This is a genomic window from Ideonella margarita (genome assembly GCF_038066635.1).
GTDB lineage: Bacteria > Pseudomonadota > Gammaproteobacteria > Burkholderiales > Burkholderiaceae_C > Ideonella > Ideonella margarita.
On record NZ_JBBUTI010000006.1, the window covers coordinates 278882 to 372892 of the forward strand.

The following is a 94011-nucleotide window of genomic DNA, read 5'->3' on the forward strand; positions in this document are numbered from 1 at the left end:
TCAGGCGGCGGGCGTATTCCACCGCGGCGGCCGGATCATGGATGGAGCACGGGCCGATGATGACCAGCAGGCGATCGTCCTTGCCGTTCATGATGCGGCGCACCGTGTGGCGGGTCTGCTTGATCAGCGCCTCGATGGGCGTGCCGGCGATCGGGAAAAAGCGGATCAGGTGCTCCGGCGGCGGCAGCGGCGTGACTTCCTGGATGCGCTGGTCGTCGGTTTCGCTGGTGCGCTCGCTCAGGATCAGGCCGGTGCGGCTGTCGCTGCTGGAGGCGGTGGATTTCGCGTTCATCGTGTATCTCCTGGGTGGGTGCCTGATGCAGACCGGCGAAAAAAAACCGCCGGGGGTTGCCGGCGGTTTTCTGGGGGTGTTCGCGTTGCTTCAGGTGCGCGCGTTTGCCTCTCCAGCCGCCAGACGGGGCGAGAACCAAAAGTAGGCAAAAAAGAAGCGGGAAGCGGTCATCACGAACTCAATGTAGCACAAGAAAGTGGCAGTGCCCGGTGCGCGCCGGGCCTCAGGCCGTGCCGCCGACGGTCAGGCCGTCGATGCGCAGGGTGGGCTGGCCCACGCCCACAGGCACGCTCTGGCCTTCCTTGCCGCAGGTGCCCACGCCGCTGTCGAGCTGCAGGTCGTTGCCGATCATGCTGACGCGCGCCATGGCTTCCGGGCCGCTGCCGATCAGCGTGGCGCCCTTCACCGGGTAGAGGATCTTGCCGTTCTCGACCCAGTAGGCTTCCGAGGCCGAGAACACGAACTTGCCGCTGGTGATGTCGACCTGGCCACCGCCGAAGTTGGTGGCGTAGACGCCGCGCTTGATGCTGGCGACGATCTCTTCCTTGGTCTTGTCGCCCGGCAGCATGTACGTGTTGGTCATGCGCGGCATCGGGATGTGGGCGTAGCTTTCGCGACGGCCGTTGCCGGTCGGCTTCACGCCGGTCAGGCGGGCGTTCATGCTGTCTTGCATGTAGCCGCGCAGGATGCCGTCCTCGATCAGCACATTGCGCTGGCTCGGGTTGCCTTCATCGTCGATGTTGAGCGAGCCGCGGCGGTCGGCCAGCGTGCCGTCGTCCAGCACGGTCACGCCCTTGGCAGCCACGCGCTGGCCGATGCGGCCGGTGAAGGTGGACGAGCCCTTGCGGTTGAAGTCGCCTTCCAGGCCGTGGCCCACCGCCTCGTGCAGCATGATGCCGGGCCAGCCCGAGCCCAGCACCACCGTCATCATGCCGGCGGGCACCGGGCGCGATTCGAGGTTGGTCAGGGCGGCGTTCACGGCCTGGTCAACGTAGTCGGTGATCTGCGCGTCCTGGAAGTAGCCCAGGCCGAAGCGGCCACCGCCACCGCCCGAGCCCACTTCGCGGCGGCCGTTCTGCTCGGCAATCACGGTGACCGACAGGCGCACCAGCGGGCGCACGTCGGCGGCGCGGGTGCCGTCGGCGCGGGCCACCATCACCACGTCGTATTCGGCGGCCAGGCCGGCCATCACCTGCACGATGCGCGGGTCACGGGCGCGGGCCATCTTCTCGACGCGCTCCAGCAGGGCGACCTTCTGGGTGCTGTCCAGCGTCGCGATGGGGTCGAGTGGTGCGTACAGCAGGCGGCTCTTGGCCACGGTGGTGGGCTTGCCCACCTTCACGCGGCGGCTCTGGCCGGCGGCGGCGATGGTGCGCACCGTGCGGGCCGCGTCGAGCAGCGAGGCTTCCGACAGATCGTCGGAATAGGCGAAGGCGGTCTTTTCACCCGCCACGGCGCGCACGCCCACGCCCTGGTCGATCGAGAAGCTGCCGCTCTTGACGATGCCTTCCTCCAGGCTCCATCCCTCGCTGCGGGTGTACTGGAAGTACAGGTCCGCATCGTCGACCTTGTGTTCGCCGATGGTGGCCAAGGCGCGCCCGAGGGTGGCCTCGGACAGCTGGTACGGATCCAGCAACAGGCTTTGGGCAACGGCGAGGCGTTCGAGGGTGGGTTCGCGGGAGATCATCGGCTGATTGTAGGAGGGGGCGAAAAACACCGTTGGTGACAAACCCCCTAAGTCAGCTGTCTTCTTCGGGCGCTTGGCCAGCGTTGAGCAGGGGTCAACTCACTCTGGAGCATTTCCATGACCCTGAATACCCGCCTGAAGTCTGTCTGCGCCGTTCTGATGCTGGCCGCTGCCGCCGCCACGCAAGCCCAGACGGCCGTCCCGTCCGTGCCGGCTGCCTCCGCCACCGCGGGTGGCAAGCTGGACAACCGCCAGGCCCGTCAGCAAGACCGCATCGCAGCCGGTGCTGCCAGCGGCCAGCTCACGGCCAAGGAAACCCAGCGCCTCGAGAAGGAGCAGGCCCGCGTCGACAAGAAGCAGGAGAAGGTGATGGCCGATGGTCAAGTCACCAACGAAGAACGCAAGCAGATGCGCAAGGCCCAGCGTGCGGCCAACCACGACATCAGCCGCAAACTGGAAAACAAGGCTGGCGACGCGCCCAAGCCTTGATGGGTTGACCTTGATGCGGTGAGCTGGCCTGCTGCGTCAGGCTCAGTCGGGCTCGCTCTGCGCACGCAGGGCGAGCGCGCGCTGGTACAGCGCGTTGCGTGGTGAACCGCTGAGCTCCGCCGCCAGCGCCACCGCCTGCTTCAGCGGCAGCTCACGCATCAAGATCACCAGTTGCCGCTCCACGGCCGCAGGCAGGCCGTCGGTGTCTGCCTCGACCTTGGGCTGCGCATGCAGCACCACCGCAAACTCGCCACGCAGGCGCTGCGCGTCGGCCGCCAGCCAGGCCGGGGCTTCGGCCGCCGGCAGGGTGTGGATCTGCTCGAACTGCTTGGTCAACTCCCTGCACAGCGTGATGAGCCGCGCGGGCGCATGCTCCGCCAGCTCGGCCACCAGGGCTTCGATGCGGTGCGGCGCCTCGAACAGCACGGTGCTCAAGGGCTGCTGCAGCGCGGCCTGGAGGGCCTGCGCGCGGTCTTGCCCCTTGGCAGGCAGAAAGCCCAGGAACACGAAGCCGGCGCCCTGGCCGGGCTGGTCATGCTGGCCGGCATCACCGGCAGCGCTCAGTGCCGTCACGACGCTGGAGGCGCCCGGCAGCGGCATCACCCGGTAACCGGCGGCGCGCGCACGGGCCACCAGCACCGCACCCGGGTCGGAAATGGCCGGCGTGCCCGCGTCGCTGACATACGCCACACGCTCGCCGGCCGCAAGACGCCCCAGCACCTTGTCGGATGCGCTGTGCTCGTTGTGTTCATGCAGCGCAATCAATGGCTTGTCCAGGCCGAGGTGGCGCATCAGGCCACCACTCACGCGCGTATCCTCACAAGCCACGGCATCGGCCAGGGCCAGCACGTGGATGGCGCGCAGGCTGAAGTCGGCGAGGTTGCCGATGGGCGTGGCCACCACATACAGCGTGGCGCCCGGATAGGTCTGTCCGCCGGCAGCGGCGGCCGCGGCCGACAACAAGGACGAGGAGGGGAGTGCACTCATGGTCAGCGATCCTGGGCCCCATCACAGGGCCGGACAAGGCACGGAGCGTGCCGAAGCCGGTGCGCAGGCCGAAGCGCGCGCACAGGCTTTTTTGCAGCGGCAGGGATTGCGGCTGGTCGAGCGCAATTATCGGGTGGCGCGCGGTCCCTCGCGCCGGGGCGGCGAGATTGATCTCATCCTGCGCGACACCGACGGCACGCTGGTCTTCGTCGAGGTGCGCGCCCGCCAGCGCACGGACCACGGCGGCGCGGCGGCCAGCGTCACGTTTGGCAAGCAGCGCAAGCTGATCTACGCCGCCCAGGTGTACCTGCAGGCGCTGCACACCTTGCCGCCGTGTCGCTTTGACGTGGTGGCGGTGGATGGCGACGAGATCGAGTGGTTGCCGGCGGCGTTTGATGCGGGTTGAGCCGCACCTTCCCCTGCCTCACCCCCGCCAGGGCGGGCCTTCGATGCGGTCCGTCTCACCCGGGATGGGCTCGAAGCCCCCGGCGGCCCAGCGCGCTGCCGCCTCGCCCAGCGCCTCGCGGCTGTAGCCCACGAAGTTCCACCACATGCGCACGGGCTGAGGCAGCGCCTCACCGCCCACCACCACCAGCCGGGCGCCGGTGGCACCGCTGGCCAGCTGTGCGCCTTCGCCGTCCGGCAGCACAGCCATGTGGGCGGCGGGCAGGGGCAGGCCGTTCACCTGCAGCTCATCACAGGGGGCGTACAGGGCCAGCTCGGGGGCCAGCGCCGGCAAATTCCAGCGGGTGTGGGGCGGCAGGGTGATGTCGAGGTAGAGCGTGGGTGAGGCCGTTTTCACCGGGCTGCGCTGGCCAAACGCCTCGCCCACCAGCAGGCGCAGCTGCACACCGCCGGGCTCGTCGATTTCCGGAATTTCGTCAGCGCCTGCATGCTGGAACGAGGGCGCCACATCAGACAGCCCGGGCGGCAGGGCCACCCACAGCTGCAGACCGTGCGCCGGGCGATCGCGGCCGCGGTCGTCGTCGTGGGTGCGCTCGCTGTGCACGATGCCGCGGCCGGCCGTCATCCAGTTCACGGCGCCGGGCTCGATGGGCTGCACCGTGCCCAGGCTGTCGCGGTGCACCTGGCGGCCGTCGAACAGGTAAGTCACCGTGGCCAGGCCGATGTGCGGGTGGCCGCCGACATCGCTGTCCACATCGGCGGGCAGGGTGACGGGGCCGAAGTGGTCGAAGAACACGAAGGGGCCGACCGCGCGCCGCGCAGCTGCAGGCAGCAGGCGCCGCACCTGCAGGCCCGTGGCCAGCGCTGTTTCATGCCCTTGCAGGATCTGCGGTGCTGACATGGTCACCCTCTCAACCCAGCTGGGTGTGGACGTGGATCTCGCCTTCGAGCAGGCGGTGGATCGGGCACTTGCCGGCAATCTCCAGCAGCTTGTTTCGCTCATCGTCGGTCAGCGCGCCGTCGATGAACACCTGCCGCTGCAGCGTGTACAGCGTGCGGCCGTCGGCGGCCTTGCCCTCGGTGCGCTCCACGGTGACGCGCAGGCTGGTCACGGCCAGCTGGCGGCGGCGGATGTAGAGCTCCAGCGTCAGCGTGGTGCAGGCGGCCAGGGCGGAGTCGAGCAGGTCATGCGGGTCGGGCGCACGGTCGCTCGAGCCCAGCTCGCGGCTCACATCGGCGCTCCAGACATGCCGGCCGTTGCTCAGGGTGGTGAGGGCGCCGGCATCACGGTGCAGGCGAGCTTCGATGGTCATGGGGTGTCCTTCGGTGATGCGGTCAGGTGATGCGGTGAGGTGGCCGGGCCCGGTGAACAGACCGCAGGCCACCAGTTTGCCGGGAACTTCGCGCCTTGGTGCAAGTCAGACACAGCGCCCGCTTATGATCGGCGCCCATGCTTGAACCCCGCATCCAGCAACATTTCTTCGAGAGCGCCGACCTGATGTACCAGGTCAGCGAGCACTTGTCCCGCGCCATCCTGGATGGTGCCAACGCGGCCGTCGGCTGCCTGACCTCCGGCAACAAGCTGCTGGTGGGCGGGCAGGGCGCTGGTCAGCAGCTGGCCAACCTGATGTGCGCCGCCCTGCTGCAGGGCTTCGAGCGTGAGCGTCCGGCCCTGTCGGCACTGCCGCTCAATGCCAGCCTGATTTCTCCCCTCGCCACCGATGCCGCCAACCCGGCCGCGGTGCATGGCGTCGTCACCCAGATCCGCGCGCTCGGCCACCCGGGTGATTTGCTGGTGGTGTTCTGCCCCGCCGGTGCCGACGTGGCCTGGCAGGCGGCCATTGATGAAGCCCATGCCAAGGACATGACGGTGCTGCTGCTCAGCGGCCCCGCGCCGGGTGATCTGCCCGGCCGCCTGCTGGACACCGACGTCTGGATCGGCGTGCCCCATGAGCGGCCCGCCCGCGTGCTGGAGCTGCAGCTGCTGGCGCTGCATGCGCTCTGCGACGCCATCGACATGCAACTGATGGGCGAGGCCGACCCGGCCTGATGCGCCCGTCGCTCACCCTCTTCAAGGACTCCTGATGAATTTCCGCCGATCGACCCTGCTGGCCCTGCTGGCTGCCTCTGCCACCCTGACCGCGTGCGCGCCCTTGCTGGTGGGCAGCGCTGCCGTGAGCGGCGCCATGCTGTTCACTGACCGTCGCACCTCAGGCGCGCAACTGGAAGACCAGAGCATCGAGATCAAGGGCCTGGCCCGTGCCAAGTCGGCCGCCGGTGACCGTGGCCACCTGAACGTGACGAGCTACAACCGCGTGGCGCTGATCACCGGTGAAGTGCCGACCGACGCTGACCGCGCTGCGGTGGAGCAGGCCCTCACCGCCGTCGACAACGTGCGTTCGGTGGTCAATGAAGTGGGCGTGATGCCCAACTCGGCGCTCACCACGCGCTCGAATGACAGCCTGATCACCGGCAAGGTCAAGGCCACGCTGGTGGACGCCAAGGACGTGCAGGCCAACGCCTTCAAGGTGGTGACCGAGCGTGGCACCGTGTACCTGCTGGGCCGCGTCACCGAGCGCGAAGCATCTCGGGCGGTTGAGCTGACGCGCACCATCGCCGGTGTGCAGAAGGTCGTCCGCGTGTTCGAGACCCTGACCGAAGACGAGCTCAAGGCGCTGACGCCGAAGTGAAAAAAAGGGGCCGCGAGGCCCCTTCGTTCATTTCAGCCTGCGAATCAGGCTGGAGGTGTCCCAGCGGTTGCCGCCCATCGTCTGCACGTCGGCGTAGAACTGGTCGACCAGCGCGGTGACGGGCAGCTTGGCGCCGTTGCGGCGGGCCTCGTCAAGCACCAGCCCCAGGTCCTTGCGCATCCAGTCGACCGCAAAACCGAAGTCGAACTTGTCGTCGACCATGGTCTTGCCGCGGTTGTCGAGCTGCCAGCTCTGCGCGGCGCCCTTGCCGATGACTTCCAGCACCTGGTGCATGTCGAGGCCGGCCTTCTGGCCGAACGCCACGGCCTCAGACAGGCCCTGCACCAGCCCGGCGATGCAGATCTGGTTGACCATCTTGGCCAGCTGGCCCGCGCCGCTGTCGCCCACGCGGGTCACGGCCTTCGAAAACGCCATGGCCACCGGATGCATCACGGCAAACGGGGCGGCGTCGCCACCGCACATCACCGTCAGCGCGCCATTCACGGCGCCGGCCTGGCCACCAGACACCGGCGCATCGATGAAGTGCAGGCCCAGGCCTTGCGCCACGGCGTGCAGCTCACGCGCCACTTCGGCCGAGGCGGTGGTGTGGTCGGCGAGGATGGCACCCGGCTGCATGCCGGCGAAGGCGCCGTCGGCACCCAGCACCACCGCACGCAGGTCGTCGTCGTTGCCCACGCAGGCAAAAACGATCTGTGCGCCGGCGGCTGCCTCACGCGGCGTGGCCGCATGGCGACCGCCGTATTGCGCAGCCCATTCGGCGGCCTTGCTGGCGGTGCGGTTGTAGACGCACACGTCATGGCCTGCACGTTGCAGGTGGCCGGCCATCGGGCCGCCCATCACGCCCAGGCCGATGAAGGCGACACGGTGCGACTGGATGGGCTCGTAACTGCGGTTGCTCATGGGGTGCTTCGGTTCGTCAGATGATGGACAGGTGCTCGGTGCCGGCGGACAGGTCAGAGACCCGCGCACGCTTGCTGTTGAGCTTGATGTTCAGACGCAGGTCGTTCACCGAATCGGCGTTGCGCAGCGCGTCCTCGTAGGTCACGGAGTGCGCTTCGTAGAGGTCGAAAATGGCCTGGTCGAAGGTCTGCATGCCGAGCTCGCGCGAGCGCTTCATCAGCTCCTTCAGCTCGCCCACCTGGCCCTTGAAGATCAGGTCGGCCATCAGCGGCGTGTTCAGCATGATTTCCACGGCGGCGGCGCGGCCCTTGCCTTCCTGGCGCGGCAGCAGGCGCTGGGAAATCATCGCCTTCAGGTTCAGCGACACGTCCATCAGCAGCTGGTCGCGGCGCTCTTCCGGGAAGAAGTTGATGATCCGGTCAAGCGCCTGGTTGGCGCTGTTGGCGTGCAGCGTGGCCATGCACAGGTGGCCGGTTTCAGCGAAGGCCACGGCCAGCTCCATCGTCTGGCGGTCGCGGATTTCGCCCATCAGGATGACGTCGGGCGCCTGGCGCAGCGAATTCTTCAGCGCGATGTCCCAGTCGTCGGTGTCGATGCCGATTTCGCGCTGGGTGATCACGCAGTTCTTGTGCGGGTGCACGAACTCCACCGGGTCTTCGACGGTGATGATGTGGTCGTAGGCGTTTTCATTGCGCCAGTCCACCATCGCCGCCAGCGAGGTGCTCTTGCCCGAGCCCGTGGCGCCCACCATGATGACCAGGCCACGCTTGGTCATGGCCACGTCCTTCAGGACGCCGGGCAGGCCCAGGCCGTCGATGGTCGGCAGGGTGGCCGGAATGGTACGCAGCACCATGCCCACATGGCCCTGCTGCATGAAGGCGCTGACCCGGAAACGGCCGATGCCCTGCGGCGAGATCGCGAAGTTGCATTCCTTCGTGCGCTCGAAGTCAGCGGCCTGCTTGTCGTTCATGATGGCCCGCGCCAGCGCCACCGTGTGCGCACCGGTCAGCGGCTGCGGCGACACCTTCGAGACCTTGCCGTCGACCTTGATGGCCGGCGGGAAATCGGCCGTGAGGAAGAGGTCGGAGCCATTGCGGGTGACCATCAAGCGCAGCAGGTCGCTGACGAACTTGGATGCCTGATCGCGTTCCATTCGGACGTTTCCTTGACGGGGCGGATCAATCCGCCGTGGTTCGGGTGAGTTGCACGGACAAGCGGGCGCTGACCTGACGCAGGCGCAGCGACAGCCGCTTGGCGATCCAGGCCAGCACCGTGCCGGCCAGGCGCGGCTCCTCCTGCATCATGCGCTCCAGCGCCGTGCTGGACAGCACGGCCAGCGTGACGGGCGACAGCGCGACGCACGAGGAGAACCGCCCGCCGCCGTCGAACAGCGACATCTCGCCGAGCAGATCGCCCGGACGCGCTTCACCGATGCGCACTTGCGACTTGTTGTGCAGCCGGCGCTCTTCGGCCACGCTGCCCTGCAGCACGATCAGCAGGAAATCGCCCTGCTCATCCTGGCCAATCACCTGCTTGCCGTTGTCCAGCTGCACGTAGTCGAGGTAGCCGCCGAGGATGGACAGCTGCTCGGCGCCGAGCTTGCCCAGCGCCTGATCCTGGCTCAGCAGCTTCACCAGGCTGAGCACGCCCAGGCTGTTGTCATACGGGCGAGCCTTCAGGTCGGGCGCGCGGTTGGCCCACGGCACGAAGAGCTGGGTGTCTTCGTGGCGGTCGGCGAACTGGGTGGCGAAGTAGCCCGAGTCGTCTGGCACCGAAGCCGGCTTGGCAGGAGGGCCGAACCAGCGGGAAAGGATCTGCTTGAACATGGGGAGGATCAGGGATCAGCCTGGGAAGTTTTCCGGGAACTTGGCCTTGACGCGGGCTTCCGCGGCAGACACCAGGTTGCGCCGGACGAGGTCGGCCAGACATTGGTCGAGGGTTTGCATGCCCATGTTCTGGCCCGTCTGGATCGACGAGTACATCTGGGCAATCTTGTTTTCGCGGATCAGGTTGCGGATGGCGGCGGTGCCCAGCATGATTTCGTGGGCGGCGACCCGGCCCTGGCCGTCCTTGGTCTTGCACAGCGTCTGCGAAATGATGGCCACCATCGACTCCGACATCATCGCGCGGACCATGTCTTTTTCGGCGGCCGGGAAGACGTCGACGATACGGTCGATGGTCTTGGCGGCGCTGGAGGTGTGCAGCGTGCCGAAGACCAGGTGGCCGGTTTCAGCGGCGGTCAGCGCCAGGCGAATGGTTTCCAGGTCACGCAATTCGCCCACCAGGATGGCGTCCGGGTCTTCACGCAGGGCGGCGCGCAGGGCGTTCGAGAAGCTCAGCGTGTGCGGGCCGACTTCGCGCTGGTTGACCAGGCACTTCTTCGACTCGTGCACGAATTCGATCGGGTCTTCCAGCGTCAGGATGTGGCCGTAATGGCTTTCATTCAGGTGGTCGATGATGGCGGCGAGCGTGGTCGACTTGCCCGAGCCGGTCGGGCCGGTCACCAGGATCAGGCCGCGCGGCTTGACTGCCAGTTCGGTGAAGATCGGCGGGCAGTTGAGCTGCTGCAGCGTCAGGATCTTCGACGGAATCGTCCGGAACACGGCGCCGGCGCCGCGGTTCTGGTGGAAGGCATTCACGCGGAAGCGGGCCAGGCCCTGCACCTCGAAGCTGAAGTCGCACTCCAGCGTGTCTTCGTAAGCCTTGCGCTGGGTGTCGTTCATGATGTCGTACACCATGGCGTGCACCTGCTTGTGCTGCAGGGGGTCGATGTTGATGCGCCGCACATCCCCGTGCACACGGATCATCGGCGGCAAGCCCGCGGAGAGGTGCAAGTCAGACGCCTTGTTCTTGACGGAAAAGGCCAGCAGTTGGGTGATGTCCATGGGGGGTCTCGTGCGGAAGGGCGACCTGTGCGGGCCCGTTTCAAGGGGCGTGAACCGGTAAGCCGGCGAGTGTGGCTTATGCTCTGGCCATGAAGGTCGGCATCTCCGAGAACATACTACAAGTCAGGGCTCGTCTGGCGGCGGCTTGTGCCGCCGCGCAACGCCCCGTGAATGACGTCGCCCTGCTCGCGGTCAGCAAGTTCCAGCCCGTGAGCGCGGTGCTGGAGGCGCACCAGGCCGGCCAGCGCGAGTTCGGCGAGAACTACGTGCAGGAAGCGCTCGACAAGATCGCCGCCACCTCTGAGCTGCGCGCCGAGCTGGTGTGGCACCTGATCGGCCCGCTGCAGTCGAACAAGACCCGCGTGGTGGCTGAAAACTTCGACTGGGTGCATTCGGTGGACCGCCTGAAGATCGCCCAGCGGCTGTCCGAGCAACGCCCGGGCCACCTGCCGCCCTTGAACATTTGCTTGCAAGTCAATGTGAGTGGCGAAGCCAGCAAGAGCGGCATCAGCCCCGACGAGCTGCCCGCACTGGCCAAGGCGGTGAGCGCGCTGCCGGGGTTGCGCCTGCGCGGCCTGATGTCGATTCCCGAGCCGCTGGAGGGCCTGGACGCCCAGCGCGCACCGCATGCGTGGCTGCGGCGCTGGATGACCGAGCTGCAGGCGCAGGGCCTGGCGCTAGACACCTTGTCGATGGGCATGAGCGCCGACCTGGAGGCCGCCGTGCTGGAAGGCGCCACCTTGGTGCGCGTGGGCACGGCGCTGTTCGGCGCGCGGCCTGCGCCGCAGGCGGACTGAGGCGGCTTGCTGCGCACCCGACGCTGTTGCGAGGTGCTGCGCCGACGTCAACACCTCACGGCGCTGACGGCTGGCCAGCCGTCACCTCGCGCAGCTCGCCGGTGACCGGGTCGATTTCCATCTCGCTGGTGTAGCAACCCACGCGCAAGTCGAGGCTGGATTCGGCGCAGAAGCCTTGTTGCAGGAGGCCGGGCACCAGCAGCACCGCTGCAGGGTTGACCGACGGTGCGCTGGCCGCACCCGTCAGGGTGTCAGCCGGGTGCTCGGGGGTGTACTGCGCGACGGACAGCGACGATTCGAACATCGTGGGCTCCTCGGCCAGGTGGGCGGACAGCACAGCGAGGTGCGATCGTCCGGCCACGGCTCAAGCCCTGCCATCGCCCCGTTGGGGGCCTGCCGCGCAGCAGCAGCGCCTTGAAGCCCCGGGGCCTCAGAAGCTCAGCGCGGTCGTGTTCTTGACTTCTTCCATCACGGCGTAGGTGCGGGTTTCGCGCACGCCGGGCAGCGACCAGATCACGTCACCCACGAACGAGCGGTAGGCGCCCATGTCGGACACGCGGGTCTTCAGCAGGTAATCAAAACCGCCGGCCACCAGGTGGCACTCCAGGATCTCGGAGCGCACCTGCACGGCGGCGCGGAAGCTGTCCATCACGTCGTGCACCGTGCGGTCGAGCAGCACTTCCACGAACACCATCAGCCCGGCGCCCAGCTTGGCGGGGTTGAGTCGGGCCTCGTAGCCCAGGATGTAGTTTTCCCGCGTCAGGCGCTTCACCCGCTCCAGCACGGCGGTGGGTGACAGGTGCACCTCCTCGGCCAGTTTGAGGTTGGAAATGCGCCCGTCCTTTTGCAGGACGCGCAGGATGCGCAGGTCGATCTTGTCGAGGCCTCGCTCTTGGTCAGTCAACTCAACTGCGGGTTTCATGCTTGCGAAAACTCCGTCATGGACAGAAAACTCCGAATCTTTTTCAGGAATTGTCCGCTTAAGCTGCGCATCCATCCAGTCAGGTTTCTACTGTCATGACCACACCCCACATGTTCCAACTGCCAGCCCAGCGCCAGCGCCTGCCCTTCCCCTACCAACGCGAGGCGGGCACCCTGGCGGCTGCGCGATTGCGCCTGGGCACCGAGCTGGATTGGGCCGGTGTGATCGAGAAGGCGTCGCCGTGGGTCGAGTCGGTTCGGCAGCACCCGGCGCCGTTCTGGGCGATGGAGTCGCTGCTCAAGGAGTACCCGATCTCCAGCGCCGAAGGCCTGGCCCTGATGCGCCTGGCGGAAGCGCTGCTGCGCGTGCCGGATGTGGAAACCGCCATCGCCCTGACGGCCGACCAGCTTGGCCGCGCTGAGTTTGATGGCAACGACGGCAGCCAGGGCATGCTGGCCGGCCTGTCGGCCAGCGCCATCGCGCTGTCGAAGAAGTTCCTGCCTGGTGCAGAAGAAGAAGCCGGCCTGCTGAAGCGGCTGGGTGCCCGCACGGTGGTGGGCGCCACGGTGCGCGCCATCCAGCTGCTGGGCCGCCAGTTCGTGCTCGGTCGCAACATCGGCGAAGCCATGGGTGAGGCCGCGTCGCAGCGCAAGGCGCAGAACAACCTGCGCTTCTCGTACGACATGCTGGGCGAAGGCGCCCGCACCGAGCGCGACGCAGAGCGCTACCTCGCCTCTTATGCCAACGCGATTGACGCCATTGCCGGCTCGAACAATGGCGCCGTGGCCATTGCCAAGGGCCCGGAGGCCGCCGACGGCATCTCCATCAAGCTCTCGGCGCTGTTCTCGCGCTATGAAGATGCGCAGCGCGCCCGGGTGTTCGCCGAGCTGCTGCCGCGCGTGTGGACGCTGATCGAGCGCGCCGCCAAGGCCAACCTCAACCTGACCATCGACGCTGAAGAAGTGGACCGCCTGGAGCTGTCGCTGGACGTGTTCGAGGCACTGGCCCAGCGCATCGCCACCGAATTCCCCGGTTGGCGCGGCTTCGGCCTGGCTGTGCAGGCCTACCAGAACCGCGCCCCGTGGGTGCTGGAGGAAGTGGCCCGCATCGCCCGCGAGCTGGGCCTGCGCTTCATGGTGCGTCTGGTCAAGGGCGCGTACTGGGACGGCGAGGTCAAGCGCGCCCAGGAACAGGGCCTGCCGGCCTACCCGGTGTTCACCCGCAAGGCGCACACGGATGTGTCTTACCTCGCCTGCGCGCAGGTGATGTTCAGGAACCGCAGCGTGCTGTACGCGCAGTTCGCCACCCACAACGCCGGCACCATCGCCGCGCTGCAGCTGATGGCGCAGCAGGCCGGCTCGGTGCCTGACGTCGACTATGAAATGCAGCGCCTGCACGGCATGGGCGACGGCGTCTACCGCGAGGTGCTGAAGGAAGCCGGCATGGCCTGCCGCGTGTACGCGCCGGTGGGTGAGCACCGCGATCTGCTCGCCTACCTCGTGCGCCGCCTGCTGGAAAACGGCGCCAACTCTTCGTTCGTTCACCAGCTGGCCGACCCGTCGGTGGCACCGCCGGAGCTGCTGGCCTCGCCGCTGAGCCTGGCCGTGCTGGACGACACCGACAGCCAGACCGTGGAAGGCCTGCCGCTGCCGATGGACCTCTACGGCGCCCAGCGCCGGAATTCCACCGGCGCCGACCTGACCAGCCTGAGCCAGCGCGCCCCGCTGGACGCCGCCGTGGCCAGCACCCGCGTGCTGCCGGTGCCGCTGGCCGATGCAGCCCAGATCGACGTCGCCATGCAGACGCTGTCGCAAGGCTTCGTGGCCTGGAACGCCCGCCCGGTGAGCGAGCGCGCCGCCATCATCCGCAAGGCCGGTGACCTGCTCGACGCCCGACTGCCCGAGTACTGCGGCCTGCTGGTGCGCGAAGCCCACAAGACGCTGGGCGACTGCGTGGCCGAAGTGCGCGAGGCGGTGGATTTCTGCCGCTACTACGCCGACCAGGCCGAGGCCCGCCTGGGTGAGCAGACCCTGCCCGGCCCGACCGGTGAGAGCAACACGCTGCGCCTGCATGGCCGTGGCGTGTTCGTCTGCATCAGCCCGTGGAACTTCCCGCTGGCGATTTTCGCCGGCCAGGTGGTGGCGGCCCTGGTGGCGGGCAACACCGTGGCGGCCAAGCCCGCCGAGCAAACCCCGGCCGTGGCCCTGCGCATGGTGATGCTGCTGCGCGAGGCCGGCGTGCCCGAAGACGCGCTGCAACTGCTGCACGGCGCTGGTGAAACCGTGGGCGCCGGTCTGGTGGCCCACCCGGCGACCGCCGGCGTGTGCTTCACGGGGTCCACGCAAGTGGCCCGCATCATCAACCGCACCCTGGCCGCCAAGGACAGCGCCATCGTCCCGCTGATCGCCGAAACCGGCGGCCTGAACGCGATGGTCGTCGACTCCACCGCGCTGCCCGAGCAGGTGGTGGATGCGGTGGTGCAAAGCGCCTTCCGCTCGGCCGGCCAGCGCTGCTCTGCACTGCGCTTGCTGTGCGTGCATGAGTCGATTGCCGACGGCGTGATCGAGATGATCCACGGCGCGATGATCGAGCTGCAGGTGGGCGACCCGTCAGACCTGGCCACCGACGTTGGCCCGGTGATCGACGATGAGGCCTTCGACGGCATCCGCGGGCATGTCCAGCGCCTCAAGCGCGAAGCCCGGCTGCTGGGCGAAACCCCGGTGGCTTCCAGCTTCCCGCGGCTGGTGGCGCCGGTGGCGGTCGAGCTCAAGGCCATTGCCGACCTGAAGCAGGAAATCTTCGGCCCGGTGCTGCACGTGGTGCGCTGGGGTGGTGATGTGGACGAGGTGGTGCGCCAGATCAACGCCCTGGGGTACGGCCTGACCTTCGGCATCCAGACCCGCATCGACAGCCGGGCCCAGCGCCTGGCGCGCCTGGCCCACATCGGCAACGTCTACGTGAACCGCAACATGATCGGCGCGGTGGTGGGTGTGCAGCCGTTCGGCGGCGAGGGCCTGTCAGGCACCGGCCCGAAGGCGGGCGGCCCGCACTACCTGTACCGCTTCTGCGCCGAGCAGACCGTGACCATCAACACCGCGGCGGCTGGTGGCAATGCCGCGCTGCTGGCGGGCATGCACTGAGCGTTCAGGGCTGAAAAGCCGACGAGCTGAAAAACCAAAGGGGCTCGCAGCGATGGCTGCGAGCCCCTTTTCATTAGGCTGCCAGCGCCGTCAAGCGGGCCGGCAGATCAGAACACCCGCTTCAGAACGGGATGTCGTCATCCATGTCGTCGAAGCCGGTCGACGACTTCGGTGCCGGACGCGGTGCCGGGGCCGGCGCACGCGGGGCTGCAGCCGGGCGAGCCGGTGGGCGGCTGTAGCCACCACCGCCGCCACCGCCGCCACCACCACCACCGCCCATGCTGGCGCGATCGTCGTCCATGCCGCCACCCATGCCGCCGCCGCCCATGCCACCACCGTCGCCGCCATCGCGGCCGCCCAGCAGTTGCATGCTGTCAGCCACGATTTCGGTGGTGTAGCGGTCCTGGCCTTCCTTGTCCTGCCACTTGCGGGTCTTCAGGCGGCCTTCGATGTAGACCGGGCGGCCCTTTTTCAGGTACTCACCGGCCACTTCGGCCTGGCGGTCATACAGCACCACCGAGTGCCACTCGGTTTCTTCCTGGCGCTCGCCGCTGTCGCGGTTCTTCCAGTTCCGGGTGGTGGCAATGCGCAGGTTGCACACCGCAGCGCCGCTGGGCGTGTAGCGCACTTCGGGGTCACGGCCCAGGTTGCCGATGAGGATGACTTTGTTGATCGAGGCCATGGGCGCTCCTGCGCAAGAAACTGTTCGGAAGGACCTTCCATTGTGCCGCATCGCGCCTGCCGACAGGGGGCGGGCTTAGACTGAGGACCATGCCCGGGAGCCACTCATGCGCTTGTTGAAACCACTGCGATCCATCCGCGGCGTGGCCGCGTCAGGTCTGTTCACGCTGCTGGCGGCCTGCAGCACCGGCGATGCGGTGCCCCTGGCTCCGGCGGCACCCGCCGCGGTGGCTTCTGTGGCGCCAGTTTCATCCGTGGCCGCGGGGCCTGATGCCCTCTGGCAGCAGGTGCAGGCCGAGGTGGGTAAAGCCCGGTGCGAGCAGGACGCGCAGTGCCGCAGCATCGGCGCGGGGCACAAGGCCTGCGGCGGCCCGGCGTTCTATCTGGCCTGGTCGATGCTGGACAGCCGGCCGGATGCGCTGCAGCAGAAGGTGGACGCCCATGCCCGTGCGCAGGCGGACGCGCAGGCCCGCGCCGGCATGGTGTCCAACTGCATGGCCGAGGCGGATCCGGGTGCGCGTTGCGACGCCGCCGCAGGGCGCTGCGTGTTGAACGCCCGCCGCAGCGGCGTGCCTTTGACAGGCACCACCGCCCGCTGATCGCGCGGGGTATCGGCCGGCCGGGGTGGTCGACAGGTACCATTCGCCCCCAATGCCCACTGTTCCCGAATCCGTCGACACCTTCGCCATCCTGCATGAGGTGTTTGGCTACACCGCCTTCCGCGGCCACCAGGCTGCCATCGTCGAGCATGTCACGCAGGGCGGTGATGCGCTGGTGCTGATGCCCACCGGCGGCGGCAAGAGCCTGTGCTACCAGGTGCCCGCCATTGCCCGCCACCGCGCTGGTCAGGGCGTGACCGTGGTGGTGAGCCCGCTGATCGCGCTGATGCACGACCAGGTGGGCGCGCTGGACGAAGCCGGTGTGCCGGCCGCTTTCCTGAATTCCACCCTCGACATCGCCGGCGTGCAGGCGGTCGAGCGCGATCTGCTGGCGGGCCGCTTGGTGCTGCTGTATGCGGCGCCCGAGCGCATCACCCACCCGCGCTTTCTGGCGATGCTCGATTCGCTGCATGAGCGCGGCAAGCTCAGCCTCATCGCGATCGACGAGGCGCATTGCGTCAGCCAGTGGGGCCATGATTTCCGCGAGGAATACCTGCAGCTCGACATGCTGGCCGAGCGCTATGCCGGCGTGCCGCGCATCGCGCTCACGGCCACGGCCGACGACCACACCCGCGCCGACATCGTCCACCGCCTGTCGCTGGAAGGTGCACAGCCCTTCATCAGCAGTTTCGACCGGCCGAACATCCGCTATTCGATCGTCGAGAAGGACAACGCCCGCACCCAGCTGCTGCGTTTCATCCGCGACGAACACGACGGCGATGCCGGCATCGTCTACTGCCAGAGCCGCAAGAAGGTGGAAGACACGGCCGACTGGCTGCGGGCCGAGGGCTTCTCCGCGCTGCCGTACCACGCAGGCCTGGACGCCGACGTTCGCCGCCTGCATCAAGACCGCTTCCTGCGCGAAGAGGGCATCGTGATGGTGGCCACCGTGGCGTTCGGCATGGGCATCGACAAGCCCGACGTGCGTTTCGTGGCCCACCTGGACCTGCCCAAGAACATCGAAGGCTATTACCAGGAAACCGGCCGTGGCGGCCGTGACGGCGAGCCCGCCGACGCCTGGATGACCTACGGCCTGGCCGACGTGGTCAACCAGCGGCGAATGATCGACGAAAGCACCGCCGGCGATGATTTCAAGCGCCTGCAGCGGGCCAAGCTCGATGCGCTGCTGGCCATGGCCGAGAGCCTGGATTGCCGCCGCGTGCGCCTGCTCAGCTACTTCGGCGAAGACAGCCAGCCTTGCGGCAACTGCGACAACTGCCTGCACCCGCCGGCGCGCTGGGATGCCACCGAAGCGGCCCGCATGGCACTGTCGTGCATCTACCGCTGCCACCAGCACTCGGGTTTCGGCTTTGGCGCTGGCCACCTGATCGACGTGCTGCGCGGCGTGTCCACCGACAAGACCCGCCAGCGCGGGCATGAAGGTCTGTCCACCTTCGGCATCGGCAAGCAACTGGGTGAGCCGCAGTGGCGCGGCGTGATCCGCCAGCTGATTGCGCTGGGGCATGTGGTGAGCGAAGGCGAATACAACACGCTGGCGCTGGCCGACAGCGCGCGCGCCGTGCTCAAGGGCGAGGTGGTGATCGAGCTGCGTGAACCTCGCGAGCCGACCCCCCGCGGCCGTGGCCGCACCAAGACCAGCAGTGGCACCGGCAGTGCCAGCCGCGTGCCCGGCATCGTGGCCACGCTCGATGTGGACGGCCAGGCGCGCTTCGCGGCGCTCAAGAGCTGGCGCGCCGAGGTGGCCAAGGAGCACAACCTGCCGGCCTACATCGTCTTCAATGACGCCACGCTGGCGCAGATGGCCGCCGAGGCGCCGTCGTCACTCGATGAGCTGGCCGGCATCAGCGGCGTGGGCACCAAGAAGCTCGACGCCTACGGGCGCGACATCCTGCGGGTGCTGGACAACGTGGGCTTCTGAGCCGGGGCCTGAGCCTGCGTTACTCCGGCGATCTAGTGATCAAGCGCTCAGACTGTCGCTGCGCAAGGCGGCCATCAGCGCGTCGTTGTGGATGACGGCATGGCGCTGGTCGGGTGTGTCAAGCACGCCTTCGCGCTTGAGCTGAGACACCAGCCGGCTGGCGGTTTCGATGGTCATGTCCAGCATCGCGCTCATTTCCTGGCGGCTGGGCAGCCACACGCGGTCGCCTTCAGCGTATTCGGTGAGCTTCAGCAGCAGCCGCAACATCCGGTGGCGGGCCGCACCGGCGCACAGCTCGGTCATCCATTCGTCGGCGTCGTCGAGCGCGCTTTGCCAGCGCTTCATCAGGTTCAGCGGCAATTCGGGTTGCTGGCGCGCCAGCTCTTCGATCAGGCTGCGCGGCAGGCGGCACACCTCGACATCGGTGCAGGCCACCGCGTCGGCGGCGTAGGTCTGGCCCAGCATGGCTTCCATGCCGACCAGGTCGCTGGCGCCCGCCAGACGCAGGATGCGGCGCTCACCGCGCTCGCTGGTGCGTTCCAGCCGAACGATGCCCGACCGAAGGGTAAATGCCGCCAGCCCCGGGGCCTGTGCGCTGTAGAGCGACTGGCCGGGGCTGAGTTTGATGCTGGAGATGTGGGTGTGGACCCGGTCCAGATCGGCCAGATCCACGACACCGAGCAGGGCGAACTTCCGGACCCCGCATTCCGCGCAGATGCGGGTTTGGGGGTTGAAGAGCGCGGGCTCGGCGTGCAGGGGGATGACTTGGGCGGGAGGCATACGTCAGGGAGTATGCACGGCCGCGGCAGCTGAGGACGAGACTTCCTCGCTGCAAACAGGGTGGCCCGCGCCAGGCGGGCACACCGGATTCAACGCTTCTGGTCGGCCTTCATCAGGCGGGCCAGGGTGCGGCGGTCGCAGCCGACCATGGCCGACCAGAACGGTTCAAACTTCTGGCCCTTGTCCGAAAAAGGTTCGCTGCGGAAGCGTTCCTGGCGGGTGGAGGGCTGGTTGGCGAGCGATGACTTTTGCATGTTCGTATCCATTCAACGACCGGCCCCGTCTTGTTGATGGCGGGCTGCCGTACGATCACAACGCAGCCTCTGGCCGGCTGGATGACAGCGGATGCAAAAAAATATGAAAAAAACCGGAACTCTGTGAAGCGCCGGCCGAACCGGGGTTGAAGGCATCCGTGAATGTGAGCGCATGCTCTGTCTGCGTGGCTTATGAAATATGGGGTTTCCTGGTTTCGATGGATCCTGCTCGGCCCGCGCTGACCACCTTCGGCGACGGGCATACTTCACCGCATGAACGTGTTGACCCCGGCGCAGGCTGCGCAATTGATCCAGAACGGCCAGACCGTGGCCTGTGCCGGCTTCGTTGGCGTGGGCCATGCCGAGGCCGTCACCCGGGCGCTGGAAACCCGTTTTCTGGCCACCGGCTTCCCTCAAGACCTGACCCTGTATTACGGCGCCGGGCAGGGCGACCGGGCAAACCGGGGCGTCAATCACTTCGGCCATGCGGGCATGGTGAAACGCATCATTGGCGGCCACTGGATCTCGGCGCCCAAGCTTGGTGCGCTGGTGAATGCCGACGCCGTGGAAGCCTGGAACCTGCCGCAAGGTGTGATCTGCCAGCTCTTCCGCGCCACGGCTGGTGGCAAGCCTGGCGTGCTGACGCCAGTGGGCCTGCACACCTTCGTCGACCCGCGCAGGGACGGCGGGCGGCTGACGCCGCGCACGGCAACGTCGGCGCTGGAGCCGCGCGTCACGCTGATGCCCATCAACGGCCAGGAGATGCTGTTCTACCCGGCCTTGCCGGTGGACGTGGCGCTGATCCGCGGTGGCACCTGCGATGAAAACGGCAACCTGTGCACCGACGGTGAGCCGTTTCACCAAGATTTGCTGACGCTGGCCCAGGCGGCCCACAACAGCGGCGGCATCGTCATCGCCCAGGTGCGTCGGGTGGTGCCCGCCGGCACGCTCGACCCCAACGCCGTGAAAGTGCCCGGCATCCTGATCGACCACCTGGTGATCGCCGACGACCCGGACGACCACTGGATGACCTACGGTGAGCGCCACAACCCGGCCTACTGGCAGCGGCCGGTGGACGCGCCGATGCCCGCGCAAGACCGTGCGCAAGACCCCGCCGGGGCCACGCTGCTGCCGCTGGACGTGCGCAAGGTCATTCAGCGCCGCGCCTTGCTGGAGTTGCAGCGGCTGGACGCGCCGGTGGTCAACCTGGGCGTGGGCATGCCGGCTGGCCTCGGCGCCATCGCTCGCGAAGAAGGCCATACCGGCTTCACCCTGACCGTGGAGGCCGGCCCGGTGGGCGGCACCCCGGCAGACAAGCTCAGCTTCGGCGCCAGCGCCTACCCGGAAGCCATCATCGACCAGGCCGCGATGTTCGACTTCTACGACGGCGGCGGGCTGGACATCGCCTTCCTCGGCATGGCCGAGTTCGACGCGCTCGGCAACGTGAACGTCAGCCGATTCGGCGACCGCGTGGCCGGGGTCGGGGGCTTCATCAACATCACCCAGAGCACCCGGCGGCTGGTGTTCATGGGCACGCTGACGGCGGGCGGGCTGCAGGTCGAGATCGGCGACGGCCGGCTCCGCATCGTGCGCGAAGGCCAGACGACCAAGCTGGTGCCCGCGCTGCAGCACCTCAGCTTCAACGGCCCGTACGTGGCCAGCCTGGGCCGCAGCGTGATGGTGATCACCGAGCGCGCCGTGTTCGAGCTGCTCGACGGCCGGCTGACGCTGACCGAAGTGGCGCCGGGCATCAACGTGCAGCGCGATGTGCTGGCTGTGTGTGGCGCGCCGGTGGCGGTGGCTGAGCCCCTGCGGTTGATGGATGAGCGGCTGTTCCGCGAACAGCGCCTGCGCGACGCGGGCTGAGCCGCCACATTGAGCCGAGCTGAGGTGCCACGCCAGGTTGGCACCGAGCTTGCATACAAGCCTTGCGTACAGGTTTTGCACACAGCCAATCGGCCCATGTGCACCAGCGTGAGGACACCATGGCACCAGAGCCGGGCGACGTGCCCCGCCCCGAATTCATCGCCGACAGCATCGTCGACGCCATCCTGGCCGGGCGCCTGTCGCCGGGCGATCGCCTGGGCGAGCAGGCCCTGGCCGATGTGTATGGCGTCAGCCGCACGCTGATTCGCGAGGCGCTCGGCCGCCTGGCGGCGCGCGGCATGGTCGAGGTGTCGGCCCGCCGTGGCTGGTTCGTGGTGCAGCCGTCGCCGGTGGAAGCGCGTGAGGCCTTCGAGGCGCGCCTGGCCATCGAGACCGGGCTGCTGCAAAGCCGCCGTGGTGCACTCACCGCAGCGGATGTGGAACGCCTGCGCAGCCATGTGGCGGACGAGCAGGCCGCCATCGCCGAGGGGGATGCTGGCCGCCGCAGCTGGCTGCTGGGCGACTTCCATGTGTGCCTGGCCGAGACCCTGGGCAATGCGCTGCTGGCCGAGATCCTGAAAGACCTCACGGCGCGCACCACGCTGATCGCCACGCTGTACCAATCCACCCACGCCGCGTCGCAGTCGTGCAGCGAGCACGCCGCCATCGTTGACGCACTGGCCGCAGGTGATTTGCCACTGGCCGCGCAGCGCCTGCGTGAGCACATCGGCGAGGTGGCCGATCACCTGGGTGCCCCGCGCCACCACGATGCCTCGCTGCGCCAGGCCCTGGCGCCGGTCCCGGAGGCCCAGGCACCACGCCGCCGGCTGTTCACCGATCTCTTGTCCCCCGCTTCTGCTGTTCCACCCGTCCCCCACCCTGAGGAGCTTTTGCCATGATCCGTTTCTCCGCCCGTGGCCGTCTGGCTGCCCTGTCGCTGCTGGCCGTGTGCAGCGTGTTCCCCCTGAGCGCCGCCGCGCAGTCCGCGCTGGACGAGGTGCTGGCTCGCAAGGAAATCCGCATCGCCATCCCGACGGACTTTCCGCCCTACGGCTATGTGGGCACCGACATGAAGCCGCAGGGCCTGGACATTGACATGGCGGGCTACATCGCCGGCAAGCTGGGCGTGAAGCTGGAGCTGGTGCCGGTGACCAGCGCCAACCGCATCCCCTACCTGCAGACGAAGAAGGCCGATCTGGTGATCTCGACGCTGGGCAAGAACCCGGAGCGCGAGAAGGTGATCGACTTCACCGCGGCGTACTCGCCGTTTTTCCAGGCGGTGTTCGCCACCAAGTCGCTGCCGGTGAAGGGTGCGGCTGATCTGGCGGGCAAGTCGGTGGGCGTGACGCGCGGCGCCATCGAAGACATGGAGCTGTCGAAGATCGCCCCGGCCACGGCCGACATCAAGCGCTTCGAAGACAACAACGCCACCGTGTCGGCGTTTGTCTCGGGCCAGGTGCAGGTGATTGCCACCGGCGCCTCGGTGGCCGGCAACATGATCGCCCGCAACCCGCAGCTGGGCACAGAGTTCAAGTTCGTGCTGAAGGAATCGCCCAACCACATCGGCGTGGCCAAGGGCGAGGACAAGCTGCGCGAGAAGGTGAACGAGATCATCGCCGGCGCCAAGGCCAGCGGTGACCTCGACAAGATGGCCACCCGCTGGCTGGGCCGCCCGGCCGGCAATCTGCCGAACTGAGGCACCCGCCGTGATCACGCTTGATTTCGCGGCGGTGCTGGTGGAGTGGCGCGCCCTGCTGCAGGGCGTTGCCATGACGCTGGGGCTGACGGCGGTGGCCACCTTGCTGGGGCTGGCGCTGGGCGTGGCCTGCGCCTGGTCGCGGCTGCAAGGGCCGGCTGCCTTGCGCTGGCTGGCGGCGACGTACGTGGAGCTCATCCGCAACACGCCGTTCATCGTCCAGCTGTTCTTCATCTTCTTCGGGTTACCCGGCCTGGGCGTTCGGCTCAGCCCCGAGCAAGCGTCGGTGCTGGCCATGGTGATCAACCTTGGTGCCTATGCCGCGGAAATCATGCGCTCGGGCATCGAGGCCACGCCGCGCGGGCAGCTGGAGGCCGCGCGCAGCCTGGCGCTGAGCGAATGGCAGGTCTTCACCCGCGTGGTGCTGCCGCCCTCCATCGGCCGCGTGTGGCCGGCGCTGGTGAGCCAGATCATCATCGTGATGCTGGGCTCGGCGGTGTGCGGCCAGATCGCCACCGCAGAGCTGAGCTACCAGGCCAACCTGATCCACAGCCGCAACTTCCGGGCGTTCGAAGCCACCATCGTGGCCACCGGCCTGTACCTGGCGCTGGCCGTGCTGCTGCGGCAGGTGCTGAACTGGCTCGGTCCGCTGTTGATCTTCGGGCGGGTTGCGCCCACTCACGGAGGCCACTGACATGGTTGACTTCACCTGGTGGGACATCCTGCGCAACCTGCTGCTGGCGGCGCGCTGGACGGTGGCGCTGTCGCTCATCGCCCTGGTGGGCGGCGGCTTGCTGGGAGCGGCGCTGTTGCTTGCTCGCCTGGCACGCTGGCCGGGCGCGGCCACGGCCGTGTCGGCCTATGTGCAGCTGTTCCAGGGCACGCCGCTGCTGATGCAGTTGTTCCTTGCGTACTTCGGCTTTGCGCTGCTGGGCCTGAATGTGTCGGCCTGGGTGGCGGCCGGCCTGGCGCTGACGCTATACAGCAGCGCCTACCTGACCGAAATCTGGCGTGGCTGCGTGCAGGCCATTCCGCGTGGCCAGTGGGAAGCGGCAGACAGCCTGGCGCTGTCCTTCGGCGAAAAGATGCGCCACGTCATCGGCCCGCAGGCCTTGCGGCTGGCGATTGCGCCCACCGTGGGTTTTGCGGTGCAGGCGGTGAAGGGCACGGCGCTGGCGTCGGTCATCGGCTTTGTCGAGTTGACCAAGGCCGGCGGGATGATCACCAACGCCACCTTCCGCCCCTTCACCGTGTATGCCTTCGTGGCGCTGCTGTATTTCGCGCTGTGTTTCCCCCTGTCGGCCTGGAGCCGATCACTTGAAAGAAAGTTGCGCCGTGCACACTGAACTTCAAACTGAATTCGCCCACACGACTGCCCCGGCTGCGCCGGCCCCGGACGCCGTGGTGCAGATCACCGGTCTGCGCAAACGCTACGGCAGCAACGAGGTGCTCAAGGGCATCGACCTGCAGGTGCGCCGCGGCGAGGTGGTGGTGATCATCGGCAAGAGCGGCTCGGGCAAAAGCACCTTGCTGCGCTGCGTGAATGGCCTGGAGGAGTTCCAGGAAGGCCAGCTGCAGGTGGATGGCCAGGCGCTGCGCCACGGCCATGCCCAGGCCATGCGCGAGCTGCGCCAGCACGTGGGCATGATCTTCCAGAACTTCAACCTGTTCCCGCACCTCTCGGTGGGCCGCAACGTGATGCTGGCGCCCTCGCTGGTGCAGAAGCGCGATGCCGCCACCACCCAGGCCCAGGCCAAGGTGCTGCTGGAACGCGTGGGCCTGGCCGACAAGTTCGACGCCTGGCCTGACCAGCTCTCGGGCGGGCAGCAGCAGCGCGTGGCGATTGCCCGGGCGCTGGCCATGCAGCCGGCCGTGCTGCTGTGCGACGAGATCACCTCCGCACTCGACCCCGAGCTGGTGGGCGAGGTGCTGAAAGTGGTGGAGGGCCTGGCCGACGAAGGCATGACGCTGATGATGGTCACCCATGAAATGAGCTTCGCGCGCAAGGTGGCCGACCGGGTCGTCTTCATGCATGCCGGGCGCATCCATGAGGTAGGCCCGCCGGAGCAGATTTTTGGCGCGCCGGCCACGCCCGAGTTGCAGCAATTCATCACGGCGCTGCATTGACGCACCGGTGCTGTGGCAAGGCCGGGTGAGCAGGGGAAACCCACCCCCGGTATCATGGCCGGTTGCCCTCGCCGCGCCTTTGCGGCCACTTGCCTGCCATGTCCACCACGCCTCCGTTCCCGCCCGCCATGCCTGCTCTGGCCCACGCCACCACGATTTCCGTGCGTGGCGCCCGTACCCACAACCTGAAAAACATCGACCTGGACTTGCCCAAGCACGCGCTGGTGGTGATCACGGGCTTGTCCGGTTCGGGTAAATCGAGCCTGGCGTTCGACACGCTGTACGCCGAGGGCCAGCGCCGCTACGTGGAGAGCCTGTCGGCCTACGCGCGGCAGTTCCTGCAGCTGATGGACAAGCCGGACGTCGACGTCATCGAGGGTCTGTCGCCCGCGATTTCCATCGAGCAGAAGGCCACCAGCCACAACCCGCGCTCCACCGTGGGCACGGTCACCGAGATCCACGACTACCTGCGCCTGCTGTACGCCCGCGCCGGCACGCCGTTCTGCCCCGACCACGGCCTGGCGCTGCAGGCCCAGAGCGTCAGCCAGATGGTGGATGCGGTGCTGGCGCTGCCCGAGGGCACCAAGCTGATGGTGCTGGCCCCGGTGGTGCGTGACCGCAAGGGTGAGTTCGTCGAGCTTTTCCAGGACATGCAGGCACAGGGCTACGTGCGTTTCCGGGTCGATGGGCAGATCCTGGATGCGGCCGATGTGCCGGCACTGAAGAAGGCGGAGAAGCACGACATCGACGTGGTGGTCGACCGGCTCAAGACCGCCGAGGGCATGAAGCAGCGCCTGGCCGAAAGCTTCGAGGCCGCGCTGCGCATCGCCGATGGCCGGGCCATCGGCTACGAGATGGACGGCGGGCGCGAGCACCTGTTCTCGGCGAAGTATGGCTGCCCGGTGTGCAGCTATTCGCTGTCGGAGCTGGAGCCGCGCCTGTTCTCGTTCAACTCGCCGGTGGGCGCCTGCCCGCACTGCGACGGTCTGGGCATGCAGACGGTGTTCGACCCCGAGCGCGTGGTGGCGTTTCCGTCGCTGTCGCTGGGCTCCGGCGCCATCAAGGGCTGGGACCGCCGCAACGGCTACACCTTCTCGATGCTGGAGAGCGTCGGTCGGCATCTGAATGTCGACATCGACCTGCCGTTTGAAGAGCTGCCCGAGCGCGCCCGCCAGGTCGTGCTGTATGGCTCCGGCGAGGAAGAGATCGAGTTCACCTACGAAGCCGAAGGCAAGAACGGCAAGACGCGCAGCGTGAAGCGCGCGCATCCGTTCGAGGGCGTGATTCCCAACTTCGAGCGCCGCTACAAGGAAACCGATTCGGTGGCCGTGCGCGAAGACCTGGCCCGCTATCAAAGCGCCAAGCCCTGCGGCCACTGCGGTGGTTCCCGCCTGCGCAAGGAAGCCCGCAATGTGTTCATTCCGGGCAGCGACGCTGACCGCGGCAAGCCCATCTTCGAGGTGGAGCACCTGACGCTGGCCGGTGCACTCGACTGGTTCAGCAACCTGCAGCTCACGGGCGCCAAGGCCGAGATCGCCGACAAGGTCGTGCGCGAGATCCGCTCACGCCTGCGTTTCCTGAACGACGTGGGCCTGAACTACCTGAGCCTGGACCGCAGCGCTGACACGCTCAGCGGCGGCGAGGCCCAGCGCATCCGGCTGGCCAGCCAGATCGGCTCCGGCCTGACGGGCGTGATGTACGTGCTCGACGAGCCCAGCATCGGTCTGCACCAGCGCGACAACGAGCGCCTGATCGGCACCTTGCAGCACCTGCGCAACCTCGGCAATTCGGTGCTGGTGGTGGAGCACGACGAAGACATGATCCGCGCCGCTGACTGGTGCGTGGACATGGGCCCGGGCGCCGGCAAGCACGGTGGCAGGGTGATGGCCAGCGGCACGCCGGCTGAAGTGGCGGCCAACCCCGATTCGCTGACGGGCCAGTACCTGGGCCGGGTGTTGCGCATCGCGGTGCCGGAGCGCCGCCACACGCTGGCCGACATGGCGGATCCGCGCACGCTGAAGATCGTCAATGCCCGTGGCCACAACCTGAAGAACGTGACGGTCGAGATCCCGGTCGGCCTGCTGACCTGCGTGACCGGTGTGTCGGGTTCCGGCAAGAGCACGCTGGTGAACGACACGCTCTACACGGCCGTGGCGCGCAAGCTTTACAACAGCCATGCCGAGCCCGAGGCGCATGACAGCATCGAGGGTCTGGAGGCCTTCGACAAGGTCATCAACGTTGACCAGAGCCCGATCGGCCGCACGCCGCGCTCGAACCCCGCCACCTACACCGGCCTGTTCACGCCCATCCGCGAGCTCTTCGCCGAAGTGCCGGCCGCGCGCGAGCGTGGTTACGGCGCCGGGCGCTTCAGCTTCAACGTGGCCGGTGGCCGCTGCGAGGCCTGCCAGGGCGACGGCGTCATCAAGGTGGAAATGCATTTCCTGCCGGACGTGTACGTGCCGTGCGACGTCTGCCAGGGCAAGCGCTACAACCGCGAGACGCTGGAGATCCTCTACAAGGGCAAGAACATCGCCCAGGTGCTGGAGCTGACGGTGGAAGACGCCCACGGCTACTTCAACGCCGTGCCGAGCATCGCGCGCAAGCTGCAGACGCTGCTCGATGTGGGCCTCGGCTACATCACGCTGGGCCAGAGCGCGACCACGCTGTCGGGCGGTGAGGCGCAGCGCGTGAAGCTGGCGCTGGAGTTGTCCAAGCGCGATACCGGCCGCACGCTGTACATCCTCGACGAGCCGACCACCGGCTTGCACTTCGCCGACATCCAGCTGCTGCTCAAGGTGCTGCACCAGCTGCGTGACGCCGGCAATACCGTGGTCATCATCGAGCACAACCTGGACGTCATCAAGACGGCGGACTGGCTGATCGACATGGGCCCGGAAGGCGGCTCCGGCGGCGGCACCGTGCTGTCGGAGGGTGCGCCCGAAGTGATTGCGGCCTGCGCCGCCAGCCACACCGGCCGCTTCCTCAAGACCTTGCTGGCTGAAGGCTGAAACGGCGCGCAGCGGCTTGCAGTCGATTGCAAGTGCTAAGTGTGCGGAGTTGTGTGAAAGCGATTGTCCGGCGAGGAAAGTGACACGAGAATGTTGCTTTCGCCATCACGTGCGGCCACATGACGCGCCGCCTGAACGATGCACCCTTCGACCGAACCGGCTGTGATGGACGCCCCGCTGCGGCTGGAGGTGTTGCAGTCGGTGGACCTCATCGATCGACCGACCGACCGGGCGCTGCAAGACCTGGTCGAGCTCGTCGCCGAGCTCACCGGCAGCGCGGTGGTGGTGTTGAGCCTGGTTGGTTCGCAGCAGGTGCATCACCTGGCGCGGGTGGGCTGGCTGCCGGAGCAGACGCCTTATGCCCAGGCCTATTGCAGCCTGGCCATCGAGTGCGGTGACTGGGTCGAGGTGGCCGATGTCCGCGTGGACCCGCGGTTTGCGCAGGTCACGCCAGCGGAAGGCGGCCCGTCGTGGCGCCACTATGCAGCCCAGGTGCTGATGCTCGACGGCGTGGCCGTGGGCACCCTGTGCGTGATGGACGAAGGCACGACGCTGTTGTCGAGCGCGGCGCGCGCACAGCTGCAACGCTGCGCGAAGATCGCCTGCTCTGCATTGGCGCAGCGCCGTCAGCTGTACCAGTTGCAGCTGCAGGCAGGCCGCCTGCACGACCTGGCGCGCGCGTCCGGCGACTGGATGTGGGAGCTGGATGAGCAGTTGCGCTGCAACTGGATTTCCGGTGACTTTGAAGCCGCCACCGGCTGCGGCACGGCCACGGCCCTGAACCGCCAGATGGACGATGAGCCCTTGGTGGACGCGCTCGGACAGCCCGTGGTGCCTGCCCGGGGTTTGCGCGAGCTGCTGAGCCAGCGCCTGGCTTTTTCCCGGGTGCTGACACGCTTCGATGCCGGCGCATCCGAGGTGCGATATTTGTCGCGCAGCGCGGTGCCGGTTTTTGATGCCGATGGCCTGTTCCGTGGTTATCGCGGCACCACGCGCAACGTCACGGCCGGCATCGTGCTGGAGCAGCAGATGCAGGAACGTGCCCTGCTGCAGCGTGACAAGGAAGCCGCCGAGCGCATCAGCCAGGCGCGCAGCGCGTTCCTCTCACGGGTCAGCCATGAGCTGCGCACGCCGATGAATGCGGTGCTCGGCTTCGCGCAGCTGATGACGCAGGACACCGAGCAGCCCTTGCAAGGCCTGCAGGCCCAGCGCCTGACGAGCATCCTGCGGGCAGGTCGCTCGCTGATGGCGCAGATCGATGATCTGCTGGAGATTGCCGAGCTGCAGCGCGGCGCCCGCACCTTGCGGACCGATGCCGTGCCGCTGGCGCCGCTGGTGCGGCGTTGTTTTGCCAAATGGGCAGTCGAGGCGCAGACGGCCGAGGTGGCGCTCCAGACCGATGTGCCTGAAGGCCTGCTGGCGCTGGCCGATGTCGAGGCCGTGGCGCAGGTGCTGGATCAGCTCGTTTCCAACGCCATTCGCTACAACCGCCCGGGCGGCCGGGTGCGTGTCAGTGCCACCATCGCGCCCGCCGGGTTGATCGAGCTGACCGTGCAGGACGATGGCCCCGGCCTGGCCCCGCAAGGGCTGCAGCAGCTCTTCACGCCGTTTGCGCAGCCCGCCGGTGCGCGTGCCATGACCGGCACGGGCCTGGGCCTGGTGCTGGTGCGTGAGCTGGTGGTGCGCATGCATGGCCAGGTGACGGCGCACAGTGAACTGGGCGTGGGCACCCGCCTGACGGTGGCCTTGCCTGCCGCGCCGGGCAGCGTGGCAGGCACGCCAGCTGATCGGGCCCCGGCGTCAAGCTCGGCCCGGGTGCACCAGGTGCTGTACATCGAGGACGAGCCCCTGAACGTCGTGCTGATGCAGGAGATCTTCCGCGGCCATGCCCAGTGGCAACTGCATGTGGCCCGGGATGGTGGCGAGGGGGTCGAGATGGCAAGAACGCTGCGACCTGACCTGGCCCTGGTCGACATGAACCTGCCGGACTTCAACGGGCTGGAAGTGCTGCGGCGCCTGCGCGCAGACGAGATGACGCGGGCCATGCCCTGCATCGCCTTGTCGGCTGATGCGATGGTCGAGCAGATCGAGACGGCGCTGGCTGCCGGCTTTGATGACTACTGGACCAAGCCCATCGATCTGGCTGGCTTGATGCCCGCGCTGGCGCGTGCGGTGGCCGGGGCGGCGGGTTGAAAGGGCGCGGCTGAGAACGGCTGCTGAAAAGAAAAAAGCCGACGCGTTGGCGCCGGCTTCGGGTTGGCAAGGCCGCGTGAGCGGCCCGTGCCAGATCAGCTCAGGTGGCTGTTGATCAGCTTGGTCATCTCGAACATCGAGACTTGAGCCTTCTTGAAGATTTCCTTCAGCTTGGCGTCTGCATTGATCATGGTCTTCTGGGCCTTGTCTTGCAGCTCATGCTTCTTGATGTATTCCCAGACCTTCTTGGTCACTTCGGTACGCGGCACAGCCTTGTCACCGATGATGGCGGCCAGATGGGCGCTGGGGGTCATCGCCTTCATGAAGGCAGCGTTCGGGGTGCGCTTCTTTGCAGGAGCGGCAGCCTTCTTCGCAGGAGCAGCCTTCTTGGCAGCAGGAGCTGCGGCAGCCTTCTTGGCCGGAGCGGCCTTCTTTGCAGGAGCAGCAGCCGCCTTCACGGGCGCAGCAGCCTTCTTCGCCGGGGCGGCGGCCTTCTTGGCCGGAGCGGCCTTCTTTGCAGTTGCCATTTGGATTCTCTCCATCAAAAAAATGTTGATGTGCCGGGACTGGGCGAAAGCCGCGTGAGCCTTCGATTCTCTGCAGTGCCACAGCGCAACGAATGGTACTGCCTGTGCAGGGGGCTGAGAAGCAGGTTTCCCTCGTAAAAACTGCTTTCTCTCCTCTGAAACGCGCTTTTTTGTGGCACCGCAACGTCAAACAGCGTTCTTGTGCTGGTTTTCACTCGTGGAGGATACGGTGACGGGTATTTTTGGCGGCTTGTCGCTTCGGGGGATTGAATCGCCTTGCGCAGCCCCCAGAATGACAGTTCTGTATTCAACGCGGGAGCTTGTCTGTCATGAAGCTGATTGTCCGGTGGTTGCTCCTTGCGGGCGCCCTGTTGCTGGTGGCGCACCTGTACCCTGGCGTGGCCGTGGCCAGCTTCGGTTCGGCCCTGATTGCCGCCGCGGTGCTCGGCCTGCTCAACACGCTGGTGCGCCCGCTGCTGGTGCTGCTGACGCTGCCCGTCACGCTGCTCACGCTCGGGCTGTTCCTGTTCGTCATCAACGCGCTGATGTTCTGGTCGGCGGCCAGCGTGCTTGATGGCCTGGCCGTCACCGGCTTCGCGGCGGCGCTGATCGGCTCGCTGATCTACAGCGCCTGCGGCGTGATCATCGACGCCCTGATCGAGCGCGTGTTCCAGCGCGACTGACCCGGGCGGCGTTCAGTCCACCCGTTCGCCGCGGGCCTCGGCCATCATCTTGCGGCGCTCGGCTTCCAGCTCTCGCAGCCGTGACTGGATGACGCTGGTCTCGACGTAATCCGAGGCCGGGTCTTCGCGGGCGATCTGCTGGGCGGTGCGGAACCGTTCCACCGCACCCAGCACATCGCCACCTGCGGCGGCCGCTTCTGCGCCCGCCCGCAAGGCGCGCAGGCGCAGCCCCTGCCCATCGGCCACCTGGGACATCATCTGCCAGGCCAGTGCGTCGTTGCGATGCTCGACCACCCAGGTCTGCAGGTCTTCCAGGCTGCTGCGCAGCACCGGTGTGGCGGCCGGATCACCGGCGCGTTGCCACACCAGCGCCAGCTGCGCGCGGGCCAGCAGGGCGGGCCGGCTGCGGTCACCCCCCAGATCAGCCAGGGCAGCGACCAGCGTGCCGCGCGGCTTGCCTTGTTGCACGGGCAGCTCCAGCTTCAGCAGCATGAAGGCCCGCCGAGCCGCGGGTTCCTGCGCGAACCGCTGGGTGGCCAGCGTCAGGCCGCTCTGGATGGCCGATTCGGCCTTGTCAAAGTCACGCAGCAGCATCGAGGCCAGGCCGGCCATGTACAGCTGCGCCAGGCGCGGCAAATCGGCCACCGGTGCGCCGGGTGCCGCCTGGGCCTGCAGCCGCTGCAAGGCAGTGTCGCTGCGGTCCATCAGGGCCTTGGCGCGGGCCTGCATCAGCGCATGCCAGACCAGCGTTGGCGTGCGCGTGGCCGCGCTGCCCTGCATGCGCAGGCGGGCCTCGCTGATGCGCTCGATGGTCAGCGGGTGGCTGCGCAGATAGGGGTAGAGGTTGTTGTCATTGAGCCGCCCGTTGGCTTCGAGCTTCTCGAACATCGCGGCCATGCCACCCGGCGCAAAGCCGGCGGTGGTCATCAACTGCAGGCCGATGCGGTCAGCCTCGCGCTCCATCTCGCGGGTGAAGTTGATCTGGCCCTGGATGGCCGCCGCCTGGCTGCCCATGATGACGGCCTGCGCAGCATCGGCACTGCGGGCGCGGCTGGCCACGATCAGACCGAGGATCATCGCGGCCATCGAGGCGGTGCTCTGGCGCGCCGAGTTGGCCATGCCGCGCGCGATGTGGCGCTGCGTCACGTGGGTCAGTTCATGGGCCAGCACCGACGCCAGCTCGTCGCTGGTGGCCGTCATGCCGATAAGCCCGAGGTTGATGCCGACGTGGCCTCCGGGCAGCGCGAAGGCATTCACGCTGCGGTCTTGCACCTGGAAGGTGTCCCAGCCGTAATGGCGGTCGATGTCGGTGTCGATGTCGCCGCGTGCGCGGGCGGCGGCCAGCAAGGGTTGCCACAGCGCATCGATGTATTCGCTCAAGGTCGGGTCATCGAGGAAGTCGGGGTCGCGGCGCAGCTCGCGCATGATGCGTTCGCCCAGGCGCTTCTCGGCCAGGATGTCCATGTCGCCGGACACCGAATCCCCCAGCGCCGGCAATTGAACCTGGGCATGGGCGACGGGCGCGGGCCAGACGGCCCACAAGGCGGCAGCCAGTGTCAGGTGCGCCAATCGGGCGGTGGGCATGGGCGCCATCGGGGGCTTGGAAAACGTCAAAGCGAGCCATCCTCGAATCGGTTCGGCCCGGTCTGACCCGGGCCGGCTGCGAAAGTTCGCCCGCTATCATGGCACCGACTTGTTTCGACCGGATTGCCGCTGCATGAGCCAACCTCTCACCCACTTCGACGCCCAAGGCCAGGCCCACATGGTGGACGTGGCTGCCAAGGCGGAAACGCACCGCGTGGCGCGCGCCACCGGCACCATCCGCATGCTGCCTGCCACCTTCGCCTTGATCGCCGGCGGCCAGGCCAAGAAAGGCGATGTGATCGGCATTGCCCGCATCGCCGCCATCCAGGCCGCCAAGCGCACGGCCGACCTGATTCCCCTGTGCCACCCGCTGCCGCTGACCCGCGTGGCGGTGGAATTCACGCTTGATGAGGCTGGCAGCGCCGTGCACATCATGGTGACGGCCGAAACGCTGGGCCGCACCGGCGTTGAAATGGAAGCCCTGACCGCGGTGCAGGTCGGCCTGCTCACCGTGTATGACATGTGTAAAGCCGCGGACCGCGGCATGACCATGGGCGACATCCGCGTGGTGGAGAAGCAGGGCGGGAAGTCAGGGCACTGGGTGGCTGACTGAGCGCTCAAGCCCGCGCAAGTCCTCAGCGGGTGAAGTTGCGCCAGCTGATGTTGCCGCTGCCTTTGTCGCTGGCGGGCTCACACTGGAACGGACGCGGTTGCCGCTCCGCGTCATCGCATTCGGCCAGAAAGCTGGCAGCGGCGGCGTTGCGGAACTCGCGCAGCCGGTCGACCAGGTAGCGAGCTTCGTCGACCCGCCCGGAATCTGCCAGCGCGCGCGCCCAGGCGATCATCAAACGGGTGTCGAGCAAGGCATGCGTGGTGGTCTGGAAGGCCGCCAGCGCCTGTGCAGGCGGCTCGGTGGTGGTGGCGGCTGCGTAGTCGGCATGGTGGCCGTAAAACACGCTGCCGTGGCCTTGCTGGATGCGGGTGGCCAGGGGCAGGGCGCTGCCGCCCGGCGCGTAGATGACCACCACGCGGCTGTAGTCCCATCCTGCAAACAGGGTGCCCACCAGAATCAATCCACCGGCCACCATCGGCCAATGGCTGGCAGGGCTGTCGCTTGAGGTGGTGTCTGGTTCAGCCGGGCGCAGCGCATGCCCCCAGGCCCAGGCCGTGGGCAGCAGGAAATAGGTGTACCAGAGCGGGTACTCCAGCAGGCTGTGCACGCCGGCCAGCAGCACGATCATGAAGGCCGCGCGCTGCCCGGCCGCATTCGGGCCACTTGCCTGCATGCTGCGCACCAGCGCCTGCCACAGCGCCCACAGCATCAGCCCGGTCAGCAGCGCGGCCAGCGGCAGGCCCAGCTCCACCAGGAACTGCAGCAGCACGTTGTGGGTGTGGTCGAAGAAAGCCACCGGGCGGCCGGGGAAGGGCGTCAGGCTCCAGGCGAAGTTGAATTCGCCGAACCCCACGCCCGTCCAGGGCTGCGCCTTCACCAGCGACCACGCATTGGCCCAGATGCCGAAGCGCGATGAGGACAAGTCAGCCTCGCCGAGGCGGGCCTCGCCGCCGAAGGTGTGCTGTGTGGCATGCGCCCAGGCGGCCAGCAGCGCCCAGCCGATGACGTAGACCACCGGGGCGCTCAGCAGGGCGATGCGCACGCGGCCGCGCAGGCGCTTGTCCACCGCGCCCCAGAGGCCGAGCATCAGTACCCCCAGCACGCCGGTCCGGCTGGCCGTGAGCACCACCGCCAGCACCATCAGCGTGGCGAGGGTTGCCAGCACGGCGTCGTGCAGGCGCAGCCCGGCCGCGCGGCCGGCCTGGGCCAGCGGCACCAGCGCCATCAGCGACCACAGCAGCAGCGTGCTGAGGTGGTTGGGCTGACGCAGGTTGCCCACGGCCCGGCCGACCAGGCCGGAGCGAGCGATGAATTCGCCGTCGGGCCAGCCCGGCGCAAAGACCTGAATGACGGCGATGACGGCGCTCAGCACGCCCGCCACCAGCAAGCCGATCCACAAGGGCTCGGCGGTGTCGGAGGCGTCTGGGCGGTCGGGCCCGGCGGCGCACTGGGCATAAGCCACCAGCACCGCCGCACACGCCAGGCTGGCCAGCGCCGAGAGCGCCAGCGAGGAGGGCAGGCTGGCCGACCAGGACCACACCACGGCGGCCATCAGCAACGCCAGCATGCCCAGCAGGGCAGCCGCAGGTCGCGCGGCCCGCAATGCGTGGCCGTTGCTGGGCACCAGCCACAGCAGGGCGCCCCAGCCTGCCACCGCCAGCAACTGGTTCAGCACCGTGGATGACGGGCTGAGGTTGAAGGCCAGCAGCACCGGCAACGCCATGGCGAGCAGACCGCCCACGAAGATCGACGGTGTGGTTTCAGGCGTTGGTTGTGGCATGCAGGAGCGTCTCAAGGGGGCGCCGGCATTATCGGGCGCCCGCCACCGCGTCATTTCTCTTCGTCTTCGTGGTACTCGTCGTCGACGTTGATGGCCCAGATCGGCGCCTTGTCGCTGCGGCCTGAAACGATGGCGTCGACCGCGGCCTTGGCCGACAACATGGAGTGGTCCTGGTTGTTGTAACGGTGCATGCCGTTGCGGCCGATCAGGAACAGGTTGCTCAGGTCATCGAGCGCGGCCTGCAGCTTCGGGAACGCCGCATAGGCGCTGCCGAAGTAGCCCGGGTAGGCCTTGGGCATGCGGATGACGGTGGCGTCCAGAGCATCTTCCGGATGGGCCATGCCGATCTGCTGCATTTCCTTCAGCGCGAGGGCCTTGAGGGCCTCGTCGCTCATCGCCCACAGGTCGTCGTCGTCCTTGGCGAAGAACTCCAGCCCGACCCACACGGTGTTCGGGTCGGCCACCAGGTGCGGGCTCCAGTTGTTGAAAATCTGCAGACGACCGACCTTCACGCCCGGCTCTTGAATGTAGATCCAGTTGTCGGGCACGAGGTGGGTTCGCGGGTGGATCGACGCCTTGGTCGGGTGCAGCTTGCGGTACAGCACGCCCACGGTGATGAAGTCGCGGTACAGCAGGTTCGCGCCGATGTCCGTCACCTCGGCCGGCAGGGCCGGTTGCAGGGCCAGGGTCAGCTCTTTCACCGGCATCGTCGAGATGACGTGATCGGCTTGCAGGTGCTGCGTGCTGCCGTCAGGCCGCTGGAAGCTCACGCCGGTGATGCGGCGATCGCTGCGGTGCAGGCCGGTCACACGCGCGTCGCGGATCAGCTGGCCGCCCTCGCGCTCGTAGCGGCGGGCCACCGTTTCCCACATCTGGCCAGGGCCGAACTTCGGATACAGGAAGTGTTCGATCAGCGAGGTCTGCTCGGCGGCGGCATCGCGCTTGAAGCCCTTGCGCACGGCATGCGCAATCATCTTCGTCACCGACAGGCTCTTCACGCGCTGCGCGCCCCAGGCCGCGCTGATCTCATTGCACGGCACGCCCCAGACCTTCTCGGTGTATTCCTTGAAGAACTGCAGGTAGAGCTGCTTGCCGAAGCGGTTGATGAAGAAGTCTTCGAGCGAGGTTTCCGGCGTGATCGGCGACATGGCCGAGGCCACATAGCTGGCGCCGAACTTCACGCACTTCACCGGGCCGAGTTTGCGCGCGGTGTCGAAACCGGGCTTGAGCGGATAGTCGAAGAACTGGCCACCAAACAGGATGCGCGACAGGCGGTTGCGCACCAGCATCACGTCGGCATCGCTCTCGCTGGCCGTGATTTCACCAGCACCCAGCAGGCGGTGTGCGCCCTGGTAGCCGAGGCGGAATTCCGACTCCGTCACCCGCGGCTCAGGCAGCGCGATGGGCAGGCTGTCGCGCCACCAGTCCATCACCCAGTCCGACTTCGAGAAGAAGCGGTGGCCGCCGATGTCGATCCGGTTGCCCTTGTAGTTGACGGTTTTCGACAGGCCGCCGATGTCGGCGCTGGCCTCCAGCACGGTGATCTGGGAAACGCCAGCGCGCTGCAATTCGCGCGCTGCGGTCAGGCCGGCCGGGCCGGCGCCGATGATGATGACTTGGGTCATGGATGTGAGGGATGGCGGTGACGCTGCATGAACAGGGCCACACGACGAGCACTGAAATTGACGATGAAGCTGGTCCCGGCGGCCAGCACCTTGGCCAGCAGATACGGGGTATGAAGCGCCTCGGTGGCGCCCCACATGACCAATAGATTGACCCCGAGGCCCAGCAGACCGAGCAGCGCAAACACGCCCAGTCCAGCCAGCCAGGATGTGAAGGCACGGTGCTTGAACACCCACCGCACGCTGATGAAAAACGCGACGAAGGTGCCGAGCAGGTAGGCGGCCGTGGCGGCCCACAGGTAGTGCCAGCCGGCGCGCTCGACCAGCAGCGTCAGCGTGAGCATGTCTACCGCCAGGGCCGCGGCGCTGGCCACCAGGTAGCGCGCGGCTTCACCCAGCAGGGGCTGCAGTCGCTGGGTCGACAGGCGCTTGCCCGCAGCGGCCGATCGGCCTGCGTCGGGCGTTTCTGCTGGCAGGGAGGGGCTGAAGGCGCTCATGACTTTCCTGAAGTCCGCAGTGCGCGGCAATCAAAGATCGAGATCGGGGGCTTGCCTGGTCGGCGGAAGACCTTGGTCGCCCCGGCGCGCTCGTGGTCGAGCAGCAGCACGTCCAGGGCTTCATCAGCGCAGGCGCGGACGATGTCGTCATAGCCGGCCGAGCGGCCTTGTTCGCTCTGCCGGAGTGAGGTGTCTTGCCCGGTGCCGAGATGGTGCTGATCCAGCCAGTTCAGCCGGCGTGTCAGCTCCATGGCGGTGGGGCGGTCAAACAAGGCGCCTGCGGTTTGCGGCGACGTGGCGTAGGCCGGATGGCCGAGGAGAATCCACACCAGCGGCAGGTTGTTGTCCCAGTGCACGGTGGCGTTGGCGGGAATTTCCCGACGCAGGGCCGCCTCCCATTCGGGGTCATGGTCGAGTTTGACCTGGGCCTGGTGAAGCCAGAACCCCAGCCCGGTCGATGCCAGGGTCAGGCCCAGAACGGCGCCAGCACGCGCAGGCAGGCGGCCCTTGAATACGGTTCGCAGCAGCCACAGCAGCGCCAGCCCAAGGCCGATCATCACCGCCGGCTCGGAGGCCGACGCGGTGACAAGCGGGTGCGGGTCGTTCCACAGCAGCTTGTAGGCCACGGCGTTGAATTCAATCCGGGCCAGCCGGGTGACCACGGTGATGGCCAGAACGCCATAAGCCAGCCAGGGCGCCAGGCCCAGCGTCGGCCCGAGGCGCTTTTCAAGCCAGGTGTTCACGGCGGGCAGGTTGGCCAGTGCCAGGGCGCAAGCGGCCATGGCCAGGCAACTCCACAGGTCGGTCATCAGCGCGGCCATGGTCAGGGCCGCCACCATGCGGTCCACCGGGCGCCAGGTATGCACGTCGGCCATCGCCTTGACGATGAAGATGGGCGCCAGTACCTGTGCCAGCCACCAGCCCCGAACCAGTTGCAGCTTGACCAGCAGCACATTGTGGAAAAGCGCGCCGATGGCGAAGAAGCCCAGCAAGACCATGGTGCCTGCAATGCCGGCCCAGGCCGTGCGTTGGGCTGCAGGGTCATTACCCAGGCGTCGCGTGGCATGCAGCCACAAGGCCAGCCAGGCGGCGACCTTGGCCACCATGTCGGCGTCCCAGGGGTAGATGGTGGCGATCGAGTTCCGGGTGCGGACAATCTCCCACCAGGCGTCGTCGTAAGTGGCGAAGACGTGGGCGAACGGCCCCAGACCGAGCGCGCAGAGCGTCGCGACGGACAAGGCGCCTGCGGCCATCACGATCAGACGCCACCGGCCGGGCAGCGCAAACACGTTCAGCATCAAGCCCGCCAGGCCCATCAGCGGGTGAATGGTGCAGCTCAGCAGCGAGCCGGCCAGCGCCAGCCACGGCCTGCCGTGCAACTGCGCAGCAATCGACAGCATCACCACCGCTTCGGCCCAATGGCGGGGGGTGGTGAAGGACTCGCCGTAGGAAAGGATGCGCTGCGGGTCGTATGCGGTGGGCAGTGCCAGCACCAGCGCGAAGGCCAGCACCCAGCGTGGCTGCTGCTGGAGAGCGGCACGGCACATCACTGCCAGCGCAACCAGCCAGACCAGCTTGGCGCTGATGGTCAGAATCAGCGCTGCCGTATGAATGTCGGTGTGGCCCAGAAGCGCGTCGAACACATGCGGATAGAGCGTGAAGTTGCCCTGGCTGCCGGTGCCGAAGAAGGGGTCGTGCTGCAGGCCCGGAAAAACGCTTCTGCGCAGGGCATCGCCTGCGTAATACAACGCATCATGGCCCAGGCCCATGTAAGGGGCTCCGAGCCACCAGCTGCCTATGAGCAGGCCCGCCAGCATCCAGAGTGCCGCAGGGCTGAGCCAGCGCGCGCCGGCGCGCTGGTTGAGAGCTTGAATCAAGGTGTGGACGGATCAGGTGCCGCTGCAGGTCTTGGGCAGGTATTTCTGGGCCGCAGTGGACGAGCAGGCGAAATTGAAGGCGGTACCGGTGGCCGCCAGCGTGGGCGGCGTGAAGGTCACTGTCTTGCCAGCCACCGCTGCATTGACCGTGCCTGCTGCACCCATGGTGACCGTGATGACGCCGGTGTCAGCCGCAACCACCGCAGTGCCGTACTTGCCCGTGATCGCCAGGCTGGCGGCTGACGGGTTGGTACTGGTGCCGGGGTAGATGCCGTTGGTCTGACCGTATTCCGAGACGGTGACGCGGGTGCCATCCACCGAGGTGAAGGCTTCTGACATCTGCGAGCGGGCGATGTAGTCCTGGTAAGCCGGCAAGGCCACGGCGGCCAGGATGCCGATGATGGCCACCACGATCATCAACTCGATCAGCGTGAAACCTTGTTGCGCGGTTTTCATGGTGTGCTCCCTTGAGGTGTCTGGATGCGTCCGGGCACTACAACCGGTAACGATTGGCCGTCGGACAAAAAAAGGGCGGCGAAGCCCACAGGCTGCGCCGCCCTTCTTCAGATGCTGTGAGCTATCAGGTGCCGCTGCACGACTTCGGCAGGAACTTCTGGGCCAGGTTGCCCGAAGCGCAAGCGAAGGTCAGCGTGGTGCCCACGGCGGTCAGCACCGGCGGGGTGAAGGTGATGGTCTTGCCAGCGACAGCGGCGTTGACGGTGCCGGCTGCGCCCATCGTGACGGTGATCACGCCGGTCGAAGCAGTGACGGCAGCCGAGCTGTACTTGCCAGCAACAGCCAGGTCGGTAACCGACGGCTTGGTCGTGCCGTCAGGGTAAGCGCCGTTGGTTTGGCCGTATTCGGCGATGGCGGTCTTGGCGCCTTCGACCGAGGTGAAGGCTTCCGACACTTGCGAGCGGGCGATGTAGTCTTGGTAAGCCGGCAGGGCCACGGCAGCCAGGATGCCGATGATCGCCACGACGATCATCAGTTCGATCAGGGTGAAACCTTGTTGGACGCGCTTCATATTGGACTCCAGTAAAAATCCGGGTGGGGGGAAGAAGTGAACCTGGGGGTTCTGAATTTGATGCCTAGGTAACCAAGCGATTGCTGTGCCAGCTTTTTGGCGCCTGTTTCCTGTGACTTCTGCACTTTCCCTGACAAAAATGGGCGGGAAAGTCTGTCAATTCGTGTCAGTGGCGCGATGACCTGACAAAAATTGTCAGGTCATCCTTGAGCTATCAGGTGCCGCTGCACGACTTCGGCAGGAACTTCTGGGCCAGGTTGCCAGAAGCGCAAGCGAAGGTCAGCGTGTTGCCCACGGCGGTCAGCACCGGCGGCGTGAAAGTGATGGTCTTGCCAGCGACAGCGGCGTTGACGGTGCCGGCCGCGCCCATCGTGACGGTGATCACGCCGGTCGAGGCGGTGACGGCAGCCGAGCTGTACTTGCCAGCAACAGCCAGATCGGTGACCGACGGCTTGGTGGTTCCGCTTGGATATGCGCCATTGACCTGGCCGTATTCAGCAATCGCCGTCTTGGCACCTTCGACCGAAGTGAAGGCTTCCGACACTTGCGAGCGGGCGATGTAATCCTGGTAGGCCGGCAGGGCCACGGCAGCCAGGATGCCGATGATCGCCACGACGATCATCAGCTCGATCAGGGTGAAACCTTGTTGCACACGCTTCATGAGCAAAACTCCAGCAGTTGAATTCAGGGGCAAAACGAGCGTGGGCCCAACGACGGTCCAGATCACGCGATGTACCAATCCCATTGCGAGACTCATGCCAGGGCAATGTGTGAGGTAAATCACGCTGGCTGAGGGGTGGCGTCAGGCAAAGCTGACAAAAAACGTCACCCCGCTGGGTTCCGGGACAATTTCGGCGTCCCCGAAGTGACATTCCGCGCGCAGCAGCGCAGCCAAGTCGTGTCAGTCGATCAGGAATCGCTGCCCGGCGCGCAGGGCATGCAACACCGTGTCGGGCAGGCGCTTGGCCAGGTCCGAGCGCACGGCGGTCATGTCGCCGGGCTTCACATGCGTCAGCTGCACATGTACACCCGGCGGCAGGTGCCGCAACTCGCTGGCCAGTGTCGAGGGGCAGTGGTGCAGGCTGGCTCCCGCCAGCGCGTGTTCAGACTCGGGAAACGCCACCTCAATGGTCAGGTGGCTCAAGGGCCGGCCGCGCAGGCACTCCCAGAGCATCGGGTTCGGTCCGGTGTCGCCCGTGTACACCCACCAGCCGCGCAGGCCTTCCACGGCCGTGCCGATGGCCGGTACGCTGTGCAGGGCGGGCAGAACTTCCAGCTTGCGCTGCTGCTGGCCCAGGGTGAGCACGTCGCCCAGACGCACCGGCACCAGTTCCAGCACCGGCGCGTCCGGCTGCGGCAGCTTGGTGAAGTCGGGCCACAGCTGGTCGTTGAAGAGGTGGCGGCGCAGCACGTCGAGCGTGGCCTCCAGGGCCAGCACCCGAATCGGTGGACGACCGCGGCGGCGGCGCATCACGCTGTCGGCCAGCAGGGGAACGCCCAGCACATGGTCGAGGTGCGAATGGCTGAGCACGATGTGATCGATCTGGCTCATCTCCTCCAGCGTCAGGTCGCCCACGCCCGTGCCTGCGTCGATCAGGATGTCGTTGTCGAGCAGGAAGGCGGTGGTGCGGTTGCCCTTGGCAATGGAGCCGGAGCAGCCCAGGACGCGGACGGAGGGAGCGATCATTCGGGAGCCGGCGGAGTGTCGAGTTGAGCGGTCAGGTTGGCTGCCAGCGAGGCCAGTGGCCCGGAACTGTGGGGAGCAGCATCCAGCAACTCCCGCAGGGCCTGCAGGTGCGTCGCAGCGTCCATCGCATGTTGCTGCCGCTGCGCCTCAAGGGCAAGCGCCCAAAGTCGCAACTGTGCGTCGATTTTGAGACGATCCGCAGCCGCTGCCTTCAGCGGTGTGAAGACGGTCACGCTTTGATGACGGCCCCGCACCTGGCAGCGATCGACCTCGGCCCAGACCACGTCCGGCAGCGCTTCCGCACAGGCTTGCCGGGTATCTTCGCTCACCAGCAGGTTCACGCCGGCCTGGCGCGTCATGGCTTCGAGCCGGGCGGCGATGTTCACGGCGTCGCCCACCGCCGTGTAGCTGCGACGCAGCCGCGAGCCGAGGTCGCCCACACACACCACGCCCGTGGCCATGCCGATCCCGTAATGCACCGTCGGGAGTTTCCGGCGCACCAGCTCTTCGTTCAGGGATGCCACGGCGGTGGACAGCTCCAGCGCCGCCATCACCGCTCGCCGGGCGTGGTCGGGCTGGGCCAGCGGCGCGCCCCAGAAGGCCATCACCGCATCGCCGATGAACTTGTCGACCGTGCCTTCGTGGGCATGCACCACCTCGGTGACGCGGCTGAAATACAGGTTGAGCAGGTCGCGCAGGGCGTCGGGGCTGAGCTCTTCCGCGAGGCCGCTGAAGCCTTGCAGGTCACAGAACAGCACGGTCAGCTCCCGGTTTTCTGCCGTGATCTGCGCGCTCGCGGGCAACATCGAGACCTCGCGTGCGCGCGCCGGCGGCAGGTACTGGTTGAACAGGTGCATCAGCGATCGCCGGCTGTGCCACGCGTTCACGTAGTTCACGCCCAGCAGCACCAGCAGCAGCACCAGGCCCAGCGCCAGAGCCGCGCCCAGCGGCAACACCAGGCCACCTTTGGTGAGCGCCAGCACATTGCCGGCCACCATCGTCACGCTCAGCCCCACCATGGCACCCACGGCCCAGGGCGCAGCCAGGGTCAGCGCGGCCCAGGTGGCCAGCCCGAGGCTGAGCACCATCAGGCAAACCTCATAGCCCGCGGCCCATGCCGGCCGCACGGCCAGGGTGCCGTCCAGCAGTCCTGCCAGCACATGCGCGTGGATCTCGACACCGGGCATGGCCGGATGAACAGGCGTGGCACGCAGGTCGGACATGCCCGTGGCGGAGCTGCCGATCAGCACCAGTTTGTTGGCCAGGGCGTGCTCAGGCAGTTGTCCTGCAATCACCGCGCTGGCGCTGATGTACCGGAAACCGCCACCATCGCGACCACCATGGCCGCGGTAGGGCACATGCCAGGCCTGGTTTTCGTCCAGCGCCAAGGTGCGGGTGGCGCCGTCGGCCTGGGTCACCCGGAGGCCGGTGAGCGCCCGCGCGCCGTTTGCATCCGGCGCGGCGGTCATGAGCGCCTCGATGCGCGGGTGCCCGGTGGCCGAGCGCAGCATGGCCAGGCTGAGCGAGGGCAGCAGACGCCCATCCAGGCTGGCAACGGCAGGCACCTCGCGGATCAGGCTGTCAGCGTCCGGCACCACGTTGAAGAAGCCGGCGTCGGCAGACGCTTCGCTCAGCGGGCCGACGTTGGTGACACGGGAGGTCCATCGCGGCCCGGTGAGCGGGGGGCTGGGGGCCAGCGCCGGGGGCTGCGGGCCAATGGACCGCGCGCCGGGTTGTGCCGTCAGGTAATAGCCCATCACCACCGGACGCCCCTGAAGCGCCTGGGCCAGCAGCCGATCCTGATCGAGGCTTTGCCTCAACCGGCCTGACAGCGTCTGGTCGCCCAGGCCTTGTTGCGCCAGTGCGCTGGACAGCGTGGCCCAATGGCCGTCGTCGGGCTCCGGAAACACCACATCCAGCCCGACCACGGCTGCGCGCTGCCGGGTGGTCAGCTCGGTCACCAGCGCCGCCATGCGGCCGCGCGGCCAGGGCCAATGGCCAATGGCCTGGAGGCTGTCATCGTCGATGTCGACGATGACGATGTCCGGATGGGGTTGCCCTCGGGCGGGCAGCAGGGCCTGGGTGCGCCAGTCGGCGGTGGCCAGTTCAAGCCGGGTCAGCGGTGCGATGGGCGATACGGCGGCATGCCAGCAACCCAGCCCCGCCAGGAGGCCGGTGGCCAGCCAGGCCACCAAACGCGCAGGGCCGCGGGTGTGCACGAGCGCCCCGCGCCTGATCGAGGGCTCAGCCCTGGATGAATTGCATCTGTGTGCCGGCCAGCTCGATGATGTCGCCGTTCTTCAGAGGCAGCACGTCTTCGCCGACGGTTGCACCGTTCACGCTGGGGCGGTGGTCGCCCTCGACGTGGGACAGCACATAGCCGGTCGGGCGCTTGGCGATCGAGGCCACTTGCGTGCCGGGCTTGCCGACGGTGGTGACGACCTTGGTCAGCAGCACCTCGCGGCCGGCGGCGCCGCCGTTGAGCACCTTGATCGAAGCCGGCAGCGTGGAGACCGCAGGCTGCGGCGGCTGGTGGGCCGCGATGGTGCCCGGGCGCAGCACCATGGTCTTTTCGTAGTCGGCCACTTCCTCGGTCAGGTACTTGATGCGGTACTTGCCGATCTCGACCGTGTCGTTGTGGGCCAGCAGCTGCTTCTTGATGGCCTTGCCGTTGATGTACGTGCCGTTGGTGCTGTTCAGATCTTCAATGAAGACGTCATCACCCACGGCCAGCAGCACGGCGTGCTCGCCGCTGACGGCGAGGTTGTCGATGACGATGTCGTTGTAAGGCCGCCGCCCAAGGGTGGTCCTGTCCTTGGATATCTGGACATCCTTGATGACCACGTTGTCGAGTGAAACAACCAGCTTGCCCATTTGAAACCTCTGTTTTTCTATCTTTGGCTTGGCCGCCAATGCCTGCCTCTGTGACCGAATGTCAGTGGCCATTCATCGCTTGAAAGGCCACCAAATGCGGCTCGCAGGGGGCGTTCCTCCCTTTGCGCGTGCCAAAACCACTGCAATGTTATCGCGACCGCCCGCGGCGTTGGCGGCTTCTACAAGTGCTTGCGAAGCGCCAGACAAGGTGTCGTGCGCGCGCATCACCTGTGCAATGCCCGCGTCAGGAAGCATGTCCGAAAGCCCATCCGAGCACAGCAGCAGGCAATCGCCCACCCGCATCTCGTGGGCGTGAACCTCCAGCACCACGTCGGGCTCGACCCCCACGGCGCGGGTCACCAGATTGCGGTGCAGGGAATAGGCCGCTTCTTCAGGAGTGAGCACGCCGGCGTCGATCTGCTCCTGCAGCAGGGAGTGGTCGCGGGTGAGTTGCTCCAGACGGCCGTCGCGCCAGCGGTAGGCGCGGGAATCACCGATGTGCCCGATCCAGACCTGCTGGCCTTCGAACATGGCCAGCACGAGCGTGGTGCCCATGCCCGCATATTCGGGGTGTTGCTGCGCGGCTTCAAAAACGGCCAGGTTGGCGGATTGCGCCGCGGCAGACATGCCCTGGCGCAGTGAGACTTCGGTGTGGCCGGTGCCCTGGTCGGAGCGCCAGCGAGCCAGCTGGTCGCGCACGCCGCGCACGGTCATGTCGCTGGCGATCTCGCCGGCGTTGTAGCCGCCCATGCCGTCAGCGAGCACGCACAGGCTGAGGGCTTCATCCACCAGCACGGCGTCTTCGTTGTTGCTGCGCGCTCGCCCGGTGTCGACAGCGCTTGAATATTCGATGTCGAAGGCTGGGAGCACGGTGGAGGTAGCAGGTGACGGCTTAGGACGATCTGGCATTGTGGAGAGTTCTAGCGGGCTCATCGCGGCGGGCGGATTGGCAGGCCGGGATCAGCAGTCGTAATTCACGAGCCAGTTGCGCACCATCCACATGGCGATCATCGGGTCGTTTGGCCATGGTGCGCTGCAAAACGTCACCGAGCAATGGGGGAAGATCAGGCCGGAGCCGCCCGAGCGGGGGGGGAGGGGCGGTCGCGATGGCCGACAGCAGTTCTCCCATGGATCCATGGGGGAAGGGCAAGTCACCGGTCAGCAGCTGATGGAGCACCACACCCAGAGCATACAAATCGCAGCGGCCATCAATCGCTCCACCAGACAGTTGTTCCGGGGCCATATATGCGGGCGTGCCCACGATCAGGCCGCTGCGGCTGCGCTGGCCATCGGTCAGGTGCGCGCAGCCGAAGTCGGTGATCTTCACCGTGTCGGTCGCCTGGTTGAACATCAGGTTCGCCGGCTTCAGGTCACGGTGGACGACGCCTTGGGCGTGGGCGTGCACGAGGGCATCGGCCGCGCGGGCCATGATGGCCAGCACCAGATCGTCAGGCAGTCGCGTGGCTTTGGTGATGTGTGCGGTCAGATCGGTGCCGCTGACCCACTCCATGGCTATCCAGCCCAGCAGGGAGTCGCCCGCATCGTCGATGCCGGCGGCGTAGGTGCGAACGATGTCGGGGTGATTCAGGCGGGCAGCAGCTTCCGACTCTCGCAGGAAGCGCTCGCGTGTCAGATCACTGCCTTGAAAGCGCACGGTCTTGAGGGCAACGGGCAAGCCGGTCGCGTGGTCGCTGGCAAGGTGCAGTTCACCCATCGCGCTGGTGGCGACGGTGCGTACCAGCGCGAAGTTGCCGATCTTGCGTCCGGCCACCATGCTGAAACGTGGAGCGGGTGGTTGGGCTGCATCTGGCGCGACCCGGGCAGGCTGCCGCTTCGGCCATCGCAATGCCTGTTGCCAAAATCCGCTGCCAGTGGCGGCCATCTGCGTGGTCCCTCCCCCCGATTTGAACGGGAGAAAGGACGTTAACACAGCAAAACCGGCAGCCGGGTCACCCGAACAGGCGACCCCCCAGACACCACGGCGAGGTCAGGCCTGGGCAGAATCAGCCGATTTGGTGCGGCGGCCAGCCCACCAGCCAGCAGCCAGCACACCGGCGATTGCCACCACATACACGGCGATGTTGCTGCCAGGCCAGGCGGCAAAGGTGTCACGCAGCCATGGTTCGCTGACGATCATCTTGGCAGCGGTGAAGGCGAGCACGCCGGCGCCGATGTACATGATCGACGGGAAGCGGTCCACCAGCTTGAGCACGATCGAGCTGCCCCAGACCACGATCGGCACGCTGATCAGCAGACCGATGATGACCAGATCAAAACTGCCGTGTGCGGCGCCTGCGACGCCCAGCACGTTGTCCACGCCCATCAAGGCGTCGGCGATCACGATGGTCTTCATGGCGCCGACGAAGGTGGTGGCGCCGCCGCCTTCATGGCCCTCGCCTTCTTCAGGTACCAGCAGCTTGTAGGCGATCCAGACCAGACCCAGGCCACCGATCAGCATCAGGCCCGGAATCTTCAGCAGCCAGACGACCACGAGCGTCATCAGCGAGCGGACGACGATGGCGCCGACCGTGCCCCAGAGGATGGCCTTGCGTTGCAGGTGGGTGGGCAGGTTGCGTGCAGCCAGCGCAATGACGATGGCGTTGTCGCCGGCCAGCACCAGGTCGATCAGGATGATCGCCAGCAGGGCGGAGAACCAATCGGGGGAGAGAAATTCCATGACATGTTCCAGTTTTTGGTTTCGAGAGAATCGCTGCTCGATGCCTGGGGCTCTGTCACGAAGGAGAACATGAATGCATTGCGCACCCTGTGCCTTCGAGTTGCAGAGCCTGGCCGGCCTCGCACATCGAAGGTCTTGCTCGAACCGCGCTGATGCATGGTTCCGACGATCCGGGGCCGGTTTGCACGGGCCCGTATTGACGAATCGGCGATGACGCATTGCCGCCGGCAACACATCGGGAGCTACTCCCCTTCAGACCGGAAGTGTAGCTTCAAAACAAGAAAGCCCCGCTGGGCGGGGCTTTCAGAGCACGGGCGACCGTGATTTATCAGGCGGAAGCTGCGTGCCGACGCTTGAGCACGGTACCCAGCCCCACGACCAGACCCGCGCCCAGAACGCCAGCCAGGTTGATCAGCAGGTGCGACTGCGCGCCGAACTGGGCGTCGACCGCCGGGTCGGTCAGGACCATTTCACCGGCCAGGAAGCCCAGCAGTGCAGCGCCCAGCGTGATGATGATCGGGAAGCGTTCCATCACCTTGAGCAGCAGGGTCGAGCCGAAGATGATCAGCGGGATGCTGATGCCCAGGCCCACGACCAGCAGGACGGTGTCGCCCTTGGCGGCGGCGGCCACGGCCAGCACGTTGTCCAGGCTCATGACCAGGTCGGCGATCAGGATGGTGCGGATCGCGGACATCAGGTTGCCCTGGCCGTCAGCGCCACCCACGTCACCTTCTTCGTCGTCTTCCAGCAGCAGCGTCACGCCGATGTAGACCAGCAGCACGCCGCCGATGATCTTCAGGAAGGGCAGGGTCAGCAGCTTGACGGCCAGGATGGTCAGGCCGATCCGCATCACGATGGCAGCGGCACTGCCGTAGAAGATGGCCTTCTTCTGCTGGTGTGCAGGCAGCGAGCGCGCAGCCAGGGCGATCACCACGGCGTTGTCGCCCGACAGCAGCACGTTGGCAAGGATGATCGAGCCGAGTGCGGCCCAGAACGCAGCCGATGCAATATCCATGGCGCGGGTCTCCGAATAGGTCTTGGAAAGGAAAAGGCCTGACGCGTGAGCATCAAGCCTCGGAGTTTAGGGGAGGCGGTATCGGGTGGCGTGCGTACTACTACGCAGCCACCCGGGCAGCCTCCGGGCCGCTGTTTACAGCAGGCCCTTCAGCAGGCGACCCATTTCCGACGGGTTGCGCGTGATCGTGAAGCCGCACTCTTCCATGATGGCGAGCTTGGCATCGGCGGTGTCAGCACCACCGGAGATCAGGGCACCAGCGTGGCCCATGCGCTTGCCGGCCGGAGCCGTCACGCCAGCGATGAAGCCGACGATCGGCTTCTTCATGTTGGCCTTGCACCAGAGCGCAGCTTCAGCTTCGTCCGGGCCGCCGATTTCGCCGATCATGATGACGGCGTCGGTGTCCGGGTCGTCATTGAAGGCGCGCATCACGTCGATGTGCTTCAGGCCGTTGATCGGGTCGCCACCGATGCCGACGGCGCTGGACTGGCCAATGCCGAGTTCGGTCAGCTGGGCCACGGCTTCATACGTCAGGGTGCCCGAGCGCGAGACCACGCCGATGCGACCCTTGCGGTGGATGTGACCCGGCATGATGCCGATCTTGATTTCGTCGGGGGTGATCAGGCCAGGGCAGTTCGGGCCCAGCAGCAGCGTCTTCTTGCCGCCGGCGGCTTCCTTGGCCTTCATCTTGTTGCGCACTTCCAGCATGTCCCGGACGGGGATGCCTTCGGTGATGCAGATGGCCAGGTCCAGGTCGGCTTCAACGGCTTCCCAGATGGCGGCAGCAGCGCCGGCGGGCGGCACGTAGATCACCGACACGGTTGCGCCGGTCTGGCCGGCAGCTTCCTTGACGTTGGCGTAGATCGGAATGCCTTCGAAGTCTTCGCCGGCCTTCTTGGGGTTCACGCCAGCCACGAAGCAGTTCTTGCCATTGGCATAGGCGACGCAGCCACGGGTGTGGAACTGGCCCGTCTTGCCGGTGATGCCCTGCGTGATGACCTTGGTGTCTTTATTGATGAAGATGGACATGTGTGTGTTCCTTCGGTCCGGGCTTACTTGACAGCGGCGACGATGGCGGTCGCTGCTTCGGCCATGGTGTCTGCGGCGATGATGGGCAGGCCGGAGTCGGCCAGCATCTTCTTGCCCAGGTCTTCGTTGGTGCCCTTCATGCGGACCACCAGCGGCACGGCCAGGTTCACGGCCTTGCAGGCGGTGATCACGCCTTCAGCGATGGTGTCGCACTTCATGATGCCGCCGAAGATGTTGACCAGGATGCCCTTGACTTCCGGGTTCTTCAGCATGATCTTGAAGGCTTCGGTGACCTTCTCGGCCGTGGCGCCACCGCCGACGTCCAGGAAGTTGGCCGGCTCGCCGCCGAACAGCTTGATGGTGTCCATGGTGGCCATGGCCAGACCGGCGCCGTTCACCAGGCAGCCGATGTTGCCGTCCAGGCTGATGTAGGCCAGGTCAAACTTCGAAGCCTCGACTTCAGCCGGATCTTCTTCGTCCAGGTCGCGGTAAGCCACGATTTCCGGATGACGGAACAGGGCGTTGGCGTCGAAGTTGAACTTGGCGTCCAGCGCAATCAGGTTGCCCTTGCTGTCGCGGTTCAGCGGGTTGATTTCAACCAGCGACGCGTCCGTTTCCATGTAGCAGCGGTACAGGTTCTGGAACAGCGTGATGGCTTGAGCGGTCGACTCGGCAGGCAGGCCGATCGCGTTGGCGATCTTGGTGGCCAGCTCGGCGGTCAGGCCGACCAGCGGATCGATCACTTCGGTGATGATCTTCTCGGGGGTCGAGTGAGCGACCTCTTCGATGTCCATGCCACCTTCGCTGGAAGCGATGAAGGCGACCTTCTGGGTGCCACGGTCAGTGACCAGCGACACGTAGTATTCCTTCTGGATGTCAGCGCCTTCTTCAATATAGAGGCGACGCACCTTCTGGCCTTCCGGGCCGGTCTGGTGGGTCTTGAGCTGCATGCCCAGGATCTGTTCCGACAGCGCCTTGACGTCGTCGATCGAGCGGGCCAGCTTCACGCCGCCGCCCTTGCCGCGGCCACCGGCGTGGATCTGAGCCTTGACCACCCAGACCGGGCCACCCAGCTTCTGGGCGGCTTCCAGGGCCTCTTGCACGTTGAACGCCGGGTAGCCGCGCGGCACCGGCACGTCGAACTGGCGCAGGATTTCCTTGCCTTGGTATTCGTGGATCTTCATGGGTGGTCTTTGGAGGAGTTCAGGACGAAATGAAAGGGGCGGAATCCGCCTTCGGCGGCTCGCCCTGTGGCGCCGCCTGTGTCATCGGGGCGCGATTGTGCGCCAGTTTGCTGGTATTTACCTGACGAAACCAGCGGGGGTAGTGAAGTCGGACGACTTCACCGTCAGTCTTGAGGGCGTGGCAGCGGTCGAGCTGGAAGGGCGCGGTGTCGCCATCACCCTGGGTATTGATGACCTCACCGGCGAAAGCCTGGATGACTGCGGTGGGCAGCACATCGGCCAGTTCGGTGAGGTGGGTACAGCCGGCGGTGCCGCCCAGCTTTTCGCGAACCCCGCGCTTGAAGCCGCGCAGCAGGTTCATGCCGGCCAGTTGGCCGTAGGCGTCGCCGTGTTGTTCGCAGTGCCCGGGGTAGGGCGTCGACAAGGACTCGGCGCCGGCCTCGATGATGTTGAACTGGGTGTCCACCACCAGCCGGAGCATCAGATCGTGGATCGGCTCACCCGCTGCACGCACACCGGCGGGGCTACGGGTTTCACGTGTTTTCACGTCGCTGATGTTCACGTCCACCTCCCACAGGCCATCACCACGGGCGAAAGCATCCACGCGGATGGCTCGGCGGTGGCGGAGTTGGCGGCTGGGATCTGAGCTGGGCAGGGGCATGTGGCCAGGTGCAACGGTAGTCAGCGATTCGGCTGGAGCGCGCGAGGCGCCGGGGACTGGTTACACGCAAGAACAGCGTCGAACTTTAGCACGCGTGTTGCATTGCAGCATCATTCCTGGCCTCGGGCGCTGCGGAATGCCCGGCATTCAGTCGTCGTCGCGCCCGCCGATCACGCGGCGCACGGTGTCGGCGCCAAAACCGCGGGAAGCGAGAAATCTCATCTGCTTGGCCCGGCCAGCGGGGTCTTCGGCGGGTGCCTGAAAGCGTTTGAGGAACACCTCGCGGGCGCGCTGCAGTTCGGTGTCACGCAAGTTTTGCGCGGTGTCGGCGTCCATGGTGACGCCAAGTCGGCCAAGCTCATGCTTGATGCGGGCTTGGCCGAAACGCGGTGCGCGGGTGGCCACGCGGGCTTCGACGAAGCGCGTGTCGCTCAGGTACTTCTTGGATTCAAGCCAGTCGAGCGCTTCGTCGACGAGCGCCGCTGCGGCGGCGCGGTCGTGTTCCGCATCACCGTCGTCAGCGACGGGTGCAGGCAGATCCGGCCGCAGAAAAGCGGCCAATGGATCTTCCATGCTGCTGGCTTGGCGCGCGGCCTCGGCGGCCACGGCTTCCATTTTGCGGACGTGTGCCAGCAGCTTGGTGCGCAGTTCGGCCCGGCTGTGTTCACGCCGGGCCAGCAGGGCCATCGCCTGCCCTTTCAGGCTGAGCAGCGGCCTTTTCACAGGCCGAACCTCAGTGGGCAGATGAGACTGCTGCTCGGCACTTACTCAGCGGCAGTTGCTTCAGCGGGCGGCAGCAGAGGCACGCCCATGGCTTCACGCACCTTGTTTTCGATCTCATAGGCGAGGTCGGGGTTCTCGCGCAGGAATTCGCGCGAGTTGTCCTTGCCTTGACCGATCTTTTCGCCGTTGTAGGCGTACCAGGCGCCCGACTTGTCGACGATCTTGGCGGCGACGCCGAGGTCGATGATCTCGCCCTCGCGGCTGGTGCCTTCACCGTAGAGAATGTCGAATTCGGCTTCCTTGAACGGCGGGGCCACCTTGTTCTTGACGACCTTGACGCGCGTTTCGTTGCCGATGACGTCGTCGCCCTTCTTGATCGAGCCGATGCGGCGGATGTCGAGGCGAACCGAAGCGTAGAACTTCAGCGCATTGCCGCCGGTCGTGGTTTCCGGGCTGCCGAACATCACGCCGATCTTCATCCGGATCTGGTTGATGAAGATGACCATGCAGTTGGACTTCTTGATCGTGCCGGTCAGCTTGCGCAGGGCCTGGCTCATCAGTCGGGCTTGCAGGCCGGGCAGGGAGTCGCCCATTTCGCCTTCGATTTCAGCCTTGGGCGTCAGTGCGGCGACCGAGTCGATGACGACCAGGTCCACGGCGCCGGATCGCACCAGGGAGTCCACGATTTCAAGGGCCTGCTCGCCGGTGTCCGGCTGGCTGATCAGCAGTTCCTGCAGGTTCACGCCGAGCTTCTGGGCGTACTGGATGTCGAGGGCGTGCTCGGCGTCGATGAACGCGGCAACGCCACCCAGCTTCTGCATTTCGGCAACGACCTGCAGGGTCAGCGTGGTCTTGCCCGAAGATTCAGGGCCGTAGATTTCGACCACGCGGCCGCGCGGCAGGCCGCCAACGCCCAGTGCAATGTCCAGGCCCAGCGAGCCGGTGGACACGACCTGGATGTCTTCAATCACCTCCCCTTCGCCGAGGCGCATGATCGAGCCTTTGCCGAACTGCTTTTCAATCTGCGACAGGGCAGCTTGCAGGGCTTTGGCTTTTTCGGGGTTGAGGTTCTTGTTGGCGTCCATGCGTATCTCCTGAGGTCTGCGCAGATTATGTCAGAAACTGGATATTCGTACAGTATCGCGTTCTCGTCAACATCGGTGCGTCGCGCCGCCGCCTAAAATCAAGGCAAACCCGGGCACACAACCGGGACTTGGAGACTGGCAGTATGCGCATCCTGATTGCGGAAGATGACCAAGTGCTGGCCGACGGCCTGCTGCGTTCCCTGCGTGGCGCCGGTTACGCGGTGGATCAGGTGGGCAGCGGCACCGAGGCCGACGCCGCACTGGCGTCCCATGAGTTTGACTTGGTCATTCTTGATCTGGGTTTGCCCAAGCTGCATGGCCTGGAAGTGCTGCGCAAGCTGCGCGCCCGGGGCTCGTCGATGCCGGTGCTGATTCTCACGGCTGCCGATTCGGTCGAGCAGCGCGTCAAGGGGCTCGATCTGGGCGCCGACGACTACATGGCGAAGCCGTTTTCGCTGCAGGAACTGGAAGCGCGCGTGCGTGCGCTCACCCGGCGTGGCTTGGGAACGGCCTCGAGCGTCATCAAGCACGGGCCGCTGAGTTTTGATGCCACCGGGCGCGTGGCCTACATCAACGACCAGATGATCGAGCTGTCCGCCCGTGAAATCAGCCTGCTCGAAGTGCTGCTGCAGCGCGCCGGCCGCCTGGTCAGCAAGGACCAGCTGGTGGCGCGCCTGTGCGAGTGGGGCGAAGAGGTGAGCAACAACGCCATCGAGGTCTACATCCACCGCCTGCGCAAGAAGATCGAGCAAGGCCCGATCCGCATCGCGACCGTGCGCGGGCTGGGCTATTGCCTCGAAAAGATCGCCGCTTGATTCACCGGTCTTGTCAGGTGCGCAGCAGGTGGCCGGCGTAAGCTGCCCCGCATGAAGTCGGCCCCTTCCGAGCCCCGCAGCGCAGCGTCACCGTCAGGTGATGCCGCGGCGCCTCGTGAGCAGCGTTCCCTGTTCGGCGAGATCCTCGACTGGATGCTCGCCCCGCTGCTGCTGCTCTGGCCTATGAGCGTGGCGCTGACCTGGCTGGTGGCCCAGAACATCGCCGCCCGCCCGTATGACCGCGACCTCGGCCAGCTGACGCGCATGGTGGCGCGGCAGATGACGATCGAGGCGGCCAACCACCCCGGCCCGCTGCGCCTGCCCGAATCTGCCGCCGCGCTGCTGCGCAGCGACGATGTCGACCGCATCTACTTCCAGGTGCTTGGCCCCGGCGGCCGCCTGCTGGCGGGCGACCCTGAAATTCCTCAGCCCGAGGCAGAGACCGGCTCGTCGGGTGACGTGCAATTCCGTGACGACGCCATCCAGAACGAGAGCGTGCGCGTGGCCAGCCTGCGGCTCTCCCCGGTGGACGGCGAGTTGCCCGCTGTGGCGGTGGTGCAGGTGGCGGAGACACTCGACAAGCGCTCGCGCCTGGCTACCGAGATCATCAAGGGCGTGATCCTGCCGCAGTTCGTCATCCTGCCGCTGGCGGTGCTGCTGGTGTGGTTCGCGCTGGCGCGCGGCATCGCGCCGCTGTCACAGTTGCAGCAGCGCATCCGCCGCCGCGAAAGCCATGACCTCAGCCCGATCGACGAGCATGACGCTCCGGAAGAGGTGGCGCCACTGGTGCGCTCCATCAATGATCTGCTGGCCCGCCTCGACCAGAGCATGGGCAGCCAGAAGCACTTTCTGGCGGATGCGGCCCACCAATTGAAGACGCCGCTGGCCGGCCTGCGCACGCAGGCCGAACTGGCTCAGCGCGAGATCGACGCAGGGGGGGATTCCAAGTCGGTCAAGCGCTCGCTGCAGCAGATTTCGCTGTCCAGCCAGCGCGCGGCGCACATGGTCAACCAGTTGTTGTCGATGGCGCGCGCCGAGGACGAAGAGCAGGCGCGTCGCCAGCAGGAATTCAACATCGTCCGGCTGGCCACGGAAACCGTGCAGGACTTCGTGCCCCGCGCGATGGACAAGCACATCGACCTTGGCTACGAGGGGCCCGAGCCCGGCGTGCCGGTGCCACGGCTGGTGGGCCAGCCGCTGCTGGTGCGTGAGCTCATCCGCAACCTCGTCGACAACGCGCTGCAGTACACGCCCGAGCACGGCACGGTAACGGTGCGCGTCATGCCTGATCCGTTTGGTCAGGTGGTGGTGCTGCAGGTGGAGGACAACGGCCCGGGCATTCCGGAGGCCGAGCGCGAACTGGTCTTCCAGCCGTTCTATCGCACTCTTGGCACCGACGTGGACGGCAGCGGGCTGGGCCTGGCGATCGTGAAGGAGATTGCCGACAAGCACCGCGCCCAGATGCTGGTTGAGCCCACCCGCAGCGGGCCTTTGCCGCCCGGCACCGGACCGGGTGTGCGGTTCACGGTGCGCTTCCCGCGCGCCGCGCCCTGAGGCTCCTCAGCTCTGCATCAAGCGGCGGCTCTTGGCGATGGCCATCAGCATGCCCAGCGCCAGACCGAGCGTGACCATGGCCGTGCCGCCATAGCTGATGAAGGGCAGCGGAATGCCCACCACCGGCAAGATGCCGCTGACCATGCCCATGTTGACCATGGCGTAGGTGAAGAAGCTCAGCGTGATCGAGCCGGCCAGCAGGCGGGTGAACACGGTGGGCGCCTCGGCGGCGATCATCAGGCCGCGCATCAGCACGAAGGTGAAGGCGCCGATCAGGCCCAGCACGCCAACCAGGCCGAGCTCTTCCGCGTAAGCCGCAAAGATGAAGTCGGTGGTGCGCTCGGGAATGAACTCCAGGTGGGTCTGGGTGCCGTTCATCAGGCCCTTGCCGGTGATGCCGCCGGAGCCGATGGCGATCATGCCCTGGATGATGTGGAAGCCCTTGCCCAGCGGATCCTTCGTCGGGTCCAGCAGCGTGCAGACGCGGTGCTTCTGGTAGTCGCGCAGCACCGGCCATTCCACGCCGTCCTGGCAGATGGCGTCGCCCGACAAGACCAGTGCCGCAATGCCGATGGCACCAGCCATCAGGATGGGAATGATCAGGCGCCAGGAGAGCCCGGCGAAGAAGATGACGTACAGCCCGGCGGACAGGATCAGGATCGACGTACCCAGGTCAGGCTGCTTCGCAACCAACCCCACCGGCACGATCAAGAGCAGGCCTGCCACCACGAAATCGAGCGTGCGCAATTGGCCCTCACGCTTCTGGAACCACCAGGCAAGCATCAGCGGCATGGCGATCTTCAGCACCTCGCTGGGCTGGATCACCACGCCCACGTTCAACCAGCGCGTCGCGCCCTTCTTGGTGATGCCGAACAGCGCCGTGGCCACCAGCAGCATCACGCCCAGGGTGTAGAGCGGCACGGCCAGCTGCATCAGCCGCTGGGGCGACACCTGCGCCACGCCGAACAGGATGATGGCCGCCAGCAGCATGTTGCGGCCGTGGTCGACGAAGCGCGTGCCGTGGTCAAAGCCGGCCGAATACATCGTCACCATGCCGAGCGTGGCCAGCACCAGCAGGCCCAGCATCAGCGGCAGATCGAAACCCGAAAACACCGGCCGAAGCCGCTGCCACAGGGACGGGCGTTCGAACACATTGCTCATCGAGAGGCTCCTGAGGCCGCAGGGCGCGCGACGGCCTGCACTGGGCGGGGGGCGACCGGGGCGCTGGCGGCCGTCACGGCGGTGCCCGGCGTCGTGGGGGTGGCGGCCGCGTTGGCAGGTTGACTGGACACCGTACCGGGGGCGGCGCCCGAGGCTCCCGAGGCTGCACCCGTGACCGGCGCGACCGCCGTCACAGGCCCCAGCGCCGCGCTGTTGCCCGGGCCGCTCGGCAGCGGCACGCTTTCGACCGTGCGCGAGGCCCCCACGGGCGCCACCGACTGGCCCTTCTGGGTCAGGGCGATGTCTTCCACGCTGGGGTACTGGTTGTTGAGCAGGTAATCGAACACACGCCGCGCGATCGGCGCTGCGGCGGCCGAGCCCCAACCGGCGTTTTCCACGATCACGGCCAGCGCGATGCGGGGCTGGTCGAGCGGGGCGAAGGCGATGTAGAGCGAGTGGTCGCGCAGGTGCTCGGTCAGGCGCGCCGCGCTGTACTTCTCGTTCTGCCGGATGCCCACGGCCTGTGCCGTGCCCGTCTTGCCGCCACTGAGGTAGGGCGCGCCCGCGAACACCTTGGCCGAGGTGCCGCCGGTCGTCACGCCGTTCATGGCCTGCAGCACCACGCTCACCTGATCGGGTTTGAGCGGCAGCGGCTCGATCGCCTTCGACGCCACGCCCTTGCGTTCCCGGGTGACGAGGTCTTCGATCTCGCGCACCAGCCGCGGCTCAAACCGCTGGCCGCCGGACGACAGCGTGGCCATGGCGCTCGACAACTGCAGCATCGTGAAGTTGTTGTAGCCCTGGCCGATGCCCAGCGAAATCGTCTCGCCGGCGTACCACTTGCGCTGCTCGGGCCGCTTGTAGGCCTTGCGCTTCCATTCGGTGGAGGGCAGCAGGCCCGTGACTTCCCCTTCCATGTCGATGCCGGTCTTGCGGCCGAAACCGAAGGGCAGCAGCTGTTCGTGGATCAGGTCCACGCCCATCTCGTTGGCGAGGGTGTAGTAGTAGACGTTGCTCGATTCGACGATCGAGCGCCGCATGTCCATCGCCCCGCCGCGTTCGTTTTCGGGGCTGCCGTAGCGGTGGCCGCCGAACATGAAGAAACCGGGGTCGTTGATGATGGTGTTGGGCGCCCGCTTGCCGGCATTGAGCGCGGCCATGGCCATGTACGGCTTGAACGTGGAACCCGGCGGGTACGTGCCACGCAGCGCCCGGTTCAGCAGCGGCTTGTCGATGGATTCGTTCAGCTCGCGCCAGTTGTCCACGTCGATGCCGTCGACGAACAGGTTGGGGTCGAAGGTGGGCTTGGAGACAAAGGCCAGCACCTCGCCGTTGCGCGGGTCGATGGCCACCAGCGCGCCGCGGCGATCGCCGAAAAGCTCTTCCACCAGCGCCTGCAGCTTGATGTCGATCGACAGCACCAGCGTGTTGCCGGGCGTGGCGGGCAGGCTGGCCAGGCGGCGCACCGCGCGGCCGCCGGCCGAGGTTTCGATCTGCTCGAAGCCGGTGGTGCCGTGCAGCTGTGATTCGTAGGCCTGCTCCAGGCCCAGCTTGCCGATGTACTCGGTGCCGCGGTAGTTGGCCTGGGCTTCGTCTTCCCAGTTCTCCATCGCCGCCTTTTCGGACTGGTTGATGCGACCGATGTAGCCGATCAGATGGCTGCCCACCGAACCCAGCGGATAGTTGCGGAACAGCCGGGCCTTGATTTCCACGCCCGGGAAGCGGAAGCGCTGGGCGATGAAGCGCGCCACTTCCTCGTCGGTCAGCCGGTTGCGGATCGGCAGCGACTCGAAGCTCTTGCTCTCGTCGAGCTGGCGCTTGAAACGGCGGCGGTCGCGCGGCTGGATGTCGATGAACTCGGCCAGGCCGGTGATCGTGGCTTCCAGGTCGTCGATCTTCGACGGCGTGATCTCGAGCGTGTAGGCCGTGTAGTTGGTGGCCAGCACCACGCCGTTGCGGTCGACGATGCGGCCGCGGTTCGGCACGATGGGCACCACCGCGATGCGGTTGGATTCGGCCCGGGTCGAGAGCTCTTCGTGGCGCACCACCTGCAGGTACACCATGCGAGCGGTCAGCAGCCCGAAGCCGATCAGCACGAAGGCAGCCGCGGCCAGCACCCGCAGCCGGAAGCGGTCAAGCTCGCGCTCGAGGTTCTTCAGCTCGGTCACGTCGATGCCTCGGCGCACCCGCTCATAGCGGGCGGTTCTTGTCGGGGTCGGGCGGGCGACGCTGCGGCGCCAGCAGCAGCCAGGTGGCCACCGGCCAGAGCAGGGCTTCGAACAGCGGTGCCGCGACCAGGCTCCAGCCCGGGAAGCTGTCACCGGCCAGCAGGCGCACCACCAGCGACACCAGGTGCGACGCGATGAACAGCGGCAACACGTGCAGAACCTGCTCGACCACCCCGAACCACAGCACCCGGCGGTGGATGGTGATGGCGAGGTAGCTCAGCAGGGTGTACGACAGCGCATGCTGGCCCAGTAGGGCGCCCCCGTGCACGTCCATCAGCAGGCCGAACACGAAAGCCGCACCCACGCCCACGCGGCGCGGCTGGTGCACGTTCCAGAACACCAGCACCAGCGCCATCAGGTCCGGCATGGCGGGCTGGCGGCCCATCGGCACCAGATTCATGCCGAAGGCGAGCAGCAGCGAAAACCACAGGAAGACCGGGTTGACGGGCAGCAGCAGCTGGTCAGATCCGCGCGGCATGATCATCGCCGGCCCCCCTTGTGGTTGCGCGCGCCGCGCTCCGGCTCGGCCGGTGTTTCAGGGCGAGGGGGCTGCTGCAGCTTCAGCGGCTCCAGCACCAGCACATGCCGAACGCCATCTGGTTGGGCCGTGGGCACCAGGGCAATGCGGGCGAAGGCGGAGTCGCCGCGGCGGTCGACCGCGCTGACCTTGGCCACCTGCAGCCCCGGCGGATACACGCCGTCGACGCCGCTGGTGGTGAGCACGTCACCCACCTGAACGTCGTCATTGCCGGCCATGAAGCGCAACTCCATCGTGCCCGAGGTGCCACTGCCGAAGGCCGCGCTGCGGTGCTCGGTGCGGCCGTTCAGCACGGGGATGGCGGCGTCCTTGTCGATCAGCAGGGTCACTTCCGAGGACAGCGGATAGACCCGGGTGACCTGGCCCAGCACGCCTGCTTCGTTGATGACGGGCGAGCCGGCGATGATGCCGTGCTGGCTGCCGCGATCCAGGAAGATCTTGCGGGAATAGGGGTCGGGTGCCTCGTACAGCACCTCGGCGGGCTGCGACTTCACCGTCACCGCCGGGCGCAGGTCGAGCAGTGCGCGCAGGCGCTGGTTTTCCTCGGCCAGACGGTCGGCCCGCGAGGAGCGCTCAGCCTGCAGAGCCAGCCGGGCCCGCATCTCGTTGGCGCTGCTCTGTGCCGCCTGCAGGCCGCCGAGGTAATCGGCGCCACCGTCCCATGCGTGCACCGGCAAGCTCAGCACGCGCACCACCGGCAGCAGGGCCGTGGCCATCGTGGCGCGCAACGGTTGCGTCAGGGCCATGCGGGAGTCCGCAGCCATCAGGAACAGGGCCAGCGCCGAGCAGAACACGAGTTTCGTCCGGGCCGAATGGCCCTGACGGAAAAACGGTGGCGGGGTGCGGTCCAGCGTGCCGAGGGGCATGGGTCGTCGCTGTCAGGCACCAAAGGGTGGTGCCTGTGTCGCGCCTTACTCCGAGGTGAAGATCGAACCCAGGCGCTCCATGCGCTCCAGGGCCATGCCACAGCCGCGGACCACGCAGGTCAGCGGGTCTTCGGCCACCAGCACCGGCAGGCCGGTTTCTTCGGCCAGCAGGCGGTCCAGGTCACGCAGCAGGGCGCCGCCGCCAGTCAGCATCATGCCGCGCTCGGCGATGTCGGCACCCAGCTCAGGCGGGGTTTGCTCCAGCGCGTTCTTCACGGCCGAGACGATCTGGTTCAGCGGGTCGGTCAGGGCTTCCAGGATCTCGTTCGACGAGATCGTGAAGCTGCGCGGCACGCCTTCGCTCAGGTTGCGGCCCTTGACTTCCATCTCCTTCACTTCGGAGCCGGGGAAGGCCGAGCCGATGTGCTTCTTGATGGATTCAGCCGTCGGCTCGCCGATCAGCATGCCGTAGTTGCGGCGGATGTAGTTGATGATGGCTTCGTCGAACTTGTCGCCGCCGACGCGGACCGAGCCCTTGTAGACCATGCCGCCCAGCGAGATCACGCCCACTTCGGTGGTGCCGCCGCCGATGTCGACAACCATCGAGCCGGACGCTTCCGACACCGGCAGACCGGCGCCAATGGCGGCTGCCATCGGCTCTTCGATCAGGTAGACCTCGGAGGCGCCGGCGCCCAGGGCCGATTCACGGATGGCGCGGCGCTCGACCTGGGTCGAGCCGCAGGGCACGCAGATGATGATGCGCGGGCTCGGCTTGAGCACCGAGCGCGGATGCACCATCTTGATGAACTGCTTGAGCATCTGCTCGGTGACGGTGAAGTCGGCGATCACGCCGTCCTTCATCGGGCGGATGGCTTCGATGTTGCCGGGGACCTTGCCCAGCATGGCCTTGGCTTCATGGCCGACGGCCTGGATGGTCTTCTTGCCGCTCGGGCCGCCTTCGTGGCGGATCGAGACCACCGACGGCTCGTCAAGGACGATGCCCTTGCCGCGAACGTAGATCAGGGTGTTGGCGGTGCCAAGGTCAATGGCCAGGTCGGTGGAGACGTAGCGGCGCAGGGATGCGAACATGGTGATTCAAGCTGCAGTTGGATGCGGCCCTGGATGACAAGCCCCCGACGGCGTGCTTTGGACGCGGGGCGGGCTCGGCAGCGCGAGACGCATGAATGGGGTGTGAGAGGCGGTGTTGATCAGTCAGTGGGCCCCGAGGGCGGCGCGTTGGCAACGGCCTCAAGGCGTCAAAACGTATCTGCACAACCCTCGCTCCAGGCCGGTCGGATCAAGACCCGACTACACCAGACTGAGGGTTGTGGATAACCGTAGATAATACCTTATGGCCCCCGGCAGCCCCAGGGGCAAAACGCCTTTTTTCGGTGCCGCCGAGCCCGTCCGGCCCGATCATTTCCCGAGTCAAAACCATGGCCCTCACCCCCCAGGACGTGAGCCGCATCGCCAATCTGGCGCGGCTTGAACTGTCTGACACCGAAGCTGCCTCGATGCTGACCCAGCTGAACGGGTTTTTTGGCATCGTCGAGCAGATGAGTGCGGTCGATACCCGCGGCGTCGAGCCGCTCTACACGCCACTGTCCGCCGTGCAGGACGTGACCCTGCGCCTGCGCGACGACGTCGTGACCGAAACCAACCAGCGCGAGCGCAACCAGCGCAGCGCGCCGGCGGTTGAAGGCGGCCTGTTCCTCGTGCCCAAGGTGATCGAATGAGCGCGCAATTGCATGACATGGGCGTGGCCGCGCTGTCGCGTGCGCTGGCCGACAAGACCGTTTCCTCGGTCGAGGTGACCCGCCACCTGCTGGGCCGCGTCGATGCCCACGCGGGCCTGGGCGCCTTCCTGCACGTGGACGCCGATGCCGCGCTGGCCACGGCCGCAGCCGCTGACGCCGCCCGCGCGGCCGGCCAGGCCGGTGCGCTGACCGGTGTGCCGCTCGCCCACAAGGACATCTTCGTCACCGAAGACATGCCCACCACCGCCGGCTCGAAGATGCTGGCCGGCTACCGCAGCCCGTTTGACGCCACCGTGGTGGCGCGCCTGAAGGCGGCCGGCACGGTCAGCCTGGGCAAGCTCAACTGCGACGAGTACGCGATGGGCTCGGCGAACGAGAACTCCGCCTTCGGCCCGGTGAAGAACCCCTGGGACACCACCCGCGTGCCGGGCGGCTCGTCCGGCGGCTCATCGGCTGCCGTGGCAGCGCGTCTGGTGCCAGCCGCCACCGGCACCGACACCGGTGGCTCCATCCGCCAGCCGGCCAGCTTCAGCGGCATCACCGGCATCAAGCCGACGTACGGCGTCTGCAGCCGCTACGGCATGATCGCCTTCGCCTCCAGCCTCGACCAGGCCGGCCCGATGGCCCGCTCGGCTGAAGACTGCGCCCTGCTGCTCTCGGCCATGGGCGGCTTCGATGAGCGCGACGCCACCAGCGCCCAGCGCCCGGCCCAGGATTACCACGCCCAGATGCTGGCGCAGCGCGAAGGCGCCACCGCCGCGCAGCCGCTGAAGGGCCTGCGCGTGGGCTTGCCGCGCGAGTTCTTCCCGGCAGCCCTGGCGGCGGACGTGAACGGCAGCGTGCGCGCGGCGCTGGCCGAGCTGGAAAAGCTCGGCGCCACGCTGGTGGACGTGAGCCTGCCGCGCACCGAGCTGTCGATCCCGGTGTACTACATCATCGCGCCGGCCGAAGCCAGCTCGAACCTGAGCCGCTTTGACGGGGTGAAGTTCGGCCATCGTGCGGCCAACTACACCGATCTGCTCGACATGTACAAGAAGACCCGCGCCGAAGGTTTCGGCGCCGAGGTCAAGCGCCGGATCATGATCGGCGCGTACGTGCTCAGCCACGGCTACTACGACGCCTACTACCTGCAGGCCCAGAAGCTGCGCCGCATGATCGCCGACGACTTCCAGGCCTGCTTCCAGCAGTGCGACGTCATCGCCGGCCCGGTGGCGCCCACGGTGGCCTGGCACATCGGTGAGCAGGGCGGTGATCCGCTGCAGGCTTACCTCGCCGACATCTTCACGCTGCCCGCCAGCCTGGCCGGCCTGCCCGGCATGAGCGTGCCGGCCGGCTTCGGCGCCAGCGGCATGCCTGTCGGCCTGCAGCTCATCGGCAACTACTTCCAGGAAGGTCAGCTGCTGCATGCCGCGCATGCCCTGCAGCAGGCCACCGACTGGCACACCCGCGCGCCCGCAGGACTTTGAACATGGCAGCCAACTCTTCCCAACTCGTGCGCGGTTATGAGGTCGTGATCGGCCTGGAAAACCACGTCCAGCTCTCGACCCTGTCGAAGATCTTCAGCGGCTCGTCCACCGCCTTCGGTGCCGAGCCCAACACCCAGGCCTCGCCGGTGGACCTGGCCCTGCCGGGCACGCTGCCGGTGCTGAACCGTGCGGCCGTCGAGCGGGCCATCCGTTTCGGCCTGGCCGTGGGCGCGAAGGTGGCCCCGCTGTCGATCTTCGCGCGCAAGAACTACTTCTACCCCGACCTGCCCAAGGGCTACCAGATCTCGCAGTTCGAGATTCCGGTGGTGCAGGGCGGCAGCGTCGAGTTCTTCGTGGGCGACCAGAAGAAGACCGTGCAGCTCACCCGCGCCCATCTGGAAGAAGATGCCGGCAAGAGCCTGCATGAAGACTTCCATGGCCAGTCGGGCATCGACCTGAACCGCGCCGGCACGCCGCTGCTGGAGATCGTGTCCGAGCCCGACATGCGCTCGGGCGCCGAGGCCGCCGAATACGCCAAGACGCTGCACGCGCTGGTGATGTGGCTGGGCATCTGCGACGGCAACATGCAGGAAGGCTCGTTCCGCTGCGACGTGAACGTGTCGGTGCGCAAGCCCGGCGCGCCTTACGGCACCCGCCGCGAGATCAAGAACCTCAACAGCTTCCGCTACCTGGTGGACGCGGTGAACTACGAGGTGAACTGGCAGATCGACGAGATCGAGGACGGCCGCACCATCCAGCAGGCCACCGTGCTCTACAACCCTGATCGCGGCGAAACCCGCGCGATGCGGAGCAAGGAAGATTCGGCCGATTACCGCTACTTCCCCGACCCCGATCTGCCGCCGCTGGTGATCGCGCCCGAGTGGGTGGAGCGCGTCAAGGGCGAGATGCCCGAGCTGCCGCGCGCCATGGCCCAGCGCTTCGTCGACCAGGACGGCCTGGCCGTTTACGACGCGACGATGATGACGCAGTCGCTGCCCTTCGCCCGCTACTACGAAGCCGCGCGTGACGGCTGCAAGGCGCCGAAGCTGGTGGCCAACTGGTTGATGGGCGAGATGGCCAAGCGCCTGAACACCGAAGACCGCAGCTTGGGCGATGCGCCGGTGACGCCGGCCATGCTGGCCACGCTGATCAACCGCATCCAGGACGGCACGATCTCGAACAACGCCGCCCGGCAGGTGTTCGAGGTGCTGTGGACGCAGACCGACGCCGCCGACGTCGACGCCATCATCGAGGCCAAGGGCCTGAAGCAGATGAACGACAGCGGCGCGCTCGAGAAGATCGTCGACGAGGTCATCGCCGCCAATGCCAAGTCGGTCGAGGAATACCGCGCCGGCAAGGACAAGGCGTTCAACGCCCTGGTCGGTCAGGTGATGAAGGCGAGCAAGGGCAAGGCCAACCCGGCCCAGGCCACCGAAATGCTCAAGGCCCGTCTGGCTTGAGTCCGGCGACTTCGCCTTTGCCGCGACCGTTGTGGAAGGCTCAGCGCTCCGGCGGCTGAGCCCGGCGGCCGGCGGCCATCGCGTCGGGCTCGAGTGCCCGCACCACCAGCTTGCAGCCCACCGACGGCTGGCCCTTGATGGTCAGCACCGCTTGGCTGCGGGCCATGGTGAGCGTGGCGCCTTTGCGGCGGTCCACGTAGCGGGCTTCGCCGACATCGCGCACGCGCTGCAGGCTCCATGACTGGTCGCCCATTCGAAGCTGCCCGGCCTTGGGCGTGAACTCGCCCACCAGCTCCTTGCCGTTGTCACAGCGCCAGGCCGACGGGGCCGCGTGCGCCGTGCCGCTGAGCGCGGCGCAGGTCAGGGTGCCGATCAGGGCCAGCTTCAGGTTCAGGCGCATGGGTACTGCTGTCATGGCGAGCCTCGTTGAGGTGGGTAAGGCGACGTTGGCGGGCGACCTGGCCGACATCGCCGTCATGGCCGGGTGGCCGGTCGGCTGGTGGTCTGCGTGGCCGGAGGTGCCGGGTCAGAGCCCGGCGGCACGCCAGACCACAGCTGATTCAGGCGATCGCGCTCCAGTGCGAACTGTTGCGTCACCCGGTCGCGCTCGGACTCCTGGTTGCGCAGGATGTTGCGCTGGGCTTCGGTGGCGCCCTCGTTGGCACTGGTCTTGGCACGCAGCTCGGCACTGGGCGGCTTCAGGCCGAGGGCCGAGCGTTCGGCGGTCAGCTTCAGCGCTTCCAGGTTCAGGGCGTCGAGGCGTGAGCGCGCCTGGCGCACACGCTCCTGCACCGTTTCCAGGGCACGGTCGCGAGCCAGGTCATGCGCGGCGGGGTCCGGGTAGCGGGTCAGCAGGTTGCGGTCGCGCCGGGCCTGGTCTTCGCGGCGGATGCGCTCTTGCTGCTGCCGGTCGCGCTCTTCGTTTTCCCGCGCCTGCTGTTCGGGCGAAATCAGCGGCGGCATGGTGCCGCGCTGGCTGCCGTCGCGCCCGAGCATCTTCTGCTCCTGCGTCAGGCATTCCGGGATCGGTCGGTCAGAGCTGAGGCGCCGGCCCTTGCCATCGATGCAGGAATAGATCCGCGGGTTGCCGGTGTCGGCTGCTTGCACGCTCACCAGCAAGGCTGCGGGTGCCAGCGCCATGGCAACGCACCCTGTCACCCAGCGCCGACGCAAGGCCTGCGAGTGCAGCCTGCGCAGGTGGGTTGGCAGACGGTGCATGGCGGCGTTGGCCGAGGCCTCAGATGCCGTAGCGTTCGCGGTAGGCGGCCACGCGCTCGGTGTTGGCCTGCAGGGCGGGGTCGCCGGTGGTGGCCAGGAATTCCATCAGGTCGGCCAGCGTGGCGATCGACAGCACCTTCAGGCCAAGCTCCTGCTCAACGTATTGAACGCCCGAGCGGCGGTTGGCGGGGTCGTCGGAGGCGCGCTCCTGGCGATCCATCGTGATGGCCACGCCCACGGGGGTGGCACCGGCGGCGCGGATCATGTCGGCGGCTTCGCGCTTGGAGGCGCCGTCGGTGATCACGTCGTCAATGATCAGCACGCGGCCCTTCACCGGGGCGCCCACCAGGGTGCCGCCTTCGCCGTGGTCCTTGGCTTCCTTGCGGTTGTAGGCGTAAGGCACGCTCTTGCCTTCCTTCGCCAGGCCGATGGCCACGGCCGCGGCCAGCGTGATGCCCTTGTAGGCCGGGCCAAAAAGCATGTCGAACTCCAGGCCCGAGGCCAGCAGTCGGCGTGCATAGAATTCGCCCAGCCGCATCAGCTTGGCGCCGTCGTCGAACAGACCGGTGTTGAAGAAGTAGGGCGAGCGTCGGCCGGCTTTGGTCGTGAATTCACCAAAACGCAGCACCCCTGCGTCGACCGAGAACCTCACGAAGTCCTGAGCCAGGGGGTCGGTGTGCGTGGTGGTGTTCATGGAGTATTCGACAAAATGGGATTCAAGCTGGTTTCGCTCAATCTGAACGGCATTCGCTCAGCGGCAACCAAGGGCTACAGGGAATGGACCGAGTCCATTGCCCCGGATTGTATGGGGGTGCAGGAGGTCAAGGCACAGGCTGCCGACGTGCTCGGCAAGCTCGACAGCGTGGCTGGCATGCCGGGTCATTTCCACTATGCCCAGAAGAAGGGTTACTCGGGCGTCGGGGCCTTCAGCAAGGTGGCGCCCAGCGACGTGGTGATCGGTTTCGGTGAACCTGAATTCGACGACGAAGGCCGCTACGTCGAGTTGCGATTTGACAAGCCTGGTCGCAAATTGAGCATCATCAGCTGCTATTTCCCCAGCGGCTCCTCGGGCGAAGAGCGACAACTGGCCAAGTACCGCTTCCTGGCGGCGATGCGCCCGCACCTGCAGGCCCTGAAAGCCGAGCGCGAATTCATTCTGGTGGGCGACGTGAACATCGCCCACAAGGAAGCCGACCTGAAGAACTGGAAGGGCAACCTGAAGAACTCCGGCTTCCTGCCCGAAGAGCGCGCCTGGATGACCGACCTGCTCGACCCCACCGCCGGCGTCGGCCTGGTGGATGTGTACCGCCAGTTGCACCCCCACACCACCGACGAGTGCTACACATGGTGGAGCAACCGCGGTCAGGCCCGCGCGAAGAACGTGGGCTGGCGCATCGACTACCAACTTGCCACGCCCGGCCTTGCCGCCCTGGCCCGCAGCGCCAGTGTCTACAAGGAACAGTGGTTCAGCGACCATGCGCCGCTGACGGTGGAATACGACTTCAGCCTGTGAGTGGCCAGCGGTTACCTGCGGTAGTGTTTTGACCCCGGCTGCGGCGGCTTGCTCATGCAAAATGCGCCGCAGTCCATGACGTCCAACCAGCCACTCCCCGCGCACCCCTTCGAGCCAGACAGGCCTGCGCCGGGGCACTTGCCCACCGGGCAGCTGGATGCTTTTGATCAGGCGGCGCTGGTTTACCTGGTGCTGCCCGTGCTGTTGTTCGCGGGCTGGTTTCTGCCCGTGCCGGCGCTGGCGCTGGCTGCCGCCGTCCTTTGGGGCTTGAGCCGCTTCTGGCATGGCCCGCGCGCGGCTGCTCAGCCGCTGGCGCCCTGGGGATGGATGGGCTGGCTGATGCTGGCGGCACTGGCGGTGGGCCTGACGGCCGTGAGCGGCACCGGGCATCTCGTGTTCGCCAACACCGACTGGCACATTCGGGACGCCGTGCTGCGCGACCTCGCCGAAACCCCCTGGCCGCCCGGCTATCTGAACGACGGGCAAAGCGTGCTGCTGCGCGCCCCGGTGGCGTACTACCTGCCAGCCGCGGCGCTGGGCACGGTGTTTGGCAGCAGCGTGCTGGACGCGGCCATCTTGACGTGGACGGCGCTGGGCGTGGGCCTGGTGGCCTGGGGCGCTGCCTTGCGCTGCACCCGGCCGCGTGAGCGCCTGGTGCTGGCGCTGGTGCTCGTGATGTTCGGCGGCTGGGACCTGCTCGGCGACATGTACTTCGAGCTCGTCTGGCCCGCCTCGACCAAGCATCTGGAATGGTGGGCCACCTTCGCCCAGTACTCATCGAGCCTGACCTTGCTGGCCTGGGTGCCGAACCACGCCTTGCCCGCGTGGCTGGGCACACTGCTGGTGCTGCGCCACTGGCGCCAGCCCTCGCTGGCCCGCATCGCGCCTTGCCTGATGGCGGTCACGCCGCTGTGGTCGCCGCTGATCGCCATCGGCCTGGCGCCCTTCGTGCTGCTGGGCCTCGACTGGCGGCGCCATGCGGGGCTGCTGCTGTCGCCGCTGCGGCAATGGCCCTGGGGGTTGGTGCTGGTCGTGGTGGCGGCGTACATCACCATGGACAGCAGCGCGATCCCCTCCGGCTGGCAGTTTCGTGATCCGGCCACCTTCAGCCGCTTCTTCCCGACCTACGTGCTGTTCTGCCTGCTCGAATTCGGCTTGCTGGCTGGTTTGCTGCTGCTGGCCGGCCTGCGTGATCGGCCCCTGCTGCTGGCGATCGGCGTCTTGCTGCTCTTGCCGCTCTACCGTTTTGGTGAGGCCAATGACCTCGCGATGCGCGCGTCGGTGCCCGCCTTGATGGTGCTGGCGCTGGCCGCCGCGCACGCCCTGACGGCGCCGACCGCCACGCCACGCGGCATTCGAGCTGGCCTGGTGCTGGTGCTGGCCGTGGGTGCGATTGGCGCCTGGCATGAGCCCTGGCGCGCCTTGACCGAGCCTCGCTGGGCGCGCTCTGGCGATTCCTTTCCGGAGGCCGTGGCCATCGAGCGTGGCGCCACGGGCCCGGCCGAGTTGCCGCCGCACTATGTGGCGCGCCCGAATCGCCCGTGGCTGACCGGCCTGATGCGCACCCCCACCCCTGTGCTGCCCCATGCGGCGCCCCAGCCCGGAGATTCCCGATGACCCCCGTCACGCCCGCCCTCGTCGAGCGCGCCCGACAGCGGCTGCTGCGCATGCATTTCGACAGCGGTGTCGGCCACATCGGCGGCAACCTGTCTTGCCTGGATGCGCTGCTGGTGGTGTTCCACGAATGCCTGGGCGAGCGCGACCGGTTCATCCTCTCCAAGGGCCACGCCGCTGGCGCCCTGTACGTGACGCTGTGGACGCTCGGTCGGCTGGATGACGCGGCCTTGGCCACCTTCCACAAGGACGCCACCCTGCTGCCTGGCCACCCGCCCTGCGGCGGCCACGCCGACATTCCGTTCGCCACCGGTAGCCTGGGCCACGGTCTGTCGCTGGCTGCGGGCACGGCGCTGGGTGAGCACCTGCAGCGGCGCGATACCCGCGTGATCTGCCTGACGTCTGATGGCGAATGGCAGGAAGGCTCCACCTGGGAGGCCCTGATCTTCGCCTGCCACCACCGCCTGGAGCAGCTCACCATCCTGGTCGACCACAACCGGCTGCAGGGCTTCGGAAGCACCGAGGAAGTCGCGTCGATGTCGCCGCTGTGGACGCGGCTGCAGGGCTTCGACGTGGATCTGCAGGTGGTGGACGGCCACGACGCCGAGGCCCTGAGGCAAGCCCTGGCGCAGCCGCCTGCCGGCCGGCCACGGCTGGTGGTGATGAACACGATCAAGGGCCACGGCGTGCCCTTCATGGAGAACCGCATGGAGTGGCATTACCTGCCGCTCACGCCCGAGCTGTTTGCCAGCCTGCCCACCACCGGAGATGCGGCATGAGAAAGGCCTTCTGTGACGCGATGGTGGCGCGTGGCCAGGATGAGCGCTTCGTGTTCCTCACCGGCGATCTGGGCTTCATGGCGCTGGAGCCGCTGAAGGCCGCCATCGGCGAGCGCTTCATCAATGCCGGCGTGGCCGAGCAGAACATGGTGTCGGTGGCCGCCGCCATGTGCCTCACGGGCCTGGACACCTGGGTCTACAGCATCGCCCCGTTCTGCACCGCACGGCCGTTCGAGCAGATCCGCAATGACGTGGCGCTGCACGGCCTGCCGGTGCGCATCGTCGGCAATGGCGGTGGTTATGGCTACGGCGTGATGGGCCCGACCCACCATGCCATCGAGGACTACGGCAGCCTGTTGACGCTGACCGGCCTGCAGGCCTGCATCCCGGCCTTCGATGAAGACGTGGGCGAGGCCGTGCGGCAGCTGGCTGACCTGCCGGCCCCCGTGTACCTGCGCCTGGGCCGGGGTGAAGGCCCGGCCGGCTACGTGGCACCGCCCTTCCAGCCCTGGCGGCAACTGCTCGACGGGCAGGGGCCGGTGATGGTGGTGGCGGGCCCCTTGGTCGGCCCCCTGCTGGCACCGCTGATGGCCCTGCCCGAGGCCCGGCGGCCACGGGTGTGGGTGGTCGGCATGCTGCCGATCGAGCAGCACCTGCCGCCGCCGGCCCTGCTGGCGCAACTGGCCTCGGCCGGTGCCTTGCTGACGGTGGAAGAGCACGTGGCCCGCGGCAGCATGGCCTCCGAGCTGGTGCTGCACCTCGCCGCCCGTGGCCTGGTGCCGCCGCGCTTCCAGGCACTGCATGCGCGGGCAGCCCGGTATGAGCACTATGGCTCGCAACACTGGCTGCGTGAACAATCCGGGCTGGACCCGCGCGCCGTGCTGGCCGCGCTGCAGTCCCTTGAGCCCTCTCCCTCTGAAAGCCCCTGACCCCATGTCTTCGCTGGCCACCTACATCCGGGCCCTGGACGGCCCGATCCTTGTCACCGGGGCGTCGGGCTTCATCGGTGCCAACCTGTTCAAGCAGCTGCTGGCCGTTCGCCGTGACGTCTACGGCGTGGTGCGCCAGGACAAGGGCTGGCGCCTGGCCGATGTGCATGACGAGCGGGTCATCTCGGCCGATCTGACGGATGCGAATGCCACCCGGCACATGATCGAGACCGTCAAGCCGCGCACGGTGTTCGATTGCGTGGCCTACGGCGCCTATTCCTTCGAGGAACAGCCGGAGCTGATCTACCGCACCAACTTCTCGGCCCTGGCGCACCTGATGGACCGCCTGGCCGAACACCCGGTGGCGGCCTATGTGCATGCGGGCAGCTCATCCGAATACGGCACCGTCAGCGCCGGCCCGGCCGAGCACGACCAGCGTGAGGCCAACAGCCATTACGCCGTCTCCAAGGGCGCCGCGTCTGACCTGCTGCAGTACCTCGGCCGCCACAAGGGCGTGCCCTGCGTGAACCTGCGGCTGTACTCGGTGTACGGCCCGCTGGAAGACACCTCGCGGCTGATCCCCAACCTGCTGCGCCAGGCGCTCGCGGGCAGCCTGCCGCCGCTGGTCGATCCGGCCATCTCGCGCGACTTCGTGCATGTGGACGATGTCTGCCGCGCCTTCGTGCTGGCCGCGGTGAAGATGCACCCCGACCTCTACGGGCAGAGCTTCAACATCGGCTCCGGCGTGCGCACCACCATCGGCGAGCTGGCCGAACTGACCCGCAGCCTGTTCGATGTGAGCGAGGCACCGGCCTGCGGCACGATGAGCGCCCGCCGCTGGGACCTCACCGACTGGTATGCCAACCCCGCCAAGGCGTCTGAGCTGCTGGGCTGGAAGGCGCAGATCGGCCTGTCTGAAGGCCTGACGCGCACGGCCGAATGGGTGCGTGCGCTGACGGACAGCGACATGCAGTTGCTGACCAAGAAGAACGCCAACACCCGCAAGCGCAGCGTCTCGGCCATCATCGCCTGCTACAAGGACGAGCAGGCGATTCCGGTCATGCACCGGCGCCTGACGGACACGTTCCAGAAGCTGGGCGTCGATTACGAAATCATCTTCGTCAACGACGGCAGCCCGGACGACTGCGCCGGTGCCATCGAGCGCCTGAGCCAGACCGACCCGCACGTCATCGGCATCTCCCACTCCCGCAACTTCGGCTCGCAGATGGCCTTCCGCAGCGGCATGGAGCTGTGCACGAAGGACAGCGTGGTGCTGCTCGACGGTGACCTGCAGGACCCGCCCGAGCTGATCGAGCAGTTCTATGCGCAGTGGGAGCTGGGCCACGACGTGATCTACGGCCGCCGCGTGCGCCGCGAGATGCCATGGTTCTGGGGGCTCATGTACAAGGCCTTCTACCGCGTGTTTGCGGCCTTCAGCTATGTGCCGATGCCGCGCGACGCGGGCGACTTCTCGCTGATGGACCGCCGCGTGGTGGGCTGGCTGCTGAACTGCCCCGAGCGCGACCTGTTCGTGCGCGGCCTGCGCGCCTACGTGGGCTTTCGCCAGACGGGCGTGGACTACGTGCGGCCCGAGCGCATGTTCGGCCGCTCCACCAACAACTTGCTGAAGAACATCGGCTGGGCCAAGAAGGGCATCTTCTCCTTCAGCGACACGCCGCTGACCATGCTCACCGCCGCCGGGGTGGTGCTGCTGTTCCTGTCCTTCTGCGTGGCGCTCACCCTGATCGGGCTGAAGCTGTTCTTCCCCGACATCGCGCCCAAGGGCGCCACCACCATCCTCCTCGCCATCCTGTTCTTCGGCTCTCTGAACCTGTTTGCCGTGGGCGTGGTGGGTGAGTACGTGGCCAAGATCATGACCGAGGTGAAGGGCCGGCCGCGGCTGATCCGCTCGGCGCTGATCCGCCATGGCCGCTCCACCCGCCTGCTGCCAGACGGCAAGGTGGACGCGGGGTGGGGCCGATGAGCAGCCCGCGACATTGCCCCGTGTGTGACGCCCCGCCGCAGCAGGCGCGGATCTTCCTGGACGAGCATGTGGACCCGGCCCGCCTCACCGGGCTGAGCTTTGCCTCACGCAAGACGCCGGAGTTCATGAACCATCACCTGGTGCAGTGCCAGCGCTGTGATCTGGTGTATGCCGACACCCCGCCCGGACAGGACGAGCTTGCACGGGCGTATCACGCCAGCGAGTTCGACAGCGCGGTGGAGGCCGATGACGCGGCGCGGGCCTACATGCAGGCCATCCAGCCGGTGCTGGCGCAGTTGTCGGCTCAGTTGCCAGGGCAGTTGCCACCAGACAAGGCCGCACTCGAGATCGGCGCAGGCACCGGCGTGTTCCTTGAACATCTGGTCGAGGCCGGCTTCAACCGGGTGTGCGGCGTGGAGCCCTCGCCGGCGGCCATCGCCGCAGCGCCTGTCGCGCGGCAGGCCTGGCTGCGTGAGGCCATCTTCCGCGCTGAAGACTTCGAGCCCGCCAGCTTCGATCTGGTCTGCTGCTTCATGACGATGGAGCATGTGCGCGACCCCGGCGAGGTGGCCCGCGCCGTGCAGCAACTGCTCAGGCCGGGCGGTGCGTTCGTGGTGGTGGTGCACGACTGGCGCGCGCCCGTGAACCGGCTGCTGGGCAAGCGCTCGCCCATCATCGACATCGAGCACATGCAGCTGTTTTCGCCCGCCAGCATCGAGCGCCTGTTCACCGAAGCCGGCCTGGTGCAGGTGCGCAGCCACAGCTTCGCCAACCGCTACGCGCTGCGCTACTGGGCGCGGCTGCTGCCCCTGCCCGGCGGCCTGCGCACGGCCTTCATCCGCGCCCTCGACGCCCTGGGCCTGGGCCCGCTGAAGCTGCGCTTCAATGTGGGCAACCGGCTGTGCGTGGGCTGGCGACCCTTGCCCGGCAAGCCATGAAACGCGACGCCGCCTTGTGGCTGCGCTTCCTGCTGGCCGGTGCGGCCAACACCGGCTTCGGCCTGCTGGTTTACGCCCTGACCTTGCAGGCCGGGGCCGCCGATTGGGTGGCGCTGCTGCTCGGCCTGGTGATGGGGGTGATCTTCAACTTCCTGTCGATGGGCGGTTATGCCTTTCGAGATCTGTCTTGGGCTCGCGCGCCCCGCTTCGTGCTGGCCTACGCGCTGCTGTATGCCGTGAATCTGCTGCTGCTGCGCGCCCTGAACACATGGCTGGGCAGCCCCTTGCTGGCGCAGGTGCTGCTGACGCCGCTGATGGCCGGCCTGTCGTACCTGATGCTCTCGCGCTGGGTGTTCACCAGGCAGGAGGCCGCATGAAGCTGCTGCGCATCCACCACGCGGCCATCATCTGCGCCGATTACCCCCGCTCACGCCGCTTCTACACCGAGGTGCTGGGTCTGCGCGTGGTAGCTGAACACCACCGGCAGGCGCGTGATTCCTGGAAGCTCGATCTGGCCCTGCCCGATGGCTCGCAGATCGAGCTGTTCTCATTCCCGAACCCGCCTGCCCGACCCTCCCGGCCGGAGGCACAGGGCCTGCGGCATCTGGCTTTCGCCGTGGCCGATGTGGCTGCCGCCAAGTCGTGCCTGGAAGCGCAGGGCGTGCTGGTGGAAGACATCCGCGTGGATGAGTTCACCGGCCGACGCTTCACCTTCTTCGCCGACCCCGACGGCCTGCCCCTCGAACTCTACGAATCCGCATGAGCACACCGACCCTCACCCCGGCCCACATCCTCACCTTCTGGTTCGAGGAGATCACGCCCGCGCAGTGGTGGGCGAAGTCGGACGCGTTTGATGCGATGGTGGCGCAGCGCTTCGGCGCGGTGCACCGGGCCGCGGGCCTGTGCGAGTTGTCAGCGTGGCGGGCCACGCCCGAGGGGCGGCTGGCGGAGATCCTGGTGCTCGACCAGTTCTCGCGCAACATCCACCGCGGCAGCCCGCTCTCGTTTGCCAATGACCCGCTGGCGCTGGGCCTGGCCCAGACGGCGGTGGCCGTGGGTGCCGACCAGGCCTTGCCGGCGGCGCAGCGGGTGTTTGTCTACATGCCCTACATGCACAGCGAATCGCCGTTGGTGCATGTGGATGCGCTGGCGCTGTTCACCGGGTTGGGCGCGCAGCGGCAGATCGATTTCGAGCTGCGCCACAAGGCCATCGTGGATCGGTTCGGCCGTTACCCGCACCGCAATGAACTGCTGGGCCGTGTCTCGACCGACGACGAGCTGGCCTTTCTGCAAACGCCCGGCTCGTCGTTCTGAGCGGCGGCAGCCGCTGCCCTCAGGCGGCGCTCAGGTGGCGCTCAGTTGGTGCTTTCCTTCAAGCCCCAGCGCGCCATCAACGCGGCCCGCTTGCGCGGCACGAAATTGATGCGGTTGACATCGCCACCTGACATGGCCACCACGCGGTGGTCCATCACGCGCCACCACAGCGGCGGCACATAGGCCAGCAGGAACATGCCGAAGTAGCCCGAGGGCAGGCGCGGCAGGTCGGGGAAGTCGCGCAGCGACTGGTAGCTGCGCGCCGGGTGCGCGTGGTGGTCGGCATGGCGCTGCAGGTGGAACACCACGAGGTTGGACACCACATGGTTGCTGTTCCACGAGTGGTGCGGCTGGCAGGCTTCATAACGGCCGTTGGCCAGCATCCGGCGCTTCAGGCCGTAGTGCTCGATGTAGTTGGCGGACGTCAGCTGGAACGCGCCCCAGAAACACACCGCCAGCAGCACCGGCACCATCGGCCAGCCGCCCACGGCCAGCAGGCACCCGTGCACCAGCAGCGTCACGCAGCCGGCCTGCAGGATCTCGTTGCTGTGGTGCCAGGCCGGCAGGCCCTGGCGGTGCAGCCGGTCGGCTTCCAGGCGGCAGGCGCGCAGGAAGGCGCCCGGGATCTCGCGCCAGACAAAGGTCCAGATGCTTTCGCCCAGCCGCGACGATGCCGGGTCTTCCGGCGTCGACACATGGCGGTGGTGGCCGCGGTTGTGCTCGATCGAGAAGTGCCCGTAGCCGCCCAGCGCCGTGGTGAACAGGGCCACCTTGCGGGCCAGCCAGTCGCGCTTGTGGCCCAGCTCATGGCCGAGGTTCAAGCCGAAGCCCAGCACCGCGCCCGTAGACAGCACCGTGGCCAGCCAGCTGGTCCAGGGCAAGGGGTTCAGCGCCAGGAACAGGCAGTTGCCCAGCACCGTCAGCCACAGCACCGGCACCACGGCGTAGAGGATGGCGCGGTAGTAGCCATCGGCCTCCAGCGCCGGCACCTGCGCTTCAGGCGGGTTGCTGGTGTCTTCGCCCAGCCACGCGTCGGCCAGCGGCACCACGCCGTAGAAAAACAGCAGCGGCAGCAGGAACCACACCTGGCTCGTGGCGCCCAGGCTGTGCGCCACCGGCCCGATGGCCGCCCCCGCCGGGCCCACCACCGAGAACAACCAGCCCAGCCGCTTGCTGTCGCGCCAGGCGGGGGGTGCTTCGCCGGGCAGCTGTGGCCTGGGCAAGGTGGCGGGGTGGGCGTGCATGTGGTCTCCGGGTCTTGTTGTGGTGTTGAGACTGATTCTTCAGGGATCAACCCGGGGTGCCCACCGCGCCAGTCGCCACAAAATCGTCTGATAGTGACAGCCGCCCACCCCTTGCCGACCACCGCCACCCCTTGGCCACCCGGGGTGGGTGATGAGCCGGCCGTGCACCCCACCTACGCCCGCCTGCTGTGCGCCGAGCTGCAGCGCCGCGGCCATGCACCAGACGAGGTGCTGGCCGGTACCGGGCTGGGCTGGGCCGAGCTGCAGGTGGGGCAGCGTTTTCTGACCCGCGCGCAACTGCACGCCGTGGTGACGCGTGCCACGGCGCTGTGCCCCGAGCGCACGTTGGGCTTGTTGGCTGGCCTGGGCACCGAGCTCTCGGCGCATGGCGCGCTGGGCATGGCCGGCATGAGCTGCGACACCGTGGCGCAGGCCCTGCCGCTGCTGCTGCGGTTTTCGCGGCTGCGCCAGCACCTGGTCCACTTCGAGCTGCAGGTGGTGGACGAGCACCTGGCCCTGAGCCTGACCGAGCTGCGCCCCGACCCGGCGGTGAGCGCCTATGTGCTGGGCCACCTGACCGGCGCGGTGCTGCGCCTGATGCAGTCGATCACCGGGCGCGACTGGCGGGCGGACGTGGCGCTGGACTGGCCCTTCGATGAGCCCGCCGCCGACGCGGCCGCCTGGCTGCCCCGCACCCGTTTCGGTGCTGCCGCGTGGCGCTTGTTGTTGCCGCCCGCGCTGCTGGCCGCCCCCGGCCTGGCGCCGGACCCGCAGGCCCACCAGCGCGCCCTGCGTGACTGCGAGCAGCTGCTGGCGCAACTGGACCGCGGCGACCTGGTGCGCCGCCTGCGCCAACGCCTGGTCGACGAGTTGCTGCACCCACCCAGCCTGCCCGCGCTGGCGCTGGAAGAGCATGTCTCGCCCCGCACCCTGATCCGCCGCCTGGCGGATGACGGCACCAGCTACCAGGAACTGCTCGACGAAGCCCGCGCCGAGCACGCCTGCTGGCTGCTCAGCCACTCGCGCCTGTCGGTGGAGGCGGTGGCCGAGCAGCTGGGCTACGTCGATACCAGCAACTTCAGCCGCACCTTCAAGCGGTGGCGCGGTGTGACGCCACGCGCCTTCCGCCAGGGCGGCAGCGACGCGGACTGAGCCGCGCCGCTGCCTTCAGGCGGGCGGCGCTTTCAATGCCCCTCATGGCCGGTCGGCTTGCGCACCTGCAGCGTGTGGCTATCGGCCTTTGGCGCCGCCGCGCGCACCACCTCGGGCGCTTCGGCCGTGTACTCACTCGCCAGCGTGCCGGCGGGGTGCTGGTAGGGGCCGGGGTCCTTGAAGTCACCGCGCTGGATGTTGTCGCGCACCTTCACCACGCTGAACATGCCGCCCATGCCGATCGCGCCAAACGGCCCGGTGCCGGTCATCATTGGCAAGGTGTTGTCCGGCAGCGGCATTTCCATCTCGGCCATGTCGTGCATGCCGCGGTCGCCCATCACCATGTAGTCCGGAATCAGGCGGGTGATCTTCTTCGCCACCTCGCGGTGGTCCACGCCGATCATCGTGGGCACGCCGTGCCCCATCGCGTTCATCGTGTGGTGCGACTTGTGGCAATGGATGGCCCAGTCGCCCGCCAGCGCATCAAACTCGAAGGCCCGCATCTGCCCCACGGCGATGTCGGTGGTCACCTCGGGCCAGCGCGCGCTCTTGGGCACCCAGCCACCGTCGGTGCCTGTCACCTCGAAGTGCGGGCCGTGCATGTGGATCGGGTGGTTGGTCATCGTCAGGTTGCCCACGCGGATGCGCACGCGCTCACCCGTGCGCGCCACGAACGGATCAATGCCCGGGAAGGCGCGGCTGTTCCAGGTCCACAGGTTGAAGTCGAGCATCGTGTTGACCTGCGGCGTGGCACTGCCGGGCTGGATGTCGTAGGCATTCAGGATGAAACCAAAATCGCGGTCGACCTTGAACTGCCGCGGGTCCTTCGGATGCACGATGAACAGGCCCATCATGCCCATCGCCATCTGCACCATCTCGTCGGCATGCGGGTGGTACATGAAGGTGCCCGGGCGCTGCAGCACGAACTCGTACATGAAGGTCTTGCCCACGGCGATGGGCGGCTGCGTCAGCCCCGTCACGCCGTCCATGCCCGAGGGCAGCAGCACGCCGTGCCAGTGCACGCTGGTGACTTCGGGCAGCTTGTTGGTGACGAAGATGCGGATGCGATCGCCTTCCACCGCTTCGATGGTCGGGCCGGGGCTGCTGCCGTTGTAGCCCCACAGATTGGCCGTCATGCCGGGGGCGATTTCGCGCACCACCGGCTCGGCCACGAGGTGGAATTCCTTGACGTTGTTCTTCATGCGCCAGGGCAGCGACCAGCCGTTCAGCGTCACCAGCGGCTGGAACGGCCGGCCGGTGGGCGGCGCCGGCGGCAGCTGCGTGGCGGGTGATGTGTTGATGGCTGCTTCGGGCAGCAATGCGGCACCGGCCCGGCTGACAGCGGCCGCGCCGACCATGGTGGCGCCCGCCGCCTTGAAGAAGTTTCTGCGGTGGTTCATGGCTGTTCTCCGTGCGCCGAAGCGGCCGTCATCGCGGCCTGCAATTGGGTTTCCGCGGTCCAGTAATCGCGCAGCGCCTCGACGGCGGCCGAGACACCGGCCACCTGCTCGCGGGCATCGGCCAGCAGGTCGAACACGCTGATCAGCATGCCGTTGTAGCGCAGCAGGTTCTCTTCGGAAATGCGCTGGCGCAGCGGCACCACCTCGTCGCGGTAATGCAGGGCCAGCGCATGCGCGGTGCGGTAGGCCGAGTAGGCCTCGCGCACCTCCGAGCGGGCGTTGACGGCCACCTGCGCGGTGCGGTGCACGGCTTGCAGGTAGGTGCCTTCAGCCTGTGCGGTGCGGGTGCTGCCGAAGTCGAACAGCGGCAGCTCCAGCTCGATCTCGAAGCCGTTGCTGCGCTGCTCGCCCGTGGCGCTCTTGTTCTGGTAGCCCGCCTGCAGCACGTTGACGAAGCGCGTGGCGTTGGTCAGGCCCAGCGCGCGGGCGGTGGCCTCGGTGTGGCGCCTGGCCATGAGCACGTCGAGGCGGGTGGCCATTGCGGTTTGCTCGGCGTCCTGGCGCTCTGCGGGGGCGTTGGGTAGATCGGGCAGGCGTGCGGGCAGGGTGAAGGCATTGGCGCCAGCGCTGCTCAGCCCCAGCAGGCGCACCAGCCGTTCACGCGTGGCCACGGCCTGGTGCTGCGCGCGGGTGAGCTGCGCGGTGGCGTCGGCATAAAAGGCTTGCTCGCGCATCTGCGACAGCTTGCTGAAATTGCCCGCCGCCACCATGCGGCGCGCCAGGTCGTTCGAGGCATCCGCCGCGTCCTTCACCTGGCCGTGATACCCCACCAGCTGCTGCGCCGCGACGGCTTCAAAAAACGCCTTGCGTGTGTCGGTGGCCAGGCTGACGGTGGCCAGCGCGGCCTGCATCTGCACCTGCTCGAAACGCTGTTGCTCCAGCTGCTGCGCCAGTGGCAGCGTCAACAGCCCGAGCACGTTGAAGACCAAGGCGCGGTCGATTTCCACGCTGTTGTGGCCATTGCTGTTGCCGCTCAAGCGCCCGAAGCGCAGCGACGGGTTGGCCAGCCGCCCGGCGCGCACCAGATCGGCTTCAGCAATGCCGAGTTCCGCATAACGCGCCTGCAGCCCGCGGTTGTTCAGCAGCGCGATCTCGACACTGCTGTCGGCCGAGAGGGGTTGGCTGAGCAGCTGTGCCACGCGCTCAGCAGCTGCCTGCGTCTGCTCGGGCTGGCGCTGCACCACCGGCGTCTGGCCGGTGCGGTCTTTGGTCAGCTGCGCGACCTGGCCAAAGCCGCCGTCACTGGAGAACGACGCGCAGCCGGTCAGGGCCAGCATCGCCAGCGCGGTGGCCGCCCTGGTGGTGGCTGCGGCCGTGCGCCGGGCGAAAGGGGGGAGAGTCATTTTTCAAACCTGTTCTGAGTACCCACGGGTCGTGCCGCAGGCGGGTCACGCACCCACGCTTGAAACTGGCCAGGCGTGTGTGCGCCGCTGGGGCCTCTGGATTGAGGCCGGGCGGCGTCAGGGGGTTCGGGGAGGGCGCTCTTGGCCGTCGGGGTAGCGCGCGGCCACGGGTGTGGTCAGCTCAGGGAAGTGGGCCGTGTTGGCGGGCGCAACGGCCTCTACCGACGGTGGCGCAAAGGCCAGCGGCGTCAGGTTGCAGCCGCCGGCGCAAAACGGGCAGGCGCTGGCGTGGGGGCTGCTGCTGTCGGCGTCGTCAGCCGCCTCGGTGGGTGCGCTGCTGCTGTCTGGCGAGCCTGCATCTTGGGCCGCCATGTCGAACGCCGCGAGCCGGGCCTCGTCACAGTGTCCGACGACCATGGGGGCGGGGGCCGCATTCGCCGCAGCCGCCATCACCCCACCGCCCGAGCACAGCATTGCCGCAGCCACCGCGCCACGAACGGGCAGCAGCACGGTGAGCAGGACGAGGAGGAGGACGCGGAGGTGCTTCACGGTGCGTGATTATGTGGTCATGCAGGGCGGGCTGCCTTGATCCTGGGCAGACGGCCCCAGCCCGGCCCCAGCCCAGCATCAGCCTGGCAACACCCGCGCGTGGGCCACCATTTCAGCGAACAACGCGGTCAGTGCGGTGCCCCGCATCTGGTACGGGTCGAACTCGGCCTGCGGGCTGTATTTCAGGAAGGTCTGCTGGTTCGCCTCGGTGCTGGTGACCAGGCCCATCGACCATTCCGCATACATGCGGCTGTCGATTTCGGTGAAGCTCAGGATGGCCGGATCGGTGTGCCGCGCGTCCAGCAAGATGCGGTGATACAGCGCGTTGACGGCCAGGTGATCACCCTCCAGGCATTGCAGGAAGATGCCGTTGCTCAGCAGCAAGGCCCCGGTGATGCCCAGTCGGCGGTTGTTGCGCTGCGAGCGCTGGACGATGTCGCGCACATCCAGCGGCGTCAGCACACCCGCAGTGCGGCTGGCGTAAATCAGGCGAATCAACATCTCTGCACCCTCATGGCCCCGCCGCGCGGCAACACGCCGAGCATCCAGCCCAGCGGCGGATGCTACGACGAAGGCGGGTGAGGCGAAGTTGCCGCCAAAGAGCCGTGCGTGGGCGCAGGGGATTCCGCCGTCACCCTCGCTGTGTCAGTGCCTGCGCAATCGATGGCTCGTACTGCCCGCCGATCAGCACAAACAGCATGCGGCACGGCTTGCCAGACCGGTTGGCCCAGGCGTGGTTGGTGCCGCGCTGGATCACCACGCTGCCGGGTTTGAGCTGCACCTCTGAGTCGTCGAGCATCAAGGTCATCTCGCCTTCGATCACGACGCCGTAGTCGATCGACTCGGTGCGGTGCATCAGCGGGTGCGGCGATGCGGCTTGCACGGTCGAGGCCGTCTCGTCGCCGATCTGCGAGAAGGCGGTTTTCATTTTCTTCGCGCCATGCGCGAGGAAGTCTTCGGTGTCGGGCGGGATGTCGACAAAGCGCATGCGGCTGCCGTGCGGTGGCGGCGGCAGCATCAGCGCGGCGGTGGTGGGGTCGGCGCCGTTGTCCAGCGCTGCGGGCGTGGCGGAGGTGCTCCAGACCTCGTGGAACACGGTGCCCGGAATGGCCGCGATTTCAACCACGGTGGGCAGCGGGCCGTGGCTGCTGACGATCGCCTTGCCTTCGCTGTCGTGGCCGGTGACGACGCGCTGGATGGTCGGGAAGCTCATCGAATGATCCTTTGGTGATGGTGGGTGCTGGCCGCCAGCCTAGGGCGGGTGCTTCGCGAAGAGAAATCCTTTTGCTCGAAACATCGATTCGACGCAGCGCAACGATCGAGGGTAGAAACCCCAAGCATTGCGCAGCGTTCAAACGCACCTGGCAACAGCCTTGGCGGGGACAATGCCGGTGTGCGATTCAACAAACTCGACCTCAACCTGCTGGTGGCGCTGGACGTCTTGCTGAAAGAGCGCAGCGTGACGCGTTCGGCCGATGTGCTGAACATGAGCCCCTCGGCCATGAGCAATGCGCTGGGCCGGCTGCGCGACTATTTCGAGGACGAGCTGCTGGTGCAGATCGGCCGCAAGATGGAGCTGACACCGCGCGCCGAAGGCCTGCAAGACGCCGTGCGCGACGTGCTGCTGCGCATCGACAGCAACGTGGCCGCCCCACCGGTGTTCGACCCCCGCACGAGCGACCGCACCTTCCGCATCTTTGCGTCTGACTACACGCAGTGGGTGCTCGGCCCGGCCTTGATGACGCTGGCCGCGCGGCAGAAGGCCGCGGTGCGCTTCGAGTTCTCGCCGCAGGTGGACCAACCGCACCGCTACCTTGAGCGTGGCGAGGCCGATCTGCTCATCATTCCCACGGGCTTCATGTCGCCGGATCATCCGACCGAAGTGCTCTACCGCGAGAACTTCGTCTGCATGGTCTGGCGTGACGGCGCCCTGGCTGGCGGCAAGCTGAACTTCGAGCGCTATGTGGCGGCCGAGCATGCGGTGATGCAGCCGGCGGGCGGGCGCGGCGATGCCTTCGAAGGCTGGTTCCTCAAGCGCTATGGCGTGACGCGCCGCATCGCGGCCATGACCTACAGCTTTGTCACCTTGCCGGCGCTGCTGGTGGGCACCGACCGCGTGGCCACGGTGCATGAGCGTGTCGCGCGGCAGGTGGCCGGCGTCTGGCCGCTCGAGATCGTGCCGACGCCGGTGGACATTCACCCGATGGAGCAGGCGATGCAGTGGCACCAGTTCCGCGCCAACGACCCCGGCCTCACCTGGCTGCGCGGCCTGGTGGTGGCGGCGGCGAAGCTGATGGACGAGGTGTGATCACACGTCCGCACACGCCGGTCTTGCCGAGCTTCAGCGCTGGTAGATCGGCACCTCGGTGGCATAGAGGAAGAACGACGATGCCGGCTGGTAGAAGGCAGCGCCCGGCTCGGCGTTGATGGCCAGCAAGGCGCGCTCATACGCACGGAAGGCGCTCAGACTGGTGGCGTCGTCGAACCACAGGCTGGCCGCACCTTCGTAGATCGGCACGTCCAGGCCGCCGAAGTAGGCGAGCATCGGATTGAAGGCGGGCAGCTGGTGGTTGTGCACGCAACGGCGCAGGGCCGCACTGGCTTGCGGCGTGGTGTCGAGTGCGCGGGCATGGGCCTTGGCCCAGCGCTCGAAAAACGTCGGCAGGGCGAGGCCTTCAGCGGCGCGCATGAAGTGCAGCACCTTGGCACCGCGCCCCGGCCCGGGGTTGGTCACGGGTTGCTCCACTTCTGTTGCCACCAGGCTGAGCTGCAGGTCCTTCGCGCTGAAGTTGGCGCCGTCCGGGCCGACCTTGGTGCGCACATGCTCATGCGCGAAGTTCGCTTTCATGTCTTCCGGGCTGTCCCAGTACAGCTCGGTGACGGAGTCACGCGCCACGGGCTGGGTGTGCGCCGTGTCGGCCAGGCTGCCGAAGGCCGCATCGAACACATGGTTCTGCACATAGCGCCGCAGGCCTGCGGGCTCGTCGGTGGCGAGCCGGCCATGCACGTGCTGCACGTAGGCGAGGTACTCGGCGTGGGTCATGCCGGGGCGCCGGCACAGCGCGGCGATCATCTTGATCATGCTTGTCTCCTTGTTGTTGGTGTCTGCAGTGTCGATGGCGGTTGCGGCGTCCGTCAGACCGCTTCGAGGCCGTCCCAGCAGAGGTACTTCACCTCCACATACTCATCAATGCCCAGGTGCGATCCTTCGCGGCCCAGGCCGCTTTGCTTGATGCCGCCGAACGGCGCGACCTCGTTCGACATCAAGCCGCAGTTGATGCCGACCATGCCGCTTTCGATGCGTGCGGCGCAACGCCAGATGCGCGCCGCATCAAGGCTGTACAGGTAGGCCGCCAGACCGAACTCGGTGTCGTTGGCCATCGCGATGGCCTCGTCCTCGGTGTCGAAGCGGAACAGCGGCATCACCGGGCCGAAGGTCTCCTCGGACGCGACGCGCATGGCCGGCGTGGCATCGGCCAGCACGGTGGGCTCGTAGAAGTGGCCGCCGAGGGCATGGCGGCGCCCACCGTGCAGCAGCCTTGCGCCCTTGGCCAGGGCGTCGGCCACGTGTTCTTCCACCTTCTCCACGCCGCCCGCGTCAATCAGCGGGCCCAGGTTCACGCCTTCTTCCAGGCCATTGCCCACACGCAGCTTCGCCACACGTTCGACGATGCGCGCGGCCAGCGCGTCATACACACCGGCCTGCACCAGCACGCGGTTGGCGCCGATGCACGACTCGCCGGTGTTGCGAAACTTCGCCGCCATCACGCCGTCGGCGGCGGCGTCGAGATCAGCGTCGTCAAAGACGATGAAGGGCGCGTTGCCGCCAAGTTCCATTGAGCATTTCTTGACCGTCTGGGCGGCCTGGGCCAGCAAGACGCGCCCGACCTCGGTGGAGCCTGTGAAGGTGATCTTGCGCACCAGCGGGTGGCTGGTGAGCTCACCCCCGATGGCGCGGGTGTCGTTGCCGGTGATGACGCTGAACACGCCCGCCGGCACGCCCGCGCGCTCGGCCAGTTCAGCCAGCGCCAGAGCCGTCAACGGCGTCTGGCTGGCGGGCTTGACGACCATCGTGCAGCCCGCGGCCAACGCCGGGCCGGCCTTGCGGGTGATCATCGCTGCCGGGAAGTTCCAGGGCGTGATGGCGGCGCACACGCCGATGGGCTCACGCAGCGCGACGATGCGCTGGGTGTCCTTCACGCTCGGGATCACGTCGCCGCGCACACGCGTGGCTTCTTCAGAGAACCAGCGCATGAAGCCGGCGGCGTAGTCCACCTCGCCGCGCGCCTCAGCCAGCGGCTTGCCCTCTTCGAGGGTGATCAAGGTGGCCAGATCTTCCCGGTGCTGCACCATCAGGTCGTACCAGCGGCGCAGGATCTCGCCGCGCACCTTGGCGGTGGTGCGGCGCCACGGGCCGAGGGCCACGTGCGCGGCCTCGATGGCGCGCCGGGTTTCGTCTTCGCGGCAGCGCGGCAACTCAGCGAGCAGCGCGCCATCGGCCGGGTTGTGCAGCGCACAGCGGCCGTGCGGTGTCTCGGTCAGCCACGCGCCGTTGATGTAGGCGGCTTCGCGCCACAGGCCGGCGTCCTTGAGCAGATGTTGCATGGTGGGTCCGCCTTCAGCAGGTGTGACGGCCAACCAGGAAGGCCGAGTCCGGATCCGCCGTGACTTCGCAGCCCGAGGCGATGAGGCCCTGGCGCAGCGACTTCATGAAGCGGTCCGGAATGCGCAGCGACGGCGCGCGCAGCGGCCCGCCGTTGAAGCCGGCCAGCCAGTCCTGGTACTTCCACTGCGTGCGGTTGAGCGCACCGATGGCCGGTGCAGAAGCGGCCGACGCCGCGGTGTTCGCCTGGCGCGCCGGGTTGACCTTCCAGTACATCGCCATCGCTTCTTCCCAGCGGCCGGTGCGGGCCAGCTCAAATGCGCGGGGGTAGTAGTCACCCATCCACTGCGTGTTGCTGGTGCCCGAGAACTGCAGGTTCATCAGGCTCATCAGCGGGATGGCGTCGGCCTCGATCGGGCAGCTGATCACCACCTCGTCGCGGAAGTGGTGGTACATCTCGCAGATGCCGGCTGGCAGCGGAAAGCCCTGCTCCGACTTGATGGCCACCACGTTCGGGCAGTCCTTCACCAGGCGGCGCATCAGCTCCAGCGACATGCCGGCCGGGTGCACACGCTCGAAGCCCCAGGTGGGGATGGGGAAGAGCATCACGCCCAGGTCCGTCGCGTCGCAGAAGGCCTTGGTGTAGTCGTAGATGTCCTGCTCGCTGGTGGGCCAGAAGGTGGACGGGTACGACAGCAGCACCAGGTCTGCGCCGGCCTTCTCTGCCAGCTTCACGGCCTCGATGTTGTCGGCCAGCGTGCCGAAGGCCGCATGGAAAAACAGGCCCAGCTTGCCGCCGGCGGTCTCACGCGCCCAAGCGGTGAACTGCGCGTTTTCTTCCGCGGTGATGGCCACTTCAGAGCACAGCAGCGTGTAGGTGAAGCCCTGGGCCATGACTCGTTCGATGTCATGGCGGATGCCGCGCTCGTTCAGGCGCTTCAGGTCGGCGCTGTAGCTGGGCAGGGTGACGGCGGAGCAGCCGAGCAGGTGCTGGCGGGCCCAGGCGCGGGCATCGGATTTTTTGTAGGCAGGCATTCAGGTCTCCGGAAATTTCAGCTGGAAGGTCACTTGGAAATCGGCACGATGCTGGCGGGCAGCACCACGCCCACACCAAGCTGGCGCGCGCGGGCGAGCAGCATCTCGGCCATCGCGATGTCTTGCAGGGCGGAGCCCACGGACTTGTAGAGCACGATGTCGTGTGCATGGCGCCGCGGCGTGAGACGCCCGGCCACCAGGTCGTTCAGCGAGGCCAGCTTGCTGTCGAGGTCAACGCCGGCCTTCAACGCGGCGAGCGCATCGCCGGTGTCGTGCATCACCTCTTCGGGCATGTCGGCCACGATGCAGGCGGCGCGCGCCATCGTGGCTTCGTCCACCTCGCGCTGCTCGGGCAGTGTTGAGCCCAGCGACACCACGGTGCAGCCGGGGTTGAGCCGCGCGCCGTGCAGCACGGGCGATTCGTCGCGGCTGCGGGCGGCGCAGATCACCACGTCCACGTCTTGCACGGCGCTCTGCGGTGAGGTGACGGCCGCGATGTCCATCCGGGCGCTGAAGCCTTCGGCAAATCGTTCACGGCTGGCGGGCGTGGGGCTGAAGATGCGCACGGTTTTCAGCGTGCGCACGGCGGCCAGGCATTCCAGCGCGTTGCGCGCCTCGAAGCCCGCGCCAATGACGCCCACGGTCAATGGCCGCTGCGGCGCCAGCCGGTCGACGGCCAAGGCGGCGGTGGCGGCCGTGCGCAGGCCGGTGACCCGGTTGCCGTCGATGAGCGCGGACAGCGCCATCGTGTCTTGATCGAACAGCGAGATCAGGTAGCTGGCGCGGCCGGTGCGTGGCGACGCGGCGATCAGCTTGCAGCCCATCGTCCAGCCGGTCGGGGAGACGGCGGTCAGGCCGCGCAGCCAGATGCCTTCGCCACGCGCCATCGAGCGCTGCGGCACCATGGCCGGCTTGATGTCAGCGGCGTAGGCCCGGGCCAGTACGTCAACGGCGCTGGGCCAATCGGCCAGCGCGGCGACGTCGGCGTCAGAGATGAAAAGCGTGGGCGCCACGGGGGCGCTGAGGGGGGCGTCGGACACGGTGTGGAGGCTCTGGGTGATCGAGAGCGCACCATAGGTCCGGGCCCGCCGCGCAGGAAGCGTCGGCGGTGGATATCAGGGTTCCTGAAAATCGATGGCTGGCTCACCGGCCATGGCGCAGAGCAGCGTCATCACCTCGCGCGTGGCGCGGGTGTGCGGGCGGCGGGGCGATTCGGCCAGCACGACGTAGCGCTCCAGCTCGGGCTGCACGATGCGCGCCGCCGCCAGCCGCGCATCGCCCGGGCCGCCATCAACCGAGGCGATGGCGTAGCCCGCACCGGCCGCCGCCACCTCGTACTGCAGCTGCACCGAGTCGGCCTCACAGGCGATCTGCAGCTTCAGGCCGTGCTCTGCCGCCAGTCGGTCCAGGCGCGCACGCAGCAGGTGCGGCCGCGCGGGCAACACCAGCGGCAAGCCCGACAGCGCAGTGAGATCGATCTGGCCGGCGGCCAGCCGCGCATCGCCCCGCGGGCCGATCAGGTGCAGCGCCACGCGTGCCAGCAGCCGCTCATCGCGCACGCTGGCCGGGTCTTCGCGCAGCACGACGGCCATGTCGAGCCGGCCTTCGCGCAGCTGTTCTTCGAGCGGCGCGCTGGCGCCTTCGACCAGGTGCAGGCGCACGCCGGGCAGGCGCTCACGCACGGCCAGCGCAAGCGGCCCGGCGAACCGCCGCACCGCCGACGGCAGCAGCCCGAGCCGCACGTCGCCCATCGGTTGGCCGCTGACGCTGCGCATCTCTTCGACCAGCGCATCGGCATCGGCCACCAGCTGCGCCACGCGCGGCAGCAGTTGGGTGGCGAACGCGGTGGGCACCACGCCCCGGCCGGTGCGCACGAAGAGCCGCTCGCCGCTGTCACGCTCCAACTGCGTGACGGCGCGGCTGACCATCGACTGCGGCATGGCCAGCACCAGCGCCGCCTTGCTCAGGCTGCCGGCTTCCACCACGCTGAGCAAGATCCGCCAGCGCGGATCGACGAAGGCCGGGGAGGGCACATCCTGGCGATCTTTGGGGGGCGGTGACTCACGCTGTTCGACTGTCATGGCGCGATGCTACGCGCTGGCGCGTCAGTGCTCCGCCGTATCCGGCTTGGCCATCAGGATCGTGACGAGCTCCCGGTACAGCAGGCCCGGGCTGACGGGTTTGTGCAGCAAGGGCAAGCCGCTGCCCACGGCTTCACGCAAGCGCTGCGGGGCCGTGTCGCCGCTGATCAGCAGCGCGGGCAGTGGGCACATCAGCTGCGCGCGCAGGGCCGCGATGACCTCGACGCCGGTGATGTGCTCGCGCAGGCGGTAATCACACACGACGGCCTCGGGCACCCAGGTTCGGGCCAGCGCCAAGGCCTCGTCGAGAGAGCCTGCGGCCTGGCAATCGCAGCCCCAGTCGCGCAGCAGCTCCACCATGCCCCGGCGCACGGCGTCGTCGTCGTCCACCACCATCACGCGGGCGCGCAGCCGTGGCGGGTTGTCATCAAGGGCAGGCTTGGGCGATGCGGGCGGAGGCGCCTCGGAGATCGGCAGCGTCACGCTGAACACGCTGCCGCGGCCCGGGCGAGAGACCAGCCCCAGCCCGTGCGGTGGGCCGAGCGCGCGCACCAAGCCGTCGACGATGGCCAGGCCAAGGCCCAGGCCCTTGGTGCGGTCACGCTCCGGGTTGCCGAGTTGGTGGAATTCGCGGAACACGGCGCGCTGCTGCGAGGCCTCGATGCCGATGCCCGTGTCGTGCACCGCCAGCATCGCCTGCCCGCCGCGCAAGCGGCAGGTCACCAGCAAGCCGCCACGCGCGGTGTAGCGGATGGCGTTGGAGACCAGGTTGCGCAGGATGAACTCGACCAGCGCCGGGTCGGAGGCCAGCACCAGATCGCTTTCGCGCGAGCGGTATTCGAGGCCCTTGGCATCGGCCTGGCCCGCAAACTCCCGCTCGATGCGGTTGAGCAGCGGCTGCACCGCGAAGGGCTGCACATGGGGCTCGACCACACCGGCCTCGATGCGCGAAAAATCCAGCAGCACCTCCAGCATTTCCGCCGACGCCCGGCCAGCGGCGGCGGCATTGGTGACCAGCTCCCGCTGCACCGCACTCAGCTCGGTGCGCGAGAGCACATCCAGGAACAGGCCCAGCGCGTGAACGGGCTGGCGCAGGTCGTGGCTGGCCGCGGCAAGGAACTTGGACTTCGCCACGTTGGAGGTCTCGGCCAGTTGCCGAGACTCATCGGCCTGCGTGGTGCTCTCTCGCAGTTGCCCGAGCAGGGCTTCGTTCTCGAAGCGCAGCTCGATCGACTTGAGCACGGTGCGCGAGAAGCGCAGGGCCTGTCCGACCACCAGCACGGCGTACAGCAGCACCAGCCAGGTCAGGCCGTTGTGCACATCACCGCCCAGATACCAGAGCCGGGCGAGCACCAGCACCCCCATCGGCAGCCCCAGCGCGACATAAACCGCTGGAATGGCGGCCTGCACCGAGACGGCGCCACCGGCCATTGCTGCAATCACGGCCAGCACCACGAAGCTGCCGCCGGGGTTGATGCCATCGAGTGCGATCCAGGCCAGCGCGCCCCAGACCAGGCCCTCGAGGGTGAGCGCGAACATGAGGCTGTACACGGCACCGTGAGCGCCTCGGTTGGCCAATGGTGCGCGCAGGAATGTGCGGGCGAGCCGGCCCGTGTTCAGGTTGGCGACAGTACCCGCCACGCCCCACGGCACCAGGATGTGCGCGTTGTGTGTGTCGATCAGGATCGACACCATCAACAAGATAGCCATGACCACGGGCCAGAAGGCGATCCGGAGGCCTTCCATGATGAAGCGCAGCTGCTCCGCGAGGATGCGCTCCTCGGCCAGGCGAAGCGGGTTGCGCAACATGGCTGCGTTTCGTGCGGCTGCTCGCGCGCTAGCCGATGAGGCGCTGACGGCGCGCGGCCGCGACGGCCTCGGCGCGGCTGCCCACGTCGAAGAACATCAGGATGTCTTGCACGTGGCGGCGCACCGTGTTGTCGGACAGCGAAAGCTGGCGCGCGAGCACCTTGTTCGACATGCCCTGGCTCAGCAGGTCCAGCACTTCGCATTGACGCGGCGTGAGGCGCCGCTCGCCTTGCGCATCTGGTGATGCGGCGGGGGCTGCGCTGTTGCCATGCAAGGCGCGGTCAATGGCCTTGACGATGTCGTCGGCGGTTTCGGCCTTGGACACAAAGCCGGCCGCGCCACGGGCGATGGCCAGGCGCACCGTTTCCGGCTCGCTTTGTGAAGACAGCATCAGCACCGGCGCATCGGGCCAGCGGCGGTGCATCAGGTCAATGCCTTCGAGGCCACTCAGGCCCTGGAGATGGATGTCGAGCAACACCACATCCACGCCGTCGAGCTCGGCGGCAGACGCTTCCTGTATGGACGCGCATTCATGGATGTGGGCGTCGGGCATGGCAGCCCGGATCAGCAAAGCGAGGCCGGACCGGAACATGGCGTGGTCGTCGACCAGCAGGATTCGCGGCGATTTCATCAGGGAATTAAAGCATGCAGGGGCGTGTGGGCGACTGGTCCAAACAGACCATTTCAAACGCAGACGCATCTCACTAGAGTTCGTTCCTGAAGTGCCGACGGGGTCCAAGACACATACCTCACCACGTATCCCTGCGGCATCCAGAACGTGGTGGGACAACCAACTCAGAGAGCCAATGTCATGAACGTCACGAAAGCAGTTTTCTCCGCCATCCTCGCCTTGTCAGCCGGCGTCGCTTCGGCAGCCCCGACGGTCGTCACCGTCGACGCACTCGCCAATTGCCTGGACCTGGGCACGGCATCTGCACCGGCCCTCGTCAAGGTGTATCTGCCTGACGGCAACTACAAGGCCAGCGTCGTGCGCAGCACGAACGTCCCCAACCCGGGCTACCCGGACTACATCAACTCCAACGTCGGCCTCTTCCAGGCCGGGAACGTGCTGGGCGGCATCGCCATCGGCAAGTCACTGAAGTTCAAGGTGGCCGGCGGCTTCGACGGCGACATCCACGCGTTCATTTCCGACGGCATCTGCGCGGACAACAGCGGCAGCACCGTCATCCGCTTCACCCCGTACTGATCGGCCTGCGCCGCAACCCCGGCTCGTCGTTCAGAGCTCGGGCTTGCGGCCCTTGTCCTTCTCCAGCTGCTGCATCCGGGCGCCGTCAGCGTCCTTCAGGAAGCTGCTGCCCAGCGCCTGCAACTGGGCGTCCAGCCTGGCGTAGTTCAGCACGGACACCCGCATGTGCTTCACGTAGTCGCGGTTGCTGTCGAGTGCCAGCACCACGCCGAGCAGCGTGCCGCAGCCGGCGAGCGGGCGCTCCTTGCGCAAGACCCGGTTCACGTCGGTGAAGAATTCGGGCCTGTTGATGGTGGGCTGGTTCGCGTCGATGTCGTTGGCACTGTAGAAAGTCTTCGGGTCACCCCACTCGGGCATCGGCGCTTCCGGCAGATAGGCGATGGGGCAGCCCGTTGCAGAGCGCTGGTCCATCGGGCTCAGCCCGGAGTAATCACCGCGCACGCCCCCCGGGATGTTGGCGGCCCACCGCATCGTGTACCGGTCGGCGGTGCCCATGTACTCGTGCGGCGTATGGAACAGCTCCCGGCCGTACTTGTCTTGCAGCGCCTTGGCGGTCTCGTTCAGCAGCGGCTTCTCATTCGCGCCAAAGATGCGAACGCGGTAGATGCCCACCATGTCGGGCTGGCCGGGCAGCGCATAGGTGGCCATTGATTCGATGGCATCGCCCACCTTGCACGGCCCTGCACCGGCGCAGCGGTACTGGAAGTGGCCCACCGTCATCGGCAGTTGCCGATACTCGTTCCCGATGCCGCTCTTGAGCGGACGCTCCGTCCACTTGCCCTTGCCCGCCAGCACCTTGCGCGCCTGCGCTGCCGACATGTTCAGGTGAATGCCCAGGATGTCGGCCTGGTTGAGGTGGTCGCCGGAGGCGGGCACCACGGGCGGCGCAGACGTGTGTGAGGCCCGCGCCATTGGCGTGCCAGCGGCCAAAGCCTGCAAGCGCTCTTGCATCGGGTTGGACAAACTGGCCAGCAGGGCGCCGGGCACCGGGAACAGTGTGGGCATGCCCGACGCAAACCGGATGTCGGTGATGGTGACCTTGATCTCGCCATTCACCACCTGGAAGTTGTAGCTGCCCTGGTAGCGAATCTGGCTCTCGCTCTCGAACTTGAAGGGCTCGGACTTGAACCGGGCGCCTTCATCGGCAGTGGATCGCACGGTCAGCTCGCGCTCGGTCAAGACCTGCTTCACCAGGCCGCCGGCACGCTCCTTGTCCATCGAAGCGTGAGACTAGGCCAGCTGAGAGGCCAGGATCAATCACAGGGGCAAGGCGCGGAGTGCAAACTTCATGGGGTATGGCTGAGTTGAACCTTCGCCGATAGTAAGTGACGCAACGCCATGCCCGGCCACATGAACTCAGCAAACGGGTTGTGATGGCCCCATGGATATAGTCGCCGGCGACGCCCATGGGCGAAGCGAAATACCTGAAAGAAACACCCTGATGCGCGTTGTTCTGGCCTGTGGCCTGCTGTTTGGCACCCAACTGCTTGCTGCGCCTGCAGCGCTTGCCCAATCTGCCCCCACCATGGCCTGCGACGCCCGCAAGCCCGATACGGAATGGCTGCAACAACCACCGGCGAAGCTGGATTGGTCTTGTGGCCAATCCGTGATGACGCTCAACACCGTTTTGCCTACCGGTGAGCCAGACTTTGACCCGCTGAAAAGCCAGCTCACGAACGACGGCATGACGGCAGCCTTTTCGAACAGCACGTTGCAAGGCTTCAGGCTGTGGCGCCCTTTGGGCCCGCCAACCCGGCCCGAAGATTCCATGATGAAGCGCCCCGGGTTTTCAGGAGGCTCCAACTCTTGAGAAGATGGAGCCATGAACAAGTCGAACAAGTTCTCACCTGAGGTCCGCGAGCGCGCTGTGCGCTTGGTGCAGGAGCATCGC

The 94011-nt window shown here is 67.3% G+C and carries 93 protein-coding genes (1 of these 93 running past the window's edge); 36 read left to right on the plus strand and 57 right to left on the minus strand.

The window, feature by feature from the left end:
* Together AACH00_RS10590 and tldD are read right to left on the minus strand one after the other, a co-directional pair.
* Window positions 1–292: the 5' end (the start) of a 3-deoxy-7-phosphoheptulonate synthase gene (locus AACH00_RS10590; RefSeq protein ID WP_341399094.1), read on the minus strand. Its footprint begins 836 nt before the window's first position; the window shows 292 of its 1128 coding nt (coding positions 1–292); the start codon lies at window positions 290–292; its stop codon lies off the left edge, out of view.
* A 223-nt stretch (window positions 293–515) separates the two neighbouring features.
* Window positions 516–1979, minus strand: coding sequence for a metalloprotease TldD (gene tldD / locus AACH00_RS10595; RefSeq protein WP_341399095.1), 1464 nt, complete (start codon window positions 1977–1979; stop codon window positions 516–518).
* 117 nt (window positions 1980–2096) lie between these two features.
* On the opposite strand from tldD, the gene AACH00_RS10600 reads away from it, so the two are divergent.
* On the plus strand, window positions 2097–2468 hold the full coding sequence (locus tag AACH00_RS10600; protein ID WP_341399096.1) for a hypothetical protein: 372 nt from the start codon (window positions 2097–2099) through the stop codon (window positions 2466–2468).
* Window positions 2469–2510: 42 nt separating this feature from the next.
* Here AACH00_RS10600 and rsmI read toward each other — a convergent pair whose 3' ends face one another.
* Window positions 2511–3455 carry a 16S rRNA (cytidine(1402)-2'-O)-methyltransferase gene (rsmI, locus tag AACH00_RS10605; protein WP_341399097.1) on the minus strand — a complete coding sequence of 315 codons (945 nt, stop codon included), beginning with the start codon at window positions 3453–3455 and terminating at the stop codon, window positions 2511–2513.
* Between rsmI and AACH00_RS10610 the strand changes: the two genes are divergently transcribed.
* Window positions 3454–3861, plus strand: coding sequence for a YraN family protein (locus tag AACH00_RS10610; RefSeq protein WP_341399098.1), 408 nt, complete (start codon window positions 3454–3456; stop codon window positions 3859–3861). The two genes, rsmI and AACH00_RS10610, sit on opposite strands and share 2 nt — an antisense overlap.
* 18 nt (window positions 3862–3879) lie before the next feature.
* Here the strand turns inward: AACH00_RS10610 and AACH00_RS10615 are convergent, their stop codons facing one another.
* Together AACH00_RS10615 and AACH00_RS10620 are read right to left on the minus strand one after the other, a co-directional pair.
* Window positions 3880–4761: a pirin family protein gene (locus AACH00_RS10615; RefSeq protein WP_341399099.1), complete on the minus strand. Its 882-nt coding sequence runs from the start codon at window positions 4759–4761 to the stop codon at window positions 3880–3882.
* Window positions 4762–4771: 10 nt separating this feature from the next.
* Window positions 4772–5173: an OsmC family protein gene (locus tag AACH00_RS10620; protein WP_341399100.1), complete on the minus strand. Its 402-nt coding sequence runs from the start codon at window positions 5171–5173 to the stop codon at window positions 4772–4774.
* A 137-nt stretch (window positions 5174–5310) separates the two neighbouring features.
* Between AACH00_RS10620 and AACH00_RS10625 the strand changes: the two genes are divergently transcribed.
* Complete coding sequence (locus tag AACH00_RS10625) at window positions 5311–5910, plus strand: SIS domain-containing protein (RefSeq protein ID WP_341399101.1); 600 nt, start codon at window positions 5311–5313, stop codon at window positions 5908–5910.
* 34 nt (window positions 5911–5944) lie between these two features.
* Window positions 5945–6550 carry a BON domain-containing protein gene (locus AACH00_RS10630; protein WP_341399102.1) on the plus strand — a complete coding sequence of 202 codons (606 nt, stop codon included), beginning with the start codon at window positions 5945–5947 and terminating at the stop codon, window positions 6548–6550.
* A gap of 27 nt (window positions 6551–6577) precedes the next feature.
* Here the strand turns inward: AACH00_RS10630 and AACH00_RS10635 are convergent, their stop codons facing one another.
* Genes AACH00_RS10635 through AACH00_RS10650 form a run of 4 tightly spaced genes read right to left on the minus strand, consistent with a single transcriptional unit; the run spans window position 6578 to window position 10356 of the window.
* Entirely contained in the window at window positions 6578–7471 is an 894-nt protein-coding gene (locus tag AACH00_RS10635; protein WP_341399103.1) for an NAD(P)-dependent oxidoreductase, read from the minus strand.
* Between the two features lie 16 nt (window positions 7472–7487).
* Window positions 7488–8624, minus strand: a complete 1137-nt coding sequence (locus AACH00_RS10640; protein WP_341399104.1) for a PilT/PilU family type 4a pilus ATPase — start codon at window positions 8622–8624, stop codon at window positions 7488–7490.
* Window positions 8625–8649: 25 nt separating this feature from the next.
* Window positions 8650–9297 carry a cyclic nucleotide-binding domain-containing protein gene (locus tag AACH00_RS10645; protein ID WP_341399105.1) on the minus strand — a complete coding sequence of 216 codons (648 nt, stop codon included), beginning with the start codon at window positions 9295–9297 and terminating at the stop codon, window positions 8650–8652.
* 15 nt (window positions 9298–9312) lie between these two features.
* Entirely contained in the window at window positions 9313–10356 is a 1044-nt protein-coding gene (locus AACH00_RS10650) for a type IV pilus twitching motility protein PilT (protein ID WP_341399106.1), read from the minus strand.
* An 89-nt stretch (window positions 10357–10445) separates the two neighbouring features.
* Here AACH00_RS10650 and AACH00_RS10655 point away from each other — a divergent pair, with 89 nt between their 5' ends.
* Window positions 10446–11153 carry a YggS family pyridoxal phosphate-dependent enzyme gene (locus tag AACH00_RS10655; RefSeq protein WP_341399107.1) on the plus strand — a complete coding sequence of 236 codons (708 nt, stop codon included), beginning with the start codon at window positions 10446–10448 and terminating at the stop codon, window positions 11151–11153.
* Window positions 11154–11208: 55 nt separating this feature from the next.
* On the opposite strand, the gene AACH00_RS10660 is transcribed toward AACH00_RS10655, so the two are convergent.
* Both AACH00_RS10660 and AACH00_RS10665 read right to left on the minus strand, forming a co-directional pair.
* A complete protein-coding gene (locus AACH00_RS10660) occupies window positions 11209–11514 on the minus strand; it encodes a hypothetical protein (RefSeq protein ID WP_341399108.1) in 306 nt (101 codons plus the stop codon).
* A gap of 69 nt (window positions 11515–11583) precedes the next feature.
* Window positions 11584–12075 carry an Lrp/AsnC ligand binding domain-containing protein gene (locus AACH00_RS10665; RefSeq protein WP_341399109.1) on the minus strand — a complete coding sequence of 164 codons (492 nt, stop codon included), beginning with the start codon at window positions 12073–12075 and terminating at the stop codon, window positions 11584–11586.
* 95 nt (window positions 12076–12170) lie between these two features.
* On the opposite strand from AACH00_RS10665, the gene AACH00_RS10670 reads away from it, so the two are divergent.
* Window positions 12171–15215 carry an L-glutamate gamma-semialdehyde dehydrogenase gene (locus tag AACH00_RS10670; RefSeq protein WP_341399110.1) on the plus strand — a complete coding sequence of 1015 codons (3045 nt, stop codon included), beginning with the start codon at window positions 12171–12173 and terminating at the stop codon, window positions 15213–15215.
* 121 nt (window positions 15216–15336) lie between these two features.
* Here the strand turns inward: AACH00_RS10670 and AACH00_RS10675 are convergent, their stop codons facing one another.
* Window positions 15337–15897: a single-stranded DNA-binding protein gene (locus AACH00_RS10675; RefSeq protein ID WP_341399111.1), complete on the minus strand. Its 561-nt coding sequence runs from the start codon at window positions 15895–15897 to the stop codon at window positions 15337–15339.
* 106 nt (window positions 15898–16003) lie between these two features.
* Here AACH00_RS10675 and AACH00_RS10680 point away from each other — a divergent pair, with 106 nt between their 5' ends.
* Together AACH00_RS10680 and recQ are read left to right on the plus strand one after the other, a co-directional pair.
* The gene (locus AACH00_RS10680; protein WP_341399112.1) at window positions 16004–16495 is read left to right on the plus strand and encodes a hypothetical protein; all 492 of its coding nucleotides are present in this window, start codon (window positions 16004–16006) and stop codon (window positions 16493–16495) included.
* Window positions 16496–16547: 52 nt separating this feature from the next.
* Window positions 16548–18434 (plus strand): DNA helicase RecQ, encoded by a 1887-nt coding sequence (gene recQ / locus AACH00_RS10685; protein ID WP_341399113.1) that lies wholly within the window; start codon window positions 16548–16550, stop codon window positions 18432–18434.
* A 39-nt stretch (window positions 18435–18473) separates the two neighbouring features.
* Here recQ and AACH00_RS10690 read toward each other — a convergent pair whose 3' ends face one another.
* Both AACH00_RS10690 and AACH00_RS10695 read right to left on the minus strand, forming a co-directional pair.
* Window positions 18474–19214 carry a Crp/Fnr family transcriptional regulator gene (locus AACH00_RS10690; RefSeq protein WP_341399114.1) on the minus strand — a complete coding sequence of 247 codons (741 nt, stop codon included), beginning with the start codon at window positions 19212–19214 and terminating at the stop codon, window positions 18474–18476.
* Between the two features lie 89 nt (window positions 19215–19303).
* Entirely contained in the window at window positions 19304–19468 is a 165-nt protein-coding gene (locus AACH00_RS10695; RefSeq protein ID WP_341399116.1) for a hypothetical protein, read from the minus strand.
* Window positions 19469–19741: 273 nt separating this feature from the next.
* Between AACH00_RS10695 and AACH00_RS10700 the strand changes: the two genes are divergently transcribed.
* From AACH00_RS10700 to AACH00_RS10735, 8 genes are all read left to right on the plus strand, one after another.
* Window positions 19742–21334 carry an acyl CoA:acetate/3-ketoacid CoA transferase gene (locus tag AACH00_RS10700; protein ID WP_341399117.1) on the plus strand — a complete coding sequence of 531 codons (1593 nt, stop codon included), beginning with the start codon at window positions 19742–19744 and terminating at the stop codon, window positions 21332–21334.
* Window positions 21335–21453: 119 nt separating this feature from the next.
* Window positions 21454–22233: a GntR family transcriptional regulator gene (locus tag AACH00_RS10705; RefSeq protein ID WP_341399118.1), complete on the plus strand. Its 780-nt coding sequence runs from the start codon at window positions 21454–21456 to the stop codon at window positions 22231–22233.
* Complete coding sequence (locus tag AACH00_RS10710; protein WP_423221920.1) at window positions 22230–23030, plus strand: transporter substrate-binding domain-containing protein; 801 nt, start codon at window positions 22230–22232, stop codon at window positions 23028–23030. Before AACH00_RS10705 ends, AACH00_RS10710 begins: the two co-directional genes overlap by 4 nt.
* A gap of 13 nt (window positions 23031–23043) precedes the next feature.
* Window positions 23044–23724, plus strand: a complete 681-nt coding sequence (locus AACH00_RS10715) for an amino acid ABC transporter permease (RefSeq protein WP_423221924.1) — start codon at window positions 23044–23046, stop codon at window positions 23722–23724.
* Between the two features lies 1 nt (window position 23725).
* Window positions 23726–24376 (plus strand): amino acid ABC transporter permease, encoded by a 651-nt coding sequence (locus AACH00_RS10720; protein ID WP_341399120.1) that lies wholly within the window; start codon window positions 23726–23728, stop codon window positions 24374–24376.
* Between the two features lie 55 nt (window positions 24377–24431).
* On the plus strand, window positions 24432–25157 hold the full coding sequence (locus AACH00_RS10725) for an amino acid ABC transporter ATP-binding protein (protein WP_341399190.1): 726 nt from the start codon (window positions 24432–24434) through the stop codon (window positions 25155–25157).
* A gap of 98 nt (window positions 25158–25255) precedes the next feature.
* Window positions 25256–28165: an excinuclease ABC subunit UvrA gene (gene uvrA, locus AACH00_RS10730; RefSeq protein ID WP_341399121.1), complete on the plus strand. Its 2910-nt coding sequence runs from the start codon at window positions 25256–25258 to the stop codon at window positions 28163–28165.
* A gap of 165 nt (window positions 28166–28330) precedes the next feature.
* Entirely contained in the window at window positions 28331–30358 is a 2028-nt protein-coding gene (locus tag AACH00_RS10735; RefSeq protein ID WP_341399122.1) for a hybrid sensor histidine kinase/response regulator, read from the plus strand.
* A 95-nt stretch (window positions 30359–30453) separates the two neighbouring features.
* Here the strand turns inward: AACH00_RS10735 and AACH00_RS10740 are convergent, their stop codons facing one another.
* Window positions 30454–30885 (minus strand): SWIB/MDM2 domain-containing protein, encoded by a 432-nt coding sequence (locus AACH00_RS10740; protein ID WP_341399123.1) that lies wholly within the window; start codon window positions 30883–30885, stop codon window positions 30454–30456.
* Window positions 30886–31214: 329 nt separating this feature from the next.
* On the opposite strand from AACH00_RS10740, the gene AACH00_RS10745 reads away from it, so the two are divergent.
* Window positions 31215–31568, plus strand: a complete 354-nt coding sequence (locus AACH00_RS10745) for a phage holin family protein (RefSeq protein WP_341399124.1) — start codon at window positions 31215–31217, stop codon at window positions 31566–31568.
* Window positions 31569–31580: 12 nt separating this feature from the next.
* On the opposite strand, the gene AACH00_RS10750 is transcribed toward AACH00_RS10745, so the two are convergent.
* Window positions 31581–33152 (minus strand): M48 family metalloprotease, encoded by a 1572-nt coding sequence (locus AACH00_RS10750; protein WP_341399125.1) that lies wholly within the window; start codon window positions 33150–33152, stop codon window positions 31581–31583.
* A gap of 133 nt (window positions 33153–33285) precedes the next feature.
* On the opposite strand from AACH00_RS10750, the gene moaC reads away from it, so the two are divergent.
* On the plus strand, window positions 33286–33765 hold the full coding sequence (gene moaC, locus AACH00_RS10755; RefSeq protein ID WP_341399126.1) for a cyclic pyranopterin monophosphate synthase MoaC: 480 nt from the start codon (window positions 33286–33288) through the stop codon (window positions 33763–33765).
* Window positions 33766–33787: 22 nt separating this feature from the next.
* Here moaC and AACH00_RS10760 read toward each other — a convergent pair whose 3' ends face one another.
* The 19 genes from AACH00_RS10760 to recA form a co-directional block, all read right to left on the minus strand.
* Window positions 33788–35545, minus strand: coding sequence for a PglL family O-oligosaccharyltransferase (locus tag AACH00_RS10760; RefSeq protein WP_341399127.1), 1758 nt, complete (start codon window positions 35543–35545; stop codon window positions 33788–33790).
* A gap of 50 nt (window positions 35546–35595) precedes the next feature.
* Complete coding sequence (locus tag AACH00_RS10765) at window positions 35596–37170, minus strand: NAD(P)/FAD-dependent oxidoreductase (RefSeq protein WP_341399128.1); 1575 nt, start codon at window positions 37168–37170, stop codon at window positions 35596–35598.
* Window positions 37167–37664, minus strand: a complete 498-nt coding sequence (locus tag AACH00_RS10770; RefSeq protein ID WP_341399129.1) for a GtrA family protein — start codon at window positions 37662–37664, stop codon at window positions 37167–37169. The genes AACH00_RS10765 and AACH00_RS10770 overlap by 4 nt, the downstream gene beginning before the upstream one ends.
* The gene (locus AACH00_RS10775; protein ID WP_341399130.1) at window positions 37661–39541 is read right to left on the minus strand and encodes a hypothetical protein; all 1881 of its coding nucleotides are present in this window, start codon (window positions 39539–39541) and stop codon (window positions 37661–37663) included. Before AACH00_RS10775 ends, AACH00_RS10770 begins: the two co-directional genes overlap by 4 nt.
* 12 nt (window positions 39542–39553) lie before the next feature.
* Window positions 39554–39997 (minus strand): pilin, encoded by a 444-nt coding sequence (locus tag AACH00_RS10780; RefSeq protein WP_341399131.1) that lies wholly within the window; start codon window positions 39995–39997, stop codon window positions 39554–39556.
* Window positions 39998–40121: 124 nt separating this feature from the next.
* Window positions 40122–40568, minus strand: coding sequence for a pilin (locus tag AACH00_RS10785; RefSeq protein WP_341399132.1), 447 nt, complete (start codon window positions 40566–40568; stop codon window positions 40122–40124).
* A 214-nt stretch (window positions 40569–40782) separates the two neighbouring features.
* Window positions 40783–41229 (minus strand): pilin, encoded by a 447-nt coding sequence (locus AACH00_RS10790; RefSeq protein WP_341399133.1) that lies wholly within the window; start codon window positions 41227–41229, stop codon window positions 40783–40785.
* Between the two features lie 240 nt (window positions 41230–41469).
* Window positions 41470–42255: an MBL fold metallo-hydrolase gene (locus AACH00_RS10795; protein ID WP_341399134.1), complete on the minus strand. Its 786-nt coding sequence runs from the start codon at window positions 42253–42255 to the stop codon at window positions 41470–41472.
* A complete protein-coding gene (locus tag AACH00_RS10800; RefSeq protein WP_341399135.1) occupies window positions 42252–44474 on the minus strand; it encodes a CHASE2 domain-containing protein in 2223 nt (740 codons plus the stop codon). The genes AACH00_RS10795 and AACH00_RS10800 overlap by 4 nt, the downstream gene beginning before the upstream one ends.
* Before the next feature lie 25 nt (window positions 44475–44499).
* Window positions 44500–45129 (minus strand): FHA domain-containing protein, encoded by a 630-nt coding sequence (locus AACH00_RS10805; RefSeq protein WP_341399136.1) that lies wholly within the window; start codon window positions 45127–45129, stop codon window positions 44500–44502.
* A gap of 72 nt (window positions 45130–45201) precedes the next feature.
* Window positions 45202–45999, minus strand: coding sequence for a Stp1/IreP family PP2C-type Ser/Thr phosphatase (locus AACH00_RS10810; protein WP_341399137.1), 798 nt, complete (start codon window positions 45997–45999; stop codon window positions 45202–45204).
* 22 nt (window positions 46000–46021) lie between these two features.
* Window positions 46022–47011: a serine/threonine-protein kinase gene (locus AACH00_RS10815; protein WP_341399138.1), complete on the minus strand. Its 990-nt coding sequence runs from the start codon at window positions 47009–47011 to the stop codon at window positions 46022–46024.
* A 105-nt stretch (window positions 47012–47116) separates the two neighbouring features.
* On the minus strand, window positions 47117–47806 hold the full coding sequence (locus tag AACH00_RS10820) for a TerC family protein (protein WP_341399139.1): 690 nt from the start codon (window positions 47804–47806) through the stop codon (window positions 47117–47119).
* 328 nt (window positions 47807–48134) lie between these two features.
* The gene (locus AACH00_RS10825; protein WP_341399140.1) at window positions 48135–48821 is read right to left on the minus strand and encodes a TerC family protein; all 687 of its coding nucleotides are present in this window, start codon (window positions 48819–48821) and stop codon (window positions 48135–48137) included.
* Between the two features lie 135 nt (window positions 48822–48956).
* Complete coding sequence (gene sucD / locus AACH00_RS10830; RefSeq protein WP_341399141.1) at window positions 48957–49850, minus strand: succinate--CoA ligase subunit alpha; 894 nt, start codon at window positions 49848–49850, stop codon at window positions 48957–48959.
* Between the two features lie 23 nt (window positions 49851–49873).
* Window positions 49874–51034 (minus strand): ADP-forming succinate--CoA ligase subunit beta, encoded by a 1161-nt coding sequence (sucC, locus tag AACH00_RS10835; protein WP_341399142.1) that lies wholly within the window; start codon window positions 51032–51034, stop codon window positions 49874–49876.
* 19 nt (window positions 51035–51053) lie between these two features.
* Entirely contained in the window at window positions 51054–51695 is a 642-nt protein-coding gene (locus AACH00_RS10840) for a DUF2889 domain-containing protein (protein ID WP_341399143.1), read from the minus strand.
* A gap of 147 nt (window positions 51696–51842) precedes the next feature.
* Window positions 51843–52418: a regulatory protein RecX gene (locus AACH00_RS10845; protein WP_341399144.1), complete on the minus strand. Its 576-nt coding sequence runs from the start codon at window positions 52416–52418 to the stop codon at window positions 51843–51845.
* Between the two features lie 41 nt (window positions 52419–52459).
* Window positions 52460–53503, minus strand: a complete 1044-nt coding sequence (gene recA / locus AACH00_RS10850) for a recombinase RecA (RefSeq protein ID WP_341399145.1) — start codon at window positions 53501–53503, stop codon at window positions 52460–52462.
* A gap of 143 nt (window positions 53504–53646) precedes the next feature.
* Between recA and AACH00_RS10855 the strand changes: the two genes are divergently transcribed.
* Window positions 53647–54318: a response regulator gene (locus tag AACH00_RS10855; RefSeq protein WP_341399146.1), complete on the plus strand. Its 672-nt coding sequence runs from the start codon at window positions 53647–53649 to the stop codon at window positions 54316–54318.
* A gap of 51 nt (window positions 54319–54369) precedes the next feature.
* A complete protein-coding gene (locus tag AACH00_RS10860; RefSeq protein ID WP_423221921.1) occupies window positions 54370–55872 on the plus strand; it encodes a sensor histidine kinase N-terminal domain-containing protein in 1503 nt (500 codons plus the stop codon).
* 6 nt (window positions 55873–55878) lie between these two features.
* Here the strand turns inward: AACH00_RS10860 and rodA are convergent, their stop codons facing one another.
* Genes rodA through AACH00_RS10885 form a run of 5 tightly spaced genes read right to left on the minus strand, consistent with a single transcriptional unit; the run spans window position 55879 to window position 61754 of the window.
* Window positions 55879–57033 carry a rod shape-determining protein RodA gene (rodA, locus tag AACH00_RS10865; protein WP_341399147.1) on the minus strand — a complete coding sequence of 385 codons (1155 nt, stop codon included), beginning with the start codon at window positions 57031–57033 and terminating at the stop codon, window positions 55879–55881.
* Window positions 57030–59201: a penicillin-binding protein 2 gene (gene mrdA / locus AACH00_RS10870; protein ID WP_341399192.1), complete on the minus strand. Its 2172-nt coding sequence runs from the start codon at window positions 59199–59201 to the stop codon at window positions 57030–57032. Before mrdA ends, rodA begins: the two co-directional genes overlap by 4 nt.
* 22 nt (window positions 59202–59223) lie before the next feature.
* The gene (mreD, locus tag AACH00_RS10875; protein WP_341399148.1) at window positions 59224–59745 is read right to left on the minus strand and encodes a rod shape-determining protein MreD; all 522 of its coding nucleotides are present in this window, start codon (window positions 59743–59745) and stop codon (window positions 59224–59226) included.
* Window positions 59742–60665, minus strand: a complete 924-nt coding sequence (gene mreC / locus AACH00_RS10880) for a rod shape-determining protein MreC (RefSeq protein ID WP_341399149.1) — start codon at window positions 60663–60665, stop codon at window positions 59742–59744. The genes mreD and mreC overlap by 4 nt, the downstream gene beginning before the upstream one ends.
* 45 nt (window positions 60666–60710) lie before the next feature.
* Window positions 60711–61754 carry a rod shape-determining protein gene (locus tag AACH00_RS10885; protein WP_341399150.1) on the minus strand — a complete coding sequence of 348 codons (1044 nt, stop codon included), beginning with the start codon at window positions 61752–61754 and terminating at the stop codon, window positions 60711–60713.
* A 347-nt stretch (window positions 61755–62101) separates the two neighbouring features.
* Here AACH00_RS10885 and gatC point away from each other — a divergent pair, with 347 nt between their 5' ends.
* The 3 genes from gatC to gatB are packed head-to-tail and all read left to right on the plus strand — an operon-like array spanning window position 62102 to window position 65348.
* Window positions 62102–62401 (plus strand): Asp-tRNA(Asn)/Glu-tRNA(Gln) amidotransferase subunit GatC, encoded by a 300-nt coding sequence (gene gatC, locus AACH00_RS10890; RefSeq protein ID WP_341399151.1) that lies wholly within the window; start codon window positions 62102–62104, stop codon window positions 62399–62401.
* Window positions 62398–63888: an Asp-tRNA(Asn)/Glu-tRNA(Gln) amidotransferase subunit GatA gene (gene gatA, locus AACH00_RS10895; RefSeq protein WP_341399152.1), complete on the plus strand. Its 1491-nt coding sequence runs from the start codon at window positions 62398–62400 to the stop codon at window positions 63886–63888. The genes gatC and gatA overlap by 4 nt, the downstream gene beginning before the upstream one ends.
* A gap of 2 nt (window positions 63889–63890) precedes the next feature.
* Window positions 63891–65348, plus strand: a complete 1458-nt coding sequence (gatB, locus tag AACH00_RS10900; RefSeq protein WP_341399153.1) for an Asp-tRNA(Asn)/Glu-tRNA(Gln) amidotransferase subunit GatB — start codon at window positions 63891–63893, stop codon at window positions 65346–65348.
* Window positions 65349–65388: 40 nt separating this feature from the next.
* On the opposite strand, the gene AACH00_RS10905 is transcribed toward gatB, so the two are convergent.
* The 3 genes from AACH00_RS10905 to pyrE are packed head-to-tail and all read right to left on the minus strand — an operon-like array spanning window position 65389 to window position 67260.
* Window positions 65389–65763 carry a hypothetical protein gene (locus tag AACH00_RS10905; protein ID WP_341399154.1) on the minus strand — a complete coding sequence of 125 codons (375 nt, stop codon included), beginning with the start codon at window positions 65761–65763 and terminating at the stop codon, window positions 65389–65391.
* A 59-nt stretch (window positions 65764–65822) separates the two neighbouring features.
* Complete coding sequence (locus tag AACH00_RS10910; RefSeq protein ID WP_341399155.1) at window positions 65823–66566, minus strand: hypothetical protein; 744 nt, start codon at window positions 66564–66566, stop codon at window positions 65823–65825.
* Between the two features lie 19 nt (window positions 66567–66585).
* Window positions 66586–67260: an orotate phosphoribosyltransferase gene (gene pyrE, locus AACH00_RS10915; RefSeq protein ID WP_341399156.1), complete on the minus strand. Its 675-nt coding sequence runs from the start codon at window positions 67258–67260 to the stop codon at window positions 66586–66588.
* A gap of 15 nt (window positions 67261–67275) precedes the next feature.
* On the opposite strand from pyrE, the gene AACH00_RS10920 reads away from it, so the two are divergent.
* The 9 genes from AACH00_RS10920 (at window position 67276) to AACH00_RS10960 (ending at window position 75637) form a co-directional block, all read left to right on the plus strand.
* On the plus strand, window positions 67276–68079 hold the full coding sequence (locus AACH00_RS10920) for an exodeoxyribonuclease III (protein ID WP_341399157.1): 804 nt from the start codon (window positions 67276–67278) through the stop codon (window positions 68077–68079).
* Between the two features lie 75 nt (window positions 68080–68154).
* Complete coding sequence (locus AACH00_RS10925; RefSeq protein ID WP_341399158.1) at window positions 68155–69696, plus strand: hypothetical protein; 1542 nt, start codon at window positions 68155–68157, stop codon at window positions 69694–69696.
* On the plus strand, window positions 69693–70472 hold the full coding sequence (locus AACH00_RS10930; RefSeq protein WP_341399159.1) for a transketolase: 780 nt from the start codon (window positions 69693–69695) through the stop codon (window positions 70470–70472). The genes AACH00_RS10925 and AACH00_RS10930 overlap by 4 nt, the downstream gene beginning before the upstream one ends.
* Window positions 70469–71401 carry a transketolase family protein gene (locus AACH00_RS10935; RefSeq protein ID WP_341399160.1) on the plus strand — a complete coding sequence of 311 codons (933 nt, stop codon included), beginning with the start codon at window positions 70469–70471 and terminating at the stop codon, window positions 71399–71401. Before AACH00_RS10930 ends, AACH00_RS10935 begins: the two co-directional genes overlap by 4 nt.
* A 4-nt stretch (window positions 71402–71405) precedes the next feature.
* On the plus strand, window positions 71406–73385 hold the full coding sequence (locus AACH00_RS10940; RefSeq protein WP_341399161.1) for an NAD-dependent epimerase/dehydratase family protein: 1980 nt from the start codon (window positions 71406–71408) through the stop codon (window positions 73383–73385).
* Window positions 73382–74323, plus strand: coding sequence for a class I SAM-dependent methyltransferase (locus AACH00_RS10945; protein WP_341399162.1), 942 nt, complete (start codon window positions 73382–73384; stop codon window positions 74321–74323). The genes AACH00_RS10940 and AACH00_RS10945 overlap by 4 nt, the downstream gene beginning before the upstream one ends.
* Window positions 74320–74700: a GtrA family protein gene (locus AACH00_RS10950; protein WP_341399163.1), complete on the plus strand. Its 381-nt coding sequence runs from the start codon at window positions 74320–74322 to the stop codon at window positions 74698–74700. The genes AACH00_RS10945 and AACH00_RS10950 overlap by 4 nt, the downstream gene beginning before the upstream one ends.
* A complete protein-coding gene (gene gloA2 / locus AACH00_RS10955; protein ID WP_341399164.1) occupies window positions 74697–75086 on the plus strand; it encodes an SMU1112c/YaeR family gloxylase I-like metalloprotein in 390 nt (129 codons plus the stop codon). Before AACH00_RS10950 ends, gloA2 begins: the two co-directional genes overlap by 4 nt.
* Window positions 75083–75637: a DUF924 family protein gene (locus tag AACH00_RS10960; RefSeq protein WP_341399165.1), complete on the plus strand. Its 555-nt coding sequence runs from the start codon at window positions 75083–75085 to the stop codon at window positions 75635–75637. Before gloA2 ends, AACH00_RS10960 begins: the two co-directional genes overlap by 4 nt.
* A 41-nt stretch (window positions 75638–75678) precedes the next feature.
* Here the strand turns inward: AACH00_RS10960 and AACH00_RS10965 are convergent, their stop codons facing one another.
* The gene (locus tag AACH00_RS10965) at window positions 75679–76881 is read right to left on the minus strand and encodes an alkane 1-monooxygenase (RefSeq protein WP_341399166.1); all 1203 of its coding nucleotides are present in this window, start codon (window positions 76879–76881) and stop codon (window positions 75679–75681) included.
* 93 nt (window positions 76882–76974) lie between these two features.
* Between AACH00_RS10965 and AACH00_RS10970 the strand changes: the two genes are divergently transcribed.
* On the plus strand, window positions 76975–78033 hold the full coding sequence (locus AACH00_RS10970; RefSeq protein WP_341399167.1) for a helix-turn-helix transcriptional regulator: 1059 nt from the start codon (window positions 76975–76977) through the stop codon (window positions 78031–78033).
* A 32-nt stretch (window positions 78034–78065) separates the two neighbouring features.
* On the opposite strand, the gene AACH00_RS10975 is transcribed toward AACH00_RS10970, so the two are convergent.
* The 5 genes from AACH00_RS10975 to AACH00_RS10995 form a co-directional block, all read right to left on the minus strand.
* A complete protein-coding gene (locus tag AACH00_RS10975; protein WP_341399168.1) occupies window positions 78066–79433 on the minus strand; it encodes a multicopper oxidase family protein in 1368 nt (455 codons plus the stop codon).
* On the minus strand, window positions 79430–80836 hold the full coding sequence (locus tag AACH00_RS10980; RefSeq protein WP_341399169.1) for a TolC family protein: 1407 nt from the start codon (window positions 80834–80836) through the stop codon (window positions 79430–79432). The genes AACH00_RS10975 and AACH00_RS10980 overlap by 4 nt, the downstream gene beginning before the upstream one ends.
* A 117-nt stretch (window positions 80837–80953) precedes the next feature.
* Window positions 80954–81385 (minus strand): DUF2946 family protein, encoded by a 432-nt coding sequence (locus tag AACH00_RS10985; RefSeq protein WP_341399171.1) that lies wholly within the window; start codon window positions 81383–81385, stop codon window positions 80954–80956.
* Between the two features lie 78 nt (window positions 81386–81463).
* A complete protein-coding gene (locus AACH00_RS10990; protein WP_341399172.1) occupies window positions 81464–81886 on the minus strand; it encodes a BLUF domain-containing protein in 423 nt (140 codons plus the stop codon).
* A gap of 130 nt (window positions 81887–82016) precedes the next feature.
* A complete protein-coding gene (locus AACH00_RS10995; RefSeq protein WP_341399173.1) occupies window positions 82017–82598 on the minus strand; it encodes a cupin domain-containing protein in 582 nt (193 codons plus the stop codon).
* Window positions 82599–82778: 180 nt separating this feature from the next.
* Between AACH00_RS10995 and AACH00_RS11000 the strand changes: the two genes are divergently transcribed.
* Complete coding sequence (locus AACH00_RS11000) at window positions 82779–83693, plus strand: LysR family transcriptional regulator (protein WP_341399174.1); 915 nt, start codon at window positions 82779–82781, stop codon at window positions 83691–83693.
* A gap of 33 nt (window positions 83694–83726) precedes the next feature.
* On the opposite strand, the gene AACH00_RS11005 is transcribed toward AACH00_RS11000, so the two are convergent.
* The 7 genes from AACH00_RS11005 to AACH00_RS11035 form a co-directional block, all read right to left on the minus strand.
* The gene (locus AACH00_RS11005) at window positions 83727–84467 is read right to left on the minus strand and encodes an EthD domain-containing protein (RefSeq protein ID WP_341399175.1); all 741 of its coding nucleotides are present in this window, start codon (window positions 84465–84467) and stop codon (window positions 83727–83729) included.
* Window positions 84468–84520: 53 nt separating this feature from the next.
* Entirely contained in the window at window positions 84521–85990 is a 1470-nt protein-coding gene (locus AACH00_RS11010; protein ID WP_341399176.1) for an NAD-dependent succinate-semialdehyde dehydrogenase, read from the minus strand.
* Window positions 85991–86003: 13 nt separating this feature from the next.
* The gene (locus AACH00_RS11015) at window positions 86004–87023 is read right to left on the minus strand and encodes a dihydrodipicolinate synthase family protein (protein WP_341399177.1); all 1020 of its coding nucleotides are present in this window, start codon (window positions 87021–87023) and stop codon (window positions 86004–86006) included.
* A 29-nt stretch (window positions 87024–87052) separates the two neighbouring features.
* Window positions 87053–88063 carry an ornithine cyclodeaminase family protein gene (locus AACH00_RS11020; protein WP_341399178.1) on the minus strand — a complete coding sequence of 337 codons (1011 nt, stop codon included), beginning with the start codon at window positions 88061–88063 and terminating at the stop codon, window positions 87053–87055.
* 75 nt (window positions 88064–88138) lie between these two features.
* Window positions 88139–89104, minus strand: a complete 966-nt coding sequence (locus tag AACH00_RS11025) for a LysR family transcriptional regulator (RefSeq protein ID WP_341399179.1) — start codon at window positions 89102–89104, stop codon at window positions 88139–88141.
* A 24-nt stretch (window positions 89105–89128) separates the two neighbouring features.
* Entirely contained in the window at window positions 89129–90913 is a 1785-nt protein-coding gene (locus AACH00_RS11030; protein WP_341399180.1) for an ATP-binding response regulator, read from the minus strand.
* A 28-nt stretch (window positions 90914–90941) separates the two neighbouring features.
* The gene (locus AACH00_RS11035; protein WP_341399181.1) at window positions 90942–91544 is read right to left on the minus strand and encodes a response regulator; all 603 of its coding nucleotides are present in this window, start codon (window positions 91542–91544) and stop codon (window positions 90942–90944) included.
* A 180-nt stretch (window positions 91545–91724) separates the two neighbouring features.
* Here AACH00_RS11035 and AACH00_RS11040 point away from each other — a divergent pair, with 180 nt between their 5' ends.
* Window positions 91725–92120: a hypothetical protein gene (locus AACH00_RS11040; protein WP_341399182.1), complete on the plus strand. Its 396-nt coding sequence runs from the start codon at window positions 91725–91727 to the stop codon at window positions 92118–92120.
* A gap of 30 nt (window positions 92121–92150) precedes the next feature.
* Here the strand turns inward: AACH00_RS11040 and AACH00_RS11045 are convergent, their stop codons facing one another.
* A complete protein-coding gene (locus AACH00_RS11045) occupies window positions 92151–93338 on the minus strand; it encodes a hypothetical protein (RefSeq protein WP_341399183.1) in 1188 nt (395 codons plus the stop codon).
* 163 nt (window positions 93339–93501) lie between these two features.
* On the opposite strand from AACH00_RS11045, the gene AACH00_RS11050 reads away from it, so the two are divergent.
* Complete coding sequence (locus AACH00_RS11050) at window positions 93502–93930, plus strand: hypothetical protein (protein WP_341399184.1); 429 nt, start codon at window positions 93502–93504, stop codon at window positions 93928–93930.
* Window positions 93931–94011 lie beyond the last annotated feature (81 nt).

Excerpts from the sequence above, each read along its gene's own strand:
- tldD (WP_341399095.1), bottom strand. The coding sequence starts at position 1,979 with ATGATCTCCCGCGAACCCACCCTCGAACGCCTCGCCGTTGCCCAAAGC.
- AACH00_RS10600 (WP_341399096.1), top strand. The coding sequence starts at position 2,097 with ATGACCCTGAATACCCGCCTGAAGTCTGTCTGCGCCGTTCTGATGCTG.
- AACH00_RS10610 (WP_341399098.1), top strand. The coding sequence starts at position 3,454 with ATGGTCAGCGATCCTGGGCCCCATCACAGGGCCGGACAAGGCACGGAG.
- rsmI (WP_341399097.1), bottom strand. The coding sequence starts at position 3,455 with ATGAGTGCACTCCCCTCCTCGTCCTTGTTGTCGGCCGCGGCCGCCGCT.
- AACH00_RS10615 (WP_341399099.1), bottom strand. The coding sequence starts at position 4,761 with ATGTCAGCACCGCAGATCCTGCAAGGGCATGAAACAGCGCTGGCCACG.
- AACH00_RS10620 (WP_341399100.1), bottom strand. The coding sequence starts at position 5,173 with ATGACCATCGAAGCTCGCCTGCACCGTGATGCCGGCGCCCTCACCACC.
- AACH00_RS10625 (WP_341399101.1), top strand. The coding sequence starts at position 5,311 with ATGCTTGAACCCCGCATCCAGCAACATTTCTTCGAGAGCGCCGACCTG.
- AACH00_RS10630 (WP_341399102.1), top strand. The coding sequence starts at position 5,945 with ATGAATTTCCGCCGATCGACCCTGCTGGCCCTGCTGGCTGCCTCTGCC.
- AACH00_RS10635 (WP_341399103.1), bottom strand. The coding sequence starts at position 7,471 with ATGAGCAACCGCAGTTACGAGCCCATCCAGTCGCACCGTGTCGCCTTC.
- AACH00_RS10640 (WP_341399104.1), bottom strand. The coding sequence starts at position 8,624 with ATGGAACGCGATCAGGCATCCAAGTTCGTCAGCGACCTGCTGCGCTTG.
- AACH00_RS10645 (WP_341399105.1), bottom strand. The coding sequence starts at position 9,297 with ATGTTCAAGCAGATCCTTTCCCGCTGGTTCGGCCCTCCTGCCAAGCCG.
- AACH00_RS10650 (WP_341399106.1), bottom strand. The coding sequence starts at position 10,356 with ATGGACATCACCCAACTGCTGGCCTTTTCCGTCAAGAACAAGGCGTCT.
- AACH00_RS10655 (WP_341399107.1), top strand. The coding sequence starts at position 10,446 with ATGAAGGTCGGCATCTCCGAGAACATACTACAAGTCAGGGCTCGTCTG.
- AACH00_RS10665 (WP_341399109.1), bottom strand. The coding sequence starts at position 12,075 with ATGAAACCCGCAGTTGAGTTGACTGACCAAGAGCGAGGCCTCGACAAG.
- AACH00_RS10670 (WP_341399110.1), top strand. The coding sequence starts at position 12,171 with ATGACCACACCCCACATGTTCCAACTGCCAGCCCAGCGCCAGCGCCTG.
- AACH00_RS10675 (WP_341399111.1), bottom strand. The coding sequence starts at position 15,897 with ATGGCCTCGATCAACAAAGTCATCCTCATCGGCAACCTGGGCCGTGAC.
- AACH00_RS10680 (WP_341399112.1), top strand. The coding sequence starts at position 16,004 with ATGCGCTTGTTGAAACCACTGCGATCCATCCGCGGCGTGGCCGCGTCA.
- recQ (WP_341399113.1), top strand. The coding sequence starts at position 16,548 with ATGCCCACTGTTCCCGAATCCGTCGACACCTTCGCCATCCTGCATGAG.
- AACH00_RS10690 (WP_341399114.1), bottom strand. The coding sequence starts at position 19,214 with ATGCCTCCCGCCCAAGTCATCCCCCTGCACGCCGAGCCCGCGCTCTTC.
- AACH00_RS10695 (WP_341399116.1), bottom strand. The coding sequence starts at position 19,468 with ATGCAAAAGTCATCGCTCGCCAACCAGCCCTCCACCCGCCAGGAACGC.
- AACH00_RS10700 (WP_341399117.1), top strand. The coding sequence starts at position 19,742 with ATGAACGTGTTGACCCCGGCGCAGGCTGCGCAATTGATCCAGAACGGC.
- AACH00_RS10705 (WP_341399118.1), top strand. The coding sequence starts at position 21,454 with ATGGCACCAGAGCCGGGCGACGTGCCCCGCCCCGAATTCATCGCCGAC.
- AACH00_RS10710 (WP_423221920.1), top strand. The coding sequence starts at position 22,230 with ATGATCCGTTTCTCCGCCCGTGGCCGTCTGGCTGCCCTGTCGCTGCTG.
- AACH00_RS10720 (WP_341399120.1), top strand. The coding sequence starts at position 23,726 with ATGGTTGACTTCACCTGGTGGGACATCCTGCGCAACCTGCTGCTGGCG.
- uvrA (WP_341399121.1), top strand. The coding sequence starts at position 25,256 with ATGTCCACCACGCCTCCGTTCCCGCCCGCCATGCCTGCTCTGGCCCAC.
- AACH00_RS10735 (WP_341399122.1), top strand. The coding sequence starts at position 28,331 with ATGGACGCCCCGCTGCGGCTGGAGGTGTTGCAGTCGGTGGACCTCATC.
- AACH00_RS10740 (WP_341399123.1), bottom strand. The coding sequence starts at position 30,885 with ATGGCAACTGCAAAGAAGGCCGCTCCGGCCAAGAAGGCCGCCGCCCCG.
- AACH00_RS10745 (WP_341399124.1), top strand. The coding sequence starts at position 31,215 with ATGAAGCTGATTGTCCGGTGGTTGCTCCTTGCGGGCGCCCTGTTGCTG.
- AACH00_RS10750 (WP_341399125.1), bottom strand. The coding sequence starts at position 33,152 with ATGCCCACCGCCCGATTGGCGCACCTGACACTGGCTGCCGCCTTGTGG.
- moaC (WP_341399126.1), top strand. The coding sequence starts at position 33,286 with ATGAGCCAACCTCTCACCCACTTCGACGCCCAAGGCCAGGCCCACATG.
- AACH00_RS10760 (WP_341399127.1), bottom strand. The coding sequence starts at position 35,545 with ATGCCACAACCAACGCCTGAAACCACACCGTCGATCTTCGTGGGCGGT.
- AACH00_RS10765 (WP_341399128.1), bottom strand. The coding sequence starts at position 37,170 with ATGACCCAAGTCATCATCATCGGCGCCGGCCCGGCCGGCCTGACCGCA.
- AACH00_RS10770 (WP_341399129.1), bottom strand. The coding sequence starts at position 37,664 with ATGAGCGCCTTCAGCCCCTCCCTGCCAGCAGAAACGCCCGACGCAGGC.
- AACH00_RS10780 (WP_341399131.1), bottom strand. The coding sequence starts at position 39,997 with ATGAAAACCGCGCAACAAGGTTTCACGCTGATCGAGTTGATGATCGTG.
- AACH00_RS10785 (WP_341399132.1), bottom strand. The coding sequence starts at position 40,568 with ATGAAGCGCGTCCAACAAGGTTTCACCCTGATCGAACTGATGATCGTC.
- AACH00_RS10790 (WP_341399133.1), bottom strand. The coding sequence starts at position 41,229 with ATGAAGCGTGTGCAACAAGGTTTCACCCTGATCGAGCTGATGATCGTC.
- AACH00_RS10795 (WP_341399134.1), bottom strand. The coding sequence starts at position 42,255 with ATGATCGCTCCCTCCGTCCGCGTCCTGGGCTGCTCCGGCTCCATTGCC.
- AACH00_RS10805 (WP_341399136.1), bottom strand. The coding sequence starts at position 45,129 with ATGGGCAAGCTGGTTGTTTCACTCGACAACGTGGTCATCAAGGATGTC.
- AACH00_RS10815 (WP_341399138.1), bottom strand. The coding sequence starts at position 47,011 with ATGGCCGCCACTGGCAGCGGATTTTGGCAACAGGCATTGCGATGGCCG.
- AACH00_RS10820 (WP_341399139.1), bottom strand. The coding sequence starts at position 47,806 with ATGGAATTTCTCTCCCCCGATTGGTTCTCCGCCCTGCTGGCGATCATC.
- AACH00_RS10825 (WP_341399140.1), bottom strand. The coding sequence starts at position 48,821 with ATGGATATTGCATCGGCTGCGTTCTGGGCCGCACTCGGCTCGATCATC.
- sucD (WP_341399141.1), bottom strand. The coding sequence starts at position 49,850 with ATGTCCATCTTCATCAATAAAGACACCAAGGTCATCACGCAGGGCATC.
- sucC (WP_341399142.1), bottom strand. The coding sequence starts at position 51,034 with ATGAAGATCCACGAATACCAAGGCAAGGAAATCCTGCGCCAGTTCGAC.
- AACH00_RS10840 (WP_341399143.1), bottom strand. The coding sequence starts at position 51,695 with ATGCCCCTGCCCAGCTCAGATCCCAGCCGCCAACTCCGCCACCGCCGA.
- recA (WP_341399145.1), bottom strand. The coding sequence starts at position 53,503 with ATGGACGCCAACAAGAACCTCAACCCCGAAAAAGCCAAAGCCCTGCAA.
- AACH00_RS10855 (WP_341399146.1), top strand. The coding sequence starts at position 53,647 with ATGCGCATCCTGATTGCGGAAGATGACCAAGTGCTGGCCGACGGCCTG.
- AACH00_RS10860 (WP_423221921.1), top strand. The coding sequence starts at position 54,370 with ATGAAGTCGGCCCCTTCCGAGCCCCGCAGCGCAGCGTCACCGTCAGGT.
- rodA (WP_341399147.1), bottom strand. The coding sequence starts at position 57,033 with ATGAGCAATGTGTTCGAACGCCCGTCCCTGTGGCAGCGGCTTCGGCCG.
- mreD (WP_341399148.1), bottom strand. The coding sequence starts at position 59,745 with ATGATCATGCCGCGCGGATCTGACCAGCTGCTGCTGCCCGTCAACCCG.
- mreC (WP_341399149.1), bottom strand. The coding sequence starts at position 60,665 with ATGCCCCTCGGCACGCTGGACCGCACCCCGCCACCGTTTTTCCGTCAG.
- AACH00_RS10885 (WP_341399150.1), bottom strand. The coding sequence starts at position 61,754 with ATGTTCGCATCCCTGCGCCGCTACGTCTCCACCGACCTGGCCATTGAC.
- gatC (WP_341399151.1), top strand. The coding sequence starts at position 62,102 with ATGGCCCTCACCCCCCAGGACGTGAGCCGCATCGCCAATCTGGCGCGG.
- gatA (WP_341399152.1), top strand. The coding sequence starts at position 62,398 with ATGAGCGCGCAATTGCATGACATGGGCGTGGCCGCGCTGTCGCGTGCG.
- gatB (WP_341399153.1), top strand. The coding sequence starts at position 63,891 with ATGGCAGCCAACTCTTCCCAACTCGTGCGCGGTTATGAGGTCGTGATC.
- AACH00_RS10905 (WP_341399154.1), bottom strand. The coding sequence starts at position 65,763 with ATGACAGCAGTACCCATGCGCCTGAACCTGAAGCTGGCCCTGATCGGC.
- AACH00_RS10910 (WP_341399155.1), bottom strand. The coding sequence starts at position 66,566 with ATGCACCGTCTGCCAACCCACCTGCGCAGGCTGCACTCGCAGGCCTTG.
- pyrE (WP_341399156.1), bottom strand. The coding sequence starts at position 67,260 with ATGAACACCACCACGCACACCGACCCCCTGGCTCAGGACTTCGTGAGG.
- AACH00_RS10920 (WP_341399157.1), top strand. The coding sequence starts at position 67,276 with ATGGGATTCAAGCTGGTTTCGCTCAATCTGAACGGCATTCGCTCAGCG.
- AACH00_RS10925 (WP_341399158.1), top strand. The coding sequence starts at position 68,155 with ATGACGTCCAACCAGCCACTCCCCGCGCACCCCTTCGAGCCAGACAGG.
- AACH00_RS10930 (WP_341399159.1), top strand. The coding sequence starts at position 69,693 with ATGACCCCCGTCACGCCCGCCCTCGTCGAGCGCGCCCGACAGCGGCTG.
- AACH00_RS10935 (WP_341399160.1), top strand. The coding sequence starts at position 70,469 with ATGAGAAAGGCCTTCTGTGACGCGATGGTGGCGCGTGGCCAGGATGAG.
- AACH00_RS10940 (WP_341399161.1), top strand. The coding sequence starts at position 71,406 with ATGTCTTCGCTGGCCACCTACATCCGGGCCCTGGACGGCCCGATCCTT.
- AACH00_RS10945 (WP_341399162.1), top strand. The coding sequence starts at position 73,382 with ATGAGCAGCCCGCGACATTGCCCCGTGTGTGACGCCCCGCCGCAGCAG.
- AACH00_RS10950 (WP_341399163.1), top strand. The coding sequence starts at position 74,320 with ATGAAACGCGACGCCGCCTTGTGGCTGCGCTTCCTGCTGGCCGGTGCG.
- gloA2 (WP_341399164.1), top strand. The coding sequence starts at position 74,697 with ATGAAGCTGCTGCGCATCCACCACGCGGCCATCATCTGCGCCGATTAC.
- AACH00_RS10960 (WP_341399165.1), top strand. The coding sequence starts at position 75,083 with ATGAGCACACCGACCCTCACCCCGGCCCACATCCTCACCTTCTGGTTC.
- AACH00_RS10965 (WP_341399166.1), bottom strand. The coding sequence starts at position 76,881 with ATGCACGCCCACCCCGCCACCTTGCCCAGGCCACAGCTGCCCGGCGAA.
- AACH00_RS10975 (WP_341399168.1), bottom strand. The coding sequence starts at position 79,433 with ATGAACCACCGCAGAAACTTCTTCAAGGCGGCGGGCGCCACCATGGTC.
- AACH00_RS10980 (WP_341399169.1), bottom strand. The coding sequence starts at position 80,836 with ATGACTCTCCCCCCTTTCGCCCGGCGCACGGCCGCAGCCACCACCAGG.
- AACH00_RS10990 (WP_341399172.1), bottom strand. The coding sequence starts at position 81,886 with ATGTTGATTCGCCTGATTTACGCCAGCCGCACTGCGGGTGTGCTGACG.
- AACH00_RS10995 (WP_341399173.1), bottom strand. The coding sequence starts at position 82,598 with ATGAGCTTCCCGACCATCCAGCGCGTCGTCACCGGCCACGACAGCGAA.
- AACH00_RS11005 (WP_341399175.1), bottom strand. The coding sequence starts at position 84,467 with ATGATCAAGATGATCGCCGCGCTGTGCCGGCGCCCCGGCATGACCCAC.
- AACH00_RS11010 (WP_341399176.1), bottom strand. The coding sequence starts at position 85,990 with ATGCAACATCTGCTCAAGGACGCCGGCCTGTGGCGCGAAGCCGCCTAC.
- AACH00_RS11015 (WP_341399177.1), bottom strand. The coding sequence starts at position 87,023 with ATGCCTGCCTACAAAAAATCCGATGCCCGCGCCTGGGCCCGCCAGCAC.
- AACH00_RS11025 (WP_341399179.1), bottom strand. The coding sequence starts at position 89,104 with ATGACAGTCGAACAGCGTGAGTCACCGCCCCCCAAAGATCGCCAGGAT.
- AACH00_RS11030 (WP_341399180.1), bottom strand. The coding sequence starts at position 90,913 with ATGTTGCGCAACCCGCTTCGCCTGGCCGAGGAGCGCATCCTCGCGGAG.
- AACH00_RS11035 (WP_341399181.1), bottom strand. The coding sequence starts at position 91,544 with ATGAAATCGCCGCGAATCCTGCTGGTCGACGACCACGCCATGTTCCGG.
- AACH00_RS11040 (WP_341399182.1), top strand. The coding sequence starts at position 91,725 with ATGAACGTCACGAAAGCAGTTTTCTCCGCCATCCTCGCCTTGTCAGCC.
- AACH00_RS11045 (WP_341399183.1), bottom strand. The coding sequence starts at position 93,338 with ATGGACAAGGAGCGTGCCGGCGGCCTGGTGAAGCAGGTCTTGACCGAG.
- AACH00_RS11050 (WP_341399184.1), top strand. The coding sequence starts at position 93,502 with ATGGATATAGTCGCCGGCGACGCCCATGGGCGAAGCGAAATACCTGAA.